This window comes from Cohnella sp. OV330 (assembly GCF_900112065.1).
Lineage (GTDB): Bacteria > Bacillota > Bacilli > Paenibacillales > Paenibacillaceae > Cohnella.
This window is the reverse complement of sequence record NZ_FOKE01000005.1, coordinates 288,358-403,700: the sequence shown is the minus strand read 5'-3', so window position 1 is coordinate 403,700 and position 115,343 is coordinate 288,358. Positions and strand designations below refer to the sequence as shown.

Annotated in this window: 97 protein-coding genes (2 of these 97 only partly in view); 68 read left to right on the top strand and 29 right to left on the bottom strand. The window is 60.5% G+C overall.

Features of this window, described 5'->3' with window-relative positions:
• The 8 genes from BM235_RS14525 to BM235_RS14490 form a co-directional block, all read left to right on the top strand.
• Positions 1-697, top strand: partial view of a FadR/GntR family transcriptional regulator gene (locus BM235_RS14525; protein WP_158543842.1) — the 3' portion only. It extends 20 nt beyond the left edge of the window; only the last 697 of its 717 coding nucleotides appear in the window; its start codon lies beyond the left edge, outside the window; the stop codon is at positions 695-697.
• Between the two features lie 68 nt (positions 698-765).
• Positions 766-3,573, top strand: coding sequence for a glycosyl hydrolase (locus BM235_RS14520; protein WP_158543843.1), 2,808 nt, complete (start codon positions 766-768; stop codon positions 3,571-3,573).
• Positions 3,561-4,325 (top strand): SDR family NAD(P)-dependent oxidoreductase, encoded by a 765-nt coding sequence (locus BM235_RS14515; RefSeq protein WP_158543844.1) that lies wholly within the window; start codon positions 3,561-3,563, stop codon positions 4,323-4,325. The genes BM235_RS14520 and BM235_RS14515 overlap by 13 nt, the downstream gene beginning before the upstream one ends.
• Before the next feature lie 26 nt (positions 4,326-4,351).
• A complete protein-coding gene (locus tag BM235_RS14510) occupies positions 4,352-5,362 on the top strand; it encodes a zinc-dependent alcohol dehydrogenase (protein ID WP_158543845.1) in 1,011 nt (336 codons plus the stop codon).
• A gap of 96 nt (positions 5,363-5,458) precedes the next feature.
• Complete coding sequence (locus BM235_RS14505) at positions 5,459-7,276, top strand: sensor histidine kinase (RefSeq protein WP_090114379.1); 1,818 nt, start codon at positions 5,459-5,461, stop codon at positions 7,274-7,276.
• Between the two features lie 49 nt (positions 7,277-7,325).
• Entirely contained in the window at positions 7,326-8,870 is a 1,545-nt protein-coding gene (locus BM235_RS14500) for a response regulator transcription factor (protein ID WP_255374393.1), read from the top strand.
• Positions 8,871-9,047: 177 nt separating this feature from the next.
• The gene (locus tag BM235_RS14495; protein ID WP_090114375.1) at positions 9,048-11,045 is read left to right on the top strand and encodes a hypothetical protein; all 1,998 of its coding nucleotides are present in this window, start codon (positions 9,048-9,050) and stop codon (positions 11,043-11,045) included.
• A 22-nt stretch (positions 11,046-11,067) separates the two neighbouring features.
• Positions 11,068-14,307 (top strand): alpha-L-rhamnosidase, encoded by a 3,240-nt coding sequence (locus tag BM235_RS14490; protein ID WP_158543847.1) that lies wholly within the window; start codon positions 11,068-11,070, stop codon positions 14,305-14,307.
• Positions 14,308-14,509: 202 nt separating this feature from the next.
• On the opposite strand, the gene BM235_RS32050 is transcribed toward BM235_RS14490, so the two are convergent.
• Positions 14,510-14,713, bottom strand: a complete 204-nt coding sequence (locus BM235_RS32050) for a hypothetical protein (RefSeq protein ID WP_158543848.1) — start codon at positions 14,711-14,713, stop codon at positions 14,510-14,512.
• Here BM235_RS32050 and BM235_RS14485 point away from each other — a divergent pair.
• The 12 genes from BM235_RS14485 (at position 14,712) to BM235_RS14430 (ending at position 27,406) form a co-directional block, all read left to right on the top strand.
• Positions 14,712-15,887: an ABC transporter substrate-binding protein gene (locus BM235_RS14485; protein ID WP_255374392.1), complete on the top strand. Its 1,176-nt coding sequence runs from the start codon at positions 14,712-14,714 to the stop codon at positions 15,885-15,887. The two genes, BM235_RS32050 and BM235_RS14485, sit on opposite strands and share 2 nt — an antisense overlap.
• A gap of 67 nt (positions 15,888-15,954) precedes the next feature.
• The gene (locus BM235_RS14480; protein ID WP_090114370.1) at positions 15,955-16,839 is read left to right on the top strand and encodes a carbohydrate ABC transporter permease; all 885 of its coding nucleotides are present in this window, start codon (positions 15,955-15,957) and stop codon (positions 16,837-16,839) included.
• Complete coding sequence (locus BM235_RS14475) at positions 16,839-17,672, top strand: carbohydrate ABC transporter permease (protein ID WP_090114357.1); 834 nt, start codon at positions 16,839-16,841, stop codon at positions 17,670-17,672. The genes BM235_RS14480 and BM235_RS14475 overlap by 1 nt, the downstream gene beginning before the upstream one ends.
• Before the next feature lie 42 nt (positions 17,673-17,714).
• Positions 17,715-18,419: a PIG-L deacetylase family protein gene (locus BM235_RS14470; RefSeq protein ID WP_090114344.1), complete on the top strand. Its 705-nt coding sequence runs from the start codon at positions 17,715-17,717 to the stop codon at positions 18,417-18,419.
• A 19-nt stretch (positions 18,420-18,438) separates the two neighbouring features.
• Positions 18,439-20,046 (top strand): hypothetical protein, encoded by a 1,608-nt coding sequence (locus tag BM235_RS14465; RefSeq protein ID WP_090114342.1) that lies wholly within the window; start codon positions 18,439-18,441, stop codon positions 20,044-20,046.
• A gap of 2 nt (positions 20,047-20,048) precedes the next feature.
• Positions 20,049-21,125, top strand: a complete 1,077-nt coding sequence (locus tag BM235_RS14460) for a zinc-dependent alcohol dehydrogenase (protein WP_090114340.1) — start codon at positions 20,049-20,051, stop codon at positions 21,123-21,125.
• Positions 21,126-21,143: 18 nt separating this feature from the next.
• Positions 21,144-22,304: a mandelate racemase/muconate lactonizing enzyme family protein gene (locus tag BM235_RS14455; protein ID WP_090114338.1), complete on the top strand. Its 1,161-nt coding sequence runs from the start codon at positions 21,144-21,146 to the stop codon at positions 22,302-22,304.
• On the top strand, positions 22,305-23,210 hold the full coding sequence (locus tag BM235_RS14450) for a DMT family transporter (RefSeq protein ID WP_090114335.1): 906 nt from the start codon (positions 22,305-22,307) through the stop codon (positions 23,208-23,210).
• A gap of 14 nt (positions 23,211-23,224) precedes the next feature.
• Positions 23,225-24,304 (top strand): SGNH/GDSL hydrolase family protein, encoded by a 1,080-nt coding sequence (locus tag BM235_RS14445; RefSeq protein WP_090114333.1) that lies wholly within the window; start codon positions 23,225-23,227, stop codon positions 24,302-24,304.
• Positions 24,305-24,330: 26 nt separating this feature from the next.
• Positions 24,331-25,209, top strand: coding sequence for an SMP-30/gluconolactonase/LRE family protein (locus BM235_RS14440; RefSeq protein ID WP_090114330.1), 879 nt, complete (start codon positions 24,331-24,333; stop codon positions 25,207-25,209).
• Between the two features lie 67 nt (positions 25,210-25,276).
• The gene (locus tag BM235_RS14435; RefSeq protein WP_090114328.1) at positions 25,277-26,422 is read left to right on the top strand and encodes a trans-sulfuration enzyme family protein; all 1,146 of its coding nucleotides are present in this window, start codon (positions 25,277-25,279) and stop codon (positions 26,420-26,422) included.
• A 21-nt stretch (positions 26,423-26,443) separates the two neighbouring features.
• A complete protein-coding gene (locus tag BM235_RS14430; protein WP_090114326.1) occupies positions 26,444-27,406 on the top strand; it encodes a C-terminal binding protein in 963 nt (320 codons plus the stop codon).
• 447 nt (positions 27,407-27,853) lie between these two features.
• Here BM235_RS14430 and BM235_RS14425 read toward each other — a convergent pair whose 3' ends face one another.
• The 3 genes from BM235_RS14425 to BM235_RS14415 all read right to left on the bottom strand — a co-directional run bounded on the left by BM235_RS14425 (position 27,854) and on the right by BM235_RS14415 (position 30,465).
• Positions 27,854-28,747 (bottom strand): fumarylacetoacetate hydrolase family protein, encoded by an 894-nt coding sequence (locus BM235_RS14425; protein ID WP_090114324.1) that lies wholly within the window; start codon positions 28,745-28,747, stop codon positions 27,854-27,856.
• Positions 28,748-28,778: 31 nt separating this feature from the next.
• Positions 28,779-29,552 (bottom strand): SDR family NAD(P)-dependent oxidoreductase, encoded by a 774-nt coding sequence (locus BM235_RS14420; RefSeq protein WP_090114322.1) that lies wholly within the window; start codon positions 29,550-29,552, stop codon positions 28,779-28,781.
• Between the two features lie 154 nt (positions 29,553-29,706).
• Positions 29,707-30,465: an IclR family transcriptional regulator gene (locus BM235_RS14415; RefSeq protein WP_090114320.1), complete on the bottom strand. Its 759-nt coding sequence runs from the start codon at positions 30,463-30,465 to the stop codon at positions 29,707-29,709.
• Between the two features lie 114 nt (positions 30,466-30,579).
• Here BM235_RS14415 and BM235_RS14410 point away from each other — a divergent pair, with 114 nt between their 5' ends.
• The 5 genes from BM235_RS14410 to BM235_RS14390 all read left to right on the top strand — a co-directional run bounded on the left by BM235_RS14410 (position 30,580) and on the right by BM235_RS14390 (position 36,892).
• A complete protein-coding gene (locus BM235_RS14410; protein WP_090114318.1) occupies positions 30,580-30,849 on the top strand; it encodes a YolD-like family protein in 270 nt (89 codons plus the stop codon).
• An 88-nt stretch (positions 30,850-30,937) separates the two neighbouring features.
• Positions 30,938-33,154 carry a helix-turn-helix domain-containing protein gene (locus BM235_RS14405; protein WP_090114316.1) on the top strand — a complete coding sequence of 739 codons (2,217 nt, stop codon included), beginning with the start codon at positions 30,938-30,940 and terminating at the stop codon, positions 33,152-33,154.
• A 314-nt stretch (positions 33,155-33,468) separates the two neighbouring features.
• Positions 33,469-35,028, top strand: coding sequence for an extracellular solute-binding protein (locus BM235_RS14400; protein ID WP_090114314.1), 1,560 nt, complete (start codon positions 33,469-33,471; stop codon positions 35,026-35,028).
• 72 nt (positions 35,029-35,100) lie between these two features.
• Complete coding sequence (locus BM235_RS14395; protein WP_255374380.1) at positions 35,101-36,009, top strand: ABC transporter permease; 909 nt, start codon at positions 35,101-35,103, stop codon at positions 36,007-36,009.
• A gap of 16 nt (positions 36,010-36,025) precedes the next feature.
• Positions 36,026-36,892 carry a carbohydrate ABC transporter permease gene (locus BM235_RS14390; RefSeq protein ID WP_090114312.1) on the top strand — a complete coding sequence of 289 codons (867 nt, stop codon included), beginning with the start codon at positions 36,026-36,028 and terminating at the stop codon, positions 36,890-36,892.
• A 24-nt stretch (positions 36,893-36,916) separates the two neighbouring features.
• Here BM235_RS14390 and BM235_RS14385 read toward each other — a convergent pair whose 3' ends face one another.
• From BM235_RS14385 to BM235_RS14375, 3 genes are all read right to left on the bottom strand, one after another.
• Positions 36,917-37,915, bottom strand: a complete 999-nt coding sequence (locus BM235_RS14385; RefSeq protein ID WP_158543850.1) for a zinc-dependent alcohol dehydrogenase — start codon at positions 37,913-37,915, stop codon at positions 36,917-36,919.
• A gap of 100 nt (positions 37,916-38,015) precedes the next feature.
• The gene (locus tag BM235_RS14380) at positions 38,016-38,855 is read right to left on the bottom strand and encodes a helix-turn-helix domain-containing protein (RefSeq protein ID WP_158543851.1); all 840 of its coding nucleotides are present in this window, start codon (positions 38,853-38,855) and stop codon (positions 38,016-38,018) included.
• On the bottom strand, positions 38,845-39,705 hold the full coding sequence (locus BM235_RS14375; RefSeq protein ID WP_090114306.1) for an AraC family transcriptional regulator: 861 nt from the start codon (positions 39,703-39,705) through the stop codon (positions 38,845-38,847). The genes BM235_RS14380 and BM235_RS14375 overlap by 11 nt, the downstream gene beginning before the upstream one ends.
• Before the next feature lie 159 nt (positions 39,706-39,864).
• Here BM235_RS14375 and BM235_RS14370 point away from each other — a divergent pair, with 159 nt between their 5' ends.
• The 4 genes from BM235_RS14370 (at position 39,865) to fdhD (ending at position 46,305) form a co-directional block, all read left to right on the top strand.
• Positions 39,865-41,634: a glycoside hydrolase domain-containing protein gene (locus BM235_RS14370; protein ID WP_090114304.1), complete on the top strand. Its 1,770-nt coding sequence runs from the start codon at positions 39,865-39,867 to the stop codon at positions 41,632-41,634.
• 732 nt (positions 41,635-42,366) lie between these two features.
• Positions 42,367-42,963, top strand: coding sequence for a DNA-3-methyladenine glycosylase (locus BM235_RS14365; RefSeq protein WP_090114303.1), 597 nt, complete (start codon positions 42,367-42,369; stop codon positions 42,961-42,963).
• A 176-nt stretch (positions 42,964-43,139) separates the two neighbouring features.
• On the top strand, positions 43,140-45,494 hold the full coding sequence (locus BM235_RS14360; RefSeq protein WP_090114300.1) for an FdhF/YdeP family oxidoreductase: 2,355 nt from the start codon (positions 43,140-43,142) through the stop codon (positions 45,492-45,494).
• Positions 45,495-45,513: 19 nt separating this feature from the next.
• Positions 45,514-46,305 carry a formate dehydrogenase accessory sulfurtransferase FdhD gene (gene fdhD / locus BM235_RS14355; RefSeq protein ID WP_090114299.1) on the top strand — a complete coding sequence of 264 codons (792 nt, stop codon included), beginning with the start codon at positions 45,514-45,516 and terminating at the stop codon, positions 46,303-46,305.
• A gap of 24 nt (positions 46,306-46,329) precedes the next feature.
• Here the strand turns inward: fdhD and BM235_RS32845 are convergent, their stop codons facing one another.
• The 3 genes from BM235_RS32845 to BM235_RS14340 all read right to left on the bottom strand — a co-directional run bounded on the left by BM235_RS32845 (position 46,330) and on the right by BM235_RS14340 (position 51,616).
• On the bottom strand, positions 46,330-47,904 hold the full coding sequence (locus BM235_RS32845; RefSeq protein ID WP_090114297.1) for a glycine betaine ABC transporter substrate-binding protein: 1,575 nt from the start codon (positions 47,902-47,904) through the stop codon (positions 46,330-46,332).
• Between the two features lie 12 nt (positions 47,905-47,916).
• A complete protein-coding gene (locus BM235_RS14345) occupies positions 47,917-49,029 on the bottom strand; it encodes an ABC transporter ATP-binding protein (protein WP_090114294.1) in 1,113 nt (370 codons plus the stop codon).
• 601 nt (positions 49,030-49,630) lie between these two features.
• Positions 49,631-51,616 (bottom strand): glycoside hydrolase family 127 protein, encoded by a 1,986-nt coding sequence (locus tag BM235_RS14340; protein WP_369803515.1) that lies wholly within the window; start codon positions 51,614-51,616, stop codon positions 49,631-49,633.
• Positions 51,617-51,779: 163 nt separating this feature from the next.
• Here BM235_RS14340 and BM235_RS14335 point away from each other — a divergent pair, with 163 nt between their 5' ends.
• Positions 51,780-52,592, top strand: coding sequence for a helix-turn-helix domain-containing protein (locus BM235_RS14335; RefSeq protein WP_090114290.1), 813 nt, complete (start codon positions 51,780-51,782; stop codon positions 52,590-52,592).
• A 56-nt stretch (positions 52,593-52,648) separates the two neighbouring features.
• On the opposite strand, the gene BM235_RS14330 is transcribed toward BM235_RS14335, so the two are convergent.
• The 3 genes from BM235_RS14330 to BM235_RS14320 all read right to left on the bottom strand — a co-directional run bounded on the left by BM235_RS14330 (position 52,649) and on the right by BM235_RS14320 (position 56,256).
• On the bottom strand, positions 52,649-52,978 hold the full coding sequence (locus tag BM235_RS14330; RefSeq protein WP_090114288.1) for a hypothetical protein: 330 nt from the start codon (positions 52,976-52,978) through the stop codon (positions 52,649-52,651).
• Complete coding sequence (locus tag BM235_RS14325; RefSeq protein WP_143106680.1) at positions 52,975-53,340, bottom strand: DUF6864 domain-containing function; 366 nt, start codon at positions 53,338-53,340, stop codon at positions 52,975-52,977. Before BM235_RS14325 ends, BM235_RS14330 begins: the two co-directional genes overlap by 4 nt.
• 156 nt (positions 53,341-53,496) lie before the next feature.
• Positions 53,497-56,256, bottom strand: a complete 2,760-nt coding sequence (locus BM235_RS14320) for an alpha-mannosidase (protein WP_090114284.1) — start codon at positions 56,254-56,256, stop codon at positions 53,497-53,499.
• 152 nt (positions 56,257-56,408) lie between these two features.
• On the opposite strand from BM235_RS14320, the gene BM235_RS14315 reads away from it, so the two are divergent.
• The 3 genes from BM235_RS14315 (at position 56,409) to BM235_RS14305 (ending at position 58,728) form a co-directional block, all read left to right on the top strand.
• Positions 56,409-57,542 carry a GntR family transcriptional regulator gene (locus BM235_RS14315; RefSeq protein WP_090114282.1) on the top strand — a complete coding sequence of 378 codons (1,134 nt, stop codon included), beginning with the start codon at positions 56,409-56,411 and terminating at the stop codon, positions 57,540-57,542.
• A gap of 128 nt (positions 57,543-57,670) precedes the next feature.
• The gene (locus BM235_RS14310) at positions 57,671-58,411 is read left to right on the top strand and encodes a DNA alkylation repair protein (protein WP_090114280.1); all 741 of its coding nucleotides are present in this window, start codon (positions 57,671-57,673) and stop codon (positions 58,409-58,411) included.
• Between the two features lie 110 nt (positions 58,412-58,521).
• A complete protein-coding gene (locus tag BM235_RS14305) occupies positions 58,522-58,728 on the top strand; it encodes a hypothetical protein (protein ID WP_090114278.1) in 207 nt (68 codons plus the stop codon).
• A 359-nt stretch (positions 58,729-59,087) separates the two neighbouring features.
• On the opposite strand, the gene BM235_RS14300 is transcribed toward BM235_RS14305, so the two are convergent.
• From BM235_RS14300 to BM235_RS14290, 3 genes are read right to left on the bottom strand one after another with little or no spacing between them, the layout of a single operon-like run.
• The gene (locus BM235_RS14300) at positions 59,088-60,194 is read right to left on the bottom strand and encodes a Gfo/Idh/MocA family protein (RefSeq protein ID WP_090114276.1); all 1,107 of its coding nucleotides are present in this window, start codon (positions 60,192-60,194) and stop codon (positions 59,088-59,090) included.
• Positions 60,195-60,226: 32 nt separating this feature from the next.
• On the bottom strand, positions 60,227-60,952 hold the full coding sequence (locus BM235_RS14295; protein WP_090114274.1) for a ThuA domain-containing protein: 726 nt from the start codon (positions 60,950-60,952) through the stop codon (positions 60,227-60,229).
• 30 nt (positions 60,953-60,982) lie between these two features.
• Positions 60,983-62,056, bottom strand: a complete 1,074-nt coding sequence (locus tag BM235_RS14290) for a LacI family DNA-binding transcriptional regulator (protein ID WP_090114271.1) — start codon at positions 62,054-62,056, stop codon at positions 60,983-60,985.
• A gap of 209 nt (positions 62,057-62,265) precedes the next feature.
• On the opposite strand from BM235_RS14290, the gene BM235_RS14285 reads away from it, so the two are divergent.
• Positions 62,266-62,874, top strand: a complete 609-nt coding sequence (locus BM235_RS14285) for a bifunctional transcriptional activator/DNA repair enzyme AdaA (RefSeq protein ID WP_090114269.1) — start codon at positions 62,266-62,268, stop codon at positions 62,872-62,874.
• A complete protein-coding gene (locus tag BM235_RS14280) occupies positions 62,871-63,398 on the top strand; it encodes a methylated-DNA--[protein]-cysteine S-methyltransferase (RefSeq protein ID WP_090114267.1) in 528 nt (175 codons plus the stop codon). The genes BM235_RS14285 and BM235_RS14280 overlap by 4 nt, the downstream gene beginning before the upstream one ends.
• A gap of 42 nt (positions 63,399-63,440) precedes the next feature.
• On the opposite strand, the gene BM235_RS14275 is transcribed toward BM235_RS14280, so the two are convergent.
• Positions 63,441-64,340 carry a DNA-3-methyladenine glycosylase family protein gene (locus tag BM235_RS14275; RefSeq protein ID WP_255374378.1) on the bottom strand — a complete coding sequence of 300 codons (900 nt, stop codon included), beginning with the start codon at positions 64,338-64,340 and terminating at the stop codon, positions 63,441-63,443.
• A gap of 474 nt (positions 64,341-64,814) precedes the next feature.
• Here BM235_RS14275 and BM235_RS14270 point away from each other — a divergent pair, with 474 nt between their 5' ends.
• Positions 64,815-65,636 (top strand): SPL family radical SAM protein, encoded by an 822-nt coding sequence (locus tag BM235_RS14270; protein WP_255374377.1) that lies wholly within the window; start codon positions 64,815-64,817, stop codon positions 65,634-65,636.
• An 86-nt stretch (positions 65,637-65,722) separates the two neighbouring features.
• Here BM235_RS14270 and BM235_RS14265 read toward each other — a convergent pair whose 3' ends face one another.
• Together BM235_RS14265 and BM235_RS14260 are read right to left on the bottom strand one after the other, a co-directional pair.
• Complete coding sequence (locus BM235_RS14265) at positions 65,723-68,284, bottom strand: diguanylate cyclase domain-containing protein (protein ID WP_090114261.1); 2,562 nt, start codon at positions 68,282-68,284, stop codon at positions 65,723-65,725.
• 23 nt (positions 68,285-68,307) lie between these two features.
• Positions 68,308-68,913 carry a biliverdin-producing heme oxygenase gene (locus tag BM235_RS14260; RefSeq protein ID WP_090114259.1) on the bottom strand — a complete coding sequence of 202 codons (606 nt, stop codon included), beginning with the start codon at positions 68,911-68,913 and terminating at the stop codon, positions 68,308-68,310.
• Positions 68,914-69,046: 133 nt separating this feature from the next.
• Between BM235_RS14260 and BM235_RS14255 the strand changes: the two genes are divergently transcribed.
• From BM235_RS14255 to BM235_RS14245, 3 genes are all read left to right on the top strand, one after another.
• Positions 69,047-70,612, top strand: coding sequence for an NAD(P)H-hydrate dehydratase (locus BM235_RS14255; RefSeq protein WP_090114257.1), 1,566 nt, complete (start codon positions 69,047-69,049; stop codon positions 70,610-70,612).
• An 81-nt stretch (positions 70,613-70,693) separates the two neighbouring features.
• Positions 70,694-71,197, top strand: a complete 504-nt coding sequence (locus BM235_RS14250) for a phage tail tape measure protein (RefSeq protein ID WP_090114255.1) — start codon at positions 70,694-70,696, stop codon at positions 71,195-71,197.
• Positions 71,198-71,200: 3 nt separating this feature from the next.
• Entirely contained in the window at positions 71,201-71,890 is a 690-nt protein-coding gene (locus BM235_RS14245; RefSeq protein ID WP_090114253.1) for an AIM24 family protein, read from the top strand.
• A gap of 26 nt (positions 71,891-71,916) precedes the next feature.
• On the opposite strand, the gene BM235_RS14240 is transcribed toward BM235_RS14245, so the two are convergent.
• The 3 genes from BM235_RS14240 to BM235_RS14230 all read right to left on the bottom strand — a co-directional run bounded on the left by BM235_RS14240 (position 71,917) and on the right by BM235_RS14230 (position 74,210).
• Positions 71,917-72,600 carry a M50 family metallopeptidase gene (locus tag BM235_RS14240; protein WP_090114251.1) on the bottom strand — a complete coding sequence of 228 codons (684 nt, stop codon included), beginning with the start codon at positions 72,598-72,600 and terminating at the stop codon, positions 71,917-71,919.
• Positions 72,601-72,714: 114 nt separating this feature from the next.
• The gene (locus BM235_RS14235) at positions 72,715-72,927 is read right to left on the bottom strand and encodes a hypothetical protein (protein WP_090114249.1); all 213 of its coding nucleotides are present in this window, start codon (positions 72,925-72,927) and stop codon (positions 72,715-72,717) included.
• Between the two features lie 371 nt (positions 72,928-73,298).
• Positions 73,299-74,210, bottom strand: coding sequence for a hypothetical protein (locus BM235_RS14230; protein ID WP_090114248.1), 912 nt, complete (start codon positions 74,208-74,210; stop codon positions 73,299-73,301).
• Positions 74,211-74,327: 117 nt separating this feature from the next.
• Here BM235_RS14230 and BM235_RS14225 point away from each other — a divergent pair, with 117 nt between their 5' ends.
• Both BM235_RS14225 and BM235_RS14220 read left to right on the top strand, forming a co-directional pair.
• Positions 74,328-75,233 carry an AraC family transcriptional regulator gene (locus BM235_RS14225; protein ID WP_090114245.1) on the top strand — a complete coding sequence of 302 codons (906 nt, stop codon included), beginning with the start codon at positions 74,328-74,330 and terminating at the stop codon, positions 75,231-75,233.
• 129 nt (positions 75,234-75,362) lie between these two features.
• Positions 75,363-76,868: an alpha-glucosidase/alpha-galactosidase gene (locus BM235_RS14220; protein WP_090114243.1), complete on the top strand. Its 1,506-nt coding sequence runs from the start codon at positions 75,363-75,365 to the stop codon at positions 76,866-76,868.
• A 57-nt stretch (positions 76,869-76,925) separates the two neighbouring features.
• Here the strand turns inward: BM235_RS14220 and BM235_RS14215 are convergent, their stop codons facing one another.
• Positions 76,926-77,744, bottom strand: a complete 819-nt coding sequence (locus BM235_RS14215) for a hypothetical protein (RefSeq protein WP_090114241.1) — start codon at positions 77,742-77,744, stop codon at positions 76,926-76,928.
• Between the two features lie 175 nt (positions 77,745-77,919).
• Between BM235_RS14215 and BM235_RS14210 the strand changes: the two genes are divergently transcribed.
• Positions 77,920-78,372, top strand: a complete 453-nt coding sequence (locus BM235_RS14210) for a MarR family winged helix-turn-helix transcriptional regulator (protein WP_090114238.1) — start codon at positions 77,920-77,922, stop codon at positions 78,370-78,372.
• Between the two features lie 21 nt (positions 78,373-78,393).
• The gene (locus BM235_RS14205) at positions 78,394-78,912 is read left to right on the top strand and encodes a spermidine/spermine N(1)-acetyltransferase (protein WP_090114236.1); all 519 of its coding nucleotides are present in this window, start codon (positions 78,394-78,396) and stop codon (positions 78,910-78,912) included.
• 21 nt (positions 78,913-78,933) lie between these two features.
• Here the strand turns inward: BM235_RS14205 and BM235_RS14200 are convergent, their stop codons facing one another.
• Together BM235_RS14200 and BM235_RS14195 are read right to left on the bottom strand one after the other, a co-directional pair.
• Positions 78,934-80,346, bottom strand: coding sequence for a sensor histidine kinase (locus BM235_RS14200; protein ID WP_090114233.1), 1,413 nt, complete (start codon positions 80,344-80,346; stop codon positions 78,934-78,936).
• A complete protein-coding gene (locus tag BM235_RS14195) occupies positions 80,327-81,016 on the bottom strand; it encodes a response regulator (RefSeq protein WP_090114231.1) in 690 nt (229 codons plus the stop codon). The genes BM235_RS14200 and BM235_RS14195 overlap by 20 nt, the downstream gene beginning before the upstream one ends.
• 220 nt (positions 81,017-81,236) lie before the next feature.
• Between BM235_RS14195 and BM235_RS14190 the strand changes: the two genes are divergently transcribed.
• Entirely contained in the window at positions 81,237-81,773 is a 537-nt protein-coding gene (locus BM235_RS14190; protein ID WP_090114228.1) for a hypothetical protein, read from the top strand.
• Positions 81,774-81,783: 10 nt separating this feature from the next.
• Here the strand turns inward: BM235_RS14190 and BM235_RS14185 are convergent, their stop codons facing one another.
• Positions 81,784-82,674: an AraC family transcriptional regulator gene (locus BM235_RS14185; protein WP_158543852.1), complete on the bottom strand. Its 891-nt coding sequence runs from the start codon at positions 82,672-82,674 to the stop codon at positions 81,784-81,786.
• A 132-nt stretch (positions 82,675-82,806) separates the two neighbouring features.
• Between BM235_RS14185 and BM235_RS14180 the strand changes: the two genes are divergently transcribed.
• The 22 genes from BM235_RS14180 (at position 82,807) to BM235_RS14075 (ending at position 111,741) form a co-directional block, all read left to right on the top strand.
• Positions 82,807-83,727 carry a sugar phosphate isomerase/epimerase family protein gene (locus BM235_RS14180; RefSeq protein ID WP_090114224.1) on the top strand — a complete coding sequence of 307 codons (921 nt, stop codon included), beginning with the start codon at positions 82,807-82,809 and terminating at the stop codon, positions 83,725-83,727.
• Positions 83,728-83,744: 17 nt separating this feature from the next.
• The gene (locus BM235_RS14175) at positions 83,745-84,776 is read left to right on the top strand and encodes a Gfo/Idh/MocA family protein (protein ID WP_090114222.1); all 1,032 of its coding nucleotides are present in this window, start codon (positions 83,745-83,747) and stop codon (positions 84,774-84,776) included.
• 86 nt (positions 84,777-84,862) lie between these two features.
• A complete protein-coding gene (locus BM235_RS14170; RefSeq protein ID WP_090114221.1) occupies positions 84,863-85,657 on the top strand; it encodes an alpha/beta hydrolase in 795 nt (264 codons plus the stop codon).
• 750 nt (positions 85,658-86,407) lie between these two features.
• Positions 86,408-87,442 (top strand): LacI family DNA-binding transcriptional regulator, encoded by a 1,035-nt coding sequence (locus tag BM235_RS14165; RefSeq protein ID WP_369803514.1) that lies wholly within the window; start codon positions 86,408-86,410, stop codon positions 87,440-87,442.
• 187 nt (positions 87,443-87,629) lie between these two features.
• Entirely contained in the window at positions 87,630-88,994 is a 1,365-nt protein-coding gene (locus BM235_RS14160; RefSeq protein WP_090114219.1) for an ABC transporter substrate-binding protein, read from the top strand.
• Positions 88,995-89,074: 80 nt separating this feature from the next.
• Positions 89,075-89,968, top strand: a complete 894-nt coding sequence (locus BM235_RS14155; RefSeq protein ID WP_090114218.1) for a carbohydrate ABC transporter permease — start codon at positions 89,075-89,077, stop codon at positions 89,966-89,968.
• A complete protein-coding gene (locus BM235_RS14150; protein ID WP_090114217.1) occupies positions 89,958-90,785 on the top strand; it encodes a carbohydrate ABC transporter permease in 828 nt (275 codons plus the stop codon). The genes BM235_RS14155 and BM235_RS14150 overlap by 11 nt, the downstream gene beginning before the upstream one ends.
• A 30-nt stretch (positions 90,786-90,815) precedes the next feature.
• The gene (locus tag BM235_RS14145; RefSeq protein ID WP_090114216.1) at positions 90,816-91,901 is read left to right on the top strand and encodes a Gfo/Idh/MocA family protein; all 1,086 of its coding nucleotides are present in this window, start codon (positions 90,816-90,818) and stop codon (positions 91,899-91,901) included.
• On the top strand, positions 91,898-92,635 hold the full coding sequence (locus tag BM235_RS14140) for a ThuA domain-containing protein (RefSeq protein ID WP_090114215.1): 738 nt from the start codon (positions 91,898-91,900) through the stop codon (positions 92,633-92,635). The genes BM235_RS14145 and BM235_RS14140 overlap by 4 nt, the downstream gene beginning before the upstream one ends.
• A gap of 145 nt (positions 92,636-92,780) precedes the next feature.
• Positions 92,781-93,764 (top strand): peptidyl-prolyl cis-trans isomerase, encoded by a 984-nt coding sequence (locus tag BM235_RS14135; protein ID WP_158543853.1) that lies wholly within the window; start codon positions 92,781-92,783, stop codon positions 93,762-93,764.
• Positions 93,765-93,891: 127 nt separating this feature from the next.
• The gene (locus BM235_RS14130; protein ID WP_090114213.1) at positions 93,892-97,158 is read left to right on the top strand and encodes a TIM-barrel domain-containing protein; all 3,267 of its coding nucleotides are present in this window, start codon (positions 93,892-93,894) and stop codon (positions 97,156-97,158) included.
• 39 nt (positions 97,159-97,197) lie between these two features.
• Entirely contained in the window at positions 97,198-101,052 is a 3,855-nt protein-coding gene (locus BM235_RS14125; RefSeq protein WP_090114212.1) for a TIM-barrel domain-containing protein, read from the top strand.
• Positions 101,053-101,241: 189 nt separating this feature from the next.
• Entirely contained in the window at positions 101,242-102,477 is a 1,236-nt protein-coding gene (locus BM235_RS14120) for a P-loop NTPase family protein (RefSeq protein WP_090114211.1), read from the top strand.
• Positions 102,459-103,694: a CpaF family protein gene (locus BM235_RS14115; RefSeq protein WP_090114210.1), complete on the top strand. Its 1,236-nt coding sequence runs from the start codon at positions 102,459-102,461 to the stop codon at positions 103,692-103,694. Before BM235_RS14120 ends, BM235_RS14115 begins: the two co-directional genes overlap by 19 nt.
• Complete coding sequence (locus BM235_RS14110; protein ID WP_090114209.1) at positions 103,691-104,437, top strand: type II secretion system F family protein; 747 nt, start codon at positions 103,691-103,693, stop codon at positions 104,435-104,437. The genes BM235_RS14115 and BM235_RS14110 overlap by 4 nt, the downstream gene beginning before the upstream one ends.
• A 26-nt stretch (positions 104,438-104,463) precedes the next feature.
• Positions 104,464-105,300 carry a type II secretion system F family protein gene (locus BM235_RS14105; protein ID WP_158543854.1) on the top strand — a complete coding sequence of 279 codons (837 nt, stop codon included), beginning with the start codon at positions 104,464-104,466 and terminating at the stop codon, positions 105,298-105,300.
• Positions 105,301-105,327: 27 nt separating this feature from the next.
• A complete protein-coding gene (locus BM235_RS14100) occupies positions 105,328-105,543 on the top strand; it encodes a Flp1 family type IVb pilin (protein ID WP_090114207.1) in 216 nt (71 codons plus the stop codon).
• Between the two features lie 125 nt (positions 105,544-105,668).
• Positions 105,669-106,283, top strand: coding sequence for a hypothetical protein (locus tag BM235_RS14095; protein ID WP_143106679.1), 615 nt, complete (start codon positions 105,669-105,671; stop codon positions 106,281-106,283).
• 97 nt (positions 106,284-106,380) lie between these two features.
• The gene (locus tag BM235_RS14090) at positions 106,381-108,606 is read left to right on the top strand and encodes a hypothetical protein (protein WP_090114205.1); all 2,226 of its coding nucleotides are present in this window, start codon (positions 106,381-106,383) and stop codon (positions 108,604-108,606) included.
• The gene (locus tag BM235_RS14085; RefSeq protein WP_090114203.1) at positions 108,569-109,534 is read left to right on the top strand and encodes a pilus assembly protein; all 966 of its coding nucleotides are present in this window, start codon (positions 108,569-108,571) and stop codon (positions 109,532-109,534) included. The genes BM235_RS14090 and BM235_RS14085 overlap by 38 nt, the downstream gene beginning before the upstream one ends.
• Positions 109,535-109,537: 3 nt before the next feature.
• Positions 109,538-110,026, top strand: coding sequence for an A24 family peptidase (locus tag BM235_RS14080; RefSeq protein WP_090114201.1), 489 nt, complete (start codon positions 109,538-109,540; stop codon positions 110,024-110,026).
• A gap of 50 nt (positions 110,027-110,076) precedes the next feature.
• On the top strand, positions 110,077-111,741 hold the full coding sequence (locus BM235_RS14075; RefSeq protein ID WP_158543855.1) for a DUF6382 domain-containing protein: 1,665 nt from the start codon (positions 110,077-110,079) through the stop codon (positions 111,739-111,741).
• Between the two features lie 4 nt (positions 111,742-111,745).
• Here the strand turns inward: BM235_RS14075 and BM235_RS14070 are convergent, their stop codons facing one another.
• Genes BM235_RS14070 through BM235_RS14060 form a run of 3 tightly spaced genes read right to left on the bottom strand, consistent with a single transcriptional unit; the run spans position 111,746 to position 113,688 of the window.
• Positions 111,746-112,660 (bottom strand): TIGR01777 family oxidoreductase, encoded by a 915-nt coding sequence (locus BM235_RS14070; RefSeq protein WP_090114196.1) that lies wholly within the window; start codon positions 112,658-112,660, stop codon positions 111,746-111,748.
• Positions 112,661-112,687: 27 nt separating this feature from the next.
• Positions 112,688-113,158, bottom strand: a complete 471-nt coding sequence (locus tag BM235_RS14065) for a hypothetical protein (protein ID WP_090114183.1) — start codon at positions 113,156-113,158, stop codon at positions 112,688-112,690.
• A gap of 59 nt (positions 113,159-113,217) precedes the next feature.
• Complete coding sequence (locus BM235_RS14060; RefSeq protein WP_090114180.1) at positions 113,218-113,688, bottom strand: DUF2621 domain-containing protein; 471 nt, start codon at positions 113,686-113,688, stop codon at positions 113,218-113,220.
• Between the two features lie 269 nt (positions 113,689-113,957).
• Here BM235_RS14060 and BM235_RS14055 point away from each other — a divergent pair, with 269 nt between their 5' ends.
• Together BM235_RS14055 and purU are read left to right on the top strand one after the other, a co-directional pair.
• Entirely contained in the window at positions 113,958-115,088 is a 1,131-nt protein-coding gene (locus BM235_RS14055; RefSeq protein WP_090114177.1) for a deoxyribonuclease IV, read from the top strand.
• A 63-nt stretch (positions 115,089-115,151) separates the two neighbouring features.
• Positions 115,152-115,343, top strand: partial view of a formyltetrahydrofolate deformylase gene (purU, locus tag BM235_RS14050; protein WP_090114165.1) — the start only. The gene runs 711 nt beyond the window's last position; 192 of the gene's 903 nt are visible here — the first part of the coding sequence; its start codon is at positions 115,152-115,154; its stop codon lies beyond the right edge, outside the window.

Below are 115,343 nucleotides of genomic sequence, written 5' to 3'. Positions count from 1 at the left end.
GCAAAAGCTGCACGAGTCGATTTCGGAGGAAGTCCTGAAGTACATCGCGGACCACGGCCTAAGTCAAGGGGATCGCCTGCCGCCCGAGCGGTTCTTTTGCGAGCAGCTTCAAATCAGCAGGGCCTCGTTCCGGGAAGCCATGAAGAAGCTCGAGGGCTACGGCATGATCGAGATCAAGCCCGGCAGCGGCATGTATCTTCGAGCCGAGAAAACGATTCTCGGGGAAATCGCCGATCTGAAGCTGCGCGTCTCGAACGAGAAAAGGTCGCTGCTGGAAATATTGGATCTGCGGGAAATGATGGAGCAGTACGCCATCGAACAGATCGTGAGCCAAGGTCAAAGCGCTTGCCTGGAACAATTGGAAGCCATTATCGCGGAGTACGACCGGAAACGGGAGCAGGGAGAGATTCCCCGGCATGAGGACTACCTGTTTCATAAAACCTTATATGAATGCGCTAACAATCGGCTTCTGCTGAAGCTGTTCCAATCGATCGAGGATCTGGAAAATCTGTGGTCCGCGCAAGTCATCGACGCCGTCGACGCGCCGATCTTCGGCAGAGAGACGGAGCCGCTGCATCGGCAGATTCTCGAGGCGATGAAGAACGGCGACGTCAAATCCGCGAAGCGCTTCATGCGCAAGCACTTCGAGATTCTTCGCTCGGACTTGGACCGGTTGGACGAAAAGCTGTTCCAATAACCGATTGGACTTATCATTAAACGACTGGCAGGTGGCCTATCATCTCACACATGGACGATTGCCTCGAATTGCTGCATAACCCGCCGGCTGAAGCGAAGGGCTTCACGCGTTGGTGGTGGTACGGCGCGGCCGTAACGAAGGAAGAGATCCGCCGCGAGCTTGGCTTTATGCAAGCGGCGGGGCTGGGCGGGGTCGAGATCCAGATCACGTATCCCCTCCAGGAGGATTCCGAAGCGCAGGGCATTAAAAACCGCGCTTATTACTCGCCCGAATTTATGGAAATTCTCGATTATACGCTAACGACTGCAGAACAACTGGGGCTTTTCGTCGATATCACGCTCTGCTCCGGTTGGCCGTTCGGCGGCCCGTTCGTCCCGTACGACATGGCGCCGGAAATCTTGATTCCTTACCAAATCGATGTCATGGGTCCTTCCGAATACGAGCAGGACTTCACGACGATCCTGCCCGGCGAGCCGATCAAAGCCGTCATGGGCAAGTTCGAGAACGGCGCGCTGCTCCCGGATACGCTTCAGGATATTACGGACCATCTGGGCACGACCTGGCTGCACGGCTGGCAGTGGGGCCACTGCATGAACAAGGTGAGCATCCCGGAAGGGCATTGGAAGATCTACGTCTTTATTACGAATATGTACAAACAGCAGGTGGGCATACCCGCACCGGGGATGGAAGGCTACGCAATCGACCATTGCCGCAAGGACGTATCCGACTTCTATTTCGCGCAATTGGGCGACCCCCTGTTGGAACGGCTGGGGAAAGGACGCATTCGGGCCTTCTTCTGCGATTCGATCGAGCTCGGCGGCAACAACTGGACGTCGATATTACCACAGGAATTCGCGGCGCGCAGAGGTTACGAGCTGACGCCGTTTATGCCGGCACTCTGGGGGAACATCGGCGAGATCACGGCGGATATCCGCTATGACTACTACAAGACGTTTTCGGAATTAACGATCGATAACTTCTTCCGCAACTTTACCGAATGGAGCCATGCCAGGGGCGTCAAAACCAGAATCCAGGCGCACGGCACTTGGGGCGATATTCTGCAGGCCTACGCGGCTGCCGACTATCCGGAGGGCGAAACGTTCGGCGCGAACGACAAGTACGAGGTGAACACGGTGCATCGCAGGCTGGCATCGTCCGCCGGACATGTATATGGTCGGTCCGTAATCACGAACGAAACGTTCACCTGGCTCCGTTCGCCGCGTTTCATGGAGACGCTGGAGATGATGAAAGCGGCGGTCGATGCGGTTTTTCTCGACGGCATCAATCAAATCGTCAATCACGGCTATTCCTATTCGCCGGAATCGGCAGGGAAGCCGGGCTGGGCCTTTTATGCTTCCTCCTTTATTTCTCATAACAATACGTGGTGGGAATATTACCCGATTCTATCCTCGTACATCCATACGGTGTCCGCGTACCTGCAAGCCGGGGAGAGCTATGCGGAGGTCGGGATCTATTTGCCGCAGGCCGACATTTGGTCCGCCATGCCGCTGGCCGAGCTGCATATGGCGATGAAGCTGGAGGCGCATATCGGTAAAAGCCTGGTCAATCGCGTGCAAAAATCGGGCTATTATTTCGATTTTCTCAACGACGAAGCCATTACGCAGCTGTCTCGCATGACTGCCTCGGGACTGCAGCTGGGCGCAAGCCGCTACAAGGTATTGATCCTGCCCTACGTCACCCGTCTGCCGATCGATACGGCCGACAAGCTCTTGGCGTACGTATCCGAAGGCGGCACGTTGATCGCCGTCACGGAGCGTCCCCGCACGGCGCCGGGCTATAAGGATAGAGAGGCGAACAACAGGCGTCTCGACACGCTCACGACAGACCTGTTCGATCGTAAGGACGGGATCTGGAAGACGGTCGGGAAGGGAAAGACGATCGTCATCGAGAACGAGGACCAGCTGGTAACGCGGCTTAGAGAATCCGAGACCCCCGACGTCGAGATCGAATCGTTAGGGGATGCGAGCGGCTCGAACCTGGCTGCGGAGACGATCGGTTATGTGCACCGGATTCATCGGGACGGCCATGTGTACTTTGTGGCGAACGTAAGCGGCGAAGCGCAGCAGGCGTGCGTTCGCTTCAAATACGGAGGCCGATCCGCGACCGTGCTGGATCCGATGACGCGCCGGACGCTGCGGCGCATCCAGCTTCCGCCGGAGAGCGAGACAGCGAGCCTTGCGCTCGCGTTCGAGCCGTTCCAGTCCCTGCTGGTCGTGTTCGGCGAAGCGCTCGCGGATGAGACCGGCGCCGCGGACAACGGGGAACTGCCGGAAGCGCGGCAGCACACCCGGCCCATGGACATCTCGGATCGCTGGACGCTGCGGATTCCCGAAGCCGACTTCGAGCAAGCGCTGGAGCAGCTGCAAACCTGGGAGCGGTTCGCGGACGTGCGATATTACTGCGGCAGCGCTTTTTACGAGAAAAAGGTAACGATCCCCGCGATCCGGCCGGATCAGCGCGTTTGGCTGCAGCTGGAGGACGTCCGCGAGGTGGCGGAGGTGTTCGTGAACGGCCGCAGCGCCGGCGTGCTCTGGAAAGCGCCAAGACGCCTGGACGTTACGGATTGGCTCGCTGAAGGCGAAAATGCGCTGAGCATCAAGGTCACGAACGTATGGATCAACCGTATGCTCGATCCGGCGCTGCAGGAGCCGAAGCCAAGCAGTCCGCTGTCGGAAAACTGGCCTTATTTTACCGAAAAGATCAAGCAAATCCGCGACAGACGCCTGTACGGCCATAAAGAAAGACAGCAGGTTCAATCGCCGCTGCCCGCCGGCCTTTCCGGGAAAGCGACGCTGCAAATCGTAACGCCGGAGCGAACCAACCTCGGGGAGGGGGAAGCGCCGTGCGAGGACTAAAGGGGAAGACGGCCGTCGTGACCGGCGGCGCGCAGGGGCTGGGAAAAGCGATCGCCCGGCGCCTGAGCGAGGAAGGCTGCAAAGTATGGATCTTCGATCTGAAGCGGGACGGCGAAGAAACGGCGACAAGCATCCAGCAAGCGACGGGAAACCCCGTCTACTTTGTCCAGGCGGATATCGCGGTCGAGCAGCAGATCGAGGCTGCCTTCCGTCGCGTGGCCGAAGTGTCGGACGGCGTCGACATTCTGGTCAACAATGCGGCCCGCTTCATATTGAAAGGCATCGATGCGACGTCGCAGGAATGGAGAGCCATTTTGGACGTCAACGTCATCGGGACCTCGCTCGTTACCCAGCATTGCTTGCCGCTCATGAAGAAGACGGGCGCGGGCTCCATCGTTAATTTATCTTCCGTCAGCGGCTTTGTCGGGCAAAGCAGCTTTGCGACGTACAATGCGACCAAATTCGCGATTCGCGGATTAACGAAATGCTGGGCGATCGACTTGAGCCCCTTCCATATTCGCGTCAACAGCGTCTGCCCGGGCTATATCCGAACCGAGGCGTTCGAAAACAGCTGCGTCCAGCTCGGGATCGATCCGGAAGAGGAAAATGCGCGCATTTCGCAGCTTCATATTCTGGGCCGGCAAGGAACGGCGGAAGAGGTGTCGGGCGTCGTCGCTTTTGTCGCGTCGGACGACGCTTCCTTCATCACCGGCGAAGACTTGATGGTCGACGGCGGGTATCTGGCTAAGTAGCCATGACAGACGGGAGAAGTGGAAGCATGCAGGCATTAATCTATCAGGGACCGGAAAAGCTGACGCTTGAAGAAGTCGACATGCCAAGCATCGGACCCGATGAAGTGCTCGTCAGGGTAGAAAGCGTCGGCATCTGCGGCAGCGAATTGGAGGGCTATCTGGGCCACAGCAGCGTTCGCGTGCCGCCGCTGGTCATGGGGCATGAGTTTTGCGGGCGAGTCGTCGCCCTGGGCGATCAGGTCCGCGGGCTAGCGCCGGAGGACAAAGTCGTCGTCAATCCGCTGATCGCTTGCGGTACTTGCGCGAGCTGCCGCCGGGGCGCGTACAACATCTGCCGCAACCGCAAGATTATCGGTATCCATCGGCCCGGCGCTTTTGCGGCGTACGTCGCGGTGCCTTACGAGAACGCGATTCGGGTACCGCAGGACACGGATGCTTCCCTGGCTTCGCTGGCCGAACCGTTAGCCGTAGCCATTCATGCGATCAAGCTGGGTTTTAAGCCGCTGGACGATCTGCTCGTTTACGGCGCCGGACCCATCGGACTGCTATGCGTGGCAGCCGCCCGGCAGATGGGAGCCGGCAACATCGTCGTACTCGACCTTCAGCCGGCCAGGCTGGCGCACGCTGAAAAGTTAGGCGCGATCGGTCTCTCACCGCGGGAGATCGAGGATCGGCGCGAAGCGCTCTTCCCGCAAGGGATCCCGGTCGCGATCGATTGCGTCGGCGTGCAGGCGACGAGAGAGCAAGCGATGAACCTGGTGGATCCCGGCGGCGCGGTCATTATGGTGGGGTTGGGCCAAGGAAAATCGGAGCTGCCCATGAATCATCTGGTGAGGCAAGAGATCTCGCTGATCGGCGCCTATACGTATTCCCGCGAAGATTTTCGGCAAGCCGTCGCGCTTTTGACGCGGGGCGACATCGCCATCGAAGGGTGGACGGAGACGCGTTCTTTGGACGAAGGTCCCGCTGCTTTTCAAGAGCTGGCGGAAGGCATTAGCCGATTTTCCAAAATCTTTTTGAAGCCCCGAACCCAATGAGCGCCGCAGGTACGCAACCCGGCTCCGACGTGATAGAATGGGCGCAATTCCATACGAACCGCCCGGTGAAGCGAGCTTGGGAGGAGATGCGGCGACATGCGGTTTTGGAACAGTCTGCACACGAAGTTTTTCCTGACGTATTCCCTCATCGTGGTCGCGATCATTCTATTGGTCTGCATGCCGATGTACGTCTACTTGAAGAACAATATCGAGAAGAACACGATCTCCAGATTCGACGAGACGGCCTCGAAAATCAAGGATCGGCTGGACGAGCGCGTCAACCAGTTCGATGTCCTCAGCCAGCTGCTTTATTGGTCGTCGATCTCGAACGACAGTCCGGCTGTCAATTACCTGAACGGGCTTGCGAGCTCCCAGGATTTCTACGAGCGTTACCAGCTGAGGGGCGCGCTCAAAAGCTTCGTCACGATGCTGTCGACCGTGTATCCGGACGCCGTCAATATCCGTTTGTTCACGATGGAGGGCGATCTCATATCCGATAGCGAAGACGATCCCACCTCCGTCGGCCCGTACGGGCAATACGAGGAGCTGAAGCGGATCGCGGCCACCAACGGAGAGACGCTCTTGAGCTACGAGTCGCGCGATCCCTGGAATACGGCGAATGCCTACCCCGTATTCGTTTTCAGCCGCATGCTGCTGCCGTGGGAGACGAGAGCCGGCATGCTCGAGGTCATGGTCAAGGCGGACGAACTTGTGGACCTGGAGACGCTGCGCCAGATCAAAGGCGCGCAGCTGAACCTTTTTTTCGGGGACGCGATCATTTATTCGACCGATAGCGGCCAAAAGGGACTCACGCAGGCCCAGCGGCAGGAATACGGCCGTTTGAAGCAGCTGTCCTCCGGCGAAAAATATCCGTTCATGGCGAAGTCGTTCGGAGATAAGCAGTATGTTTTTTACAAATTAAACGATCCATCCGATTTTTCCGTCATGCTGACCGTTCCCAAAAAGGTCGTTTTCGCTTCCCTGGTCAATTTCCGCAACGTCGCGATCGCGGCCATGCTCCTTCTCATTCTGATCTCGGTCGCGCTGTTCTACATTTTATCCCGAATACTAACGCGTCCGCTCAAGCAGCTGAAAAGAACGATCGACCGGATCAGCCTGGACGAGAGCGGCGAGCAACTCAATATGGACAATAAATACGAGATGGACGAGATTCATCTGATCAACCGTTCCTTCCGCAACATGAGCGAGCGGCTCAAAAATTCGCTGGAAGATACCGTCCGGTTCCGAACGCTGCAGCTGCAGGCGCATTTCGATATGCTGCAAGCGCAGATCAACCCGCACTTCCTTTTTAATATGCTCGGGTTCATCCAGTCCAGCGCGGAGGATCGCAATCTGAACCAGGTGAGCGCGTTAAGTCAAAATCTGCTCGGCTTTTTCCGCTACTCGATCTCCACGCAATCCCCGATCATCACGCTGGAGAAGGAACTCGCGTTTACGATTCAGTATCTGGAGCTGATGAAAATCCGCTTCGTGGATAAACTCCGGTACCGAATCGAGGTGGACCCGATGCTGACCAATCTCGTCGTGCCCAAGCTGATCCTGCAGCCGCTCGTCGAGAACAGCATTCAGCATGGCTTCAACGAATCTACGAACAGCTTGGAAGTCGTCGTCAGCGCATATATCGAGTCCGCCCATTGGATCATCCAGATCGAGGACAACGGCGTCGGCATCACGGAGCAACGACTGGCCGCGGTCATCGCGAAGGTCGAAGACTATCTCAAGCAAATGCTCTCCAGCGCGGAAGGAGAAGGGATGTCCCAAGGCGGCATGGGCGTCGCCAATTCGATGGGCCGGCTGAAGTTCATGTTCAAGGACAACTTCGCGTACGAGATCGAAAATCGGGAGGACGTCTCTGGCGTTCGCATCCGGTTGCGGGGGCCTTTAAGACGGTAAGCCTGCTGCAGCCAAGTACTCGACTTTAGGAGGGATGCCTGTGCGCATCATGCTGGTAGACGACGATCCGTTCTCCATCGAAAAGCTCAGAGCGCGCATCCTGCAGCTTAGCGAACAGCTCGGCACCGTCTTCGAGATCGTCTCCGAATGCTACAGCGGACAATCCGCGTTGGAGCAAATGCCGCTGACGAATCCGGACACGGTGTTCACCGATATCCAGATGTCCGCCGTGAACGGCATCGAGCTGGCCAAGGCGATTCAGGTCCGCTCTCCTTCCGTTCACGTCGTCGTCATCAGCGCCTACCCGATGTTCGAATACGCGCGCGAAGCGATGAAGGCGAACGTGGTTGAATATTTGCTCAAGCCGGTCGATACGGCGGCGCTGCGGGAAGTGCTGCTCAAGCTGCTGGACATGAACCGGAACCACAGCTACAACAGGTCGAAGGAGATCCTGCACGGGATCCTGAGCGGGGCCCTTGAAGGCGTGCTCGAGAACGGCGCCGTCCAGGCGATCTTTCCTTTCAAGGGCTATCGGATGCTGCTCATCCAGAACGTCGAAGCGCTGTACGACGTCAGACTGCTGATGCCGAAGAGCGATGTCGACTTTGAGCCGATGCGCCGCGAGCTAAGCGAGCATATGGAAAAGCGGGAGCAATGCTGGTTCCTGCCGTCGGACGACCGCAAGTCGATCCTGTTGATCTTCGGATTGTTCGACCTGAATCCGGGCAGGTTCCCGCCGCTGCTTCAGGCGACCCAGCAGTGCTGCGCGCGCGAAGGCGTCCTCCCTACCATCGTCTATAGCGGCCCGTTCGAACGGCTCGAAGAGATCCGCGCCTTGCACAAGCGGCTCTTCATGGCGCTGTCCGAACGGATCGGCATCGGCAAGCCTCGCGCGGTCGCCCTGGAGGCCGAGTTCGCGGAGCCTGCCGCGCAGTTCTCCGCGACGGACGAGAAGCGCTTCGTCCTGCTGCTGCAGAAACGGGACGTGCCCGGCTTGAAGCGCTCGATCTCGGACTTGTTCGACAACTGGGAACAGCAAGACTGCACGAGCATGATCGCGGAGATCAATCTCAAGCGGATCGTTCACTTGTTCGAGCAGCAATACCGCACCTCGTCGGTGTCGCAATACAAAACGCTGGAGACGCGAATCGAGGAGCTCGTCGATACGTGCCGCACGTTCGGCGAGCTGAAGGAAGCGTTCTTCACGATGCTGGACAGCGCGTTCCAGTTCGCGGGCGAGGGCTCCGGGGACGGAGACGCCAGGCAATTGTTCGACAAGATCGAAATGTATATCTCCTCCAATATCGGCCAACCGCTCTCGCTGCAGACGCTAACGGACCATTTCCACGTTTCCCGGACGGTCATCTGCAACCTTTTTCGCGATTACAGCCATAAATCCTACGTCGAATATTTAACCTCGCTTCGGATGAAGATCGCCCAGGACCTAATGCGCGATTATCCGAAAATGCTGAACAAGGAAATCGCCGAGATCGTCGGCTATACGGATCAGAACTATTTCAGCCACGTGTTCAAGACGGTAACCGAGATGAGTCCGACGAAGTATCGCGAAAGCTTGAACCGGCCCGGCGAATAGCCGAATCCAATCGTTTTAAGAACGGCTCTGAATGATCGATTGCTATCGTCCGGGGCCGTTTTCGCATGCTTTAAAACCGTTCATATTTGAATACGCGGCAGGACGATTTTCTATTCCTCGCGGATGGAAGCGGTTCTACAATGAATCCAAACCATTTTAAAAAAGGCGGTATCCCCGATGAAGCTCAGCTTCCGCATTCTCGTTCCCCGATACGAATCGGAGGAAAAATTCAGGGAATTGCTCGACTTTTTAATGAAGCATCGCAACGCCGTCGACGAAATCATGTTATTCACCGAGTATTGGCATCAAGGCTACAATCCGCTCGACTGGTTCGGCGAGCTGTGCCGCATCATGAAGGATCGGCTGACGCGGCTGCGCGAGAGCGGCTTCAATAACGTGGGCATCAACATGCTGGCGACGCTCGGCCATTTCGACGAAGCGTGGGACTGGCTGCCCGCGGTCCCGTTTCAGGGAACCGTCGGGCGGGACGGTTTGACCTCCAAAAGCACGTTTTGCCCGAATTCGGAACCGTTCCGCGAATATATCGCCCGCAAGTACACGCTCGTCGCGGAAGCGGGGCCGTCGTTCGTCTGGGTCGATGACGACATTCGCATGTTCGGTCTCGGTTCGAGCGATTATGCCTGCTTTTGTCCGATATGCATCGACATCTATAACCGGAAGCATGGAACGGCGTACGCGCGCGAGCAATTGGTCGACGTATTGAACGCCCCGGACGGGGGCGAGACGCGGGAACGGTGGATACGGCAAAACGCCGAATCGATCGAACGGCTGCTCGCGCATATCGAAGAAGCGGTGCATCGCGTGGACGACAAGATCGAGCTCGGACTCATGACGGTCAGTCTCGGCATCTCGACGTATACGGGCGTGGACTATCCGGGCTGGTTCTCGGCGCTGAAGGCGGGCAGAGCCAGGCCCGGCGGCGGTTTCTTCGACGACGCCAAGCCGTTCGGACTCGTGCGCAAGGCGCATGAGGTCAACCGGCAGATCGCGCATTATCCCGAATTCGTGCGGGACATCCAGTACGAGCTGGAAAATTTCCCGTTCCATCGCTTGTCCAAGTCGGTTCGCATCACGCTCGAGGAATGCACGGCCGCCATCGTATCGGGGTGCAACGGCGTCGCCTTCGACGCGCTGAGGGGAGAGCTGGGCTCGCTGGAAGAATACCACGAGCTGATGGACGCGATCGAGGCGATCCGGCCCCGCTGGGCCGAGATCGAACGGATCGCGGGCGCATACGGGACGGGGGGCATGTATCCGGCGCTGTCCCCCCTCCACGAAGCGAAAAGAACGGTGGGCAACGGCAATTGGTTCGACAGCTTGTCGGTCGATAACAGCCTGAACTTCTATACGCTCAGCGAGATAGGCTTTCCTCTGTCCATGAACGAGGCGGAGGCCCGCGGCACGATTCTGAGCGAAAACGCGGCGGAAGGCTATACGACCGAGGAACTGCGGGAAATGCTCCGCGGCGGCGTATTGATGGACGGCAAATCGCTGGAGATCCTGACAGCCAGGGGACTTGGCGAATATTGCGGCGCAGAGATCGTGCGGACGTACGATAACGGCGTCACCGAGGTTCTGACGGGCGACCCGCTGAACGGAGACGACGCCGGCGAACAGCGCGACGTCCGGTTCTCGATGAAAAAAGGCATTGCTTACGAGCTGAAGCCGACAAGCGACAAGACGAGGGTGCTCAGCAGGCTCGCGAGCTATACGAAAGACGAGCTGGGTCCCGTGTCGACCGTATTCGAGAATGAATGGGGCGGCAGGGTCGCCGTTCAAGGGTATGCGCCGTGGCAGATGATTCACTCCGGCTTCAAGCGGAAGCAGCTGCTCCGCATCGGCGAATGGCTGTGCGGCGGCCATCTTCCCGCCTTCATCGACAAAACGCTGCGGGTCGTTCCGTTCGTCAAATATTCGGCGGACGAGAGCGGCTGGCTGATCCTGCTGCTGAACGCTTCGTACGACGAGACCGGGCCGTTCGAGGTTAAGCTGGGTTATCCGTTGGCTGCCGGCAAGGACATCTACGAGCTGCTGCCCGACGGCACGAGCGTCAAGCACCGGCAAGGCGGCGCGCCGACCGGCGAAGGGCGTCAGCCGACGGTGTCCGTAGACAATGTCGGCGTTTGGCAGAGCCGGATTTTCTATACGCAATAATACGATTTGCGGGGTGAACCGAATGAGCGACAAGCTGGCGCTTTACGAATTGAAGACGGAAAATACCGTCAATCCGCTTGGTATCGGCAGCAAGCAGCCTTTGTTCGGCTGGAAGCTGGCATCGGATCGGCGCGCCGAGCGGCAAACCGCGTACCGGATCGTCGTCGACCGCGACGAAGAGCGGCTTGGCCGCGAAGCAGGCGAATGCTGGGACAGCGGCAAGGTCGAATCCGACGAGACGCTGCAGATTCGTTACGCGGGCGAGCCGTTGGATTCGGAAACCCGCTATTACTGGAAGGCGATGGCGTGGGATAAAGACGGCAAAGCTTCCGAATGGAGCGCTGTCGCATGGTTCGAGACGGGCTTGCTCCGACCCGAAGAGTGGGCAGCCGAATGGATCGGCGGCGATACGGGACGCAATCCGCTGACGGGAGCCAAGTGGGCGTGGCATTCCCTCGATCTGCCGGAGAGCGGCGCTTCCGCCGGCAAAGCTGCCGACGGCGCTGCCGATAGTGCTGCAAACGGTGCTGTTGATAGCGCTGCCGGCGATTCGCCGCGCCTCGTTCATTTCCGCAAGTCCTTCCAGGTGCCGGGGGGCAAGACGGTTCGCTACGCGTTGTTCCATGGCACGGGCGGATCGAAGTTCGCCGTCTTCGCGAACGGAAGCACGATCGCCAAGCTAAATACGCGCTGGAAGCAGGATTGGACTTCCCCGTTCGTCTATATCGATTTTACCGCCAAGCTTAGAGACGGAGAGAATTGCTTATCCTGGGTCGTGGAGCATACCGAGTCGGCCGAGGCGGGGATCATCGGAAAGTTCGAGCTCGGCTATGACGACGGCTCGGTCGAGACGATCTTGACGGACGAGACGTGGCGCGTATCCGCCGAGTCGGATGCGACGGACGTGACGGCGCCGGCGTGGAAGCTTGCCGATCACGACGATGCCGCCTGGGCCATGTCGCGGACGATCGCGTCTTACGGCGACGCGCCATGGGGCGACATTCGCCGCCGCGGCTCCGCGCCGTTGCTCCGCAAGGAATTCCGGGCGAAGCAGGCGGTGAGGTCCGCAAGGCTGCATGTCGCCTGCCTGGGCTATTTCGAAGCGCATCTGAACGGGCAGCGGCTCGGAGACGGGCTGCTGCAGCCGGATTATACGCAATTCCCCAAGCGTACGTACGCGATTACGTTCGACGGCACGGAGCTGCTAAGCGAAGGGTTGAATTGCATCGCGTTCGAGCTCGGACGCGGCCACTATGCGTACGGCAAAGACTGGATCGGCGATAACTTCAGCCGGCCGGATCCAGCCACGGGCACGATCGAGCCGAAGGTGCTGGCGCAGCTGCGGATCGAATACGCGGACGGCACGAGCGAGACGATCGCCACCGACGGCTCGTGGCGAACGACGGACGGTCCGACGGTCGACGACAACATCTGGTACGGCGATAAATACGATGCCCGGCTCGAACGCGACGGCTGGCAGCTCGCCGGCTACGCGGACGACGACTGGAGGGCGGTCCATACGATGGCGCCGTACGATGGCAGCGTCGAATCCGCCTTCGTCCCCCCGATTCGCGTCGTAGAGACGATCCCGTGCGCATATTTATCGAGTCCTGCGCCGAACGTCTACGTCTACGATGCCGGTCTCATCACCACAGGCTGGGCGAAGCTGACGGTGCAGGCGCCGAGAGGCACGAGCGTGAAGCTCGTCTACGGGGAGATTCTCCGCGAGAACGGTTCGCTCGATATATGGAAGGAAGGCTACGACCATCAGTTCTGGGAAAATCCGCAGGAGGACGTGTACATCGCCAAGGGCGACGGCATCGAGACCTGGGAGCCGAAGTTCAGCTACAAAGGCTTCCGCTTCATTCAGATCGAGAGCGCCGCGAAGCCGGCATCCGTCGAAGCCCGCGTTTTCCATAACGACCTGGAGACGATCGGCGCCTTCGACAGCTCTAACGATTTGTTCAACCGGATTCATGAGGCCATGAAAAATACGATGCTCAACAATTTCCACAGCATCCCGACGGATACGCCGTTCCATGAGAAACGGGGCTGGACGGGCGACGGGCAAGTGATCGCGGAGTGCGCTTCGATGAACTTCGATATGTCCGCGTTTTTCGCCAAGTGGACGCAGGACATCGCCGACTCGCAGCAGCCGGCAGGCGAAGTGGCCCATACGTGCCCGGGGCCGTTCCTGTACCTGACGCCGACGCCCGCCTGGATGAGCGCGTTCGTCATCGTGCCGTGGACGTTGTACGAATATTACGGCGACAAGGAGACGCTTCGCAAGCATTACGACGGCATGAAGCATTACATGCAGTACGAGCTGCACCGGCTGAAGGACGGCGTGAGCTCGGACGAGAGCTACGCGGATTGGGCCGTGCCCGGACCGTTCATCGGGCCGGAGGGCGGCACGCTGCTGGCGACGGCATACGTCTGCTACAGCTGCTCGCTGATGTCGCAAATCGCCGGCGTGCTGGGCAAGGCGGAGGACGCCGCTTATTATGCGGATGCGCAAGCGCGGCTGGCGAACGTCGTGAACGAAAAGTTCTATGCGCGCGAAGGCGCCGAATACCACACGGAGATCGAGGCCGGCTATCGGCAGACGTCCAACGTGCTCCCGGTGGCGTTCGGCATCGCGCCGGAAGGCGAGATCGGCCGCGTCGTCGATCGCCTGGCGCGCGACATCATGGAGAGCAAGGACGGGCATCTGGACACGGGCTGCTTCGGCACGAAGTATTTGGCGCCGGTGCTGACCGAGCATGGACGGGGCGATGTCGCGTATACGCTCGCGACGAAGGAGACGTTCCCGAGCTGGGGCTATTGCCTGGCGGAAGGCGGGACCTCCTTCTGGGAAGCTTGGGAGTCGAAGACGCGCTCCTACGACCACTATTTTCTCGGCACGATCGACGATTGGTTCTTCAAGCATCTGGCCGGCATCAAGACGACGTCCGACGGCTATAAGACCAGCGTCATCAAGCCGTATCTCTTGGGCGACATGACGTTCGCCGGCGGCGCGATCGAGACGGTCCGGGGGCGGATCGGATCGGCGTGGCAATCGACGGCCGAGGGCATCGTCCACGAGGTGACGGTGCCGGTCAACACGACGGCCTTCGTCTACGTACCCAAGGCGGGAAACGGGAAGCTGACCGAGGGCGGCCGCGCAGCGGATGCGGCGGAAGGCGTCCGGATCGTCGGAGAAGACGGGCGCTACTGGAAGCTGGAAGTCGGATCGGGCAGTTACCGTTTTGCGTGCGGTTGACCGCGCTCGGCGTTCAAACTTGCGTTCAATATTCAAGAAGGGCCCGTACGTTTTTCTATATATCAAGGGAATGTCGAGACAGTAGAATGAAGGAGCGATCGGAGATCCGGATGAACTGAGCCGGGAAGGAGCGCCTCGCCGGACGTTAAGCCGAAGACTGAAGGAGCACGGTACTAACGCGTTCACTACAAAAAAATGGGGGTTAAAAGTCGATGGCAAACAAACGAAAGTTATCGGTCTCGCTTGGTCTCATTCTAGCGTTATCCACCACTCTGGCGGCATGCGGAGGAAACAACAACAATAATGCGGCGGGAAGCGCTTCTCCGAGCGGTTCGGCTCCGGCCAGTTCGGCTGCGGCATCGGGATCGGCGGCGCCTGCCAAGGATCCCGTAGAGTTGACGTTCATGGGCCCGACCTCCTGGATGGCCGGTTCCGGCGTTCAGGATATGCTCAAAGCCTACGAGGCCGCTACGGGCAACAAGATCAAGCAAGAAGTCGTGCCGGACGATCAATACCTTAACGTCATGAAGACCAAGATGTCTACGAACGACGCGCCGGACCTGCTGTTCCACAATAAAGGCTTCAACTATATACCCGCCAACTTCCTGGAGCCGATCACCGGCCCGATCTTGGATCGCATCGACCCGACGGTCGCGGCGGTCACGACGATCGACGGCAAATTCTATCAAGCGCCGGTCGCTCCGCATAGCTTCTACGGCGTCATTTATAACACGGAAGTATTCGACAAGGCCGGCATCAAGGTGCCGCTGAAGACGTATCAAGAATTCATCGCGGCTGCCGATAAACTGCTCGCGATGGGCGTCACCCCGCTCGGCCTCGCAGGCAAGTCGACCTGGACGGCGAACCAGCCATATTTGGTCGGCGGCGCCTACGTATTCGCGAAAAATCCGGAGCTCGCGAAGCAAATTTCGACGAACAAGATCAAGCCGGCCGATTCGCCTGAATACCTCGAGATGATCAAACGGTATGTGAGCTTGAAAAAGTATATCGCGAAGGATTACCTGTCTTCCGATCAGCCGATCATCCAAAAAGGACTGCTCGACGGCACGATCGCCATGGAATTTTATCCGGACGTCACTTACGGCGATTTTGAAAAGGAAGACGCCGCAAAAGCGGAAAAGCTCGGCTACATGCCGTTCACGCTCGGCGACGATTATATCGCCGCTACGTTCCCGCCGACGGACGAGGCCGCGATGTCGATTCCCGTCAACGCGAAGCACAAGGCCGAAGCGAACGACTTCATCAACTTCGCGACGCAAAAGGATAACTTCATTTTGCTGAACACCAAAGACGGCACGCCGGGTTCGGGCATCTCCCCGTACAAGGACTTCACGGTCGGCCTGAATCACTTCCAGCAATCGATGGCGGACATGATCGCCGCGAACGACATTCCGGCCGCGCCGTTCCTGCTCGGTTACCTCGATCCGAACTTCCAGCTGGGCGACTTCAACAAGCACGTGAACGACATGATGGCGGGCAAGGCGCCTGCGCAAGCGCTTGACGATTGGTACAAGGATTACGCCAAGGTGAACAAAGCCGCCAAAACAGAAGGTTTCTAATTAGCCGTAAAAGGGATAATCCTATGAGCCATTCAGGGGATTATCCCTTTTAAGAAAGGTGGTTGCCATGGTTCCCAAAATGATCTTGCGAAATTATCCGATCCTTTTTATCGTTCCCGCGGTCATCCTCTACACCGTATTTTCGGTCGTACCGAGTTTTGTGGGTCTGGCGGCCGCATTTACGGATTGGTCGACGTTTTACCTCTTGAAGCCGACGTATGTCGGACTGCAAAACTTCAAGGATTTGTTCGAATCCACCGGGTTCCTCGCAGCGATCAGGCACACGCTGCTCTACACCGTTTTGCACACGGTATTCGTTATCGCGCTCGGTTACGGTCTCGCCATCATTCTGAACAATCAGGTGAAGTTCAAAAACGCGTACCGGGTCATCATCTTCTCGCCGGTCGTGATCAACCCGCTCGTCATCTCCCTGGTGTTCAGTGCTCTCTATAATCCGACCTACGGCCCTATCAACGCGTTCCTCAGAAAAATCGGCCTCGGATCGCTCGCTCAAAACTGGCTGACGGAACCGAAAATCGCGCTGTACTCCGTCATCATCATGGGCGTATGGGTCGGCTTGGGGTCGACCGTCGTGATCTTCCTCGCAGGCCTGCAATCCGTGTCCGCGGACTTCTACGAATCGGCGACGATCGACGGCGCGGGCGGGCTCAAAAAATTCCGTTATATCACGCTGCCTTTAACGATGCATGCGCTCACCATCAACACCTTGCTCGTGCTCATATCCGGCCTGAACGTGTTCGGCGAAGTATACGGCCTGACCAACGGCGGACCGAACGGGGCGACCGAGGTGTTCGGCACCTTCATTTTCGCCAACTTCTCGCAGGGCTTATACGGATACGCGGCGGCAGCGGGCCTTGTCTTCACGGTTGTGGTTAGTATCTCCAGCTTCACGCTGCTTGGCTTGTTCAGGAAAATGGAGGTCGAATACTAATGCAGCTGCTTAAGAGATGGAGGCTTACGCCGACCCGGGCGATCCTGGAGATTTTGATGATCGTCGTCGCCCTTTGTTATTTGATCCCGATCTGGATGGTGTTTTCCAACTCGCTTAAGGACTCCACGGGGGCGGGACTCATGGGATTAACGCTGCCGTCCAAACCGGTGTGGGACAATTACGCGGTCGTATTCAGAGAGTCCAACATTCTAAGAGGCTTGTATAACGGCCTGCTGCTGGGCTTGATCACGGTCATAACCAATGTCGTCGTCGCCTCGATGTGTTCCTTCTATCTGGCAAGAATCAAGCGGAAGATTTCGACCTTCTTTTACAACTACTTTATCGCGGGCTTGATCGTTCCGGGTTCGATCATCCCGATCTATCTGGAAATGCGTATTCTTCACTTGAACAACACCTATATCGGTTTGGTCATGCTCTTCGTGACCGCCACGCTCCCCTTCGGCATTTTTCTCTTCACCGGGTTCATCAAGACGATTCCGCGCGAGATCGACGAAGCCGCGATTATCGACGGCAGCAATCCCTATCAGCTGTATTTCCGGATCGTTTTTCCTCTCTTAAAGCCCGTCACCATTACGGTATCGATATTCGTCTTTATTGCCGTTTGGAACAACGTCGCCTATTACCTGTACTTCTCCAAATCGACGCAATACCCGCTGCCGCTCAGCATCTACTCCTTCTTCGGGAAGTACAGCCAGAGCTGGAACCTGGTGTTCGCGGACATTCTGGTAGGCATCGTTCCCTGCTTGATCCTGTTCATGTTCGCGCAGAAGTACATGGTGTCCGGCATTACCGCCGGCGCCGTCAAAGGTTAAAGAGCAACGACCATTCCAAATGCGAAGAGGAGAGGATTCGGCATGAACATTTTGGCGATCGGCGCGCATCCGGACGATATCGAGGTGTTTTGCGCGGGCACGCTGCTGAAATACAAGGAGCAGGGGCACAGCATTTTCATCGCGCTCACGACAAGCGGGAACATCGGCTCCAACGAGTACGACACCCGGGAAGAAATCGCGCAGGTGAGAGAGCAGGAGCAGCTGGAAGCGGCGACGCTCTTGGGCGCGGAGGTGAAGTTCCTGCGGTTCGACGATCAGGGCCTGCAGGACACGCCGGAGACGAGACGCGCCGTCATCAACGCGATCCGTTGGGCGAATCCGGACGTGATCCTGGCGAACTATCCCGGGGATCCGAGCACGGATCATGCCGTCACCGGGAAAATCGTGAGCGAGGTCATCCTGTCGATTCCCGGCAAGCTGATTCCTGCGGACGAACCTCCGATCGCCAAAAATCCGTCTCTCTTCTATTACGGGACGCCGGTCGGCATCGGCTTCGAGCCGGAAGTCTACGTAGACATTACCGACGTATTCGAATCGAAAAAGGAAGCCTTGGCCCTGCACAAGAGCCAATACGCCTGGATGGACGTGTATCAGACGCACGGCTTGCTCGACATTTTGGAGATCACCGACAAATTCAGGGGGCTTCAAGCGGGCTTCGCGTACGCCGAAGGCTTTAGAGCCTTCCGGATCCACGGCTATATGCCGAACTTCAAATTACTTCCGTAATGATGGAGGGCTGCAGGAGATGAAGCTGCAATACAGCATGGCTCATGAACCGCTGATCGATCGGGCGACGAGGGACGCGTTAGTCGAACAAATGAAAGAAGCCGGCATTCAGAAAATTTGGATCGCCGGATTTTTCTCTGGCAAAATGGTCGATCTCGAGGAGCTGAAGGAAGCGAAGGCATTCGCCGAATCGCGCGGCTTCGAGGTGGGCGCGGTCACGATCCCGATCGGTCATCCGGGCAACGCGCTTAATCCGGACGATCCCGACCTCGACCTGGAGATTCCGAAAACCTGGCATTACCGGGTGAACAATCTGGGAGAGACGGTGTATTTCTGCGGAGCGATCGATAGCTGCCTGATCGAGGACAACGCCAAGGCCGCCAGGCTGCTGCGCGAGTCGGGCTTCCGCGAAGTTTTCCTGGACGACGACCTGCGCGTCGGCAATTTCAACGCGTTCATCGAAGGCTGCTATTGCGATGCGTGCCTGTCGGAATTCAACGGGAAGTATCATCGCTCGGAAACGAGAGAGTCGTTGATGGCGCAGCTGACGAAGAAGGTCAACCCGGAATTGGCGAAGGATTGGGTGGCCTTCCAATGCGACAAGATCACGGCGGTCATGGAAGCGACGGACCGACAAGGCGTTCAAGCCGGCATCATGGTCATGCACTTCGGCGACGAGCGGCATGGGATCGACATTCCCGCGATCCGCGAGCGAATCCCGGATGCGCTTTTCCGGGTCGGCGAGCTGCAATTCAACGATCCGAGCTTTTCGAAGCCGTACGCCAAAGCGGAGGAAATGCTGGGGATCGCTTATCACCTGAACTTCTTGGATCAAAAGCTCGCCTACAGCGAATCGACCATTTTCCCGCCTCGCTCCCTCAAGGAACACAACTTGGTGTACAAAGCGAAAATGGCCATTGCATCCGGACTCGAGAACGTCCTCTTTATGAGCGGGACTTGGGTGCTGGAAGAAAGCTATTGGAAAGCGATCGCGGATGCGCTACCGGTGCTGCGGGAGCTGGACCTTGCGACTGCGGGCGCGGGAAGAAGCTATCCCGTGCACCTGGCCTATGGAACGCACGGCGCTTATGCGGAGCCGATCGTGCCGACCAGCCTGCCGGTGCTGGCCGGATTGCCGGTTAAGCCGGTCCGGGCGGATCAGCGCAGCGAAGAGGGGCAGCTGCTGTTATTTTTCGGCGATTATGAACTGACGGCGGAATGGCAGAAGAAGCTTTCTTCGTATGAACAGGTCATATTCGACCGGATGGCTGCGGAAAAAAACAAAGAGGCGCTGGAGCGCTTGATGCCGGAAGCGGCGCATCTGACGATCTGGGATCACAAAACGACGACGAGGCCCACCAATGAAGAGATCTCCATGCTTCAACAGCATGTAGGTAAAGGCGATCGGCAGTTCCCGCGAATCGTCGAGGGGAGCCATATCGGCTTGATCTGGCTCAAGGAGACCGGAAAAGCCATTTTGTATAACCTGCTCGAGACTGAAAATCAAGGTGCGGCAATGATCGCCGGCACGCAGTACCCTGTCTCTCTGAAGCCATTGTCCTTCGCGACGATCGACGGCGAGGGCGCTTGGACCGAATACGATACCCAGGTCGAACTCGGGGGTTGACGATGCGAAAAAAGGTATGGCAGTGGACGGGCATGAACGAGGTGACGTCAAGTACGGCCGAACGCGAGCAGCCGGGTTCGGGCGAAGCGGAGATCCGCATCGCGTCGATCGGCATATGCGGGACCGACCTGCATATCATGAGCGGCCATGCCGGCTTCGGCGCGCCGCCGCTCCCGCTCGGCCATGAGTTGGCCGGGGTCGTGGAGCGGATCGGCCCGGGTGTCGACGGTTGGCAGCCTGGAGACCGCGTATGCATCGATCCGCTGATCGGCTGCGGCGTTTGCCGCGAATGCCTGGCCGGCAACAAGCACCGCTGCGCGCAGGCCGGCGAGATCGGGCTGCACTACCCCGGGGGCTGGCAGGAATATTTGGTCGTGCCGGCGGCGAATCTGTACCGGCTGCCGGATGCCGTCGGCTTCGAGGAGGCGACGCAAGCCGAGACGCTGCACTGCTGCCTGGGCGGCATCGATAAACTCGATATTCGCCTGGGATCCCATGCCGTCGTGATCGGAGACGGTCCGACAGGCTTATATTACGTGCAGCTGTTAAAAGCGGCCGGCGCGAGCAAGGTTACGCTGTTCGGCATGCGGGACGGCCGGCTCGAACTGGGGCGGCGGCTCGGCGCGGACGTCACGGTCAATTTGCGGTCGTCCGGTACGGTAGCGGCAGAGGCTGCGGATTCGGTTGCTGATACAGATACAGATACGGATACGGGTACGGAAACGGATTCGATTGCGCCGGAGACGCAGGATATCGCGATCGATGCGGCGGGCAACGAAGCGTCGCTCAAGCTCGGCATCGAGCTGCTGAAGCGGGGCGGCCAGCTGCTGCTTTTCGGGCTGCCCGGCCATCCGATCCTGGCGGACATTCAAGCGGTCGTGCTGAAGGAATTGACGCTGGCGGGCTCGACCAATGCGCCTCAGGTATGGCCGCGGGTGCTCGAGCTGATGGCTTCCGGCAGCGTACAGGTGAAGCCGCTCATTACGCAGCATTATCCGTTCGCGGAATTGGACCGGGCGATCGCGTTCGCCCGAAGCGAACCGGATGAGGCGGTTAAGATCATCGTCAGCCATTCATAAGATGGAGGAGAAACGGCCATGAAAATTAAGGCGATCCATACCAAAATGATCAAAATTCCGTTCCACAAAGGCGAGAAATGGTCGGGCGGCACCCGGTACAGCGCGCCTTCGCTCATCGTTCAGATCGAGACGGACGAGGGCCTGATCGGCATCGGCGAATCGGTCGGACCGACCATCCCGGTCATCCAGACCGTCGTGGACAAGGAGTTCGCCCCGTTCCTCATCGGCCGCGATCCGATGGAGCTGGAGTCGATACTTCATCGCCTGGAGGAGTACTGCGTCAACTGGAAGCAGATCGGCTATTACGGCATGGCCGGCGTGGAGATGGCGCTGCTGGACTTGCGGGGTAAAATCCTGAACACGCCGGTATACAACCTGCTGGGCGGCAAGGTGAGGCAGGAGGTCGCCTTCTCCGGCTATATTTTTATCGACAAGCCGGAGAACAACGCCGAAGAAGCGCGCAAGTTCGCAGCTGCAGGTTATTCCGAATTGAAGCTTAAGGTCGGACGCGACATCGACCTGGATACGCAGCGCGTGAAAGCCGTGCGCGAAGCGGTCGGACCGAAGATGAAAATCCGCATCGACGCGAACCAGAACTGGAGCGTGCCGACCGCGATCAAGGCGATCCGCAAGATGGAGAAGTACGATCTGCAGATGGTCGAGCAGCCGACGCGGTATGACGACGTGGACGGCATGGCGGCCGTCGCCCGCGCCGTCGACGTGCCGATCATCGCCGACGAAGGCTGCGCCACCTACGAAGATGCCCTGCGGCTGATCGACAAGCGCGCTTGCGCATGCTTTCTGGTGTACCCGTCCGAAGCCGGCGGCATCCTCAAGGCCAAGCAGATCGTCGATCTGGCCAACCACGCGGGCATTTGGTGCGTGACGGGCAGTTGGGCCGAGACCGGCATCGGCACCCTCGGCAACGTACACATGGTCGCCTCTTCGCGAAACTTCCCGTTCGCGAACGACACGCACCTGAAGTTCATGAAGGGCGATCTGCTGCGCGAAGAGCTCGTTTTCAACAACGGCAGCATCGCCGTGCCCGACCGTCCGGGCTTCGGCATCGACCTGGACATCACGAAGCTCGATCGTTTCGGCGAGAACTTCGAACGGGAAATGGTGTTTTACGATCCGCAGGATCCGCAGTTCCAGCCGCGCATCGGGCAGCTTCTGTAAGTGATCCGACCGGTCGTTTTTAAATTGCTGGTCGTCTCTATCTTGTGGGGCTGCAACTATGTCGTGAGCGCCTACCTGCTGCGGGAGTTTTCGCCGATCCTGCTCGCTTTGTCGAGGCTCGTGGTCACCTCGCTGTTTTTATTAAGCGTCGGATGGATGAGTCGGGCGGTGAGGAAGCCGACCAGGCGCGAATGGATGTGGCTCGCGTCGGTCGGATTGACCAGCTCCCTGATGTATCAGATCTTTTACTTTGTCGGACTGACGCACACCAGCGCGGGAAATGCAGCCTTGATCATCGCCTTGTCGCCGATCGCGACGACGTCTCTGGCATGGGTTTTTCTCAAGGAAAAGGTTACGGGCTTCAAAATAGCCGGAGCGCTGACGGCGCTCGTCGGCGTCGCGGTCATCGTGCTTAACGGCGGCAAGGTAACTGGCGTTTCGCGCGGAGACTTCTTCATTTTGCTCGCGATGCTGACGCTGGCCGTGAGCGTACTGTTGATCCGGAAGGCGACGGAAACGATGAAGTCGATCGACGTCACGATCTATTCGACGCTTGTCGGCACGGCGCTGTTGTTCCCGGCCGCGGGGGTCGAATGGGCGCAAGGCCAGCTGCATGCCAGCGGAAACCCCTTAACCTGGACGCTTCTGATCGTCGTCGCGTTAATCGCGCAGGGTTTGGCCGGCTTGTGGTGGAACCAGGGCATTTCCGTGACCGGCGCTTCGACGAGCGCGATGTTCATGAACATCCCGCCGTTCGTGGCGATTCTGGTCGCCTATGTCGCGCTCGGCGATCCGATTATGCTGACGCAGATCGCGGGCGGCGCGCTGATCGTCATCGGCGTTGCCTTATCCAACAAAAAGCTGGCAGACAAGGCGATTCCAACCGGCACCGTTGCCGGAGGATAAGGAGGCTGCGGGATATGAACGGATCGACTAGCGATGCGGAGGCGCTGCGATGGCATTCGCCAGGTCGCGCCCCCTTTCAAATCGCCGGATTCGCATGGTGGCAGACGGAGCGCAAGTATCGTCGCCTGCCTACCGTCGAGCCCGGCGCCATACGCGAGATTCTGGACGAATTGGCGGACCATACGTCGGGCGGACAGATTCGGTTTGCGACCGATGCCACCAAGCTGGTCATCAAGGCGAAGCTGTTCGCGCCGAACGTAGCGGAGCATGTCGCCGCCACCGCGGTCAACGGCTTTGACTGTTATCTAGGCGAGCCGGGCTCGCAGCTCTACTACGGGACGACCCGGTTCGCTCATGACTCTGCCGAATACGAATACGTATTTTATGAAAATTTGCAGCCGGAAATGCGGTACGTGACGCTCGATTTCCCGTTGTTCCAAGGCGTGCGCGACGTGCAGATCGGGATGAACGCGGATGCCCGGGTTTTCGAATTTCCGGCTTATTCGACGGGGAGCAAGGTCGTTCTTTACGGAACGTCGATCACGCAGGGCGGCTGCGCTTCCAGGCCAGGCATGTCTTTTACGAATATATTAAGCCGCCGCTTCGACGTCGAATTTATTAATTTGGGCTTTTCGGGCAACGGCAAGGGCGATCCGGAGATCGCGCGGATGATCGGCGATATTGAAGATCCGGCCTGTATCGTCGTGGATTACGATGCCAACAACGTGCATGCGGACGACTTGATCCGTACGATGCCCGAGTTCCTCCGGATCCTTCGCAGCCATCATGCAGAGGTGCCGATTCTCGTTTTATCGCGGATTCCTTACGGCTATGAGCACACGAATACGGCCTCCTGCGAGGACCGGATCGTTAGAAGGGATTTTCAAAAGAATCTGGTGGCGTCCTTGCAGCATGAGGGCGATCGCTTCATTGATTTTCATGATGGGGCCGACCTGCTCGGCGATAGCTGGAACGAATGCACCGTCGACGGCGTTCATCCGACCGACCTGGGCCATATGCGGATCGCGGACGGCTTGACGCCGCTGCTTCGAGAGATTCTGCAAAGCCATGCCTGCAAAGCCATACAACCTTAATTAAGGGAGAAACGGGAGGCGGAACGATGACGGATCGGGCGGAGCTTCTGTACGATGCGCGAAATACGCTAGGAGAAGGGCCTTGGTGGGATTCGAATAACGGTTGGCTTCATTGGACCGACATTACGGATAAGAAGATCCATCGGCTGGAACCGAACGCGGGGGAGCACCGGAGCGTCAGCATGATGCAGGAGGTCGGCGCATTCGTTCCCGCGCGGACGGGCGGCTTTATTTGCGCGATGCGGGAAGGCTTCTACCGGTACGACCCGATCTCGCAAGCGGCCGTGCCGATCGTCGAGTTAGAGACGCATCTGCCCGGCAATCGGTTCAACGACGGCAAGTGCGACGCCGCGGGGCGGTTCTGGGCGGGGACGATGGACGAGAAGGAGGAGGGCCCGTCAGGCGCCCTCTATTGCTTGGAAGCGGACCTCGGCTGCCGCCAGGTGCTGACGGACGTCACCATCTCCAACGGCCTCGCCTGGAGCGCGGATAACCGGACGATGTACTACATCGATTCGACGACCCGTGAAGTCGTCGCGTTCGACTACGATCTCGGGACGGGCAGCTTGTCGGCGCCAAGGACGGCTGTCCGCATCGGCGACGACGAGGGGCTCCCGGACGGCATGACCATCGATCGGGAAGGCATGCTCTGGATCGCGATCTGGGGCGGAGGCAAGGTCGTTCGCTGCAATCCCGCGACCGGCGAGCGCCTCCAGACCGTCTTCGTCGCCGCATCGCACGTCACCTCCTGCGCGTTCGGCGGCGAGCGGCTGGACGAATTGTACATCACGACGGCCAGGCAAGGCCTTAGCGAGCGGCAACTGATCGACGAGCCGAACGCCGGCGGCGTATTTCGTTATAAGACCGCTACGCAAGGATATGCAACGGAGCCATTCGGCGGGTAGAGAGGTTCGGACCGTATCGGCCCGGAGATCTGACGGCTTACCATTACATCAATCGGAGTGAAGTCCCATGCGCATGCAGACGATGCTTGCCCATTTCGGCGAAGAAACCTTTCATGGGGCGGTCGTGCCTCCTTTATTCTTGAATTCTTTGTTTACGGCGAATTCGTATGACGAGATGAAGTCGGAAGCGCCGTACCGTTATTCGCGCATGGGCAATCCGACGACGGACATGCTGGAAAAAAAGCTGGCGGCGCTCGATAACGGGGAAGCCGCGAAAGTGTTCGCGTCCGGCATGGCGGCGGTCTCTACCACGTTGCTTCATTTTTTGAAGCAGGGCGACCATGTGATCTGCAGCCTCCCGATCTACGGCGGCACCTACGCCATGTTGTCCGGGTGGATGGCGCGTTATGGCGTGACCTGCGATTTCGTGGACTTCCGCGATCCAGACAACATTCGCGGCGCCGTGAAGCCGAACACCCGCATGCTGTATACGGAAGGTTACTCCACGATGTTCATGGACGTCTTCGATCTTCGCGGCGCGATCGCCATCGCCAAAGCGCATGGCTTGGTGTCCGTCATCGACAATACCTGCGCGACGCCGGCGACGCTCAAACCCTTGGATTGGGGGTTCGACGTCGTCGTCCATTCGTTGTCCAAGTATTTGTCGGGTCACAGCGACTTGACAGGCGGCGTCGTCGTCTCCAGCCAGGATACGATTCGGAAGCTGACCGCCATCGAGATCGGCGTTATCGGGGGCGCGCTTCCCCCTTTTGACGCCTGGCTCGTCACTCGGGGGCTTCGCACGTTCGGACTGCGGATGAAGCAGCACGGCGAATCGGCCATGCGCGTCGCCGCGTTGCTGGACGGTCATCCTCAGGTGGAGCGAGTGAACTACCCCCTGCTGCCGGGCCATCCCCAGCATGAGCTGGCCGTCTCCCAGATGAGCGGACCGACGGGGCTGCTCAGCTTCGAGCTGCGCGGGGGAGAACCGGCGGTACGCAAGTTCGTAGATAGCCTGCAATGGTTCAAGATCGGCGTCAGCTGGGGCGGCTTCGAGAGCCTCGTCTATGCGACGGCGATCGGCTGGCAGCAGGACGCGGTCGTCGGGACCGAATACGAGAGCAGGGTGGATAAGCTCGTGCGGTTATCCATCGGCCTGGAGGACGCGGAGGATTTGCTGGAGGACGTGGAGCAGGCATTGTCACAGATCTAAGGAAAGGACTGCGACTACACGATGAATCGGATTGCTTTGGTTAATTTTGCGACCGTCGATTATACGGTCGAGGAACATATTTTGCGTCAGGCCGGCTATGAAGTGGACGTTTACGACGGCGTAGCGACGGCGGATTTGCCGGATGCGGTCAAGGACGCCGAGGTGCTGGTCGTCCAGCTGCAGCAAGTGACGGAAGCGCTGCTCGAGCGGATGCCCAGCCTGAAGCTGATCGCCCGGGAAGGCATCGGCCTGGACAGCATCCCGGTGCAGGCCGCGAGTAAGCGCGGGATTACGGTCATGAACGTGCCGGACTATTGCCTGGAGGAAGTGGCCGTGCACGCCGTCAGCCTGCTGCTCGCGGCGCACCGCAAGCTGTTTCCCGCTTCGACGCTCGTACGCGGGGGGCAATGGACGCGCATGCCCGAGCTTAAGCCGATTTACGCCTTATCCGAATTGACGCTCGGATTGATCGGGATGGGGCGGATCGGGGCGCAGGTCATCGCCCGCATGCAAGGCTTCGGCTGCCGGATTATCGTGAGCGATCCATACTTAAGCAAGGCCAACGTCCCCGATGGCGTCGAGCTTGTGTCGCTGGACGAATTGCTGGGGCAATCCGATCTGATCTCGCTGCATTGCCCGTATGTGGAAGAAACGAAGCACATCATCAACCGGCACAGCATCGCAAAAATGAACAAGAAGCCCGCGCTGATCAATGTCTCGCGCGGACCGCTCGTTCATGAAGGCGACTTGCTGGATGCGCTGAACCGAGGGGATATTTCCTTCGCGGGCCTGGACGTCCTGACGGAAGAACCGCCGGCCGACGATCATCCGCTGCTGCATCATCCGAAGGCGATCGTCACCAACCATATCGCCTGGTACTCCGAGCAATCCGAAGCGCGGCTGCGGAACCTGACTTCGACTCGGATCGTCGATTTCCTGGAGGAAAGGGCGATCCCGAACGTCGTGAACAAAAAGGACTTGTGAGAGAAGGTTGTATTAAAGTGTGGGAGAGGACTGACGCTGCGGGTACGAGAATAGCACAATTTTGCGCTATTATTGAGTATCACGTGATCGGCGTGTGAGTGGATGGGAACGGTGGGTACGAGAATAGCGCAATTTTGCGCTATTCGTGGGTATCATGTTTGCGGTGGTAGAGCGGCGGGGGCTGTAGGTATGAGAATAGCGCAATTTTGCGCTATTTTTGAGTATCACGTGATCGGCGTGTAAGTGGACGGGAACGGTCGTACGAGAATAGCGCAATTTAGCGCTATTCCTGAGTATCGCGTGAGAGGCGGGGGAGCGGGCGCGGGCCGTACTGCGAGAACGCCGCTGTTGGTGCCGCGGGTCTCACGACGAAAAACAACAAGCAAAACGGGATGAAGCAGGAAATACTTCTGCTTCATCCCGTCTTCTTTTACGCAGCCCCGCTGCTTATTCGTCCACCAACCGGTTCGTGAGCGAGCCCAGCTTTTCGATCTCGATCGTGACGATATCGCCATGCTTCAAGTACACGCGCTCTTCTTTGGGGAGGCCGAGGACGACGCCTTCCGGGGTTCCCGTCAGAATCACGTCCCCGGGATACAAGGTCATATGCTGCGAAACGTAGCTGACGATCTCGTCGCAAGGGAAGATCATGTCGGAGGTGTTGGAGTTTTGCCGCACTTCTCCGTTCACGATGGAGCGCATGGCAAGCGCGTTCGGATCGCCGACTTCATCGGCCGTGACCAGGTACGGGCCGAGCGGGCTGAATTTGTCGAGCGATTTGCCGAGCAGCCATTGCTGCGTGCGCATCTGCAAGTCTCTCGCCGACAGATCGTTGACGCAGCAGTAGCCGAACACGTAGTCCAGCGCTTCGTCTTGGCCGACGTATTTGGCGTTCCGGCCGATGACGATGGCGAGCTCCGCTTCGTAATCGACCTCGCTCGTCACCCGGTTGGCGAGCGGGATATCGTCGCCATGCGCGGCCAGCGTGTTGCCGAACTTATTGAACAAGATCGGATATTCGGGGATCGGCGCGTTCGATTCCTCGGCATGCTTGCGATAGTTCAAGCCGATGCAGATGATCTTGCCCGGATTCGTCACGCACGGGCCGAAGCGGACGTCGTTCTCTTGCCGCAGGTAAGCTTGCGGCCCTGCCGGAAGACGTTCGATATAACGTTCGACCGCGGCGACCGCTTCTTTTCCGCCGCGGATCAAGTCCATGACGTCGGCCGGCACGCCTTGCGCCGGCACGGCTTCGAGCGCTTGGCGCAAGTGTACGATTTCTTCTCCTCTGAGAATGCCTAACGCGAGCTCGCGGTCTTCCCTGATCGTTACGAATCTCATCTCTCAGTCTCCTTATCGCAGTCTAATGTTATTATGCGTTTTTGCCGAACGTGACGCCACCGTCGATATAAAGGGGCGATCCCATCATGAAGCAGGCTTCGTCCGAGGCGAGGAACAAGGCGGCGTTCGCCACGTCCTCGGGCCTGCCGAGCTCGCCGCTAAGCTGGCGGCTCTTGATGGCTTCGATCGCTTTCTCGGGATCGTCGTACGAGGTCTTCAAATAGTTTTCGACGAACGGCGTGAAGATGGTGCCCGGCAGCAAGGCGTTCACCCGGATGCCGTAAGGCGCATAGTCCACCTGCATCGACTTGGTCAAGGCAAGGACGGCGCCCTTGGAAGCGGCGTAGGAGGCGCGGCGCGCAAGCCCGATCTCGGCGATGCAAGACGACATGTTGATGATGCAGCCGGATTTGCGCGCCATCATGCTCGGCAGCAGGTATTTGCTCGGCAAAAACACGCCGGCGATATTGACGCGCATCACTTTGTCCCATTGCTCGAGCTCCAGCTCGTGCAGCGCCCCGACGCCGCTGATGCCGGCATTGTTGAAAAGCACGTCGACTCGCCCGAACGCCTGAAGCGCATCTTGCGCCATGGCCTCCATCTCGGCAGGGGACGTGACGTCGCCAGGGATGAACGTGGCGCTGCCGCCGCTTTTCCGGATCTCGTCAACCGTCTCTTGACCTTTTGCCCGATCCAGGTCGTTAATGATGACGGACGCGCCTTCCTGCGCGAAGCGCAAGGCGGAGGCTTTACCGATGCCGGAACCCGAACCCGTGATCAAGCATACTTTTCCGTTCAGCCGCATATTCGGTATCACACCTTTTTGTTTATAATAATAAACTTGATTTAGTATATAAAACTAATATAGCATTCGGCCTTGTCGGCGGTCAATGAAAAAGAACCCGCTTTCACGCGCTCGAGGCGCCGAAAACGAGTTCTTAACCGAACCTGATCTTAATTCATTGCAAGGAAGACAGCTGCTCGGCCAATCGCAGCACTTCCGTCCGGGCGTCCGGCTTTTTGGCTTCCCATCGGGGCAGCGGCATCGTGAAGCTGACGGCCGCGACCGGAACGCCGCCCGGGTCTTTGACGGCGGCCGCGATGCACGCGATCCCGTTCACGACCTCTTCCTCGTCCACGGCATATCCGAGCTGCCGGACATGTTCCAGCTGCCTGATCAAGTTATCCACGTTCGATGCGGTTTTTTCGGTAAACCGTTCGAACGAGGCGTTCGCGAACAACGCGCGAACCTGTTCGTCCGGCATATGCGCCAAGAGCGCTTTCCCCATCGCAGTCGCATAGGCGGGAATCCGCATGCCCGGCTCGGAGACGAGCCGCACGGGCGCCGGCGCTTCTTTTTTCGCCAGGTACAAAATATGGGTGCCTTCCAATCGGGCAAGCTGCGCCGTCTCGCCGATCCGTTCGGCCGCATTCGCCGCCAAGCGCTGAAACTGCGCGACGAGATCGATGCCGGAAAAATAAGCGCGGCCCAGCGTGGCGAATACGGGGCCTAAGGCGTAGGTTTCGCCTTTTTCCCGATTCACCCACTGCAGCGCCTCCATCGTCTGCAGAAGCGAAAACATCGTGCTTTTGTTGATTCCCGTCTCGGACACCAGGTCCATCATCCGCAATCGGGAAGGGCGGGCCGCGATGCAATGGAGAACTTCATGGGCTCTTTCCAAGGCCGGCACCCAATATTTGCGATCCGCACGTTCCATAATCTCACCAGGTTTCTCTGATAAACTGGGTTTATTATATCACAAGCACCTTTTTCCCATAACGACGTCGTTATTTGGTAGAATAGGAGAGTTGACTTAAGGAGGTAGACCGAATTGCCAGAGGTAAAAAAACCGGGAAAGAAATATAAAGCCAAACGTCCGACGCGCGACGAGTTCGAGCTCGAGGAATTGGGAGAGCGCCTGGTGGAGGCCAAGCAGGAGGACAGCACCGTCGTTCTGACGATATGGGACGAGCCGGAGCCCGTGCGCGGCCGGATCGTGAAGTTGGATGCACGCACGAGATTGGTCCACGTCCAGACGCTCGAGAAGCTGGCCAAGCTGCCGTTCCTGGACATTATGCGAGTCGATAACCCCAGAGATTGAACGCGCTTCCGGTATACAGGAATCATCGGCTTTGATAAGATAGGGAGGACAAACGGGCGAATGCGATCACTCTAAAGGCGGGAACGGCTTGAAAAAGATTCGACCGATCCTTTTCATCAGAAATCGAACGAACTCCCTATTCCTGAGGCTGATCGCGGGCTTTCTATGCATCGTCCTGCTGCTCGCCTCCCTGACCTTCTACTCCGTCTCCGAATCCAAGAAGAGCGTCAAGCACGAGGTCGTGAAGTACAACACCTCCATGCTCGCCAATACCCGCGACAGCTACGAGAACCACCTGGATCTCATCAAGAAGCAGATGCTGCTGTTTTTTTCGGACGAGAAGATTTTGCTGCTCCAGAACAATCCCAAGAATACGCTCTATCCGGAAATCGTGCGCGAAATCCAACAGTGGACGACCGTGCCGTACTATTACATCAACAATATCGTGTTTTATTCCAAACCGAACGATCTCGTGCTGGAAAAGGGGACGAGCACGAACGCCAAAGCGATGTTCGATGTCTTCTATACCAGCTTGGATTATCCGCTTGAATATTGGACGAAGCAGTTCGAGGAAAAGTATACGTACCGGATATGGCCCGCTTCTCCCTTCTATTCGGAGGTCATTGAAGGCAACCGCCTGCCGCTCGGAGAGATGATCCCGATCGTGATCAAGGGGCAGTACAATCCGGGTTTCGTCATGATCGTCTTTCTCAATGCCGCCAAAATGTACGAAGCCTATCATCAAAGCGTGAACGAAGAGCTGATGATTTACGACGCGCAGGGCGATCCCATGTTCGGCAGAACGGAAGGCGAGCCGTTTCTTTCCTTCGAAGAGCTGCAGAAAACCAAGGATGCCGAACCGTTCGTCAGGGACGGCAAATATTATTTTACGTTCAAAGGCAAGGGAACCGGCTTCACCTATGTCAGCCGCGTGCCCGTCGATCGGATCGCCGCCCAGACCCGGATCAATATTACGCTGCTGGCCAGCATTCTGGCCGCCATCACGCTCAGCATTCTGTTCTCGTTTCTGTTCGCGGCCCGAATCAACAATCCGCTCAAGCGGGTCATCGAGTCGATCCGGGGCTTGAACGGCGAGACGGCGCCGCTGCGGTCTAGCATCAAGGAATTCGATATTATCAGCGGCCAGATCCACGGCAACCGGATGCTGACCAGGCAGCTGTCGTTCATGAATCATCTCAAAGCGATCCGCGGCCAAGATACGGACGCATCGTCGCTCGATTTTGCCGACAAGCCGTTCGTCTTCGTCCTCTTCCAGATCCAGCCGGGCAAAAACGAGGCGAATACGCCGGCGATCATCCAGAACTGGGTGTACTATTTGAGGATCTTCATCGACAGCCAGCTGAAGCCGGATTTTCCGGGCTCGCTTACGTTCCAGATCGAACGGGACCAGATCCTAAGCCTGGTGTTCACGGAAAATCTGGACAAGGTGCGCTCGCAGCTCGGCGAAATGAAAAAAGTGTTCGATCAGGACCGGGAGCACGGCATCATGACGATGGCCGTCACGTCCGCGTATTCCGCTTCGAATCAGCTGACTTCCGCCTACGAAGAGGCGCAGGAGCTGGCGGGAGAGCGGCTGCTGACCGACGAGACGCAGATCATCTCGGAGCGGTCCGGCGTGCCGGTCGCGATCGGCTTCTCGCCGGATCAGGAGAAGGAGCTGGAAGCGAACCTGAAGGCAGGCAATGGGGCTCAAGTGGCCGCCTTGATCGAGCAGCAGTTCGCCAAGTGGCACCGCAAGCCGCCGACGGCCGCTTCGCTCGCGCGCTTCGCGGAGACGGCAGCCGCCAAGATTCGAGGCTTCGTAACGCCGTTCCCGCTGGACCCGGACAAGGTCGATGCCGTTATGGTCCGGGAGGGGGAGCGGATCGCGCGATGCAGTACGCTCTACGAGCTGGAGCTGCTGCTGCTCGAGTGGGTGACGGGGACGGCGCAGGCCGTCCGGGAGAAGAAGGACGAGAAGCATCCGATCACGGTCCAGATCGCCGAATATATCAACGAGCATTTGGCCGAAGAGATCTACCTGGACGTGCTGGCGGACAAATTCAAGATGAGCAGCGGATACTTGTCTTCCTATTTCAAAAACAAGACCGGCATGAATATCGTCGATTATATTAACGAGACCCGGATCAAAAAAGCGGCTCTCCTGCTGGACGACGAAGGGCTGAAGATTCGCGAAGCCGCCGAACAGGTCGGGTATAAGAACATTACGTCGTTCAACCGGATGTTCAAAAAGTATATGGGGCTGACCCCCAGCGAATACAGGAAGAGAAATGAATCGGTTTAAGAAAACGGGTGCGCCTGATCGGCGTCACCCGTTTTTTTGTCTGGATCGGAAGCCGGTTAACGGCTTTGGTTTTTTTGCGATAAACGGGCTATAGGCTGTTTTTCGAAAGCTGATATTATTCTTAGAAAAGCGTAAAGGAATTGCAATCGAGGCGTTTCAGAAGATGTACGCGCAGGCTGGCCGGACTGTACGATTGCGGTATCAGGTCGGTCGCTGCAAGGTGAAAGCGAGTTCTCCGACTTGTTGCAAGGATCCGATGCAAGGATTCGTAGGGAAGCCATAAAAAATCGAAAAGGGACGGTGTATTCAAGGTTATGCGGAAAAACAACCACAGAAAAAAAATCTTCAGCCTCACCCTGCTATCGGCAATCTTGATGACGACTTCGCTCGCGGCTTGTTCAAGCAACAACAACGAAAAGAACGCGCAGTCGCCTTCGTCGTCCGCCAGTCCGAGCGGTACGGCAAGCGCGTCCGCAACGGTGGCGCCGCCTGAGCCGGCAACCCTCCGGCTGCTGACCGACCAATCGCAAGCATGGCCCGTCAAGCCGGATTGGGCCGTCTGGCGATGGATCAAGGATGCGACCAACATCGAGATCAAGCAGGAGCTGCAGACGGGTCCCGAGTCGCTGCCCCTCGCCATCTCCTCCGGGGACATGCCGGACCTGATGTCCGTGTTCCCTGGCGACGCGCAGAAGTACGGGCCGCAAGGCGCCTTTCTGGACCTTTCCAAGTACCTGGACAAAATGCCTAACGTCAAAAAGTATTTGGAGGAAAGGCCGACGGTCGCCCAACGGATGACCTCCCCGGGCGGCGAGATGTATCACATTATCAACGATGGCGGCGGCGCGGGGAACAACGTCGTTTACTTCTATCGCGACGATATTTTCGCCAAGCATTCGCTTCAAGTGCCGACCACTTGGGATGAGTTGTACGAAACGGCGAAAAAGCTGAAGGCGCTGTATCCCGACAGCTATCCGTTCGTCTTCCGTCACGGCATCGGCACGATGAGGTCCTTCGCGCCGGCGTTCGGCATCTACCCTTGGTTCTATGAGGAGCCGGGCACCGGAAAAATGAAATTCGGCGTAGCCGACCCTAACTTCAAGAAACTGGTCGAGTACTTGAACAAGTTCTATAAGGAAGGTTTGTTCCCGCCCGACTGGCTGTCCATGGACTACAAGGCTTGGACGCAGTTCATGACGACGAACAAATCGTTCATCTCCATCCAGTTCATCGGTCAAATCGAGATCATGAATTCGCAGCTGAAGGACGGGGCCCATCTGAAGTTCATGGCGCCGCCGCTCGGCGCAGGCGACAAGCCCTATCTCGCCAAAGCGAACTTCGAAGAATACGGCTTCGCCGTCTCTTCCACGACGAAAAACCTGGACGCCGCGCTTCGGTATCTCGACTTCATCTATTCCGATGAAGGCTCCGACCTGCTCAGCTGGGGCAAAGAAGGCGAGTCCTACGAGATGGTAGACGGCAAGCGCAAGCTGCTGCCGCAATACAAAGAGCCGAACGACCTCCGCAAGGAGCTCGGCATGTTCACGACGGGCGCGGTCGGACTGGCGAACATGGAATCCTCCTTGTCGCTGAGCAACGAGAACGAGCGGTACGCGTACGCCGAAGCGGAAAAGTATCAATTCCCGACGATGAACATCACGCCTCCGCTGACCAACGAGGAAAAGAGCGCCGTCGCGCTGATCGAAGAGCAGGTGCTGAAGCATTACGAAGCTTCGGTCGCCAAGTTCATCAATGGCGAGACGCCGATGTCGCAATGGGATGCCTTCCTGGCCGAGCTGGACAAAATGGGCGCTCAAAAGCTGCTTGAGACTTATCAGGTCGCGCTGGACCGGCTTAAAGCGAACTCGAAATAACCATTCAATCCTATAGGGTCGGCCGCCCGCTTGCGGCGGCCGGCTCTATCTCTTAAGGAAGGAGACCCGACATTGAAATTATCCATCCTGGGGCAGATCAAACGCGATCGGATCTTTCTTCTGCTGCTGGCGCCCACCATGATTTTCTACATCATGTTCCGCTATGTGCCCATGTTCGGGATCACCATCTCGTTCATGGATTACAACCTGTTCAAGGGCATCGCGGGGAGCCCATGGGTCGGGCTCAAATATTACAGGATGTTCTTCGAAAATCCCGACGCCAGAATCATTATCAAGAATACGGTGCTCCTCGGTTTTTATAAGCTGCTGTTCGGTTTCCCGGCGCCGATCGTTCTCGCCTTGATGCTGAACGAAGTACGAAGCATGTTATTCAAAAGATTCGTGCAAACGGTGAGCTACATGCCGTATTTTCTGTCCATCGTGGTCGTCGCCAGCATGATCGACATGTTTTTGTCGCCCAGTACCGGTTGGCTGAATCACGCCCTCCAGAGCATGGGATTCCCGGCCGTTAACTTCCTGCAGGAGCCAGGTTGGTTCCGGACGATCTTCGTCAGCTCGGAGATTTGGCAGCAAGTCGGATGGGGCTCGATTATTTATTTGGCGGCCGTCACTACGATCGATCCGCAGCTGTACGAAGCGGCGAGAATGGACGGCGCGGGCAGGCTGAAGCAGATTTGGCACGTCACGCTTCCCGGCCTCGCGACGACGGTCGCCATCATGTTCCTTATGCAGGTCGGCCAGATTCTCGAGATCAGCTTCGAAAAAGTATTCCTGCTGTCCAATGCGGCGACGTACGATACGTCGGATATCATCTCGACCTACGTGTACCGGATCGGCCTTTTGCAAGGGAATTTCAGTTACGGCGCGGCGATCGACCTGTTCATGGGCGTGATCGGATTCGCGCTCGTCTACGTGAGCAACAGGATCAGCCGCAGATTCAGCGAGACCAGCTTATGGTAAAGGGGCGGAAGACGGATTGAAACAACGAACGAGCTTATTTGATATCGTGAATGTCCTGATTCTGGCTCTCTTTGCCTGCACGATGCTGTTTCCTTTTATCCACATGGCGGCCGTATCGTTAAGCTCCGCGGAATTCGTGGTCGGCAATCGGATCAGCATCTGGCCCAAGGGCATCAACTTCGATGCCTTTGCGGCCGTCCTAAGCGACAAGCGAATACTGACCGGGTACAAAAACACGCTCATTTACGTCGTGCTCGGAACGACTTTGTCTCTGATCGTCACGACGATGGGCGCCTACTCCCTATCGAGAAGAAACCTCGTCTTCGGCAAAACGTTCATGCTGATGATCGTGTTCACGATCCTCTTCTCGGGCGGCATGATTCCGACTTATCTCACGGTGCGCAATTATCACCTGCTCGACACGATCTGGGCCATGGTAATACCGAACCTCGTTACAGCCTTCAATCTGATCATTATGCGCACGTTCTTCCAGGGAATCCCGCGGGAATTGGAGGAGTCCGGCAAGATCGACGGATTGTCCGACGCGGGAATCTTGACGCGGATCGTCCTCCCGTTATCCAAGCCCGTGCTGCTCACGGTCATGCTGTTTTACGCGGTTCAAATCTGGGGCAATTTCTTCAGCGCCCTGCTATATCTCCGAAATGCGGACTTGTATCCGCTGCAAGTGATCATTCGGAATATCGTCATGATGGGCGTGATATCGGATATCACGGTCAGCTCCGCCCTCGGAGACAAGAAGGTCGTGCTGGAATCTTTGAAGTACGCGGTCATTCTCGTCGGTACGCTGCCGATCTTACTGTTCTACCCGTTTATCCAGAAGCACTTCATCAAAGGCGCCATGATGGGCTCGGTCAAAGGTTAAGTCGGCCAAGAAGGCCGCCCCCGCTTAATTCAAAAGCGTCCAATCGAACAGCACGCCCATGGCCGAGCTGCGGTTATTCGCGAGCAGGCCGTACGCTTCCGGCGCATCCATCGGCGAATACCGGTGGGTAATGAGCGGCGCGATATCCATGCGGCCCTGGATGAGGTAACGCAGGAAAAGCTCGGACATCGCGGGATGGTCCCAGTCCCTGTAATTTTTGAGGGCATGGATGCCCAGAATCGAGATGGAATCCGATACGACGTTCGGTCCGAGCGTTTGCTGCGAGGGCACCGAGGTATCGCCGAGCAGCACGACGCGGCCGAACGGCTTGACGAGCAAGGTAGCCTGAGCAAGGACGGACGGATGACCGGTGACGTCGAATGCGACGTCGAGCATTTTGCCTCCCGTCGCCGCGCGGATCGCTTCTCTTGCTGCTTCCGCATTCATGGGCAGCGGGCGAATGCCCGGCTTTTTCGGCAGCAGGTTAAGCCGGCTCTCGGCCGGATCGATGGCGTAGATTTCCCGGGCGCCTAACAAATACGCATATTGGCTGGCCAATTGGCCCAGAAGCCCGAGCCCGACGATGCCGACCGTTTCCCCGAGCTGCAGCTCCGCCCGCCGCACGCCAAGCTGCGTCGTCTTGGCCAGGCTCAGCCAGAGTCCCTGCTCGGCGCTGATTTCCTTCGGAAGAAGGTAGGCGTCCCGGGCTTCGATTTTAAAGTATTGCGCATGCGAATGCCCCGCATTGACGCGGTCTCCCGCGCGAATGCCCGTCACGTCCGGACCGACCTCCAGCACCTCGGCGGTCGTTAGATAGCCGGGCCGGAAGGGGTACTTCACCCAATCCGACCAGTTGGTCCCCGCATCGAAGACGCCTCTTAAGCACTGCAGCTCCGTGCCGGTGCTGATGAGCGACGCCACCGACCGGCACAAGATTTCCGTTCGCCCGAGCGCCGGGTCGAGCGGTTCTTTGCGTATCTCGACTTGCTGCGCCTGGGGGAAAACAACGTTCCACGATTCCATTTTACAGCCTCCTCTACCGGGCTTAAGCCGCCCTGATAGATCAATTGTAGCGGGAACCGCCATGCTTATCCTAGCGCCATAATTCAGGGATACTTAACACTTATACAGGTCTGTTTTCGAACAACCGCTTGTACTGACTCGGCGAGATGCCCGCGTATTTCTTGAACAACCGGGTGAAGCTCTGCACGTCCTGGAAGCCGAGGTCGGCGCCGATGTCGGCGACGGTGCGCTCGCCCGTTTCCAGCATGGATTTGGCTTTGGCGATCTTCATCTCCCGGTGGAGCAGAATCGGAGATTTGCCGAACGTCTTCTTGAATTGATTGCTCACGTAAGTCGGATTCATATGCAGTTCTTTGGCCAGCTCGGCGAGCGATAAATTAGCTTCGGGCCGGGTCGCGATCTTAAGCAGCAGGGACAGGAAGCCCGCGGGCGGCAGCTCCGGATTATCGGCGCCAGCTTGGCCGACGGCACTGTCCAGCAGCACGTACAGCAGCTCGAGCGACTTCGCTTTTTGCAGGATCACCTTCGGGAGATGCCCGTCCTCCGGGTTCTGGCATAGCATCAGCTCGTCGAACGCGTCCTCGAACCGGCGATGGTCGCGCAGCGGATAAATAAACGGGATCCGCAAGAAAGGCAGCACGTCGATCGCGTTCTGGATCCGGTACGTAAAATGCCACCAGAGAAACTCCGTCTCCTCGTCCGTGTCTTTGTATTGGTCATGTTCAAGGAGCGGTGGAATAAAAATGACGGTGCCCGGCGGAATGTCGTATACGCGGTCCTCGACTCTGAGCTTGGCCGATCCGCTGCGGACGTAGGTCATCATATAGTAATCGTGAATGACGCGGTTGCGGTAGTTGATCGCGCGCAGACGGTGATTGTCGAACTTCAGTACCGTCAGCTCGGCGGCCGCCAGCAGGGAACGAAGCGGATTATCCTTCATCATGGAACCTCGCCCGGTATTGGGATGGGGTCTCGCGGTAATATTTTTTGAAAATCCGGCTGAAGTAGAGCTGGTCCTCGAAGCCTGCCAGGCCGGAGATTTGCTTGATATTCATGTTGGTCCGCTTCATGAGCTCGCAGGCCCGCTGCAGCCGAAACCGGAGAATGTATTGCTGCGGCGTCGTGGACGTGATGCGTTTGAACAACGCCGTAAATCGGTCGGTGCTTAGGTGGGAAAGCTCGGCCAATCGGCCGACGTAAATCTCTTCGGCGTAATGATCGTGAATGTACTTGATCGATTCATAGATTTCGTTGCGCATGGGTGCCGATTCGAAGCCGCCGTCCCTGGCATTCTGCCTGGCGATCATCGAAAACAGATAGGATAGGAGGGAAGAGGAGGCCAGCTCGTAGCCGGGTTTCTTGTCTCGTACTTCCTCCATCATCGCCTCGAACAGCTCGACCGTGCGGTCGTCCGCGCCCGCTTGAATCGATTGGTCTTCCAGCAGTCCCGCCCGATGCAGAAGCTCCTCCGCGCCGTAGCCCGTGAAGTGGACCCAATACGCGAAAAATTCCTGTTCCCGATCGTGGCCGTAATATTGCTCTTCGAAGGGACGGAGCAGGAAGAAGCTGCCGGGCGCGAGGATCCGCCGCTGTCCGCGAAGACGAACGGTCATCGGGCCGGCATGGTTGTAGGAAAGGTAAAAATCCTTACGCCCGAGTCTCCGGTGCGTCATCCGGAAGAACGATTCGAACTTGTAATAGCCGACCGAATTGATCAGCAGATAATGTCCCGGATCGTTGAAGCCCTTATCGTCGTCGTCGGGCAGCCGGTAGAAGCTTTCGAACTCCACGTCTTCGCCCCGCCTTCGGAACGCCCTCGCGGGCCATTTGGCTTAACTGTATCATAAACGCGGGAAAAATCCATATTTTCACGGATAAATGGCATATGACTCCCAGGGGGGCGAACGTATACTCGGAGGGTAAGCACATTGAAGCGGGAGGCCGTCCGAATGACGATTGCGCTTGGACTGGAATACGAGAGCTATAAATATGTACTTGGCGTTCTGCATAAATTTACGGTGCCTTTCGACGAGCCGAAGGACATTCGGCTGACGGTCGGGAAAAACGACAGGGCGGCCGCGCAGCTGCTCCTCTATTCCGAGGATGAGATGCTCGTCGGCGTGAACGGAGAAGCCGCTTTTTACGAGCGCGGGCCGATCGACGTTTTCCGCGTAAGCGTGGATGTGCCCGGCTTGACCCATGGACGCGTCCAGGCAAAGCTGATCGGATTGGTTGAGGACGACGATCGGCAGCTCAAGTCGGACATGATCCTGGAACAAGGCGTCATCCATGTGGAGAAGAAAAGGGTACAGCCTGTATGGGTCGAGGTGGAGATCGATGCGGATGCGAAGCCCGGCGTATATCGCCCTCGTATCTCCGTCTACCGTCACCGGATGTTCGAGGACGAGACGCTCGCAGGGACGCTCGAATTCGAGATCAAGGTGCTGGACGTGGAGCTGCCCCGGGCGTCCGATTATACGTTTTATTTGGATCTCTGGCAGCACAACGCCAACATCGCGCGCAAATACGACGTCAAGCTGTGGAGCGACCGGCACTTCGACATTATGGAGGGTTACGTCGCCTCGCTGGCGGAGCTCGGCCAAAAAGCCGCCACCGTGGTCGTATCCGAGGTCCCGTGGTCGGGACAAGGCTCCGCGTTCGACCGGGTCGATCCGGCGAATATGTTCGAGTACAGCATCGTGAACGTCGCGCGGCGCGCGGACGGGGAGTGGGCATACGATTTCGGGTCGTTGAACCGGTACGTGGAACTGTGCGAGAAGCATGGCATCGACAGCGAGATCGAAGTGTTCGGGCTGCTGAATATATGGGTCATCGAGGAAGCGGGCTACGGCCGGGTCATTCCGGACCTTGACGACGCCGTCCGCGTCCGGTATTTCGACGAGCGCAGCGGTACGTACAAATACATCAAAGACAAGGGCGAGCTCGCGCGGTACGTGTCCGCTTTAGAGAAAAATTTCATCGATAAAGGCTGGATCGGCAAGGTGCGAATTCTGGCGGACGAGCCGGCGGATCTCGAGCGGTTCCGCGGCCGCTTGAGCGCGCTCCGGGAGATGGCGCCCTCCTTCCGGTACAAAGTCGCGATCAACCATGCGGAGTTTATCAAGGAAGAAGGGTTGCTCGACCATGTGCCGAGCCTGGATTGCGTAGCCGACGAGTACGACGAGCTGATGGCTTTGAAGCAGGGGAAAGACGGAAAAACGCTATTCTACGTCGCCTGCGAACAGATGCACGTCAATACGTTCATCGCCTCCCATCTGCTGGAGAGCAGGCTGCTCCCATGGCTGGCATGGCAATTCCGCCTGGACGGCTTCCTGCGTTGGAATTATACGGTGTGGCCGAACGATCCGCTGAACAAGATCTCGTACCACTATCCGTTTTTCCCGGCAGGCGACACCAACTTCGTCTATCCGGGTCGGGACGGGACGCCAATGCTGTCCTTGCGGTACAAGCTGCTGCAAAAAGGCATTCGCGATTTCGAGCTGCTCGCGCGTTATGTCCGCGAGGGCGGCGACCGGCAGCAGCTCGAGCAGCGTATGCGCCAAGTGTTCCTGTGGAGCGATAAAAAGGAGCTGCACAGGCACTCGCGCAAGCGGAAGGAAGAGCTGTTCTCGCTGAACGACGGGCATTTCGAGGAGATCATCGCCGGCGTGCTGGAGGCGCTTGCTGGCGCGGGCGTCGGCGTGGCCGGGGAAGCTTAATATGACGTTCGGCAAAGCCCCCGTCAGCTGTAGCTGAGCGGGGGCTTTGCATGGCTACAGTTGCTGCTAGGATGCAACGTCCGCGCCGATTGCGCGCCTAGGCAGCGACTAGACGCGCCCGCCAGCGATTGCACGCATCAGCCGACGACTTCTGCTGCCTGACATTAGAGGTGGTGGACACAGGATCCGCTATTTGCATTCAAATCGCCGATTCGGTTCGCGGGCGGACCCAGGATCCGCTATTGCCTTGAATATCGGCCGTTTGGACTCTTATTCGGCTAAATAACGTCCCTCCAGTCCGCAAACATCGCAAATGACCGCTATTTCACGAAATAGCGTCTCCTGTGTCCGCTTGCGTTCTCACACGAATCGCGATTCCACCTACAACTAACTTTGAGTAGATATAACCACGTGCGAGCGGACCCAGGATCCGCTATTTGCGCTCAAATCGCCGATTCCAGTTCGCTGGCGTACCCAGGATCCGCTATTGCCTTGAATATCGGCCGTTTGGACTCTTATTCGGCTAAATAACGTCTCTCCAGTCCGCAAACATCGCAAATGACCGCTATTTCACGAAATAGCGTCTCCTGTGTCCGCTCGCGTTCCCACACAAATCCATATCTCTTCACTCAACCTCGTGGTTTCAAAGCGGCATCTTGGGATGTACGTTATATTGTATAGTGGACTGAGAAGACTAGGTATGCGATTGTAAGCAATTAAGAGGTGATCCCATTGACGACCAAGCCCGTAGCCCTCTCGTTTTTTCAAAAGCCGACGCTCGAACTGGCCCGGTCGCTGCTCGGAATGCTGCTCGTCAAAGAAACGGAGCTCGGCATCGCGTCGGGATGGATCGTGGAGACGGAAGCGTACGTCGGACCGAGAGACCGGGCCGCGCACAGCTACGGGGGACGAAGGACGCCGCGAACGGAAGTGATGTTCGGTCCGCCAGGTTACGCGTATACGTTCGTCATGCATACCCACTGCCTGTTCAACGTGGTCGGCGGCGAGCCGGGCTGTCCCGAAGCCGTATTGATCAGAGCCGTCGAACCCGTGGAGGGAGAAGCGCTCATGCTCGAACGCCGAGGTCCGTTGAAGAAAATCCACCATCTGACCAGCGGACCGGGCAAGTTGACGAAGGCGCTGGGCATCGGCATCCAGGATTACGGACTGCCGCTGGACAAGCCGCCGCTATTTATCGCGGAGGGAAGGCCCGTGTCGTCCATATCCGCCGGACCGAGGATCGGCATCGATAACAGCGGCGAAGCGAGAGATTACCCGTGGCGGTATTGGGAGACGGGCAATCCGTTTGTATCGAGGATGGGCAAGTGAAGCCGTGAGTCGAGAGGGGAACGCTTTGCGCATGTCGTCTTTCTGTAAACGCTTGCCGCGCAATCGGTCGACCTGATAAACTAAACGTATTCCAAGCCGCAAATCTTGGAGCAGCGGGCTGCTTCGGATAGGCGGCTTTTTCATTTCCAACGCGGCTGAGGCGGAGGTTGACGACGATGGGCAAGACCAAGCATTCGGGGCGGACGAAGCTGCCGGGACGTCCGGATCCCAAGCTGTGGGTGAGCAAGATGCCGTTCGGCCTGGGCAGGCAGAAGCCGCATCATATCCGCGACACGATGAAGGTCGTCTGGGACAATCGCGACAATCTGCCTTACGCATACAGAATCTTGACGCAGGGCGTCTGCGACGGATGCGCGCTCGGCGTGTCCGGCCTCTACGATCAGACGCTGATGGGCCCGCATCTGTGCACGACCCGGCTGAACGTGCTGCGGCTGAACACGATGGGGCCGATCAAGCCGGACGTTTTGCATGCCGATATCGACGAGCTCGGGCAGATGAATAGCGCGCAGCTGCGAAAATTAGGGCGAATCCCTTACCCGCTCGTACGCGAGAAAGGCGAACGCGCCTTCCGGCGCGCATCGTGGGACGAAGCGCTGGACCGGATCGCCGGCCGTATCCGCGGCGTGGATCCGAAGCAGCTGGCCTTTTACCTGACCGGGCGCGGCATTACGAACGAGTCGTACTACGCGGCGGCCAAAGCCGCTCGCCTGATCGGCACGAACAACATCGACAATGCGTCGCGCATCTGCCATTCGCCCTCGAAGACCGCGATGAAGCGGTCGCTCGGCATCGGCGCTTCCAGCTGCAGCTACAAGGATTGGATCGGCACGGACGTGCTCGTGTTCTGGGGAAGCGTAGCTTCGAACAACCAGCCGGTGTCCACCAAGTATATGTACGCCGCCAAGCGCAAAGGCACGAAGATCATCGTGATCAACCCGTACCGGGAGCCGGCGATGGAAGGCTACTGGGTGCCTTCGATTCCCGAGTCCGCGCTGTTCGGCACGAAGCTGGCCGACGACTTTTACCAGGTGAACATCGGCGGCGACATCGCGTTCATGAACGGCGTGATGAAGCACTGGTTCGACATGGAGGACGAACGGCCCGGCTCGGCGATCGATCGCGCATTCGTGAAGGCGCACGCGAACGGTTATGAAGCGCTGCAGGCGCATGTGCGCGGGCAACAATGGGAGGCGCTCGAACGGTCGTCGGGCTTGTCGCGCGAGCGGATGGCCGACTTCGCGAAGCTGCTGGCCGGCTCGCGCAGCGGCGTATTCGTCTGGAGCATGGGGCTCACCCAGCACCGCTTCGGCACGGACAACATCTCGCAGGTCGCCAATCTGGCGCTGCTCCGCGGCTTCGTCGGCAGGGAGCATTGCGGCGTCATGCCGATCCGCGGACATAGCGGGGTCCAAGGCTCCGGCGAAATGGGGGCGGATCCGTTCAGCCTGCCCGGCGGGGACTTCCAACCGGAGCACGCCCGCCGGATCGAGGCGCTATGGGGATTCGAGCTTCCGCGCTGGCAGGGCGATATCGTAGGCGTGTCGCTCGAGAACGCGATGCTGCCCGCCGATCATGAACGCAAGCTCAAGGTGTTCTACACGTCCGGCGGCAACTTCATCGAGACGATGCCGGACCCCGACTTCGTCAGGCGCTGCCTCGAAAACGTCGACGTGCGCGTCCATCAGGATATCGTGCTTAATACCTCTACGCTCGTCGACGCGACGGAGGAGGTGTGGGTGCTGCCCGCCATGACCCGGTACGAACAGCCGGGCGGCGGTACGTCCACCTCGACGGAACGGATAGTGTATTTCTCGCCGGAGATCGAAGGTCCGCGCATCGGGGAAGCCCGGTCCGAGTGGGAGATCTACTTCGATCTGGCTGCACGCGTTAGGCCGGAGCGCCGCGATGCCGTCGACTTCGCCGATGCGGCTGCCGTCCGCGAGGAGATCGCGAAGGCCGCGCCCAACTACGACGGCATTCAGCATTTGCGGGGTCGCGGCGACGTCTTCCAATGGGGTGGCGCCTGGCTGTGCGAGGGGGGCGAGTTCCCGACGCCGGACGGCAAGGGCAGGCTTCTGCCGATCGAGCTTCCGGAGCTTCGCAAGCCCGAAGGCCGGTTTTACGCGACGACGCGCCGCGGCAAGCAGTTCAATTCGATGGTGTACGGCGACCTCGACCCGTTTAACGGCGCCGGACGGTACGACGTGCTGATGAACGCGGCCGACGCGGCGGGGCTCGGCATTCGGGAGGGAGACGCCGTCGTCGTCTATAACCGGCACGGCGTATTTCACGGCAGGTTCAAAGCGGCAGCGATGGCCGCGGGCAATCTCGAGCTGTACTGGCCGGAAGGCAATATGCTGTTTCCCAAAGGCGTCTACGAGCCCCAAGCGGGCATTCCCGAATACAACGCGGCGGTCGTCGTGGAAAAGGCGGAGACGTATCATGCGCTGAAGGATACGCGGTACGTGGAGAAGCGAATCGAGGAACTGGACATCGGCATGCCGGAATAATCGCAAGGGGAGGTAGGGGATGGAACGAACTTCGATCGTAAAATGGACCGCGACGAAAGTGAACGGGGGAATCGTCTCGGAGCGGGAAGAGGACGTGGCGGCCGAATATCCCCTCACGTTGATCGTCGACGGCGAGGAATTCGCGACCTTGGTCTGCTCGCCCGGCGACCTGACCGATCTGGCCGTCGGCTTTCTCGGCTCTGAGGGGGTCATTCGCGTTCGCGAAGATATCAAGGCGATGACGCTGGACGTTCAAGGCGGCTTTGCCCGCGTCGAGCTCGTTCGTCCGCAATCCACAGCCAAGGACTTCTACTCGAAGCGCATGATCGGCTCCTGCTGCGGCAAAAGCCGGCAGTTTTATTTCCAGAACGACGCCCGTACGGCCAAAACGCTGACCGGCGGACTGCGGATCCCGGCCGAGCGCTGCTTCGAGTGGATGTCCGGTCTGCAGGCGGCTTCGGCCGAGTTCGCGGCGACGGGCGGCGTGCACAACGCCGCCTTGATCGACGAATCGGGAGCGGCGGAGACGCGGGCGGACATCGGCCGGCACAACGCGCTCGACAAGCTGTTCGGCCACTGCATCCGGCATCGTATATCCGCTAGAGAGCGGGCCATCGTATTCAGCGGCCGCCTCTCCTCCGAGGTCGTCCTGAAGGCCGCCAAGATCGGCTGCCCGCTGCTGCTGTCCAAGTCCGCGCCGACGGATCTTGCTCTCCGGTTGGCCGACGACCTCGGCATCACCTGCGTGGGCTTCATCCGCGCGGATTCGCTGAACGTGTACACGCATCATGACCGGATTATAATGACGTGAGCCGGCAGCTCTCGGCGCGATCCGTCAGATCAGCCCTTGCTCCTTCAGCCATTGCTCCGCCACGGCACGCGGCTCCTTGCGCTCCAGGTCGACCTTCCCGTTCAGCGCGGACATCGTCGCGTCGTCGATTTTGCCGGCGAGCAGGTTCAGCGTCTCTTCCAATTCGGGATGCGCCTTCAGCGTGTCGTCGCGAATGACGACGGCGGCATAGTACGGCGGGAAAAATTGCTTGTCGTCCTTGAGCGTCTTCAGTTTGAACGCCTGGATGCGCCCGTCCGTCGAGAAGGCGTCGTTGACGTCGGTCGTGCCTTCCTTGACCGCGCCGTACGTCAAGCCCGGGTCGAGCCCGGTCACCTTTTTGAATTGCATGCCGTAGGCGGCCTGCAACCCCTTTAAGCCATCCTCCCGCTCCAAAAATTCATGCGTTGCGCCAAGCGTCAGCTCGGACGATCGCGCGGCCAGCTGGGACATCGTGTCGATGCCGAGACGCGCGGCGGCGTCGGCCCGCATGGACAACGTATACGTATTGTTGAATCCGAACGGCGGCAGCCAGGTGATGCCGAACCGCGTTTCGTAGGTTTCCTTTACCTTGTCGTACGTGGCCTGCGGATCTCCTCCGATCGGCGCCTCGCCCAATACCGAGGACCAGCCCGTTCCCGTATACTCCGGATACAGGTCGATGCTGCCGCTCGTGAGGGCGCTGTGGGTCACCTGGGAGCCGCCGAGAAACGGCTTGCGCACGACCTTCAGATCGGTCTTGGCCTCGATCAAGGAAGACAGCATATGGACGAGAATGTCCTGCTCGGTGAAATTTTTGCCGCCCACGGTAATTGTCTTGCCGCCTCCGCCCCCGCCGAATCCGAGCCCGCCGCGTCCCAGCAAGCTTGTCGCGATCGCCGCGACGAGCAGGATGCCGAGCGCGATCTCGACGACCCGCACGAAGCGATTCGTCCGTTTGCGGCCGACCGGCCTTAAGCCGGGCGGCGTGACCGCCCGCTCCATCCGTTCCAGCAAAAAGTCGAGCAGAAGCGCGAGCAGGGCGGCGGGAATCGTGCCCGCCAGGATCAGCTCGGTATTGACCGTCGAGATGCCGCGGAAAATGAGATCGCCGAGACCGCCGGCCCCGACCAGCGAGGCCAGCGTGGCGACGCCGATGACCATGACCGTCGCGGTGCGGATCCCCGCCATAATGACGTTCAGCGCCAGCGGCAGCTCGATGCGCCACATCACCTGCATGCTCGTCATGCCCATGCCGATGCCGGCTTCTTTGATCGGCTTTTCCACGTTCATGATGCCCGTATACGTATTGCGCAGGATCGGCAGCAGGGCGTACACCGTCAGCGCGATGATGGCCGGCACCCGGCCGATGCCGACGAGCGGGATCATGAAGCCGAGCAGCGCGAGGCTCGGGATCGTCTGGAACAGCGATGTCAGCCCGATGACGGGAGAGGCGAGCCGCCTGAAGCGCGTCAAGGCGAGTCCCGCAGGAACCGAGATCAGGATGGCGATGAACAGCGCGATAAACGAGATTTGCAGATGCTCGAGCGTGCCGCGTACGATGTCGTCGCGTCGGTTGATGAATACGTCCCAAAGATTCATGGCGGCCTCCGTTCAGATCTGCTTCAGCAGGGCGTCGATCAGGCTGGAATTGGTCACGAGGCCCGCGATCTGGCCGTTCGGGTGGACCACGGGCAGGTAGCTCATGCCGTGCTGCTTCATGACGTCCACCGCATCCCCGACGCTGGAGCCGACGACGACGTTGGGGATGTCGGTCCGCATGATTTCCTGCAGCGTCAGCTCCTCGTTCCGGTAATTTTCCTCGAGCGCTTCTCTCGATACGACGCCCTGCAGCACGCGATTTTTATCCAGGACGAGCAAGCCGTTGACGCGATGCTGCTTCATGAGCTTCGCTCCGTGCGCAAGCCCGCGGGACTGGTACACCGTCACGGGGTTCCACAGCATGACATCCTCCACCGACAAGTGCTCGGAGGCTTCGTTCAGCCGGCCTTCGCCGATGAAGCTGCGGACGAAGTCGTCTTTAGGCCGCCGCAGGATGCGCTCCGGCGTATCGGCCTGGACGATCTCGCCGCCCTTCATCAGGACGATCCGGTCCGCGATCTTGAGCGCCTCGTCCATGTCGTGGGAGACGAAGACGATCGTTTTCTTCACGGTCTCCTGCAGCCGGATCAGCTCGTCCTGCAGCTGCTCGCGGCTGATCGGATCGAGCGCGCTGAACGGCTCGTCCATCAGGATGATGGAAGGTTCCGCCGCCATCGCCCGGATAACGCCGATCCGCTGCTGCTGGCCGCCGCTCAGCTCGGACGGATACCGGTCGCGGTACTGATCGGGGTCGAGGCCGACCATTTCCATCAGCTCGTCGATTCGGCGTTCGTACGCCTTTTTGTCCATCCGCTTGAGCCGCGGCACGATCGCGACGTTATCCTTGATCGTCATATGCGGGAACAGTCCGATATGCTGGATGACATAGCCGATCTCCCGCCTAAGCCGGACGGGATTGATCTTGGAGATGTCTTTGCCGTCGATGAAGATCCGTCCGCTCGTCGGCTCCACGAGCCGGTTGATCATCTTCATCGTCGTGGATTTGCCGCATCCGCTCGGTCCGATCAACGTAATGAGCTCGCCTTCCCCGATCTCGAGGTTGATGCCCTTCAAGGCGCTTGTGCCGTCCGGATACTTCTTCGTGATGCCTTCAAATTGGATCAAGCGCGTTCGCTCCCCGCAGTTTGCCCGTCCAAGCGAGCGATAGTGCGGATAGTATGTCCATTTCTTGCAGAAATAACTGGGACATGCACAGCATGCATCGACAAGTGCGTACGTGAGCGAGGTCATGCGTCGAAATAGCGCAATTTTGGGCTATGGCGAAGATGAGTATGTGCAAGTGAGGAGCGACGCAACGAAAATAGCGCAATTTAGCGCTAGGGCGGAGACAAGTGTCTGCAAGCGAGGGGCCATGCATCGAAAATAGCGCAATTTAGCGCTATGGCGGTGCGATGAAGGAGGCGAGGGTGTGTTAGAGCGACGCGGCTTGGGGAAGTGAGTGTATGGTCGAAGGAGCATGGAGTCGAGCGCTATCCTGCAAAAGCGCATCATCCTAGGCGGTGATCGAGGGTTTAGACGATCTATCGTGCAAAAGTACACGATAGATCGTCCCTTTCAACGAGAACCCCGATGTTTCGGGTCAAAATCCTGCACTTTTGCACGATAGACGAGAGGACGAACGAGCGAGGCTACCCATCCTGCACTTTTGCGCGATAGACGAACGGACTTATAATCGATCGGACTAGCGCGTATGAATGGCTTTCTCTTATGGCTCTTCGCGAACCCAAACCTGCATTTCGCCCGGCTCGCGGTTGCCCCACAGCGTATAGGGAACGGCCACGATCCGGCTCGGCGTCCGCACCGGCGGATCGCTGCGGTACAGTGCGCCGCCGGCGTTCGCCGGCTCTTCGAGCCGCAGCCCCTCGGTTTCAATTAGAATGGCGCCGGCCAGGCGTCCTTCGCCGGCCACCTCGCGGAGCTCGGATTCCGCGCGAATCGCCAAGGCGGCCAGCGGTGCGCCATTGTCGGCTTCCTCCAGGCAATAGACGAGCGGGCCGCGCTGCAGCGCGACGCGGCCCGCGTTCGCGCGCACTTCGGCGGCGGCGTAGATTCGCCGAGGCCGCATGTCCAGCTTCATGCCGAATTCGTCGCCAGCCTGCCAATCCCGTCGCAAGTAAGCATAACCGTCCCGAATCTCCGGCGTTGCCGGCTCCCCGTTCAAGGTGAACGAGGTAGCCCCGGACCAAGCGGGCACCCGCACGGCGAGCGTGAAGTCTCCCGTGCCTTCAGCTTCGGTGACGGTCAGGCCAACCTGGCCCGCCCACGGCAGCCCGCTCGCCATTCGCACGGCAATCTGCCGCCCGGCGAGCGTCAGCTTCGCTTCGGCGCCGATATGGAGATGCGAATAAAGCGTGTCTTCGGAGGCGGCGAAGGCGTAATGGCCGAGCGACGAGAGCAAGCGCGCGACGTTAGGCGGGCAGCAGGCGCAGCCGTACCATTTTTGCCGGACGGCTTTCACGTGGTGCTTGCCGGGATTGCCCTCGCTCGCAGCGGGCCACACTTCCATCGGATTGACGTAGAAAAAGTGCTTGCCGTCCGTCGCCATGCCCGCCGTGACCGTATTGTACAGCGCGCGCTCGAGCACGTCGCCGTACTCGCCCTTGACCTCGCTTTGCAGCATGCGCTGCGCGAACATCACCAGGCCGATCGACGCGCAGGTCTCCGAATAGTTCGTGTCGTTGGGCAGGTCGTAATCGAACGTGAAAGCCTCGCCGTGGTGCGTGGAGCCGATGCTTCCGTTGACGTACATCTGTTTGCGGACCGTATTGTCCCACAACCGCCTGCAGGCGGCGAGCAGGCTCCCGTCGCCGCTTCTGACCGCCAGATCCGCCATCGCGGCATACATATACATCGCGCGCACGGCATGGCCGGTCGCGACCTCCTGCTCGCGGACGGGCTTGTCCGCCTGATGGTAAGACAGCGACGGCGGCGTTTTCTGCACGACGCCGGGCGTCCACGCCGAAGTGCGGCCGCGCGCTTCCCATTCTTGGTGGAAGAAGCTGGGCTGCCGGCCGCGCTCGTCGATGAAGAAGCCGGCCAAGTCCAGGTACCGCCTTTCGCCGGTCGCTTCGTACAGCTTGACCAGCGCCAACTCGATCTCCTGGTGGCCGTCGTAGCCCCGAATCTGGCCGGGTCGGTCTCCGAACGTCGCGTCAATATGATCGGCCAGTCGGCAGGCGACGTCGAGCAGCGCTTTTTTGCCCGTCGCGTCGGCGTAGGCGACCGCGGCTTCGATGAGGTGGCCGGCCGAATACAGCTCATGGCAGTCCGTCAGGTTCGTCCATCGCTTGCCCGGTTCGGCTACGGTGAAGTACGTGTTCAGGTAGCCGTCCTCTTGTTGGGCGGCCGCGACGAGCGAGATCGCCTCGTCCGCGACCCGCTCCAGATCGGCGTCGGGCGCCGCGGCCAGCGCGTAGCCGACGGCTTCCAGCCATTTATACAAATCCGTATCCTGAAAGAAGAAGCCGCCGAACGCGCCTTCCTCCATGCCCGCGGCGATGCGAAAATTCCGGATCGCATGGCTCGGCTCCGCATCGGCGACGCGGTCGTTCAGCGCTTCCCATTGATAGGGAATGACCGTATCGCGCACGAGTTTGACATAGGGGGACCAATAATCGTCCTTTATACTGACATTTTTAAGCTCGAGAGGGCGGGGGAAAACAGTCTGATCTTGAAGAGCCAATTTGTTCACGCTCCATCCTGTGAATTGTGATCCAATCTTGCCGCGCATCGTATCGCGATTCGCTGCTACCCTATTTTAAGGCAGTTCAGGCTCCCTTGTCGGTAGTCGATCAAGTATAATAGGTGTCAAAAACTGACCTCAAATCGAGAGGCGGGGGAGAGGGGCGAGCGGCATGCTGCCTTTATACTTGCACGAGCCGTACCGACTGCAAATGGGCGGACATTTCCTGTCGGACGAGACTTGGTCGCATATGGACCGCACGATCGCGGACTATGAATTGATCGTCGGCGTTTCTGGCGTCGTCTTCATGGAGACGGGCGGAAGCATGTACGAGGTGCGGGCAGGAGACGTTCTGTTCCTCATGCCCGGGGAGCGCCATCGCGGCTATCGGCTTTCTACGCCGGGCGTTTCTTTTTATTGGTTCCACTTTTTCGTTCCCGAAGCCGGGGAAGAGGCGCCTGCGGGTCAGATGCCGCGCTACGCGAGCTGCCCGAACCCGAGCCGCGTGCATATTTTGGCGCGTCAGCTGCTTCATGCGGCCAACGGCGGTTACCGCATTCGGGGGGCGGGAGATTACTTTTTGACGTGCCTGTTGATCGAACTCGCCGACCAGCTGCAGGATTCGGACGGCAGGCCGGCGCTGGACGCCCAGCTCTACGAGCTGCTCGCGTGGACGCGCCTTCATGCGCTGGACCCGGACATTACGGTCGGCCGGATCGCCGACCACGTCGGATACAACAAAGACTACCTGTCCCGCATGTTCAAGCGGCGATTCGGAGCGGGTCTGCTCGAATACATTCACGGCCTGAAGCTGGATGCCGCGAAGGAGCTGCTGGCGAGCGGGAAGCTCGGGGTCAAGGAAATCGCGGGCCGCGTCGGCTTCGGCGACGACAAGCAGTTCGCCAAGTGGTTCAAGCGGCTCGCCGGCGTGACGCCGACCGCCTATCGTCAGGCGTTCGGGGGCACCCGCCTCAACAATCGTTAAGACCGCGGCTGCCGCCGTTGCATTAAAAAAGCCGCATGCTTCGCGGCGGTTTTTCTTTAGGGATTCGGTTTCTTTTCAGCGGCCTCGCCCGTTCTGGATCCGATCAGGTAGCCGATGATCGTCGACTCGACCGGGAGCACCACGAGCGTCCACAGGTCCTTCAAGCCGAAGTCCGAAGACCGGTTCCGCTCGGGGACGAGCGTGTAGACGAGCGCGATGAGCAGCACGCCGAGCGCGATCGTGCCGACGATGTAAAGCCGGACGTTTTCCCCCGAACCGAAAAATCGCCCCAAAAATCCAAGCTCGGCTTTGCGTTTCTCGCTCTCGGCGTTCGCCGCGATGATCTTGCTGGCGACCTTCGGATCTTGAATCTCGATCTTGTTCATGGACCCTGGACCCCCTCGCCGGCGAAAAACGTAAACGACAGCACCCATGCCGTCGCTTCGTAATTGATCGTCACTTCGTAGCTCAGGGACAGCCTGCGATTGTTCAATACGCCAAGATGGATCATGTCGTCGTTGCCCGTCGGCTTGCCTCTCGGGAAGTTGATGCAGGCGATTCGGACTTTATTGTGCTGCACGAGCCGGATGTCCGTCTCGAAGTCGTCCCGTTCGGGCTCGTTTTCGACGCAAAACAAAAACGTCAGCGGATCGTTTTCCTCGGACAACGTGATCTCGATCGGATTCATCTTGTAGGCGAATACCCTGCCGTGATAGACGACCTCGAAGCCGCCGGAATGAATTCGCATGCGCATGTCCCCCGTCTCTAGATAGACTCGCAGATATTTTATTGTACGAGCAGGGGGACGGTCATATGTTCATTTCGATCGCCTTGAACGGACAAAATAACGGCCGCCCGGATCGTCAGATCAGTCGGGCGGCCGCTTCGAACGGCCGGGATGCGCTTATGAACGTTTGCGGCCAAGCGTGACGATCTCGCAAGGACGTACGTCCACGCGGAGGACGCCGTCCTCGTCGGGCGCGAGCTTGCCGAGCTCCTCTTCCAGCACGTTGCTCAAGAACCATTCCGAATCCGCGTCCGCTTGCAGCGCAAGCGTTGCAGGCGCGCCGCTCATGTTGAACCAGCGGTAGAAGCAATCCTCTCCCTGGATGCCGCGTTTGACGGCGCTTAGCGCCAGACGCTCGCCCGTCCAGGAGAGCAGGCTATAAGCGGCAGGTAACGAACCGGCATGAGGGTCCGTCTGAACGGCGAGCCAGGGCACTTGGAAGGCGTACGCTTCCTGCGCGGCCGCAAAGCGTTCATCGGCGCCGCCGTAAGGGATGATCGCGAGCTCCGCTTCTTGCGCGCCGAGGCACTGCGCCTCAGGCGTGGGAAACACGCCCCAGTCGCCAAGCTCTCCGACCGCCCGGAGGAGCGTCACGGCGATCGTGCCGCGGCCGTCTCGTAGCACCTCGTACTCGTTCAATCCGACGTTGGCTACGGCCAATCCGCGATTGCCGTAGTCCAGGGCGGCGAACGTCTGTTGGTGCTGCGCGTTGTCCGGATTGCGCCATTCGGCGGCGGGCTCGTTCGAACGTTTGGCGATCTCGTAGACCGAGTCGGCATAGTGGACGCCGGACGTCGCCGCATCGGTGGGGAACCGCATGCGAAGGCGGTGATCCTTGGCGTGATTATCGTAGCGAACCTTCAATTTCACGGCTTTGACGCCGCGTTCCACGGTGACGAGCGTCGTGATGACGAGCGGCACGGTTCGCATGGACCTCCCGGCCTTGCGGTCCGGCAGGTACGTCGCCGTCGCGCGCTCGCGCTGCAGCCGCTCATCGGCCTCGGCGGGAATCTCCCAGCGATGGACGATCTCGACCGTCGTGCGCCAAGCGGTACGCGAGACGAGCCGCGTCTCGGCCTTCAGCGCTTCCGTCGTGAGCGTCTTGCGGCCGCCATCCTGGACGTAGACATATTCGTTGCCGATATCGCCCGAATTTTCGAAGACGCCGAGGTCGCGATAGGTCTCTCCGGTTTCTTTGTCCGTCAGCGACAAGCTCCCGTTAGGCCCGACGACGACGGCGATATATTCATTTTTCAGCGAGAGATCGGATGGGGCCGCGGCAACGGCTTCCGTCATCTCGACCGCCGCCGCGACCGGCGCCGCGACGGCTGGATCCGCGTCTTCCTCGCGACGCCATGCATACGTCCGGTAGCCGTTGGAAGGAACGCTGTCCGCGCCGAAGGTGACGCGGATCCGTCTGGCCATGTACGGCTGCCTGAACTTGTCGTCCGGCAGCTCGTAGCCGAACCGGACGCCGAGGTCTTCGATCTCGGCATCCACGGGCCGCCCCTCGTGGTCGACGACGGCGCCGGCGTCGACCCGGATGAGCTCCATGGCCGCGTAGGCTTTGTCCGGTCCGATGTCCGTGGACGCGCGGCGCGCGACGTCGAGCTCGACGGACACGGTGCCGGACCGCGCGGCGCCGGCGAAGTTGAACAAGACGAACGGGACGTGCTTATCGCCCCCGTACCGGGACGTATCGATGCGCGAGGCGATGTAGGCGACGCTCCGCTCCACGATCGGCTCCGCCATATGCCGGCTTTTGGCGAAGCGGGTCATCATCTCCGTGTGAACCTCGTCCACGCTGCAGCCGCAGATGCTGTCGTGCGGATGGTTTTGCATGAGCGTCTTCCAGGCATGGACGAGCAGCGGCGTCGGATGAGGCATGCCCAGCGATGCGGCGAAGGCGGCTGAAGGCTCCGCGAGTTTTTCAAGCAGAATCTGCCCTTTAGCGTTGGCCTGCTTAATATATACGCGGCTGGAGGCGGTGTTCGCCAGCGTGAACCAGCCGTCCGTGCGTTGGCTGCGCAGCTCGCCTTCGACGACGGTCAACTCGCGGTCGGAGGCGCGCTCTACGGCCGCTACGTACGTGGCCAGGTCGCTATGCACGAATTCATAGCCGGGATACAGGTTCCGGGCCGTGCGGAGCGCCGCGGGCAGGTCGCTCTGCACGGGCTGATGATCGCACCCGTTCATGAACAGCAGCTGCGGCGTGGAAGCGAAGCGTTCCGCGTCCGCTAGCTTGGAATCCCAGTATGCGCGGGCTGCTTCGGGATCGACCGGGATCTCCATGCCGTTGTTGTACCAATTGGCGAACAGGATGCCGAGCACCTCCGACCCGTCGGGCGAGCGCCAGATCATCTCGGAAAAAGGCGATTCGTAGGCCGCTGATTCAGAGACGGAATTATTGAAGCCAGTTGGCTTGACGCCGCGTCCGAAGATCGCGTTGGCGATGCCGGCCTGACGCATGAGCTGGGGCGCCTGCCCCATATTGCCGAAGGAGTCTGGGAAATAACCGATCTTCGCCACTGGGCCGTAGCGGGAGGCCTCGCGGTGTCCCACGAGCAGATTGCGTACGTTGGCCTCGCCGCTCGTTAGAAATTCGTCCTGCAGCACGTACCACGGACCGATCGCGATCCGTCCTTCGCGGATGAATCGCGTCAGGCGCTCGCGATTCTCGGGCCTCACCTCGAGGTAGTCGTCCAGAATGATCGTCTGGCCGTCCAGGTGGAAGCTCCGGTATTCGGGATCGCGCTCGAGCGTATCGAGCAGTACGTCCATCAGCTCGATCAGCCTGACGTGATGGCGTTCGTAGGGCATATACCATTCGCGGTCCCAATGCGTGTGAGAGACAATATGCGCGACAGGTTTCTTCATCGCTGCGCACCTCCTATTTAATACGAATATACAAGATGGTGAAAGGTTGTTATAATCGAATCATAGCTTTGCTTTATAAGGTTGTAAACCCGGAAACGCGTCCGTGAACGAATAAAGTTGTATAAAAGTAATAGTGGTGAGGGGGAGGACGCTTGGACCATACGGAGAGCCGTAGCAACAAGCGGACGCCGTTGTACGCCCAGATCGAGTCCTACGTGCGCGACCAGATTCGTTCGGGGAAATGGAAGCCGGGCAAAAGGCTGCCTTCGGAGAACCAGCTCTGCAAGCAGTTCGACGTCAGCAGAATTACGATTCGCGGCGCGATGGACAAGCTGGTGGAGGAAGGCGTCGTTTTTCGCATTCAAGGCAGGGGCAGCTTCGTCGCGGAGGAAGCCGGAAAAGGCGAGCCTGCGAAGTACGCTTTTGGCAAAGAGACTTCAGGAGAACAGGAGCTTCAGGCGGTGGCGGTGATCCTGCCGCGGCTTCAGGGCATGCTGACGACCAGCCTGCTCGCCGGCGTGGAGCGGGCGCTCGAGCCTTCGCGGTTCAGAATGCTGCTGCTCACGACGGACGACTCCCAGGAAAGGGAGGAAGTCAAGCTGCAGGAGGCGCTGCGGACCGGCGCGCGCGGCGTGATCGTCTATCCGGCCGAGGGTCGGACTTACAGCGAAGAGATGCTGCGGCTTACGCTGGACCGATTCCCGATCGTCGTCATCGACCGATACGTGCGCGGCGTGCCGACCCACTGCGTCTGCTCGGACCATATCGCGGGCGCATACGAGGCGACGGAGCATCTCCTGCGTCTCGGCCATCGGCGGATCGGCTTCGTGACGACGCCCTACGAGGGCACGACCAGCCTGGAGGAAAGGCTTGAAGGCTTCCGCCAAGCGCTGAACGACTACGGCGTCGTACTGGACCGCAGCCTCGTGCTGGAGCGGGCGGAGCCGGACGCGATCGCGGATTTTCTCGCAGCCGCCTCGAATGTGACTGCCTTGTTCGCCGTCAACGAGCAAATCGGACAGATTGCGATCCGCGCCGCGGAAGCGGCCGGCATGCGCGTTCCCGAAGATTTGTCCGTCGTCTTCTTCGACGATTACGACCATGCCGACGCCGCCAGGATCCCCCCGACATGCGTGGCGCAGCAAGGCGATACGATCGGTTTTGAAGCCGCGGGCCGTCTGCTGTCGCTATTCGCGAATCCGAATCAGGAGCGGAGCATGGTTCGAATTCCGACGCGGCTTATCGTGCGGGCGTCTACGGCCGCTCCGATGAGCGACCAGCGATAGGATCGAGGTTCGGCAAGGGATTCATTATAAATTCTTGCGGTTTTATTTAAGCCGTCGTCTTTTCGCGCGGTCGATACGCTATGATTAGTTTCTAAAACTCGCGGGAAGTGCAAAGAGGGGAGCCTGACATGAACGGCATCACCGTAAGAGAACAGCTGGAGGCGTTGGCGGAGCCGGGCTATCAAAAGTTCGCTTCGTCGCTCATTCCGAACATCGACAATCTGATGGGCGTCCGCCTGCCGGCGCTGCGGCGAATCGCGATCGCGGCGGCGCGGGGCGACTGGCGGGCATGGCTAGAGGACGTCGGCAGCGAGGCTTTTGAAGAGATCATGCTGCAGGCGATGGTCATGGGGTACGCCGAGATGAACCTTGAGGAGCGGCTTCGGTACGTGGCGGACTTTGTCCCGAAGATCGACAATTGGTCGGTATGCGACCGCTTCTGCCTCGGCATGAAGTTCGCGCGCGACAACCAAGCCCCCGTATGGGCGTTTATTCAGCCGTACCTCAAGTCGGCGCGGGAGTACGACATCCGTTTCGGCGTCGTCATGATGCTCGAGCATTTTATCGACGACGTTTACGTGGACGACATGCTGAAGCTGTTGGACGAAGTCTCGCATGAAGGCTATTACGTGAAAATGGCGGTCGCCTGGGCGGTTTCGATGTGCTACGTGAAGTTCCCCGAACGGACGGAGACCTACCTGGCCGAATGCGCGCTCGACGACTTCACGTTCAACAAATCCCTGCAGAAAATCGTCGAGTCCTACCGGGTGGACGCGGACGCCAAGCAGCGGATCCGCGGGATGAGGCGCAGCGTTAGGGGAAGACGGGAAGCGGCGGATGTGAAGGGGACGAGCGAGCCGCGAGCGTAGAGAGGAAGGCGTGAAACGAGAGCCGCGGCGTGAACGTGATAAGGCACAACGCCTGCACTAGGAGAGGCGATTGGCCATCTGCTGGCTCGATAAGGAGGCAACGCCTGCTATTGGAGAGGCGATTGGCGGTTCGCCAGCTCTATCTGGAGCAACGCCTGCTATTGAAGAGGCGATTGGCGAGTCGCGAGCTCGATCTGGAGCAACGCCTGCTATTGAAGAGGCGATTGGCGATTTGCGAGTTCGATGAGGCGCAACGCCTGCTATTGGAGATGCGATTGGTGATTCGCCGGCTCTATAAGGTGCAACGCCTGCACTAGGAGAGGCGATCAGCGTCCCGCGAGCCGAAAGGGGTGCATCGCCTGCACTAGGAGAGGCGATGAGCGTCGTGCGAGCCGAAAGGGGTGTATCGCCTGCACTAGGAGAGGCGATGAGCGTCGTGCGAGCCGAAAGGGGTGCATCGCCTGCACTAGGAGAGGCGATGAGCGTCGTGGGGGCCGGAAGGGGTGCATCGCCTGCACTAGGAGAGGCGATCAGCGTCGCGCGAGCCGAAAGGGGCGCATCGCCTGCACTACGAGAGGCGATGGCCGTCCCGCGAGCCGGATGGCACCGCGTATCCAACATCAAACAAATACAGCCCCGCCTCCGTCAACCGGAAGCGGGGCTATTTAATATCAAATTAGGCGTCGAGCTCGCCCTCGCGTAGACCCAGCGGCAGCGGCGCCGGCCGCTCGCACGTGCTGTGCATGCGGTAGCGCACGCCTTGCTCGGCCGCGTCGTGGAAGCCGTGCATGGCCTCGAGCACGTGATAGGCCAGCTCGCCGTTCGCGCGATGCGGACGGCCGGTCAGAATCGCCTGCGCCATGTCCGCGGCGCCGAGACCGCGGGCGTTGTTCGCATAGCCGTGCGTCAACGGCAGCTCGGACCAGTCGCCGGATCCGGCGCGGCGAATCCGGATCGGACCGCCGAACGAGTTCGGATCGGGCACCTGCAGCGTGCCGCCGCTGCCGTAGATCTCGATGAAGGGCAGCTGCGCGCCGCCCGGGGCATCGAAGCTCGTCAGAATGGTGCCGATCGGGCCAGCCGCGAATTCCATGATGCCGGCGACGTGGGTCGGCACCTCGACTTCGATCTTCTGGCCGCTCTTCGGCTTGCTCGTGATCGTCCGCTCGGGATACGAGATGCGAGCTGCGCCTGACACGGCGGAGATCGGGCCAAGCAGCGCCACAAGCGCGGTCAGGTAGTACGGACCCATGTCGAACATCGGCCCGCCGCCCGTCTTGTAGTAAAACGCGGGATCCGGATGCCAGCTCTCATGCCCGCCGCCGACCATGAATGCGGTCGCGCCGATCGGCGTGCCGATCCAGCCGTCCTCGATCAGCTTGACGCACGTCTGGATGCCGCCCCCCAGGAACGTATCGGGCGCGCTGCCGACGAGCAGCCCCTTTTGGCGGGCGAGCTCGACGACTTCGCGGGCTTCCTCGCGTTTGACCGCGAAGGGCTTTTCCACGTAGACATGCTTGCCGGCCTGGAGCGCCTGCAGGCACACGGCCGCGTGCGCTTGAGGAATCGTCAGGTTGATGACCATTTGAATATCCGGGTCCGCGAGCAATTCCTCGACGGACAGGCCGCGAATGCCATGCTCTTCGGCCTTCGCTTTGGCTCTGGCGACGTCAAGATCCGCGCAGGCGACGATCTCCATCGAGCCGAAGCGCCCGCCGTTCTGCAGGTAGATGCCGCTAATGTTGCCAGTACCGATAATGCCGACCTTTACTTTGTTCCCCACCGTACCGTTCCCCTCCCGATCTTTTTTCCAAATTAAAGCTGGTTGTCCTGCATGCCCGTATACGCGCCGCTCGCGGCATAGTCGTCCGCGCCGGCGGCCTTGCCCTCCGCGCACCACAGGAAGCCTCGGCGCATCAGCTCGGACACTTCCGGCAGCGCGACGATGTTCGCCTGATGGCCCAGCGAATTGTAGTACACGCGCCCCCGACCCCAGCGCTTCGTCCATACGACCGGCATGTCGACGGCTTTGTTGGGCGAATGCGGTCCCGGGGCGATCGGGAACCGGGTCGTCGCCAACACCTCGATCGCGGGATCGATATGCAGGTAATATTGCTCGGTGCTCACGGTAAAGTCGGACATGCCCGCGACGAGGGGGCTCGAGCTGTGCTTCACGTTAACGACATACTCGGTGCCGTCGTTCCCTGGATGCGCCACCCATTGGCCGCCGGTCATGAACTGCCAGTCGGTGTTCTCGCGGAACGCGTCGCACATGCCGCCATGGCAGCCCGCGAGCCCGGTACCGGCTTGTACGGCTGCGGAAACGTTGTTCACCCATTCCTGCTCGATCTTGCCCATCGTCCAAGCCGGGACGATCAGGTCGAGGCCCATGAGCTTGTCCTTGTCGGCGAACGCCTCGAGCGTGTCCGATACCTCGACCTCGAAGCCTTCGGCCGCGAGCGTCGCGCGGAACAGCTCCGCGACCTCCTTGGGCTGATGGCCGTCCCAGCCGCCCCATACGATCAGCGCTTTTTTAGTCATTTCATATCCCGTCCTTTCGATTGCGATCCTTCAGCAGGAGCGCCTGATGATGAGTTGCGTGGGCAGCAGTACGTCGTCTGCGGCCGGCTTCGAACCGTTTGCTTGATAAACCGCTGCGCCTTCCGCGACTTCTATGCCGCTTAGGACCCGGCTCTCGCCGGACAGCCGCGCCAGTACCGAATCGGCGGCTAGCCGTCCCATTTCGTAAAACGGCACCTCTACCGTCGTCAGCGGCGGATCGGTCAGGCTGGAGGCGTCGGAATTGTCGTAGCCGATGACGGGCAGCCGCTCCGGCACCGCGACGCCGCGTTCGCGCAGCCCCTGGATCGCGCCGATCGCCATCCGGTCGTTCGCGCACAGCAGGCCGTCCAACGCCGCGAGCCGATCGAAGATCGCGCCGGCGGCTTCTTGACCGCTCTTGCGGCTGTAGTTGCCTTCGAACTGAATCGCCGGATCGGGAGACTGGCCGGACTCGGCGAGCGCTTGCCGGTATCCCTCGTAGCGGTCCGCGCTGTTGGAGTAATGCGGCGAGCCGTTCAAAAAGCCGATGCGGCGATGGCCGGCGTCCAGCATATACCGTGTCGCCGCATAAGCGCCCGCCCGGTGATCGGCGCCCACGCAAGGCAGTCCCGCCCGCGCATAGCGCTGGTCGACGACGCAGCAGGGCAATCCTTCGTCGGCGAGGGCAAAGACGGAAGCCGCCTCCTCGGGCAGATCGCTTGCCCCGAGGATCAGGCAGGCGTCGACCCTGCGCGTCCGGTACAGCGACACGTAGTCGTACCGCGCTTGCGGATTGCGATAGAGAAGCAGGAGACCGTAACCGGCCTGATGCAGGACGTCCCCGATGCCGCTCAGAATCTCGGAAAAGTAATAGGTGGAAAACAGCCTGACCTTCGGCACGTGCGGCAGGACGACGCCGATGTTGCCGCTTCTTCCTTTGGCGAAGCCGGAGGCGAGGGCGTTCAATTGGTAGCCGAGCTCGGCAGCGGCAGCGGCCACCTTGCGCCGCGTCTCTTCTTTGATCGGTCCGACGCCGTTCATCACGCGGGACACCGTCGCCTCGGACACGCCGGCCAATTCGGCGACTTCCCTGCGCGTAGCCATGCGTTGCGACTCCTTTCCCGACGCGTTCGCGCGTTATTTCTTTCCTCAAATCCAACAATGTACACGCGTACATTATGCCACCGGCGGGCATCCGAGTCAATCGGATCTTTTTCGGAATCTCAGTTATCGATTTCGATATCTTGCGATTGTACTCCGGAAGCCTTACGAGTGCTCGGGATTGCGGGTATACTTGGGGGGAGGTGATGCAGATGGGCGTCGACAATAGGAATAGAACGTATGCGGGAGATGCGCCGGACGAGGAACAATGGACGGCGATCGTCGGCAATGACGCGGCTTACAACGACCGGTTTCGGTACGCGGTCATGACGACCGGCATCTTTTGCCGTCCCTCGTGCAGATCCAGGGCGCCGAAGCGGGAAAACGTACGGATCTTCGCGGATTCGGAGCCGGCGCTTGGTGCCGGGTACCGTCCGTGCAAGCGGTGCAGGCCGACCGACCGGAAGCTGCCGGACGCGGAGTGGGTCGGTCAAATGACCGCATTCATCGATCGCTGTTATTACGAGCCGATCACCTTGGACCGCCTCGCGGAGCTGTACCGGGGCAGCCCTTATCATTTACATCGTATTTTCAAACGGATCGCGGGCGTCACCCCGGTCGAGTACGTACAGCGCACCCGTATCGCGCGGGCGACCGAGCTGCTCGAGACGACGAGCATGCCGATGGCCGAGATCGCCGATGCCGTGGGTTTCGGCAGCGTTCCTTATTTTATTACCGTATTCAAGCAGAGAACCGGCACGACGCCCAGCGAGTTCAGAAGGCTGGGACGCAGGCCGGCTTACGAGGAGGTATCGGAATGACGGATTCGCAAAAGGGTCAAGTCGTCCGTTGGACGCGAATCGAGTACGGAGAGTGGCGGCTGCATGCGGCGGCGACGGATCGAGGACTTTGCTATATCGGTTCGCCGGACATGCCGTTCGAGCAGCTCGAGGCTTGGACGCAAGCCCGGATGCGGGGAGCGGAGCTCGTCCGGGACGACGCGGGACTGGCGCCGTACGTGCGCGAGCTGACCGAATACTGGGACGGCGACCGGCGTACGTTCGAAGCGCCCGTCGATGCAAGAGGGACCGCGTTCCAGCAGGCCGTATGGCAAGCGCTGCTCGCCATCCCCTACGGCGAGACGCGTTCGTACAGCGAGATCGCAGCCCTCGTCGACAAGCCTTCCGCGATGCGAGCGGTCGGCGCGGCGATCGGGGCCAATCCGGTGCTCGTATGCGTACCCTGTCACCGCGTCGTAGGCAAGAGCGGGGCCATGACCGGCTATCGCGGCGGGCTCGGCATGAAGACGAAGCTGCTCGAGTTAGAGCGGGGCGGTCGGGCTTAACGTTGCGGCGGGTGGCTGTCGGCTATCGGCCCCATCTTGCATTCAGTAGAGCAATCGCCACAGGTAAAACGTCGCGTACGACTCCCAGCCGCGCCAGCCGGCGGACAGCCGCATGATCTCCTCGCGGGACGGCTTGGCGTCGCTGCCCGTCGCATGACGAATCGCATGATGCAGGCCGACGTCGTCGATCGGAAAAGCGTCCTTCATCCGCAGACAGCGCATCAGCACGTAATTCGCGGTCCAAGGACCGATGCCGCGAATGCGGACGAGCGCTTTTTCCGCCTCTCCGTACCCCAGCTCCTTCAGCATCCCTTTGGATACCGCTCCGGCGGCGATCAGCTCCGCGACATGAATCAGATACTCGCATTTTTTGACCGTCAGCTTCAGCGGCAGCAGGTCCTTGACTTCCAAGCCGGCGATGACGCGAGGCTCGGGAAACGTCCAATAAGCGTCGCCGTCGTAGGCGATTTGGCCGCCGTACGCTTCAACGAGACGCGCCTTCAGCGTGTAAGCGAAGGCCAGGTTGATCTGCTGTCCGAGGATGCCCCACGCCATCGCCTCGAACAGATCGGGAATGCCGACCAGGCGCAAGCCTCGATGCGCGGAAGCGGCGGCAGCCAGGAGCGGATCGTCGGCAGCCAGAAGGTAGAAAGGCTCGAGATCCGTGTCCAGATCGAGCCATTCGCGGATATAGGAGATCGCTGCCTCACGGGCGTCCTCGCTCGGAACGCCCCGATCGCTCGCGAAGGCGACGGTCAGCCCGCGGTCGCGATCGGCACCGATCTCGACGATCGGCGTGCCTTCCAGCGGGAGCGCCTTGTAAAGGCGGCCGTCCCGGATGCGGTGAAGGCACTCTTTGGGCGAGCGCGCCAGATAACCCAGATTGGACGAAAAGCGATAATCCTCCGGAACGGAGAGCGTTAACGTCGGTTCGAATGGCATGTTCATCCTCCTCCGTTGCCATTGTAACGCAAAGCCGGGGATTTCGGGATTTCGTTAACTTGCCTTTATACTAGAGTGAAAGTGCCGACCATAGACTGGCCGTGAGCGGCGAGATAGCGCCGAAAAGAGCGCATCGTCGGCCGGGTGCAGGCCCGCGAGCGGCGGATAGCGCCCAAATGCGCGTATCGCCGGCCATAGACTGGCCGTGAGCGGCGAGATAGGGCCGAAAAGAGCGCATCGTCGGCCGGGTGCAGGCCCGCGAGCGGCGGATAGCGCCCAAATGCGCGTATCGCCGGCCATAGACTGGCCGTGAGCGGCGAGATAGCTCCGAAAAGAGTGCATCGTCGGCCGGGTGCAGGCCCACGAGCGGCGGATAGCGCCCAAATGCGCGCATCCTTGGGCCGCCGCACCAATTGCCTCCGTCCAGCCAGGGCAAACGCTTTTTACATCCTTTCCAGCGAGGTGACGCCTGTCGTGAGTCCGCCCAACTTGCAGTACAAAAAGCCCAAGTCGCTGCTTAACCGAGCGTTGGGCTTTCTTGAAGATTATACGCATACGTTGAATCCGTATGGCGGCTGCGCTTTTGGCTGCTCTTATTGCTACGTGAGGGGCATGCCGGTGGCCGCGTTTCGCGAAGAAGCCTGGGGAGCGTGGGTGGATGTCAAGCAGGGAGCGGGCGAGCTGCTGCGACGGGAACTCGTCCGTGCTGCAGCCAAAGGGCCGGTGCGAATCTTTATGTCTTCCAGCACGGATCCGTACCAGCCCGCGGAGCATCGGGAACGAGTCACGCGTTCGCTGCTCGAAGCAATGGCGGATGCGCCGCCGGACTTCCTGTTCGTGCAGACGCGAAGCCCGCTGGTCACGCGCGATATCGACCTGCTGCTGCAAATGGGCCCTCGCGTCCGGGTGAGCATGACGATCGAGACCGACCTGGAGGAGGTTCGCCGCGTCTTCTCCCCGGCCGCGCCGCCGATCGCCGCGCGGCTCAAGGCGCTCGCCCGGCTCAAGGAAGCCGGCGTGCCCGTCCAGGCGGCCGTCGCGCCCGTGCTGCCCAGCAGCGAGCGCTTGCCGGCTCTGCTGCGGCCGGTGACGGACCGCGTCGTCGTCGACGACTTCGAGATGGGAGACGGCAGCGGCGGACGCCGAACGAGAAGACTCGGGCTCGAGCCGCTGTACGCGCAGCTCGGCATGACCGAGTGGCATTCGCCGCATGCGTGGCGAACCGTGTACGAACGGCTTCGAGCGTGCTATCGCGAAGACGAGCTGAAGATCAGCAGATCCGGCTTCGCGCCTTAATCGTTAGCAGATCCGGCTTCGCGCCTTGATTCCCCGCGGATCGGTCCATGCGCCTTGATCGTTAGCCGGGATTGTCGCGTTCTTGTTCACAATGCGAAGACGCGGTTTTTCCCTTCGGCTTTGGCGATCGCGAGCGCCTTCTCGGCGCGGGCGACCAGGTCCGAAGGGTTCCCTTCGCGAACGTCGGTCTCCACGGCGACGCCTACGCTTGCCGTCAGATATTCGCCGACGCCCGGCTGCGGATGCGGGATTTGCAACGAGATGACCGTCTGCCGGAGCTGGTCGGCCAGTCTGTCGACGCGAGCGAGGCCTTCGGACGTAGGCTCTTCCGCCATCGTCAGCACGAACGAAGCGCCGCCGTACCGGGAAATGACAGCTTGTCGCAGATTCCCGACCGCGCTCAGCGATTCGGCGACCCAACGCAAGCAATTGTCGGCGCCTTGATAGCCGAACATGGCGTTGTACGACCGGAAATTATCGAGATCCAGCATGACGATGGCCATCGCCTTGTCGTTATCCGCGCATTGCAGCCAATCTTTGGTCAGATTTTCATCGAAGCAGCGCCTGTTCGGCAGCTCGGTCAGGCTGTCCGTATGAATATAGCGTGACAGCTCCCGCGTCACTTCCGTGAACAGATTTTCCTCGCCGGCATCCGCTACCGCTTCCCGGGCGATCGCCATGATCGACGGTTTGCCGCCGTAGACGACATGGGCAAGCGTCATTTCCAGCTCGACAGGCGCGTCCTTCGCATCGGAATCGGACATCATCCGGAGCCGGCAAGACCGGAGCTGCGTCGCGGCCGCCACGATGCGGCTCAGCATATCGGCAAGCTCGGTCTCGGACGACGGATCGATCCAGTCGGCGAGCTCGCGGCCGATCAGATCGGCAGCTTGCGAGACGCGCAGCAGGCGAGCGGCCTCGAGGTTCGCGAATACGATCCGGCCTTCGGTCAGCGTGACGAAAGCGACGGCCGAATACTCCATCAGCTGCAAGTAGCGCGACTCGTTCTCCTTCAGCATGCGCGCGTACAAAATCGACTTTTCCTCGGCCAGCCTCAGGTCCTCTTCGGTCTGCTTCAGCGCGATCGACTTCAGGTCGGACAGCGTATGAAGCTCCTTCGGCTCCCAGGGAAGCGAGGTGTTCGTGACGACCTCCTGCCACGCTGCGAACGATTTGCGCGGAGAGATCCGGTAGCCCTCGCCGCTCCGTACGACGGCCTTGGCCGGATCGCCCGCCCAGGTTACCGTCTGCACGACCTCGGGCCTGAACCACAGAATATGGTCGCGATAATCCGAGGAAAGCGAGAGGAACACGACGCCTGCCGCCTTGTCCGGATACGCGGCGGCCTGCGGGTAAACCGAGGCAAGCCGGTTCGTATGATATGCATAATCCTCAGCCTGTTGACTTAGCCAAACCGCCAGCTTGACGATCTCGGCGGCGCCCGGCGTGCTGCCGAACAGCAGGAGGCGTCCCTTGAACTGCACGGCGGCGCCCGAGGCGTTCATCACGGACAGGAGCGCGTCTTCATCCGCTCGCAGCTTTTCCTTCAGCTGTTCGGGCGTGCCCGGCGCGCCGAATACGCGAGCCAGGCGCTGTGCCAGCGATTTGAGGCGAAGCTCGCCCTGATAGTCGTCCAACCGCTGGCGTTGGTGAAGCTCGCTGGAGAAAAACGAGCCGAGGAAATTGCAAAGATTGCGCTGCCGGTGCGGCACGTATTTGGGCGTATCGTGGTGGCAGGCAATCATGCCCCAAAGCTCGCCCCCGTGGATAAGCGAGATCGTCATGGTGGCGCCCACGCCCATGTTTCTCATATACTCGATATGCATGGGGGAGACGCTGCGCAGGACGGAGAGGCTCAGGTTCAACGGCTTGCCGGAGGGTTGAAAAGCCGGGACGACCGGCACGGGCTCGTAGTCCATATCGACGATCGTACGTACCCAATTGCGCAAGTAGAGCGCTCTGGCTTGCTTCGGAATGTCGGAAGCGGGGTAGTGATGCCCGAGGAAGGGTTCCATCGCGCTGTTTTTCGCTTCGGCAATGACTTTGCCGTTCCAGTCCGCGTCGAACTCGTATACCATCACGCGATCGTAGCCGAGGATGTCCTTGACGAGCTCCGCGGCTACCTGGCTGGCTCCAGCCCGGCTATGCGTGCGCTTGATGCGCGTGAAAAACGCCTGCACCCATTCGAAGTCGTCCACGGCTGGCGCATCGCCGTCCGCGGGGCGCTCGAGCTCGACGATCAAGAGGTCGTCGCTCACATGGAAGATCGCGAAGAACTCCGCCGGTCCGCCCGGCAGATCGATCTTCATCTCCAGAAAATGCTGCATGTCTCCGGCGGCCGGACGGGCAAGCGACTCCTCGATAAACGCGAGCGCCCGTTCGCCGATAACGGCGGACAGCGGCTGTCCGAGCAGCGACTCCGCAGTCGCGCCAAGCAGCAGGTCGGTATTGCGGCTGCACTGCACGACCGTACGCGCCTCGTCGTTCGCGGCTGCGAGCAGCGCGCCGTGAGGCTGAATCATGCCTGGAATGTGAATCGGTTCTTTTTCGCAGTTGGTCAGGTCGATCGGCTCCTCCGTAAAGTCGCCTTCGGTCAGCAGCGAGCGGTTCAGTTCGCTTTGGAAGTCGTGGTCGTAATCATCGGTCATTATACACCAGCCTTTTTCGAATATTATCGGGATACCGTCCCGTTCGGCGCTTCGATCCATTCGCGCAAGCGGTCGAACGTCTCGCCGGCAGCCGCGAGCATCTCGCGTTCATCCCCTCCGGTGCGCGCCTGCTCGGACAGCAGCTCGCGGAATTCGGCCCAGCGCTCGCGGACGTCCGTTCCGTAGCTGTTGAAGTAGCGGGCGTTCGTATCCGGCGAGACCGGCAGGTCCTTCATTAACAGCTTCGTCTGCATCTGGCCGCCCAGCGTAGATCCTTCGAGCACGTACATGCTTCCGAGAATGCGGGGGAACGACGACAGGTCGGGCAGCGATGGGCAGAGCGGCAGGTCGGCGACCGCGCTTGCGTCCCATCCGAGAGCATGCAAGTCCGCTTCGATCAAGCGATGCTTCGTACGGGCTCCGATATCGAACCGAAGCTCGTCCCACTCCGGTCTTGCTTCGAATGCGCGTTCGAGAGGGAGGATGTAGCCGTAAAATAAAGCCAGGTACTCGGCGTATTGTTCCAGCGTCATCGTGCGGTCCAGCATCGCGGCGGCATATTTGTTCTGTTCCGCGCGGCGGTGCTGCGGCGCGGTTCGTTCTTTTAGCTGTGTCAATATTTCGGACATCGGTAACGATCTCCTCCCATCCTCCTTTAATAGTAACAAATTAATACTGCAATAAGCGACAAACGGAGGAAATTTACAGCGTTTGGCAAGTTAAAAATGTTTAATAATTCTATATAAGGAGGAGGCGATGCGGATGGAGCTCGTGACTTCCGGAGAAATGCGGGCGATCGACGCGCGCGCGATCGAGGAGATCGGCATTCCGCAGGAAGCGCTGATGGAGAACGCGGGACGAGCGGTAGCGGAAGAGGCAAGGCGTTATGCCGAAGCGGCCGGCAGAGGCGCCGGCTTCGGCTGGCTGATCCTCGCGGGTAAAGGCAACAACGGCGGGGACGGGCTTGTCTGCGCGCGACACCTTAGGGACATGGGCTTCCGCGTAGAGGTGCTGTACGCCGAGCCTCCGGAGCGGATGCAGGGCGCCGCTGCGCTGCAGCGCGACATCGCGAGCCGGCTAGGCATTCCGGCGCGCGTATATACGCAGCCCCATACTGGCGCAGATGCGGCAAACGCCGGTTGGTTCGCCGGATTCGACGGCTTGATCGACGCCCTGCTCGGCACCGGGAGCACGGGAGAACCGCGCGCGCCCTATGCAGCGTTGATCGACGCGGCCGTCCGCAGCGGGCTGCCGGTCGTCGCGGTCGATATCCCGAGCGGATTGGACGCGGATACGGGGGCGGTCGCGAAGGCGTGCATGCGCGCGGAGGCGACGGTGGCGCTGGCCTATGCGAAGCGGGGCCTCCATCAGCATCCCGGCGCCGGGTATGCCGGCGAGGTCGTCGTCAGGCCGATCGGCATTCCCGCCGACGCGGCCGAGCGGGCCGGCGTCCATACGTATCTATTGAACGCCGAATCGCTGCAGGCGAAGTTGGGGCTATCGTTCCCGCTGCCGCGGAATGAGGACTCGCACAAGGGCACGTACGGCCACGTGCTGGTCGCGGCGGGCTCCGCGCTCATGAGCGGCGCGGGCCTGCTGTGCGCCCGCGCCGCCTTGCGCGCCGGCAGCGGGCTGGTCAGCTGGGCGCAGCCGGCGGCATTGGCGCCGGGACTGCGGGGCTTCGCGCCCGAGATCATGCTGCGGGCCGTGCCGGACGAGGGCGCCGGAGAATGGCGGCAGGTGAAGCCCGAGCGGCTGGCCGAAGCGGCCGAAGGCGCGGCTGCGCTCGTCGTCGGCCCCGGCATGGGACGTTGGGACGGCGACGGCGCATGGCTGCGCAGCCTGCTGGAACGCGTGGCTGCGCCTGTCCTTGTCGACGCCGACGCGCTCAACATGATCGCGGACGCCGGCGCGCAGCCAGGCGCATGGCCGCGGCGCGAGGCGCCGACGGTCATCACGCCCCATCCGGGCGAGATGGCGCGGCTCGCGGGCTTGACCGTGCCTGAAGCGCAGCGTGACCGGATCGGTCTCGCGCGCGACTATGCCGAGAAGCACGGCGTGACCGTCGTGCTGAAGGGCGCCCGCACGGTCGTCGCATCGCCGGACGGGCGGGCGTTCGTCAATACGACCGGCAATCCCGGCATGGCGACCGGGGGCGCGGGGGATGCGCTGGCCGGCATCGTCGGCAGCCTGCTCGGACAAGGCCTGAACGCGCTTGAGGCCGCGGCTTACGGCGTCTATTGGCATGGCTTGGCGGGGGACCGCGCGTCCGCGTCGCGTCCGCAGGCCGCTTCTCTGATCGCCGGCGATATTATCGAGGCGCTATAGGCTCGGATTCGGGCGATTGCTGCCGAATCGTGCTAGAATAGAACATCATAGGGCTGCGCGGCAGCGGAGGGGAGCGGATCCATGACCATCATTCGAAAGATCGCATCGGCAGCCGGACGGAGACGGGCCTTGCTTCTGACCGCGGCTTGCGCCGTTATCCTGTTCGCGCACGCTTCGTCCGAGGCCGCCGCGGCCACCATGTACGACCGATTCAAGGATATCTATCAGACGCCCGAAAAGGTGGACGAGCTGAGAGATCAATACATTGAAAGCCAGGAGAAGCTGCAGGCGCAGACGGAGGAGCTTAACAGGCGCGCCGAAGAAATGCAGAGCCGGACGGAACAGTATCTGGCGGAAACCCAGGCGCTGAACGAACGCAACAAAGCGCTGGCGGAGCAGAACGAGACGCTGAACAAGCAGCTGGCCGCCATGACCGAAAAGCAAAAGGCGCGCGCCGCATGGACCCGCAAAACCGTCTATAGCGTCGCTGCAGTGCTGGGCGCCGGTTTGCTCTATTTGCTGACGATCCGCCTATGGCGCTATTCGGTCTGGCGGCGGCAGCGCAGCGGCAGCTGGAGGACCTGACCGATGGAGATCACGACGCCGGCGCCACTCGGACAGGTGCGCATCGTATTGGACGAGAGCGAGGCGCTGCATGTCCTGCATCCCAAGGCCATCGTCGCCTTTCAGGGCAGGCCCGCGCAGCGGGAGGACCGCATCATGGACCTGGCCAACGCGTACCGCAAACGCAAGTGGGTCCGTTCGCGCTTGGCCGGACCGGCCGAGCTCATCCTCGGCTTACCCCCGGGCTGCAGCCTGACCGTGATCGACATCCCGGAGGACAGCGACCTGATGTTCAACTTTCGCCATGTGCTGTTTTACACGGAGGGGCTTCGGATGCAGAGCCGCATCCAGAAGATCAAGACGGCTTGGATCACGAGAGAGTGGGTGCGCATGCGCTTCTCGGGTCCCGGCCGCGTGGGCGTGTTCGCTTCGGGGGATCTCGCCTCGGTCGAGCTGAATCCGGAGGTGCCGTTATATGCGGAATCCGGCGCGCTCGTCGCTTATCCGGAGCGGGCGGACGTTCGGCTGTCCGTCTACGGCAACACGCTCGCGAGCCAGCATATGAACGTGCAGTGGCAGCTGACGGGGCGCGGACCGGCCTTGATCCAGGTCGGTTCGCCGGATCCGGGGCTGGCCGGGCAGCTGCACGGTGACGGCTGGTTCAAGCGGTTGCTGCGCGAGGTGCTGCCGTTCGGCAGCGTCTATATCAAGTGAGAACGGACAAGGCATGGGGCGTGCGGTTAGCGCCCGTATGCCTTGTCTTCTTTTCTCCCGCGCAGGAACAGCTGCAGCGAACGCGTCGCGCAGGCGAGAGAGACGAGGACGAACAACAGCGCCCAAAAAACGGCGGGCACGCCCGTCGCGTTCGCCAGATTCGTCGCGTCGCCGGCGCTGGATGGACTGCCGAGCGCGGTAAGCGCCAGCGAGATCGGACCGAGCGCGGATTCTTCGAGCGTCAGGAAGGCGAGCAGCAAATAATAAAAGCTGCGAATCTTGGGTCCAAGGAATAGCATCGTCCCGGTCAATGCGATGAAGACGGCGAGCCATGCCATGCCGAATCCGCCGTGTACGAAAAGAATGAGCATGAGGGCCGCGACCGCGACGATAAGCGCTAACCCGAGCCGCTGCGCCTGCCGGCGGTGCAGCGCGAACAGAAGCAGGGAGAACAGCGAAGCGCCGATGTAGCCGGACATGGACACCGGGAGCGACGACCATGACGAAGCGAGCCTCGTATAGGTGACGCCGCTGTGATCCGAGTGGAGCTCGATGCCGAGTACCTGGCCGGAGAGCAGCAGCGCGGTCAGCGCATGGCTGAATTCGTGCATCATCGTATCCAGGTTGCGGAAAAAAGAAGAAAACGGAATCAGCCGGGTCAGGAAGACCGATACCGCCAAATATAAGAGGGTCATGAACCATTTTCCCATCGAGGTCCTCCGTGGTAGCCTTATTTACTCGTATTATACGAAAAGAAGAGCGGGTACGGCCAACAAAAAAACGCACCCGGTCCGGGTGCGCGAGGTTGCTAAGGATGAAAGGCGTCAGCGCGTCAGGCTCTTGCGGCTATAAGTCGGGCGTTCGGCGCGCTGCGCGGGAGCCGCGGCTTGTACGATCGTAAACACGCCGACGAGAGAGACGATGCAGCCCGCCACCAGCATCGTGACGCCGACTCCCGGACTAACGCCGGTGGCCAGCAGGACGGATGCGGCGACGACATCGACTAAACACAGCATGAACAAAAAAGTGGAAGACATGTCGTACCTCCGATGTCGTTGATATAAAGCTTATACCCGGCAAACGCCTGCGGCGAATCGCCGATCCGCAAAAAAAGCAAAATCAAAAAGCCGCTTCCTGCTTCGAAGCGGCCATTCAAGCGAAACCGTATGAATCGGGGATCATACTTGCCTTAGCGTCTTTAGATGAACCCAGCGTCCGGAGCGGGTTTTCACATACAACGTCCGGCCGATGCACTTGCCGTGAACGAACATATGGATCGCCTCCAGTTTCCCGTAGTGGAATGTAAGTCTTTTTACCCGGGCCTATCGAAGATCAAACCAGGGAATGGAAAAGCCCGCCGGCGCAAATCGCGCGGACGGGCTTCGGGCGAATGGGATTCGGAGGGCGGTCAGGAACCGCCCAGATAATGCCGCATAAAGGCTTTGGCTTGGTCCGGGTGCTTGGCGTTGCCGCGGATGCCGGCGATAAATTCGGTGGTTCCCTGGAGTCCGAGCGCCTTCATGAGGGACGAGCCGCTTAGATCCACGCCGTAGACGCGTTCGGCCGTATCCGCATCCGTCTTGGACTTGACCTGGACGCTCGCGGGAAAATCGTCCCCGTCAAGCGGCAAAAGTCCCTCTTGGGGCGCCAGCTTTTCGAAGTTGATCTTGTCCATGATATACAGGTCCGATTTGTCCGTCATGAGGACGAGCATGCTCTTCTGCAAGAGCGCCATGTCCTGTTCGCTGCGGGTCTCGGCAGGCACGTACGTGAGCGACGCGACGACGCGCTTCCAGTCGGGGAACTGCTTCAGAATGTCCGCCTCGACGTTCGTCATGTCGGGATTGATGCCGTCTCCGTACAAATAATTGCCGAAAAACATGACCGAGACATCGACCGGCGGGAGCTTGGCGAGCTCAGCCTGCTCGTGCCGGTGATCGACGTAGCTCTTGATGCCGTAGCCGATGGCGATGAGAAGCACGATCGCGCCTAAAATATGAAACTTGTAATAGTGGAAAAAGTGGGCGCGCTTTACGGCGCGGGCCGCCTTCTTCGGATCGCTGCCGTAAGTCTCGCGGGCGTAAGCGTCCTTGGCCTGCGCTTCCTCGTAGTCCTTGATGAACCGGTAGGCGGCGTTAACCTTGTCCTCGTCGACGCGCTCGCCGGCCGGGGCTTCGCCGTGCTCGCGCATCTTCTGGGTGCGCGCCCTGCGCGTGAGCACGTAGTACCGGTTGTCGAGCGCTTCCCGGTCCGCGTCCTCGGGCAGTCCGAGCTCGGCATAGGCTTGCTTCAGCTTGATCAGGTCATTCTTTTCTTCCATGAATAGAAAGTCACCTTCTGTCGATGAATGCGTTATTTCCAGTATACGCGATTCCGGGCGCGGCTTCCACTTCGCGCCCCCGATGCGATAAGATGGGCAAGACGGGAGGGCGCAAGGATGGGAGCGCATAAGGGATTGTTCCATGAGGCGTGGAAAAGCGGCGATTGCCGCCCGCGCGTCCATGCCTATTACTTCAAAGAGTGGACGGTCTATCGCATGGACCACCACACCCACGATTCGACCGAGATCATGTACGTGATGACGGGCGAATGCCTGGTCGCGATCGACGGCGGGCAAGGCAGAGAGTCGGTTCATCCGCTTCGCAAGGGCGACTTCATCGTACTCAACGCGAACATTCGGCACCGTCTTCAGGTCGATCGCGCCTGCCGGATGCTGAACGTGGAGTTCGATCTGTCGGTTGTCGACGGCGTGGTGCCGCCGCTGCGACGACTCGCCGAGGAAGACGCGGCGCTGGACGCGCTGCTTCGTTCGCCCGGCCCCAGCGTGACGCTCACCGATCCCGACGAGGTGCTCCATGCGCTGAAGAGCCTCGTGCTGGAGCTCGATCTGCAGGGCGGGGACGGCGGCGCGCTGGCCCAGCTGCTCATGGCCCAAGTACTCTTCCGAATCGCCAGGCTGCTCGCGGAGAGCCGCCTGGCGGGACTCCCGCAGGCGGACCAATACGTGAAGCAGGCGATCGCCTACATGCAGGAAAACTACGACCGCGACATTATGCTACGGGATATCGCCGGCGCGGCGAACCTGCATCCGAGCTACTTGCAGCGCCTGTTCAAGCGTCAGGTCGGTCAGCCAGTCACGGCCTATCTCACGGCTCACCGGATGGAGCGGGCCAAGATGCTGCTGTCGCATACCGACATTCCGATCGCGGACATTTGCGAATACGTGGGGGTAGCCGGCCGCTCTTATTTTCACGCGTTGTTCAAAAAGCACGCCGGCATGACGCCGGTCGAATATCGCTCCGCGCAAGAACGCCACCGGTGGAACATCAACGAAAAGCTGTAATTTTAGACAATCGGAACCGGGAATCGGCTGCAATTCTGATAACGCTTCCTCCCTTCAAGTCGTTACAATGACTGTAGGAAAGCTTGCGATCAAGCAAAGGCGAATATCAAGAAGGAGGCTGATCGGTCCATGTCGTTCAAGATTACGTTTATCGGCGCGGGAAGCATCGGATTCACACGGGGCTTGCTCCGCGACTTGCTGAGCGTGCCGGAGTTCGCGAACATCGAGGTTGCGTTTACGGATATCAACCCGCACAACCTGGAGATGGTCACGCAGCTATGTCAGCGGGATATCGAGGAAAACGGGCTCGCCATCAAGATCTCCGCGACGACCGATCGCAGGGAAGCGTTGAAGGACGCGAAGTACGTCATCTGCACCATTCGCGTCGGCGGGCTTGAGGCGTTCGCGACCGACGTAGACATCCCGCTGAAATACGGCGTCGACCAGTGCGTCGGCGACACGCTCTGCGCGGGCGGCATCATGTACGGCCAGCGCGGCATTGCCGCGATGCTGGACATCTGCAAGGATATCCGCGAGGTCGCGGCTCCGGACGTGACGCTGCTGAACTACGCCAACCCGATGGCCATGCTGACCTGGGCTTGCAACAAGTACGGCGGCGTGCGGACGATCGGCCTGTGCCACGGCGTGCAGGGCGGCCACTGGCAGATCGCGCAAGCGTTCGGCCTCGAGACGGAGGAGGTCGATATCGTCTGCGCGGGCATCAACCATCAGACCTGGTACATCCAGATCAAGCACAATGGAGAAGACCTGACCGGCAAGCTGCTTGCGGCCTTCGAAGCGCATGAAGACTTCAGCCGCACGGAAAAAGTGCGCATCGACATGCTGCGCCGCTTCGGCTACTACAGCACGGAGTCGAACGGTCACCTTAGCGAATACGTGCCCTGGTACCGCAAGCGTCCGGACGAGATCAACGACTGGATCGACCTCGGCAGCTGGATCAACGGGGAGACGGGCGGTTACCTGCGCGTCTGCACTGAAGGCCGCAACTGGTTCGAGACCGACTTCCCGAACTGGATGAAGGACCCGGCGCTGAAGTACGAGGCGGGCGAGCGCAGCCACGAGCACGGCTCGTACATCATCGAGGGCCTGGAGACCGGGCGCGTCTATCGCGGCCACTTCAACGTGATCAACGACGGCGTCATCGCCAATCTGCCCGCAGACGCGGTCATCGAGGCGCCCGGCTACGTCGACCGCAACGGCGTCTCGATGCCGCGCATCGGCGACCTGCCGCTCGGGCCGGCCGCCGTCTGCAACGTCAGCATCTCCGTGCAGCGCCTTGCCGTCGAGGCCGCGGTGCACGGCGACGACAAGCTGCTGCGCCAGGCGTTCATGATGGATCCTCTCGTCGGCGCCGTCTGCAATCCGAAGGAGATCTGGCAGATGGTCGACGAGATGCTGGTCGCCCAGGAGCAGTGGCTGCCCCAGTACGGCACATCCATTGCGGAAGCCAAGGCGCGCATGGCGTCGGGCGACCTGCTGCCGACGCGCGAGGGCTACCGGGGCGCGGCGCGCCTGCACGTGAAGTCCGTCGAAGAAATGCAGCAGGACCGCGAAGCCGCCAACAAGAACGCGGGCGAAGCGGACAAAGGCAAGGAACGCGCTTCTTCGCACTAAACGAACAGGCCGGCTCCCTCGGGAGAGCCGGCTTGTTGCTTTTCGAGCCATACACGTTCAAGGGAGCGTGATCGCTCCAATGCTGCCGTTGGTCTTGAAATCCTTCGAAAAAACGATTTCGGCCTTGGCCGCGACCTTGCCGCCGGGACTTGTCACGATAACGGTCGGCGCGGACGAATAGCCGGCGCCGGCGTTCGTTATTTTGACGCCTTTCAGCACGCCGTTTTCGACGATCGCGGTCGCCGCTGCCGGCGTTCTTTTCCATACCTCGCCTTTGCTGCCATTGTAGCGGTAATAATTGGACACCTCGTCCAGCCTGTCGTTGGTAATCCCGTAGGGCGCCAGCACCTTCATCAGGGCGGCTTTGTTCGCCTGCGCTTCCTCCGCCGTCGGCCCGCCGCTGTCCGCGCCGGCCGGCTTCACGCCGCTGAAGGCTTCGCGGAAAATCTCGGCGGGCACCCCGAGCGCGGCCGCGATAAGCGCGACCGGCCGGCCATGATCCAAAGGATCGGTCCCGTAGCCGCCGGAGATCGTGACCGAGTAGTCTTGGGCATCGACGACGGCTGCGGCGGGCAAGGTCGAGGCTTGGGGGCTCTCGCCCGATGCGACGCTGCCGGAAGCCGGATTTTTCGGCTTTTGTCCCGCGCCCGGAGCCGCTTTCTTGCCGGTTGCCGGCTTCGCTTGTCCGCCGCCTGTTGTGTGCTGGGCGGACGTCTGCTGAGCAGCCGTCTGCCCGGCGGCTGGCGGCTCGGCGCCGCCGCCCGCGTCCGCGCAGGCCATCGCGATTTGAGCGGCGCAGAGGGTAAGGACTGCCGCGGCGATCAAGGCTGCTGCCATTTTTTTCGTCTTCGGCTTTGCTTTCGTCTTCGTTTTCATAGGTCGTGCTCCTCTCGGATATGGGGGTGTAGGGCTTGAGATCAATATAATCCCGGAATAAGTCAGGCAAATGTTGGAGCGAAGCCGTTTGTCGTTATTTTGTTGCAAATACAACAAAAGTGAGATACATTTTTGCTATCGCTTTTGAAACTGCAGAATCGGCGGGGTTGTGGGCATGAAGGAAGTTTTGCGCGAAATCGGAATGATCGCCAGGGCATTGGATTCGATCAGCAATATTGAATTCAAGGCATTCGAGCTTACCAAGGGACAGTACTTGTACCTGGTGCGAATATGCGAAAATCCGGGCATGATTCAAGAAAAGCTGGCCGAAATGATCAAGGTCGACCGAACGACGGCCGCCCGCGCGATCATGAAGCTTGAGATGAACGGCTTTATTGAAAAGAAGGACGACCCGGATAATCTGAAAATCAAAAAACTGTTTCCAACGGAGAAAGGCCGAAACGTCTACCCGTTCATCAAACGGGAAAACGATCATTCTAATCAGGTCGCCTTGTCCGGATTTTCAGAAGCCGAAAAAGACGCCGTTTATAGCTTGCTGCAGCGAGTCAGGAAAAACGTCGAAAAGGACTGGGAGTCCGTTAAGAAGGGAAACAAGCGAATTTATTGATCGAAAGGGCGATAAACGAGAATGACGATCCGACTCAAAAAGTGCGCGCACGAGGATCTGACGCTGCTTCAAGAGATAAGCAAAGAAACGTTTTACGAGACTTTTTACGATCAGAACTCGCCGGAAAGCATTGAAGCCTACCTGGAAGAAGCGTTCAAGCCGGATCGACTCGAAAGAGAGCTGTCGAATCCCATGTCCGATTTTTATGTTGTCGAGGTTGACGGCGAAGCCGCCGGGTATTTAAAGGTAAACGCCGATGACGCGCAGACAGAGCCAATGGGAAAGGACTCGCTAGAGATCGAGCGGATTTATATCCGAAAAAGGTTCCATAAGCGCGGGCTGGGCCAATATCTGATGAACAAAGCGATCGAAGTCGCGTCGGATCGGCATAAAAAGAAGGTTTGGTTAGGCGTATGGGAGAAAAACGAAGGCGCGATCGCCTTTTATCGAAAAATGGCGTTCGTTCAAACGGGAACGCACGTCTTCCGGTTGGGCGATGAAGAGCAAACCGATCTCATCATGACCCGGACGCTTCCGTAAAACGGGGCGCAGCACTCCGGTTCATGGCCGCTTGGGCAGCAGGAGCCGGAACGCGGTGCCTTGCGGGGAGCTCCGCAGCAGCGCGAGGCTGCCGCCCATGGCGACCGCCAGCATTCGGCTGTAGGTCAGTCCGAGCCCCAGTCCGCCGACGGACAGCTTTTTGCCCGCGCCTCTGTAATACCGCTCGAAAATGCGCTCTTGTTCCTCTTCGGGAATGCCGGGACCGTCGTCCTCCACGACGACCTCGTACATCCGCCCGGCATGCGCGGCCAGCGAGAGCTTGATGCTGCCGCTGCCGCCCATCGCTTGGCAGGCGTTGTTGAGCAGATTGACGACGATCTGTTGGACGCGTCCCGCGTCGCCGTCGATCATGGCGGGCTCGCGCGGCAGCTCCGCGGCGAGACTAAGCCCCGCGTTCCAATCCGGCAGGCTCCATTGGTAGACGACCTCGCCGAGCAGCTTGCCCAGATCGATCGGCTCGGACCGGACGGCGACGCTGCCGGAGGCAAAGGCGTTGAATTCAAGCAGGTCCGCGATCATGACCTCCAGCTTGCGGGTTTGCGACAGCGAGATATCGAGGAATTCCGCCGCTTCCTCGCCGGTCACGACCTCGTCCCTCACGGCGCTGACGAGCCCGCGGATCGAAGCGACCGGCGTCTTGAGCTCGTGGGTGACGCCTGCGAGCAGCTCCGTGCGCAGCGCCTCGAGCCGCCCCAGGCGGGCGGCCATCGCGCCGAAGGAGACGAGGAGCTCGTGAAGCTCCTTTTCCTTGATGTCCGCAGGGACGTCGATGCGGTAATCGCCGGCTTCCATCTGCCGCAGGGCGTCGCGCAGACGGTAGATCGGCTTTCGCAGGTGGCGGGACAGCATGAAGATAATCGTCCAGCCGAGTAAACCTGCGGAGAGTAGCAAAGCGCTCATCAGCGCGTAGTTTTGCCCGACGCGGGCGAGCTCGGCGTAACTGTATGATAGGATCAGCGCCCCGGCGGCTTTTCCGCGTCCGACGGGCGCGCCGAGCACGTACGCGTCGCCTTGCCTCGAAGCTTGCAGCCGGTCGGGAGGCGTCGGCGCGACGGGCGCGGGCGCCGCGCCGACCCCCGATTTGTCGGGCCCGGCCTTATAGAAGACTAGCTTCCCGTCCGCGTCGTATACCGCAAGCGCGAACTGTCCGGGCAGGCGGTATTCGCGCTGCGTGCCGTCGATCCATTCGTACAAGCCGTCCGGGATGCGGACGGCGCCGTCGTCTCCCGACACGCGGTCGGCCGCCGCGACGGCGAACCGCTTCAGCGCTTCCTTGCGCTCGTGGACCGTATCCGAGCGGATCCACAACGCGGCGGCCGCGCCGATCGCGAGCAGGCCGACGAGCAGCGTGAGCGCGTAGCGGTACGTCCATCGGCTCAGCAGCGTTTGCCGGCTAGCGGTTTGTATTGGCATGCAGCTGATACCCCGTTCCCCTGAGCGTACGAATCTCGCCTTCTTCCGCGGGCCAATGAAGGAGCAAGCTGCGGAGCCGCTTGACCGACAGGTCGACGGCCCGGTCGCTGCCTTCGTAGTCGATGCCCCATACCTTCTCGATCAACTGCTCCCGTTCGAAGATCCGGTTCGGGTGCTCCGCCAGGAACAGCAGCAGGGACAGGTCGCGGGGCGTGACGGACAGGAGGGCGCCGTTCAAATAGACGCCGCGCGACTGCCTGTCGATCCGCAGGCTGCCGAAGACGATCTGGTCCCGGCCGACGAGCGATTGGGCGGGCCGCCGCAGCACGGCTTGAATCCGGGCGACGACCTCTTCCGGTTCGAACGGCTTGGCGATATAGTCGTCCGCGCCTCCGTTCAGTCCCCGAATGCGGTCGCCGACTTCTCCGCGCGCGGTGAGCATGATGACCGGGCAGGACCCTTTTGCGCGAATTCCCCGCAACACCTCCCAGCCGTCCGTGCCCGGCAGCATGACGTCCAGCAGGACGAGCCCGGGCTTCGCCTCGTCGAACGACGCCAGCGCCTGCGAGCCGTCGTTGCAAACCAGACTCTCGTAGCCGGCCTTGCGTACGTACGCGGCGAGCACGCGCGCGATGGCGTCTTCGTCTTCTACGATCATGATCGGTCCCATGCGGCTTCCTCCGATATACCGGCGGTTTGTATCGCTTCCGGTACGCAATGTCCAAATTATAGCACCCGGGAGCGCCGGGCGGCTGCGCGAGATGCGCGGCATCCCATATTTTAAGGCCGCAAGATGTCGGGAAGAAGTCAAAGGGAGTCTCCGCTGCGGTCCTTCGCCGGCCGTCATGGTATGATGAATAGCGCGAGTGACAGGTAAAGGGGGGATTGCCATGAACGAAGGGCGGGATGCGAAGGAGCTCTTCATGTCGTTCGGAGGCAGTACGATCCGGATGTACCGGGCGGGCGAATACGAGGCGTACAAAGCCTTCGGCGCGTCCCCCGAAGAGGAAGCGCGGTGGCTCGAGGAGCTGATCGAAGGCTTGGCGGGCGAACTGTCCATTAGAGGGTGGGACGCTGCGGGTCGGCTGGAGGAGATCGCTAGGGAGCGCAAGGACGCGCGGGCCCTCGAGCGGACGGTCAAATTCGCGGCCAGGCATCTGATGAGCGCGGACAGTATCGTCAAGCTGATGTACGCGGAAAAAACGGTCGCGATGCTGAGCGCGCTGCGGGACGTCCTGCCTGAAGCGGCGCTGCACGAATCGGTGCGAACGACCAAGGTACTGCTGGACGACATCGTCGCGAAGCCGCTGATCCTGGACGGCGGACACGACTTGGCGTCGCACGGGCTGAAGGACAAGCGGGCTTTGAACCGGCGCGCGGAGCAGGCGGTCGAAGCGCTGAAGCGCGTGTTGGACGGCGGACGCTAGGCGCGGTCGCCTAACCGCCGCCTCTTTTTTTGGCCCCCGAGGGCGTCATGCCTTTGATTTGCTTGAACAGTTTCGTAAAATAGTTCGGATTGTCGATGCCGACCCGTTCGGCGATCTCCGTCACCGTGAGCTCTCCTTCCCGCAGCAGACGGTCGGCCACGTTCATCCGGTGCTGGTTGACGAATTCAACGAAGGTGCGACCGGTCGCGTTTTTGAACACTTTGCAAAAATGATAGGGATTGAGGCTGACGAGCTTCGCGGCATCCTCGATCGTCAGCTTGTCCGCATAATGCGCCTCGATATGCAAAATGAGCGACTTGAAGCGGTCCATCCGCCGGCCGGTCCGGTCCGCCTGCTCGCCGTCCCGTTCGGGCATGCACAGGCGCGCCGCCAACGCGAAAATCTGGTACAGCTTCGCTTTGACCACCAGTTCGTAGGCGCGTTTTTTGCCCGCGAACTCCTCCCCGATCTCCAGGATACCGCGACGTATCGGTTCATATTGGGCTTCGTCCGCCGCGAACTTGACCGGAAGCCGCTGGCTGCCTTCCGCGAATGCGGCCAAATAGCGGTCGTGCAGCGGATCGACCGGGAGCCCTTGGAGCAGCGAGCGATTGAAGACGAGCGACCAATATTCGACCGGCTCCTCCGTCAGCGCGTACCCGACGTGAAGGCCGCCCGACGGCACCAGCAATAGATCGCCCGGCGCAGTCTCGTTCGGCTGGCTGTCGATATGGAAGATCGCGCGTCCCGACACCGTATAGATCCATTCGAAATGGTCGTGCCAATGCAAATAGAGCGCGCTGCGGCCGACGGCGCCCGGCGGGCAGTGGTTGCGGAACAGATTGACGGGATAGGCGCCGTCGCTCAGGTAAGTATCCTCTCTTAATTCCGGCGGATGCATGAAGCGCCGGCCTCCCTCCGAGATGCCCAAGATTGGGCTATATAAACGCAAGATTGTATAGAGAACGAGCGCAAGCATAAGGCTATAATCGACCTAGTTCATTCAATATAGCTTAGGATCGGAGTGGATTCAATGAGCGGACAACAGGGCGGCGCAGCGATAGGCAAGCATACGGGCATCCGCATCGGTACCTTGGTCGGCGGCGGCGACGCGGCGCGGGTCATCCCGCAGATCGCGCCTTACGGCTTTGAATCGTTTAACTTGACGTATTGGCAGACGACCGGCGGCGCCGATCTGGCGGAGACGGCCAAGCGGGTGCGCGAAGCGATCGGAGACCGGGACATCGTCGTCTCTGCTGTAAGCGTATTCGGCAATCCGCTGACCGGCCACGGAGACAACGCGGACACGCTGGCGAGCTGGGAGCGGCTCATCGACCATGCGCATTTATTCGGCGCGAACATCGTATCCGGCTTCACGGGCAGACTCGTGGACGAGCCGATCGACGCGTCGATCCCGAAGTTCGCCGAGGTGTTCGGCGAGCTGGCGCGCCGCGCCGCGGACCGGGGCGTGCGCCTCGCGTTCGAGAACTGCGACATGGGCGGCGACTGGCGGTCGGGCGACTGGAACATCGCGCACAATCCGACGGCCTGGGAGATGATGTTCGACAGCGTGCCGATGGACAATATCGGGCTCGAATGGGAGCCCACGCATCAGATGGTCAGTCTGATCGATCCGATTCCGCAGCTGCGGAAGTGGGCGGACCGCGTTTTCCACGTCCACGGCAAAGACGCGACGATCGCCTGGGACGTCGTACGCGAGCACGGCATTCACGGACCGAAGCCGTTCGTGTGGCACCGTACGCCGGGCTTCGGCGACACGAACTGGTCGGACGTCATCACGATCCTTCGGCAGTCCGGCTACCAAGGGACGATCGATATCGAAGGCTGGCACGATCCGGTGTACAAGGACGAGCTGGAGATGACGGGGCAAGTGCATGCGTTGAACTATTTGAAACGGAGCCGCGGCGGCGACTTCGTGCCGAATCCGGTATAAGGGAGCGTGGAACGAAAATGAGCGCATATCGAATCGTGGTCGCCGGCTGCGGCGGCATGGCACGGACTTGGGTGGAATACGCGCTGGCGCGCGAGGACGCGGAGATCGTCGGGCTCGTGGACATCAAGGCGGAATTCGCGCAGGCGATGGCGGATAAGTACGAATTGACCTGCGGCATCTATACGGATCTGGCGCAGGCATTGGCGGAGACGGGCGCGAACCTCGTATTCGACGTGACGATCCCCGCGAGCCACTTCGCGGTGTGCAGCACGGCGCTGAATGCCGGCGCGAACGTGTTCGGCGAAAAACCGATGGCCGAGACGATGGAAGCCGCGCGCGAGCTGATCGGCATCGCGGACCGGACGGGCGGGTCCTACGCGGTCATGCAGAACCGTCGCTACGACGCGAATATCCGCGCGCTGCGCGGACTCGTGCAAGGCGGCGCGATCGGCAAGACGGGCTACGTCGGCGCGGACTTCTTTATCGGCGCGCACTTCGGCGGCTTCCGCGACGCGATGGACAGCCCGCTTATTTTGGACATGGCGATCCATACGTTCGACCAGGCCCGGTTCATCACCGGCGCGGATCCGGTGTCGGTCTATTGCCACGAATTCAACCCGCCGGGCTCCTGGTATGCGGGCAACGCCTCGGCGATCTGCGTGTTCGAGATGTCGGACGGCTCGGTGTTCTGCTACAGGGGTTCATGGTGCGCGGAGGGCGCCCAGACCTCGTGGGAATCCCAATGGCGCGTGAGCGGGGAGCGAGGGACGGCGATTTGGGACGGCGCCGGCGCTCCTTATGCGGAGGTCGTGGCGGGCGGCGATCAGGAGGGCAAGTTCATCCGGGGCTACGAGCGGGTCGAAGCGGCGTTCGAATGGCAGGGACGGTCCGGGCATCACGGCTGTCTCGACGAGATGTTCGCCTCCCTCGCGGAGGGACGGCGGGCGGAGACCGATTGCCGGGACAACGTGAAAAGCATGGCCATGGTGCTCGGCGCGATCGACAGCGCGCGGACGGGCGTGAAGGTCGATCTGAGAGGTTACTATTAAGCAGGGTCCCCCTCCTTGCGGCGCGGACGGCGATCTTCTACTATGTAAAGGGTAGAGGTTGATATACGCAGGAGGCGAGAGTTTCGATGGCACTCATTCAATGCGGTTTTTTCGCGCAAACGCTCGGTTTGTCCGTAAGCATGAACGTCGTTATTCCGGAACGGAGCTACGGGATCGGCGTCGAAGCGGGCGGCGCGCCGACAGGGGACAAGTATCCGGTGTTGTACTTGCTGCACGGCCTGTCCGACGACCACTCGATCTGGCTGCGTCGCACGTCCGTGGAGCGCTATGCGGCCGAGTACGGCATCGCCGTCGTCATGCCGGAGGTGCACAGAAGCTTTTATACGAATATGAAAAGCGGGCTCGATTACTGGACGTTCGTCAGCGAAGAGCTGCCGCATGTCGCGCAGTCGCTGTTCCCGATCTCTGGCAAGCGGGAAGACAGCTTCGCCGCGGGCCTGTCGATGGGCGGCTACGGGGCGATGAAGCTCGGGCTGCGCGCGCCGGAAAAGTTCGCGGCCGTGGCGAGCCTGTCGGGCGCCATGGACATCCTTGCCTTCGATCATGAGGGGAGCCCGCTTGCCAATAAGGAATACAAGTGGATCTTCGGAAGCAAGGAGGAGGCCGCCGGCTCCGACGACGACCTGTTCGCGCTCGCGGAGCGCGCGGCCGCCGCCGGCGTCTCGCTGCCTAAACTGTACCAGTGTTGCGGCACGGAGGACTTTCTGTACGCGCAAAACGTTCGGTTCCGCGACCATGTTCGTTCGCTCGGCATCGCGCTCGACTACGAGGAGGGTCCCGGCGATCATAATTGGGGGTACTGGGATACGCATATCCAGCGCGTGCTGGCATGGCTGCCGTTGCAGGGACGAAACGTCTGAAGAGGTTAACGTTAACGGGATGAAGTGGGATAACGACCCGCTTCATCCCGTTTTGCTGTTTTCGGGGAAGACAGGCGTATGGTCGCAGGTCCGAAGCGAAGCGGCGTTGTACAGCGTTAGCTGTCATAACTATGGCGCGATTCGATGTGAAGAGGCGCTGTACAGCGTTACCTGTCGTGACTGTGGCGCGCCCGAGGCGAAGAGGTGCTGTACAGCGCCACCTGTCGAGAACGTGTAGCGGTTCGAGGCGAAGAGGCGTTGTACAGCGTTAACTGTCGTGACTGTGGCGCGATTCGATATGAAGAGGCGTTGTACAGCGTTAGCTGCGTAACTATGGCGCGATTCGATGTGAAGAGGCGCTGTACAGCGCCACCTGTCGTGACTGTGGAGCGCTTCGAGGCGAAGAGGAGTTGTACAGCGATAGCTGTCGTAACTATGGCGCGATTCGATGTAAAGAGGCGTTGTATAGCGTTACCTGTCGTGACTGTGGCGCGATTCGATGTGAAAAGGCGCTGTACAGCGTTACCTGTCGTGACTATGGAGCAAACCATAGCGGGTATTAGCCGTTTTGTCGGTGATCTTGTCCTAAACTTAAGCGAATATGACGATTAGGTTAAAACATTTAACCTAAATATTCATAAAATAACGCTTGAAATCGCCACCAATCCTTTTTATAATCGCATTGTAAGGTTAAACGCTTAAACTAACACAAATAAACGGATTGGCAACAGCCCGCAGAAGGTGACCCCATTGAAACGCATTACGATTCGTGACGTGTCGGAGCGCGCAGGCGTATCCACGGCGGCCGTGTCCTACGTATTGAACGGCCGGGAAGGCAAGGTGTCGCAGGAGACCGCGACAAAGGTTCGCCGCGCGGTCGCGGAGTTGAATTACATTCCCGATTTTTCGGCGCGAAGCCTGGCGGGCACCCGATCGAAGCTGATCGGCGTCGTTATCCCCCAGACGGAGGACCAGAAGCAGTTATTGCTGCAAAATCCGTTCTACTCGGAGCTCGTGTGCGGTATCGAAGCAAGGCTTCGCCAGTCCGGCTACCACATGATTCTCTCGGGCGTCGACAAGGGCGAAGGCTATCTGGATACATCCATGCAGCGCAATCTGGACGGCGCGATCATCATGGGCATCTATCAAGAGAGCTTTTACGACGACCTGAAGCGGGTCAAGGTGCCGATCGTGCTGATCGACAGTTACGTGAACGACAGCTACTTCCAGACCGTATCGATCGACGACGAAGCCGGCGGCTACATGGCGACCAAGCTGCTGATCGACAACGGGCATTCGAACATCGCGTTGGTGACCGGGCTGATCCGCAAAGACGGCGTCGTCGAAAAACGATTCCTGGGCTACAAGCGCGCGCTCAAAGAAGCCGGCCTGTTCTACAACTCGGACTACGTGTTCGAGCACTCGGTCAGCTACGAGTACGGGCAGGAGGCGGCGGCCGCGATCGCGGCCGGACATCCCGAGATTACGGCGGTGTTCGCTTCGAGCGACCTGGTTGCGCTCGGGGTGCTGAGAGGGCTGTCCGACGCGGGCAAACGGGTGCCGGAGGACGTCTCGGTCGTCGGCTTCGACGATATTCCCGTCGCCCGGATGTGCAATCCGCCGCTCACCACGGTCCGTCAGAACATCGTCGCCCGGGGCGCGATGGCGGCGGATCGGCTGCTCAAGGCGATCGAGGAAGGCGAGGATTCGCTGGCGGACGATCCGAGCGTCGCGCGGCTGGAAATGGCGATTCGCCAGACGGTGCAGCGGCTGACGCCGAACTGACCGTTGACCGGCGGGAAACGAGGGCATTGTTTGCCCGCGTATTTTCAAACAAAATGAATGCGGTTACATGCCGGTAAACGAAGCCTGGAGGTGATCGCGTCGGCGCTCACGCCGACTATTCGATCTGCCAATCGATGGATCATAGTCTGAAGTCCAATGCGTTCCTATTGAAAAGGAGAGGGTATCATTGCGGACCAAAAGCGGGGCTCTGCTGCTGCTCGGCACGACGATCGTGCTCAGCGCCTGCGGCGCAAACAAAGAGAATAACACGGCAAGTCCTTCCGCGGCTTCGCCGCAATCGTCTTCAACGGCCTCGGCAACGGCTTCGGCCACGGCCGCGGCGTCAGATACACCGGCGTCTTCGGCCAAGGATCCGGTCACGCTCAAGCTGATGACCTACACCGCTTCCGGCCAGGAGCAGACGCTCAAGGCGATGATCGACGCTTTCCAGGCGGCAAACGCCGATGTCAAGGTCGACTATGAGGTCGTTCCGTACGCGGACTACACGACGAAGCTGAACACGCTGCTCGCCAGCGGCAGCGCGCCGGACCTGTTCGAGGTTGGCTACGAGAACTTCCTGACATACGCGGCCAAGGATCAGTTGCTCGACCTCACGCCTTCGATCGCGGCGGACAGCTCGTTCAAGCCGGACGTCTACAAGAAGCTTGCCTATGACGCGTTTAACTACAACGGCAAGCAGATGGGCGTGACGGAGAGCTTCTCCGACGTCGTGCTCTTCTACAACAAGGATCTGTTCGACGCCAAAGGGCTAGCCTATCCGGACGCTTCGTGGACCTGGAAGGAAGAGCTGGAAGCGGCGCAGAAGCTGACCGACGCCAAGAAAGGCATCTGGGGCACGTACGCGCCGATCCAATTTTACGAATTTTACAAGACGATCGCCCAGAACGGCGGCGGCGTATGGAGCGCGGACGGCAAACCGACGCTGAACAGCCCGGCAAATGTAGAAGCGTTGCAATGGATGATCGACAAAGCGTCCAAGTACAAGGTGTCGCCGCCGCTCAACGACGATACGTTCAACCAGCCGGACGCGGACCTGAACGCCTTCGTGAACGGCAAGCTGGCGATGGCCCGGTTCGGCATCTGGAACTTCGCCAAGTTCAGCGAAGCGAAGTTCAATTGGGACATCGCGCTGGAGCCGGGCAATACGCAGAAGGCGCATCACTTCTTCGCGGACGGCCTCGTGGCCGCGAAGACGACGAAGAACGCCGATGCCGCCTGGCGCTTCCTGAAGTTTTTCACGAGCGCGCCGGAGGCGGTGTCCAAACGGATCGAGGCGGGCTGGAGCATCCCGGCGGTTACGGACCCGGCGGTGCTGGACGCGTACTACAAGCAAAAGCCGCCGGAGTCGAAGCAGGTCGTGACCGATGCGCTGGATTCGCTCGTGCTGCCGCCCGTCGGACCGAAGCCGGAAAAGTGGGGCGAATTCACGGCCGCCGTCGGCGAAGAGCTCGACAAGGCGAAGCTCGGCCGTTCCTCCGCGCAGGAAGCGCTCGACGCGGCGCAGAAAAAGGTCGAAGCGCTCGTGAAGTAGATTTTTCACAACAATCAGGAGACGAGAAGGCCGCCCCGCGGCGGCTTTCCCTCCCCGCCTGACGGAAAGGAAAGGGTGGCATGGTCGGACAGCGCAAGTGGAGCCGCCGGACGGCTGCTATCGTTTTTTTAACGCCCGCCTTGCTGTGCTTGCTGGCGTTCCAATTGCTGCCGATGGTATCGTCGATTCTCATCAGCTTTACCGACTGGGACCTGCTGACGCATTGGACGAAGATGAACTTCATCGGCTGGGATAACTACGCGCAGGTGTTCCGAGAGGAAAAGTCTTATACCGCGATCCGCAATGTTTTCGTATTCCTGCTCGGCTATCTGCCGTCGATCGTCGTGCTCGGCACGCTGCTCGCGGTGCTGCTGAACCGGCCGATCCGCGGCGTGAAGCTGTACCGGGCGGCCGTGTTCGTGCCCGTCATCACGTCCTGGGTCGCCGTATCGATCGTCTGGCGCTGGCTGCTGAACGGGCAGAGCGGATTGATCAATTATTTGCTGTCGCAGGTGGGCATTCAAGGACCGATCTGGCTGCAGGACGACTTCTGGGCGATGATCGCGATCATCCTGGTGACGCTCTGGAAGGACATTGGCTTCGTGTCTATCATTTTGCTGGCGGGCCTGCAGGACATCTCCGAGGATTACTACGAAGCGGCGGAGCTCGACGGCGCGTCTCCTTGGAGCAAGCTGTGGCGAATCACGGTTCCGCTGCTTTCTCCGACGCTGTATTTTGTCGTGACGATCTCGCTTATCAATTCGTTCCAGCTGTTCGACCAGGTGCTGATCATGACCAACGGCGGCCCGGCGGGCGCGACGAGCACGATCGTCGAGCAGGTGTACCGCAACGCTTTCCAATTCAACAAGATGGGCTTCGCCGCCGCGCAATCTTGGGTGCTCCTGCTCATCATCCTCGTCTCGACCTTGGTGCTGCAGCAGGTCCAACGGAGGTGGGTCGTCTATGACAGGTAGGAAAAAGAACGCGGCGGACCTGGCGGCGCATCTGTTCCTGGCGCTGCTCGCGGTCGCGCTGACGTTTCCGTTCCTGTGGATGCTGCTGGGCGCCTTCAAGGACAATCTCGAAGTGGTGGCGATGCCGCCGCGCCTATTGCCCTCGAGCTGGAACTTCGACAATTTCTCCAAGATCGAAGGGTACTTCCCGCTATATCGATTTTTCGCCAACAGTGCCCTTGTGGCCGTCGCGACGACGCTGCTGCAGCTGGCGATCTGCACGATGGCGGCTTACGTGTTCGCCAAGATCGCGTTCAAGGGCCGGCAGAGCGTGTTCGTCCTGTTTCTGACGACGATGATGATCCCGGCGCAGGTGACGCTCGTGCCCCTGTTCATTTTGTTCTCGCGCACCGACCTGATCGACACGTACGCGGGGCTCATTTTGCCGGGCATCTTCAGCGCCTATGGGACGTTCCTGCTAAGGCAGAGCATCATGACGATCCCGAACGAGCTGATGGAGGCTGCCTTTATCGACGGCGCGTCCTATTATCGGGTGTTTTTCAGCGTGATCGTCCCGCTCGTCAAGCCGACGCTGTCGGCGCTGTCCATCTTCGCGTTCATGAGCTCCTGGAACAACTTCCTGTGGCCGCTCATCGCCGTCAACAGCAAAGAGCTGATGACGCTGCCGCTGGGCCTCAGCAAGCTGCAGGGGCAATGGTCGACGGAGTGGAACCTGCTGATGGCCGGCAACGTCGTCAGCTTCGTGCCGATCTTTATCGTGTTCCTGTTCGCGCAGCGCTACTTTATCAAAGGCATTACGATGACGGGCATCAAGTGATCGGCCCCCGGACAAAGGAGAGATTCGGCAATGAAAACCGTTAGATTGGGACTGATCGGACTCGGCGGCATGGCGGGCGTCCATGTCGGGCAACTCTCGGGCGTCGCAGGCGTCCGGCTGGCCGCCGTCTGCGACCAGGACGCCGCCAAAGTCGCCGAATGGGCGGAGCGTCACGGTATCGACGCAGCGTCGCGCCATACGGACGCGGAATCGCTCATCCGCGACCCGGAAGTGGACGCGGTGATGTCCATCACGCCGAACGACGCGCACTACGAGATTATTCGTCTGTGCCTGACGTACGGGAAGCCGCTCATGACGGAAAAGCCGTTCACGCGGACATACGAAGAAGCTGCTAGCCTGAAGCGGCTCGCGGCGTCGAATTCGACGCCTTGCATGGTCGGCTTTTCGTACCGTTACGTGCCCGCGTTCCGCATGGCCCGCGATTGGATCCGCGAAGGCAGGATCGGTCCGGTGCGGCATCTGTTCGTTCAATATTTGCAGCAATGGGGCGGCACGCCGTTCGAGACGAAAATGAACTGGCGGCTGGACCGTGCGATCACTGGTACCGGCACGCTGGGCGATCTCGGCTCGCATATGATCGACGCGGCCCGCTTCCTGGTCGGCGAACCGGCCGAGGTCGCGTCGCTGATGAGCAACCTGATCGGACAGCGGGAAGATCCCGCGACCGGGGCGATGGTTGACGTCGACATCGACGATTTCGCAGCGTTCACCGCATGGCTTGAGCCAGGCATCCCCGCTGTCTTCCAGACGTCGCGCAACGCCTTCGGTTCGCAGAATCAGTTCGAGATCGCCGTGTACGGCGACACCGGTACGCTTCACATGAACTGGGATCAGGGCGATTATCTCACCTGGATCCATCGCAATGCGGAGGGCAGCGAGGTTCGGGAACGGATCGCCGTGCCGGCCCGCTACAAGCTGGCGCAAATGCAGGACTTCGTCGATCTGGTGCGGGGCGACGTCCGCGAGGAGCGGCCCATGCTGCAAGACGGCTATCTGAACCAGAAAATTCTAGAAGCGGTCGTGCGATCAAGTCGCGAGCGGCGATCCGTGCGAATCGAAGAGCTGGATGACCGAAGCGAGGAGGTAGGGACATGAAACAATCGACGCCGCGCGTAACGATCTGGAACGAATTCCGCCACGAGCGTTCGAATCCGGACGTGCAGCGCATCTATCCGGCGGGCATTCACGAGGCGCTGCGCGAAGGGCTCGCGCCTTTCGGTTTCGAGCTCGGCACGGCGACGTTGGACGAGCCGGAGCATGGATTGCCGGAGGACGCGCTGGCGCGTACGGACGTGCTCGTCTGGTGGGGACACCGGGCGCACGACGAGGTTGACGAAGCGGTCGTAGACCGGGTGCAGCGGCGCGTGTTGGAAGGCATGGGGCTGATCGTGCTGCATTCGGGACACTATTCTAAAATATTCAAGCGGCTCATGGGCACCTCCTGCGCGCTGCTGTGGCGCGAAGCCGACGAGAAGGAACGTCTGTGGGTCGTCAAGCCGTCGCATCCGATCGCGGCGGGGCTGCCTCCTTATATCGAACTGGAAAAAGAAGAAATGTACGGCGAGTTCTTCGACGTGCCCGACCCGGACGAACTCGTGCTGGTGAGCTGGTTCGAGGGCGGCGAGGTGTTCCGAAGCGGGTGCGCATATAGCCGCGGGCACGGCAAAATCTTTTATTTCCGCCCGGGACATGAGACGTATCCGACTTATTACAACGAGCATGTTCTTCGCGTGATCGCGAACGCCGTCCGCTGGACCGCGGACGAGCGGGGCGCGGCGCCAAGGTTCGGGAACGTGCAGCCGCTGGAGGCGATCGCCTCAAAAGCTTAGGCGAATAAGCTACGAATTCATACAAGATCTTGCCTCGAGAATGCATCCGGTTTCCTTCAGAAGCGGAGGTTCGCATGCTCGAGGCTTCTTTGCGATCTTTAAATCTGAATATTCAAAAAATTAATGCGGAATGGGGAGATCGATGATGAGAAAATGGCTGCCGGTGGGAGGATTAGCGGTACTGATCGCAGTCGCTTCGTTTGCGATTTACGCCGTAGCGAATGAAGCGAAGCCCGAGGCTCGGGCCGCCGCCAAGGCGGAGGGGAGCGAAACGGCAAGCATCGTGGCGACGGTGGGCCAAACGAACATTACGAAGGACGAGCTGTATGAGGCGATGCTGCGGCAAGTCGGCGCGCAGACGCTGCAGGAGATGGTCATCCGGCGGCTCGCGGACGAGCAGGCTGCGGCCAAAGGATTGACCGTCGGCGAGGGGGAGCTTGCGGCCGGCATGGACAAGATGCGCGGCTCGTTCGCGTCGGAAGCGGATTTTCAAAGCTATCTGAACTCTGCCGGATTGGATGAAGCGGGCTTTGCGGCGCAGATCAAGATGCAGCTGCTGCTCGGCAAACTGTTTGCTTCCGAGCTTGAGGTGACGGATGAGCAAGTCGCGCAGTTTTACGGGCTGAACGAGGCATCGTTCCACCACCCGGCGCAGGTCCGCTTGTCGCACATCCTGGTAAAAACCGAAGCGCAGGCGAAGGAATTGCACGCCGAGCTCGCCAAGGGCGCCGACTTCGCCAAGCTGGCCGCCGAGTTTTCGGCGGACGTCGCGACGCGGGAAGCGGGCGGCGATCTGGGCTATCTGGCCGCGGGACAGACTGCGCCCGAACTCGAGCAAGCGGCCGCGCAGTTGAAAACAGGCGCCTACGGCAAGCCGGTCAAGACCGCGTACGGGTACCATTTGCTGAAAGTGACGGATCGCAAGCCGGCATCGACGGAAACGGCCGCCCAAGCTAAGGAGCGTATCGTGGAGCTGATCCGTCAGCAGCGGCTGAACGAGCTCGTGCCGCAGTGGCTGGCAGGCTTTACTGCGAGCGGAGAAGTGACGGTGCGCATTCCGAATCCGAATCCCGGCGCGGGTACCGCAGATAGTGACGGCACGGACGCGAACGCAACGGATACGCCCTGAGAATTCCATCCAGCGCGTCTGGAGAGGGGGGATGCGTCATGTAACGGTCAGCGCGGCAAGTCGAGGGGCGGGTAAGCAGACTGCTGGCGCAATACGAAATTCATTTTGAGAAAGGGGTATTGACGTGATGAAAACAAGATGGCATTCCCGTCTGGCATCGGCGCTGTTGCTTGGATTGGTCATTCTGCTGGCGGTTCCCGCGAGCGCCTTCGCCATCTCCGGCGTCTATCATGCGCCTTACGGCACGGACGATCTGTACGACGTCCAGCTGACCGAGCGCTATCCGCGAGACCCGGTCGCAGGCGACGCGGTCTACCTGAAGCTGACTACCTGGCCGATCGAGAGCGGTCAGGCGACCTGGATCACCTGGACGAAAAACGGCGCGGCGCAGTCGGTCGTCAACGGCGCCTGGCAGTACAACAGCGGCAACAACAGCTACTGGCAGATCAACATGGGCACCTTTGCCAAAGGCGACGTCGTCACGTACACGATCCATGCGAACAAGGACGGCGCGAACGAGAAAACGATCGGTCCGTTCACGTTCACGGTGACGGGCTGGGAATCCGTCGCCAGCGTGAGCGGCTACACGGACGGAGGCAACAAGGTGACGCTGAGCGCGACGCCGAACACGGGGACGATGTCGCCGAAGATCGGCATCTCCTTCCAGGCGGCGGACGTGTTCCGCGTGCAGCTGTCTCCGAAAGGGACGGGCACGCTCGCGACGGGACTCAGCAATTATACGTTTGCCGACAACACGACGTACTATCTGATCAGCACGAGCGCGCTCAAAATACGGATCGATAAAAATCCGTACAAACTCAGCGTGTACAAGCCGGACGGTACGACGCTGATCGCGCGCGAATACGACAATTCGGTCAACAAGAACATGGCGTGGCTGACCGACGGCACGAGCGTCATCGACAAAGTGCAAGACAATCTGTATTCGCCGGCGGGCGAGCAGTTCTACGGCTTCGGCGAGCACTACAACAACTTCCAGAAGCGCGGCTACGACGTGGATACCTACGTCTACAACCAGTACAAAAACCAGAACGACCGGACGTACATGGCGATCCCCTTTTTCATCAACACGAACGGCTACGGCATCTATGTCAACTCGACGTATTATTCGAAGTTCAAAATGGCGACCGAACGCACGGATATGTACAACTTCACGGTCAATACCGGCGGAGGCGCAAACTCGCTGCTGGATTACTACTTTATTTACGGCACCGACTTGAAGGACGTCGTCTCCAACTATACGGACATCACCTACAAGCCGGCGATGCTGCCTAAGTGGGCGTTCGGTTTGTGGATGTCCGCGAACGAGTGGGACCGGCAGTCGGAGGTGACCGCCGCGCTCGGCAGCGCGAGCACGAACAACATTCCCGCTTCGGCGGTCGTGCTGGAGCAGTGGAGCGACGAGAATACATTTTATATTTTCAACGATGCGACCTATACGCCGAAGACCGGCAACGCTGCGTTCTCGTACGGCGACTTCACCTTCGGCACGAAGTGGCCGAACCCGGCCCAGATGGCGACCGACATTCACAACGCAGGCATGAAGCTGGTGCTCTGGCAGGTGCCGATCCAGAAGTATACGAGCTACGCGTACACGCAAAAGGATAACGACGAGTCCTATATGGTGTCTCAGGGCTATGCGGTCGGCGACGGCAGCGGCGGCCAATACCGGCTGCCCGCGGGCTCTTGGTTCGAGAATAGCCTGCTGCTCGACTTTACGAACACGACGGCGAAAAATTGGTGGATGTCCAAGCGCGCCTACCTGTTCGACGGCATCGGCATCGACGGCTTCAAGACGGACGGCGGCGAAATGGTGTGGGGCCGATCGCTGACGTTCAGCAACGGCAAGAAGGGCGACGAAATGCGCAATCAGTACCCCAACGAGTACGTCGGGGCGTATAACGCGTATGCGCTGTCCAAAAACGCGAATTCCGTGTCGTTCAGCCGTTCGGGTACGAGCGGAGCGCAAAAGAACCAGATCTTCTGGGCGGGCGACCAGGAGTCGACGTTCGGCGCTTACCAGCAGGCGGTGCTCGCGGGACTCACGTCCAACATCTCCGGCGTGCCGTTCACGAGCTGGGATCTGGCCGGTTTTACGGGGGATTCGTACCCCACCGCGGAATTGTACAAGCGGTCGATCGCCATGGCCGCATTCTCGCCGGTGATGCAGTTCCACTCGGAAAAGGCGTCGCCTTCGCCGAGCGAGGAGCGTTCGCCCTGGAACGCGGCGTCCCGTACGGGCGACTCGACCGTGCTGACGACTTCGCAGAAGTTCATCAATGCGCGATATAACCTCATTCCCTATTTGTACAGCGAAGGAAAAAAATCGAGCGACACGGGCGTGCCGCTGATGCGCGCCATGGTGCTCGACTATCCCGGCGACACGAATACGTACGGCCTGACCGCGCAGTACATGCTCGGGGACAATCTGCTCGTCGCGCCGGTCGTGAACCAGGGCGAGACGAACAAAAGCGTCTATCTGCCGGCCGGCGAATGGGTCGACTTCTGGTGGGGCGCGATGCGACCGGGCTCCCAGACGATCGGCTACTATGCGTCCGTGGACGATCTGCCGGTATTCGCCAAGGCGGGCGCGATCCTGCCGATGAACCTGAATAGCACGTACACGGTCGGCGGCACGATCGGCAACGATCTGGCCAACTACACGAACCTGACGTTCCGCGTCTTCCCGCAGGGGACGACATCGTACAGCTGGTACGACGGATCGACGACGAGGACGATCACGTCGACCGAAAATTACGGTTCGGACCAAGTGACCGTATCCGTACCCGCGCTGACGACGACGAGCACGCTGCAGGTGCTGACGAAGAAGCCTTCCTCGGTGACGAAAGACGGTTCGGCGCTGACGCAGCAAACGACGCTGGGCGGCCTGACCTCGGCTTCGCAGGGCTGGTACTACGATACGGTCTCGAAGCTGGTCTACGTCAAAATCTCGTCCGGCGCTTCCGCCCGCTCGGTCGTGCTGAGCGGCGTCGACAAGAACGAATACGAAGCCGAATTTGCTGCGCTGAACGTCGTATCCACGAACACCGACCATACGGGCTATCTCGGCACGGGTTTCGTTGACGGCTTCGCGACTTCCGGCGATTACGTCGAGTTCAAGGTGTACGCGCCGACGGCGGGCACCTATTCGATCGACGTCCGGTACAGCGCAGGCGGCGGCGCGGCATCTAGAGCGATCTACAAGAACGGCGCGAAGGTGACCGATCTGTCCCTGCCGGCGACGGCGAACTGGGATACGTGGAATACCGCCACGACGACGGCGTCCCTGAACGCGGGTCTGAACACGATTCGCGTCCAGTACGACGCGGGCAATGCATCCGGCATTAATCTGGACAACGTAGCGATTCGCTGGTAAACGGCACTTATTTTAAAAAAAGACGGGAGGATGCCGACGATGCGCCATTTGTATGCATCTGTGGCTCGAAAAAGCACGAGTCTGCTCACCGCCTTCCTGCTGGGCGCCGCCTTGTTCGCGCCTTTGGGCGCGAGTCCGGCGTACGCCTATGTCGGCGCGCTGGGCAACGTGACCGCCAGCAGCGTCTCGGGCGACACGCTCACGCTGACGATCGAAAACGGCGCGGAGCCGAGCGACGATATTCTCGAAATTAAAGTGCTCAGCTCCGGCATCGCGAAGGTGGACTACCGGCCGAATTCGGTCGCCGCCAGCGCCGACACGCCGATGATCGACGCCGCCAAGACGTGGAGCGCGGCAGGCGCCACGATCAATACGACCGGCGACCCGATCACCGTGACGACGACCGATATGAAGATCGAGATCGCCAAGAGCCCGGCGCGTCTCACCGTCAAAAAGTCGAACGGCACGACCTTGTTCTGGGAGCCGTCGGCCGGCGGCGTCTTCTACGACGGCGTACGGTTCCTGCACAATACGACGGACAATATGTACGGCATTCGCGGCTACAATGCCTTCGAGGACGGGGGCGACCTGCTGCGCAACGACAACAGCCACGGCGCTCATGCGGGCGAGCAGGGCGACGCGGGCGGGCCCTTCATCTGGTCGACGGCGGGCTACGGCGTGCTGGTCGACAGCGACGGCGGCTATCCGTACACCGAGTCGGCGACGGGTAAAATGGAATTTTACTATGGCGGAACGCCGACGGAAGGGAGACGGTATGCGAAGAACGACGTGGAGTACTATATCATGCTCGGTTCGCCCAAGCAGATTATGAGTTCGTATTCTGACATTACGGGCAAATCGCCGATGATGCCCAAGTGGTCGCTCGGCTTCTCCAACTTCGAGTGGGACACGAACCAGACGGAGCTGCTCGCGAACGTGGATACGTACCGGGCGAAAAACATTCCGCTCGACAGCGTCGGACTCGATTACGACTGGAAAAATTACGGTCAGGACAACTACGGGGAGTTCACGTGGAATACGACCAACTTCCCGAGCGCGTCCACGACGGCGCTCAAGACGACGATGGACGGCAAGGGCGTTAAAATGATCGGCATCACCAAGCCGCGCATCGTCACGACCGACCTGTCCAGCCACACGACCCAGCAGTCGATCGACGCGAACGCGGGCGGCTATTGGTATCCGGGGCACGGCGCGTACACCGATTATTTTATTCCGGTCACCGTGCGCAGCATCGATCCATACAATGCCGCGGAGCGCGCCTGGTACTGGGATCACTCCAAAGGCGCGTTCGACAAAGGGATCGTCGGCTGGTGGAACGACGAGACGGACAAGGTGTCCTCCGGCGGAACCACGCTCTGGTTCGGCAATTTCACCACGACCCACTTTTCGCAAGCGATCTATGAAGGACAGCGCGCTTATTCCTCGACGAACCGCGTCTGGCAGACGGCGCGGACCTACTACCCCGGCGCGCAGCGCTATGCCACGACGCTGTGGTCCGGCGACATCGGCATTCAGTGGTACAAGGGCGAGAAAATTAGTTGGGCCGCGGGCATGAAGGAGCAGCGGGCGACCATGCTGTCCTCCGTCAATATGGGCCAGCCCAAGTGGGGCATGGATACCGGCGGCTTCAACCAGCAGGACGGCACGACGAGCAATCCGTCGCCGGAGCTGTACGCGCGCTGGATCCAGTTCAGCGCCTTCACGCCCGTCTTCCGCGTCCACGGCAACAATCACCAGCAGCGCCAACCGTGGGTATACGGCAGCACCGCGGAGGAAGCGTCCAAGTCGGCGATTCAGCTGCGTTACGGGCTGATGCCTTACATGTACGCCTATGAGCGCAGCGCGTACGAGACCGGCGTCGGTCTGGTCCGTCCGCTCCTGTACGATTATCCGACGGATACGAACGCCAAAAACAATCTGGACGCCTGGATGTTCGGAGACTGGCTGCTGGCGTCGCCGGTCGTCGACAAGCAGCAGGCGTCCAAGTCCATCTATTTGTCGACCGGCAACTGGATCGACTACTTCCGCGGTACCGCCTACGCCGGCGGGCAGACGATCAGCTACCCGGTCAATGCGAGCACGTGGAGCGACATTCCCGTGTTCGTGAAGAAGGGCGCGATCATCCCGACGCAAAAGGTGCTGGACTACACCGGGCAAGCGTCGCCGTCCACGATCAACGTCGACGTGTTCCCGGACACGGCGCAGTCGAGCTTCACTTACTACGACGATGACGGCACGACCTACAACTATGAAGGCACCGGCTTCTTCAAGCAGACGATGACGGCGCAGGACAACGGCGCGAGCGGCATCTCGTTCAGCATCGGCGCCAAGAGCGGCACGTACGCGGCACCGGTCGCTTATTATCTGGCTGCCATCCACGGCAAAGCGGGTACGGGCGTCACGATCGGCGGCTCGAGCGCGACCTCCTATGCCAGCCTGAACGCCCTGCGCGCGGCTTCGGGCGAGGGCTGGACGAAGACGAAGGACGTCTACGGCGACGTCACGTATGTCAAGCTCGCGGCGGGCGGCGCATCGGCCAAAAACGTCGTCGTCAACGGATCCGCGGCGGTGACGGACACGGCGACGCAGTACGAGGCCGAGGACGCTTCTTTGTCCGGCAATACGACTTCGAACAAAGCGACCGTCAACAATAACCATAGCGGGTTCGCGGGGACAGGCTTCGTCGACGGGCTCGGCAATGCCGGCGCCGCCGTCACCTTCTACCCGAACGTGGCGACGGGCGGCGACTATGCGATCGATCTTCGCTACGCCAACTCGACGGGCTCGGCGAAGTCGCTCAGCATCTACGTCAACGGCAAGCGGGTCAAGCAAACGACGCTTGCGAACCAGGCGAATTGGGACACCTGGGCGACGCAGACGGAGACGATCCCGCTCGAAGCCGGCCGCAACAGCTTGTCGTACAAGTACGACAGCGATGCGGGCGATACGGGCAACGCGAACCTTGATTACGTCAAAGTTCCTTATGCGGCCGCCGTTGCCAAGTACGAAGCGGAAAGCGCGAAGCTATCCGGCGGCGCAGGCGTCAACAAGGACCATTGGTTCTACTCCGGCACTGCGTTCGTGGACAATCTGAGCGCCGTCGGCGGTCAGGCCGAATTCCGGGTGAACGCGCCCGCGGCCGGCACCTATACGCTGGCGCTGCGATATGCGAACGGCACCGGCTCGTCCAAGACGCTGACCTCGTACGTGAACGGCGCCGGCGCCGGTTCGGTCAGCTTCGCGAGTCCAAGCGCGAACTGGAACGTGTGGCAGGACGTCACCAAGACGGTCACGCTGAGCGCGGGCGCCAATCTGGTCGCCTTCAAGTACGATGCGGGCAACAGCGGCAACGTGAACATCGACCGGCTGCTGGTCGCTTCGGCGGCGCCGGGTACGCCCGAGTCCGAGCTGAACCTGCTCGATAACGGGGATTTTGACCGGGATACTGCCTTCAACAGCAACTGGTCGGAATGGCATCCGACCGGACAGACGCTTGCGTTCGGCATGGACAGCGGCTCGGGCACCAATCCGCCCGAGTCTCCGTGGGCGCAGGACAAGCGCGCGTTTTTCTGGCTCGCCGGCGCCTATCAGCAGAGCGTCCATCAAGTCGTGAGCGTGCCGGTCAACAACGCCAATTACAAGTTCGAAGCGCGGGTCCGGCTCAAAAATGCGACGCCGACGACGGCGCGCGCGGAGATCGCGAACTACGGCGGCACCGCGCAATATTACAACATCCCGAACGACGGCGTGTGGAAGTATATCAGCATCAGCAATATCTTCGTTACGAACGGGCAGGTGGATGTCGGCTTCTACGTCGACTCGCCCGGCGGTACGACGCTGCATATCGACGACGTGCGGCTGACGAAAATGTGACCGGCGAGGTGGACGGGCGTGCGTGCAAGCGTGCATGCGTGGAAAAGGATTGACGCCGGGCGCCGGGCCGTGATAATTTAGACGTATATTCAAACGTACGGCATGCGGAAGCACCGCTGATTTCGATGATGACATCGGAATTGGCGGTGCTTTTTTGTCGTTGCCGGCGATAGGGAGGAGCTGGGGAAGATGGGGATTCGGCTGGTCGTAGCCGCGCCCCAGCCGGGGTATGCGAGCCGGCTGGCGCTTTATTTGAAGGAACGGGATCCGCAAGCGGAGATCGCGGCTTTCACCCAGGCGGACGCGCTGGAGCTTTATTTGCAAGCCGGGCGCGGGGCGGATCTGCTGGTCGTGCAGCAGTCGCTGCTGCACGCGGTCCGAGAGATGCCGCCGGGTGGCGCGAAGGTCGTCGTGCTGACCGAAGGCGCGACTTCGGGGGAGCACGAAGGCCTGCCAGCCATCGCGCAGTATCAGTCGCTGCCCCGCCTCGCCGCGGAGATTCGCAGGCTGATCGGGACAGCTTCGGCGAAGCCGACGGAGGGGACTGAGCTATGGACCGTCTATTCGGCCGGGGGAGGCGCGGGCAAGACGACGCTTGCGCTCAACATCGCCAGGCAGGCTGCGGAGCGCGGGTACAGCGTCATGTATTTGAATTTGGAGGCGCTGTGCGGCATCGGCTCGCTGCTCGGCGGAGGCGTGCCGGAGGGGAGAGAGCCGGGCGGACGAGAGCCGGACGGGCTGTCCCGGCTGCTGTACGAGCTGTCGGCGCATCCGTCTTCGGCGGAGGCGCGGATTCGCGCGCTTGGCTCGCGGCGGTCGGCGGTCGGCGCGGGTTATCTCGAACCGGCCGATCATCCGGCCGAGCTGATCGCCATGTCGCCGGAGCGATTGGAGACGCTGATCGAAGCGTTGCGCCTTCACGGCGGCTTCGATCTCATCGTCGCCGACCCGGACGGCGGCTTCGCCGGTTGGCAACAGCGTTTGCTTGAGCTCAGCGGCAGGATTTGCTGGATCGCGGCAGACGACGCCCAGCTTCTTCGCAAGACCGAGTCGATGCTCCGGGAGTGGGGCGACCGGCTGCCGGGCCTTTTCGGCAAGTCGACATACGTTTGGAACAAAGCGCTGGGCGATGCGACGTCTGACATTTTGCGCCTGCCGGGGGGAGCGCAGTGGCAGTCGCTGCCTTATATTCCGCAGTGGAAGCGCGTCTCCGACATCGGCGCGCTTCTGGGATCCGGCGCGTTCGCCGGCGGCGTCGACCGTCTGCTCGACGCGCTGGGCTATGCCGGGCCGGCCGGACGTTCCGAGCCGCCGGACCTATCGGGCTATGCGCCGCGACCCGAGGGGCGCCGTTCGGGCGACGGCGAGCTTCGCGAACCCGTCGCGGCGGGAGGCGGCGGTTACGCATGGTCGGCGCTGGGCTGAGGCCGGACGAGATCGCGGCCGTGCGCGAGCGCGTCCGGTCCAGGCTGGCGTGGGATGCGCCCGTGAGCGATGCCGAGCTGCGGGCGCTAATCGAAGGCGAGCTGTTCGCGGAGCCGCGGATGAACCGGTTGACTTCGGCGGAGCGCGAAGCCGCCGTCAGCCGGCTGTTCCACTCCTTCAGAGGCTTGGATGCGCTCCAGCCGCTGCTTGCGGACCCGGACGTCACCGAGATCATGATCGTCGGCCACGATCGCATTTTTTTCGAGAAAAACGGGCGGCTGCAGCGCGCGCCGCTCGGATTCGAGAGCCGAGAGCGGCTGGAAGATCTGATCCAATCGATCGTCGGGCAGGTCAATCGGATCGTCAACGAAGCGTCGCCGATCGTCGACGCGCGTCTGCCGGACGGCTCGCGGGTGCACGTCGTCCTGCCGCCGGTCGCGCTTCAAGGTCCGACCGTCACGATCCGGCGGTTTCCGGCCCGTCCGCTCGGCATGGACGAGCTGGTGAAGCTTGGCGCGATCCGCGCGGATGCAGCGGCGCTGCTGCGGCGGCTCGTTCAGGCCAAGTACAACATTTTCATCAGCGGCGGGACAGGCTCGGGCAAGACGACGTTTCTGAACGCGCTCGCCCGTTGGATCCCGCAGGACGAGCGCATCATTACGATCGAGGATGCGGCCGAGCTTCAGATCCCGGGCATCGCGAACCTCGTGTCGCTGGAGACCCGCAACGCGAATACCGAAGGCAAAGGCCGGATCGGCATGCGCGAGCTCATCCGCGCCTCGCTGCGGATGCGGCCGGACCGGATCATCGTCGGGGAGGTGCGCGGCGAAGAGGCGCTGGACATGTTGCAGGCGATGAATACCGGGCATGAAGGCAGCTTGTCCACGGGCCATGCGAACACGGCCCGCGACATGATGTCGAGACTGGAGACGATGGTGCTTGGAGGCTCGGAGCTGCCGGTTGCCGTCGTACGTCGGCAGCTCGCCTCCGCGCTGGATATCGTCGTTCATCTAAGCCGATTAAGGGACGGCAGCCGGCGCGTCGTCGAGATCAGCGAGATCGCGGGTCTCCGGGACGGGGAAGTGGAGCTGAATCCGCTCTACTTGCTCGAGGAGGAGAGCGGGACGGGCAGGGACGTTCTTCGGCAGGCGGGCGAATTAATGAATGTGCGCAAGCTTCGCGGTTGGTTGGAAGCGAGCGGGGAGGTGACGGCATGAGCTTAACGGATTACCGCGTATATGCGCTCAGCCGATCCGAGCGCATATACGCGATGGCGGGAACCGCTTTCGTCAGTTTCGCGGCCGTTTGGCTGCTGTATCGCCAGCCATTGGTCGCGCTGCTCGCGACGCCATGCGGCTGGTACGGACCGAGGCTGGTTGCCGGGCATTTGCGGCGGCGCAGGCAGGAGCGGCTGCGGCTGCATTTCAAGGACATGCTGCAGACGCTGTCGTCGCTGCTGTCCGCCGGCCGCTCCGTCGAGACCGCGTTCGGGGCGCTCGAAGCGGACATGACGATGCTGATCGGCGATCCGCACGCGCCGCTGCTCCGGGAGATTCGCGCGGTGACGAATCGGCTGCGCAACGGCGATCCGCTCGAGCTGTCGCTGGGCGATCTTGCCGTTCGCAGCGGCGTCGAGGAGATCGGGAACTTCGCCGAGGCGTTCCGCATCTGCAAGCGCTCCGGCGGGGATCTCGTCGAGGTTATGCGGCGCACTTCGGGCTTGATCGCGGAGAAGCTCGAGGTCGAGCTGGAGGTCAGCGTCTTGATCGCCCAGAAAAAATTCGAGTCCAGGCTCATGATGGGCATGCCGTTCGGCTTCGTCGGGCTGCTCGGTTTTTTTGCCGGAGATTATATGCAGCCGTTGTACCGGGGAGGCGGGCTGCTCGTGCTTACCTTGTGCTTGGCCGCATTGGCAGGCGTATGCGCATGGATGGTGCGCATCATGGATATCCGGCTATGATGCAGTTCGCGCTTGGGGGGCTTGCTTTGCTGCTACTCTTGGGCTATGCGGCGCTGCTTGGTCGCGTGTACCGCAGTCGCGCTCGGAGCAAGCCGATTCACTTGTTGCTCGATCCGATGCATGCGTTGATCGGCAGCAAGCGCTTATGGGCGCGGATCGCGCCGAGGCTGCATCGCGAGCAAGCCGCACTGTCCGCTTTGTCGGGCGGACGTGACGTATCAGCGTTGCTGTCGCGGCATGCCGCCGTATGTGCCGCCTACGCGTATACGGCGCTGCTGGCCGGCGCTATGCTCGGCTGGTTCGCGGATCGGGCCGCATTGCTTGGCCTTGGCGCGGCGATGGCGGTCCTGCTGCCGCTCATGAAACGAAAAGAACTATACGGCAAGCTGGAACAACGCAGGCATGCGATCGTCATGGAACTGCCGGAGATGCTGAATCGGCTGCTGCTGATGGTGGGCGCGGGGGAAAATGTGCTCCGGGCGCTCGAGCATTGCCTCGAACGGCCTGCAGGCGCCCGCGACAGGTCGGGGCATCCGCTCTATGCGGAGCTCGAGGCCGCGGTGACGGCGGTGAAGCGAGGGGAATCCTTCGTTTTTGCCTGGGAGGAATTCGGCCGCCGATGCGCCGTGCCCGAGGCGAGGATGTTCGCCACGACGCTGCTGATGAACGCAAGACGGGGCGGCGACACGTTCGTCACCGCGCTGCGGGAGCTGTCCCGCATCCTGTGGGAGAAGCGCAAGGCCGCGGCCAAGACGCTCGGCGAACGCGCCTCCTCCAGACTCGCTTTTCCGCTCGCCGTCATTTTTCTCATCATCCTGATCTTGGTCGGGACGCCTTCGATATTGCTGATGGGGACTGAATAATTCAATTTTTAATTGGGGGTTTCTTGCATGAACATTCGCCGTCTTTCTTTCAAGCTAGGTACGTACGCGCGCGGTAAGCTGAACGCTTTCTGGAGAAACGAGGAGGGGCTCGGCACGCTAGAGATCGTGCTGATCGCGGCTGTGATCATCGCCATCGCCGTACTGTTCAGAGACTGGATTTTGGATTTCCTGGATCGGCTGTTCGGCAAGGTCGAGGACAAGTCGGATTCGTTTTTCAGTTAATAGGAATGGTCGGCTTCATCCGTCTTCATGCCGCTATTCTCTCGGTCCGCCATCGTTGGCGCGGCTACATCCTCTCCTTATGGCGTCAGACTTCCGGGTCGTATTCGCTTGAGGCAAGCATGCTGATGCCTACGCTTTTGATCGTTACGTTTTTGCTCGTGTTTTACGCGCTGTTTACCGCCCAGAACGCGATCGTCCATTATAATTCCGCCGTTACCGCAGAAAGGGCGGCCTTCAATTGGAGTCACGCGGAGAGCGAGTTCGCGACAGGCGCTTACGAGGACGGCCGGTATGACGGATTGTACTGGCGTCTGACCGACGACGCGCTGCTGCAAGGCCTGTTTGGCTGGACGGCGGGCGAGTCGGCGGATTCGCTGACTTTCCCCGGAGCGGCAGATCCTCGGGATCGGTTGACGCTTCGCAAGCTGTATCCGGCCGCCGAAGCGCTCTCAGAAAATTGGGAGGGCAGCATTCGTTACGAGCGGGGCGGCATTCAGCGGGAAATCGCGGTCTCGGCGGCTGATCCGGGCGAGCTATCCCCGCTAGCTCTGCTGCGCGGTTCATCGGTTGCGTCGTCCGAATCGTCGGCTCCGGTGACGGAGCCCGCGGAGTGGATGCGCACGTTCGACCTTGTCCGTTACTACACGGCCAAGGTGAAGCGGGAGGGTGGCGGCGCCGAGTCGTATCTCGGCAAAGCAGGCTCTCTATTGGGGAGGAAGGCGGATGCGCAGTCGCAATAATGCCAGGGGATACGCAAGGATTAAGAATCGTTTACTCCGGTTTGGACGAGCGTCTTCGGGCGCCGTATCCATATACATGTCGGCGGTGATGGCTGCCATGATCTTTCTGACGGGAACGTTGATCGATTTCGGTCGCATCGCGGCTTTTCGCCAGCAGGCGGAGCTGTCGATGAAGGCTGGCGCAAGAGGCGTATTGTCTTCATACGATCCGGCGTTGTACGAGCGCTACGGCTTGTTCGCGATCGGAGGCAGCGCGCCTGAAGCGCTGCTGTCCGAAGTGCTAGAAGGGCATAGGGATCCGGAAGATACGGACGCGCTGCGCCTGCTCGATACCGCTTGGCGCGACGAGGAGGTCGTCGAGAGCCGGCCGCTCGGCTCCCACGCCGTGTTCAAGCGGCAAGTTCTGGAGGAGATGAAGTACAAGGCGCCGATCGACTTGACGCTGGACTTGGCTTCTCGGTTCAAAGGTCTGCCGGCTTTGATGAAGGAAGCGAAAAAAACGTCCGATCTGCTCGAAGACATGCGTCAGGCTTACGAGAAACGAGAGGCTGCCTTGGATCGCGCGCTGAAGCGCCAGATCGAGGCGGGCGAGAGTATGACGGACGCTTTCGAAGCGATCGTCCCGCGGCCGCCGATATCGATGGCGGGAGGCAGGTCCGCCGGCGACGTTAAAGATGTTGCGGACGCGGCTTTAATGTACGGCGATTATACGGCGAAACGCGCCGAAGACACAGCCAGAGCAGAAACGCAGCGGCAGCGGGAAGCCGAGAGACTGCGCCGGGAGGCGGAAGAAAAATTAAACGGGAGTCCGTCCTCGTCGGGAGCATCACCTTCGCCTTCGCCGACGCCCGCTCCATCGGACGGGCCTTTGTACGCTGCGGAGATCTCGGCCTACGAAAGAGGGGTCGCCAAGCTGGCTGGCCGGCTGCGGAACCAATCGGTACAAGCGATTGCCTCGCTGGAGAAATCGCTCGAAGCTGCCGTGAAGGATGCCGAGGAAGCCGAGACGGCGAATGCGGAAATGTCACGGATCGCGGCCGAAGCCGATAGCGCTGCCGATACGCCCGCCGAATGGCCGGCGGAGACAGGCGAGGGGGGCTTCGCCGGCGGCGAGGCGGGCTCTTTGCAAGAACTTCGGCGCACTGCTTCGGACCTGATATTGCCCGGCGATTACTGGAGCCGCTACAAGGAAGAGCTGGAAGGCATCCGCAGTGAAGGCGCCGGCTTGCGCGATGCGGCGGAGTCGATGGCGGTCTCCCTGAACGCGGCGCCAGGCTCGTCCGGCATGGACGGGGCGCTGCGCGACGGGGCGGACCGCCTTCAATCGCTGCTGGCCGGCTTCGCGGACAAGCATGGCGCATCGGGAAGCGTCACAGCCGGACGCCGCGAAGCGCTTAAGTCTCAGCGATCGGGCGACGAGGAGCGCCGGGCGCTGGAGGCTAAGTCGCGCACCGCCTGGTCCGGCGCTTCCGCCTTTCTCGCCACGCTTGCCGGCATACGATCGTCTCCTGAGGAGAAGCAGGCGTTCGAACGGCTGGATTGGCTGTTTCATCGAAACTTAACTTGGAACGAAGGCCAGGAAGAAGCATTCCCGACTCGCCTTCCTTCGGATGCGTCAGAGGGACGCAAGGCGGCCTTCGCATCTGCGGACGGTTGGCTGGATGCGCTTGGAGACGGCGTGACGGGGATGCGTGACGCCGTCTATTTCGCCGAATATTCCTACGCTCGTTTCTCGACGGCAGATCCGTCCGAAGTGCGCTCGCTGCTGGACTGGGGCGGAGAAGGCCTGTTGATGCCGGGCAAGCAGGAAAACGAATACGTCTTGTACGGACTGCGCAATCCGGCGGCGAATATCGCGGCTGCATACGGCGAACTTTTTGCGCTGCGCCTCGCGATCCGCACGATGGAAGGGCTGATCGAATGCCGCTCTTACGGGCATCCGCTGGTCGTGCTTGCGGCAGCCGCGCTTTACGGCATTACCGAAGCGCTGAAGGATATTCAGGGCTTGCTGGACCGGGGCGTCATAACGCTGTCCAAATACGCGAAAATCGATACTTACTATAAGGACTACGTCCGGCTGTTTTTGCTGCTGCACGGTAGCTCCGAAGGGCAGACGGCCCGCAGGATCGCTTTGATCGAGGACGCGCTCGACGTAGATCTCCAGGAAGCCTATACCTACGCAGGCTCGCGAGGCGTTGCCTCGGTGCGCTTATGGTTTTTGCCGGGTGCCGCGAAGCTCGCAGGGAAGAGCGTATCCTGGCAGGGGACGGTGAAGGGAAATCGCTATGAGACGGCTTTTTCGGCGGATAGCGCTTATCAGTAAAAAGCAGGCGGGCAGCGAGGGAAGCTTGACGCTCGAAGCCGCGCTGACCATGCCGACGGTCATGATCTGCGTTCTCTTCTTAATCTACTTGATTCATGCCTCGATCGTCGCCATGGCGCTGCAAGGCGCGCTTTCCCAGACGGCCAGGCAGACCGCGGCGATATGGTACCCCTTGTCCGAAAGTATGGCAGAGGCGGGCGATGCGACTGGCGAAGGCGCGGACGCAGGTGCCTATACGCACTGGAAGGAACGGCTGGCGGGGCCTCAGGAAACGGTCGGAAAGCTTGCCTCTTATTTGCCCGAACCCCTCTCCGATTGGGCTGAACGCTTTGCGGCAGGGGACTGGTATCCGGACGCCCTTCTGGCGAAGGAGACGCTGGAGCCCCGGGTCGCAGACAGGCTAAGCAAGTCCATGCTGCCCGCTTCGCGAATGAAGCTGGTCCGCGTTGATTTGCCGGACGCGCGGGACCCTGCCAAAGCTTATCTGACGCTCGAAGCGGAATACAAGCTGCCATTTTCGTTCCCCTGGTCCGGGCGGCCGCTCATTGTTCGGGCTTCCGTCAAGGAGCGGGTTTGGACGGGCGGCGAGCGGCTTGCCGCCGCAGCTCCGGAGCCAGGCAGCGAAGCGGGCTCGCTTGCGTTCGTTTCGCTCGAGCCGTCGCCCGTTCAGCGCGGGCGCAGAGTGACCTTGGTTTTGCGGGCGGAACCCGGTGCTGCAGTCGATCTCAAGGTTGTTTACAAGAGCGGCCAAAGTCAGGCAAGGCATTTGGGCGCGGCGACGGCCGACGCGTCCGGGCGCGTCTCTTGGACATGGCTCGTATCGGGCAACACGACGCCCGGCGATTGGGCATGGGAGGCCTCTTATAGCGGAGGGAGCCTTCAACAGACTTTCGAGGTGCAAGCCAAATCCGCCGGAAAGGGAGGATAAACCGTGGATACGATCGTATGGTCGGCGACGGCAGCGCTGCTGCTTTTCGCCTGCTGGAGCGATATCAGGCGAATGGAAATATCCAATTTGCTGTGCGTCGCGTTCGCGGCGGGCGGCTTTATCTTTCAAATTGCCGCTTACGGCCCCGGGCGCGTCTGGTGGACGATCGGCGGGATCGCCGCCGGTGCGATTCCGTTAGGGCTGCTTCATATCGCCAGAGGCCTGGGCGCCGGGGACGTTAAGTGGTTCGCCGCGTACGGCGCATGGGCCGGCGCTTCTTCGGCGCTGCAGCTGGTCGTCTTTTCGCTGTTGTTCGCGGGCGGGATCGCCGTGCTCTTGCTGACGCTAAAAGTTCCGATCGTACGTCCCTGGGCGCTAAAGATCGATTGGCCTTGGGGGCGGCACCCGGCGCAAGCTGGAAAAGGCGCGAAGTTTCCTTTTATGCTGGCCGTCGCGCCTGCTTACGCCCTGCTTGCGTTCTCAGGGGGATAGCGCAGCGAAATGTAACGTACGGTCGAATGAGGACGATAAGGAGGGAAATCATGAACGAGCTGAAAACGAGGTTCGAGCAGCAACGGGGGCTCTGGATGATACTTGAACGGACATCGGCGCCATGGCGGCGGGAGGATCTGGACGCTGTCCAGACGGGCATGCTGCAGGCTTGCGAGATACCCGGCCTTCTGCCGCTTGCGGTTGAAGAAACGGATGGGCAAATCGGGCTGCGTTATCGGCTGGCAGGCAGCAAGATGCTGAGCCAGACGCTGCGTGCCGAACGCTGGACGATGACCGACGCCATGGCCGCCTTGTGCAAGCTGGCCGAAACGGCCGAGCAGTGCCACGATCACATGCTTGATTTTTCGCGCCTGCTGCTGCGAGACGAATATATTTTCGTGGGGAGCGGGTGGCATGACTTGCGGTTCGCCTATTTGCCGCTTGCAGTCGACGCATCGTCGGCAGAAAACGAAGGGGGACTTGAACGCCTTATCGTCAGATGGGTCATGCGCGCGGATAATCCGGACGGCGCAGCCTTGCAGCGGCTGCTGGGGATTGCGGCTTCGGAAGGTTTCGTGCCCTCGTCTTTGCGTGACTACGCTCGACGCTATCTGTGCGAGCGCGCGGAAGAACGCGCAGGACGCATAAGCCAAGCCGCGGATCAAAAACAGGGGATGTTCGTTCGAATAGAGCAGACCGCGACGCCTGCTGCCATTCAATCGGACCGAAAGGAGGGCGCGGGAGCGAATGACGCCTTGCCAGAACCCGATCTGCCCGGCAGCTTGTCCCCGTCCAAGACGCCCGTGCGGATGGAGAGGGAAGCCGGCGATTCCTCTTGGCATCGCTTGAATGCCCTTCAACCCGAACGTAATCCAGGCATAGCCATGGTCGGAGGGGAAGAAGATACGGCGGACGGACCCGGCCTGATGCCGGGCGGCATGAGCGCCGCCAGGTGGCGGACATGGCTCGTGGCGCTGTCTGCGGTCGCGGCGGGCGCAGCTTGGAAAACCTTTTACGCTGGCGCCCCGGGTACGCGAGGGCTGGCGTTGTCTCTAGGTGCAACGGCGGCTTGCGCGGGCTTGTGTTTGTTGCTGTGGAACGGATGGACACGGAAAGAGCGAGCTGAACCTTATCGCGAGATAGCGGTCGGATCTGTATCGAGGGAACCGGAGCCCGATCGGTACGCTGCCCTTCCGGCATGGCCGGAGCCCGGGGTAGGGGAGGGACCTCGCGCGCCGGACGTCGTGCCGTTGGCGAGATTCGAATCCTATTCCAAAGAATCGGAAAACGTCCGGGTAGCGTCTGAACTTACCTTTAACGATCGTCCCCAGACGGAATGGCTGTCCGCCAAGCGGGAAGCGACGGAGCTGTTGGCTTCGCCGCAGTCGGCGTCCCCCGCAGTCTGTTTCCTGGAGTGGGAGTCCGCGGAGCGTCCTTGCAAAATTCCGTTAAAAACGGAATCGCTTGTCATCGGCCGCTCGCGGGACGCGGCTCAACACGTAGATGAATCGGGGGGCATGTCCAGAGCGCATCTTGAAATGCTGCGTCAGCAGGGACGTTGGCTGGCCAAGGACCTCGGTTCCCGTAACGGAAGCTGGCTCAACGGCAGTCCGATGGCGCCGTACGAAGCTTATCCGCTGGAAGCGGGCGATTGCCTGCAGATGGCCGGATCGATCTACAGGTTCCATGCGCCAAGCGAAGCGCTGCGGAACTAGCGCATTAACGGCGATCCTTCAGGTCTCCAAGGGCGCCTTCCAGCTTGGGATGCCGAAAAACGTAACCGTGGGCCAGCGCTTTGCGCGGAATCGCGAACTGCCCGGCGAGCAGCAGCGCGGACATCTCGCCGAGCGCGGCGCGGATCGCCCAAGCGGGCGCGTGAAGCCAATACGGGCGGCCAAGCACCTTCGCCAATGTCCGGCCGAAGGCATCGTTGTCGACCGAATCGGGCGCGACCGCGTTGACGGGGCCGGAGATCGCTTCGTTATCCAGGCCGAGCAAAATGAGCCCCACGATATCGTCGATGTGGATCCAGGGCATGCCCTGTCGCCCCGAACCGAGACGGCCACCGGCGAACAGCTTGGTCGGCAAGCTAAGCAGCGGGTACGAACCGCCGCCGTTGCCCAGCGCAAGACCGATCCGCAGCTTAACGATGCGGTCGATCGGAATGCGGTCGACGGCCGCCTCCCACTGTACGATCGTCTCGCTCAAAAAATCCTCGGGACGCGGGGGCGCGCTCTCGTCGAAGGGCATCGGATAACGGCCGCCGGTCGACTCCGAATGTCCGTAAAGCGAGATGGCGGAGGCGTTCACGAGCACGGCCGGCAGGCTTGGCATGCGCGCGACGGCATCCGCGATGCGCCCGGCCGCTTGAATACGGGAGGAGTGGATGAGCGCCTTGGATTTGGACGTCCATCGGCGCCCGATCGTCGCTCCGCTCAAATTGACGATGGCGTCTACTGGGCCGGTCAGGCCGGGATCGGCCAGCCACGAATCCCAAGTCGCATAAAGCAAGCCTGCGGCTGGCGCCGCAGGCTTGCTCCGGGTTATGATCCATACTTCGTCTCCGCGGGCGGAGAGGGCTTCGGCCAAGGCGGAACCGATAAATCCGGTACCGCCGCACAGCACTGCGCGCATGGGCTCACCTCATGGGAATGACATGAATTATTGCTTGTCGATCGAGGTGATGACGTATTGCTCGATCGTCTCGCTGTCGCCTTTGATCTCATTGATCTTGTACTTGAATTTGATCTTCACGCCGTCGTCCCAGCTCGACAGCTTGTCCGAGATCTCGTCGTCGATCTGATAAGCGCGGACGCCCTCGGCGCTCTCGATCTCGATCGAGTGATTGTCGATTTGTCCGTTGTACGTACCTGCCGATTCTTTCTCGTCGACCGCGCCGGAAGGAGCCGCGGAAGGCGACGCGTCAGGCGACGCGGTTGCGCTGGCGTCCGGCTGCGCGGACGGAGAGGCGTCAGGCGACGATGCGGGGGACGCAGAAGCGGATACGCTAGGCGAAGGGGAAGCGTCGCTTCCGTCCTTGTCGTTGCTGCAGGCCGTGCCCATGAGCAGCATGGCCAGAACGGCGACGGCCCAGGCCGAGTTTTTACCGTACCGATTCAGTTGATTGAACATACCAAGACCACCTCCGAACGATCGTGCGGCCGCCCGGTTCGGACGAGCCGCTCCTTATGTTAGACGACGGGAGGTGCCAAAGGTTTCGTTTTTTCCGCATCGAGCAGGTGGGCATAGGGCGAATAATCGATGCCGTTGCTGTCCAAAAAGCTGATCAGGAAGGCGTGATCGCGCTTAGGCGTCGCCATAATATAGCCTTTAATGCAGTGCTCCTCCGTCACTTTTCCCTCGCCGCTCTCGACGGCGAGCTGGCCGATCTGCGCGGCGATCGAGTGCTTGGCGATGTCGCGGAAGGCGTTCGGTACAGGAGAGACGAGCTTGTCCAGCAAGGCCTTCGATTCGTCGTTCCACAGCGGCCGGCTGAGCTCGACCCAGTGGTTTTGCCAATCGAGCTTGGATTTGCCGTCGGCCTTCGGCAGCACCTTCAGGAACTTGCGAAACATGAAGAAGCCGCCGATGCTCATGAAAACGACCAGCACGACGCCCCAAAACGCGATAAAGTACATAAACCAATCGGGACTGGATTTCATTTTTGCGTTCACCTCGCTTCCGAAATTATATCGTATTTCTACCAGTCTGTCCCGCGAAAGAGAAAAGCCGTCATCCTATTCTCGCAGCTGCGGGCATGTCCTTCCGGAACGCGATTTCCCGTTTAAAGGCCGCTTGCGGCCGGGCTCGTTACCGCCTTTGGAGGAGACCGTCTTCTAGATTTATTTCGACGTTCGCGCTACAATAGATTTTGATTTAACGGGACGGGCCCGGGAAGCATAGGGCGCCGCATACGGAGGGGAGTAAAGCCATGCTGAAGATCGGTTCCCACGTGTCTTTTTCGGACAAGGGATTGCTGACGGCGACGGACGAAGCCAAGTCCTACGGCTCCAGCTCGTTCATGATTTACACGGGAGCGCCGCAAAATACGAGGCGCAAGCCTATCGAGAGCCTGTACATTCCCGAGGGAAGAGATGCGATGACGGCCGCGGGAATCGGCGAGATCGTCGTCCACGCGCCTTACATCGTGAACCTCGGTTCTTATAAGGAAGACACGTTCGAGCTGGCCGTCAACTTCCTGCAAGAAGAAGTTCGGCGGACAGACGCGATCGGCGTTAACAACATCGTTCTTCATCCTGGCGCTTATACGGAAAAGGATGCGGAATACGGCATCGCCCGCATCGCTGAAGGGCTTAATGAAGTGCTGGACGCGACCAAGCACACGAACGTGAACATCGCCCTGGAGACGATGGCCGGCAAAGGCACGGAGATCGGGCGCAGCTTCGAAGAGCTCGCCGCCATCATCGAACGCGTACATGACAACGGCCGGATCACGATCTGCCTCGACACGTGCCACGTGCACGACGCGGGCTACGATATCGTGGACGATCTGGACGGCGTCCTGAAGTCGTTCGACAGCATCGTCGGCCTTGACCGCATCGCCGTCGTTCACTTGAACGACAGCAAAAATCCGCGCGGCGCCGGCAAGGACCGCCATACGCCGGTCGGTTCCGGCTGGATCGGCTACGAGGCGATTAATAATGTCGTCAGCCATCCTTCGTTGGCCGGCAAGCCGTTTATCCTCGAGACGCCCTGGATCGGCAAAAACGCCGGCAAGGAGCGTCCGATGTACGAAGCCGAGATCGCGCTGCTGCGCGGCGACGTCGACCTTCGCTTCGGCGGCGAGTTCCTTGAGGACGTCGAGCGCCTGCATCATTTCTTCGGCAAGCAGGACATCGATCACCGCGCCTTCGTGCTGAACACCTGGGAGCTGCTGAAGTCCGACGCCAAAGCGCGCAAGGCGGATCCGCGCGAACCGCTGGAGCGACTGTACGACCTGGCGATGGAACATCGCGTGCTGTCGGCCGATTATAGCGAAGAAGCCGTGAATCAGCGCCTGACGGCCTATCTCGCCGGCAGGGAATGGCTCGCCAAAGTATAAGTCGTCGCGGACGAGACACAGTAAGGAAACGAAGCAATCGATAGAGAGGCAGAGGAACCCGTCATGACCCAGAACGTCTACCAACACCAGGACAGCAAGGGCCGCGAGGAGAACGCGAACCGCGCCCGCATGCTGATCTCCTGCCCCGACCGGCCGGGGATCGTCGCAGCCGTCTCGCAATTTCTTTACGAGAAAGGCGCGAACATCCTTCAGTCGGACCAATACACCACCGACCCCGCGAGCGGCATGTTTTTC

What these genes read in the sequence shown, in the direction of transcription:
- BM235_RS14510 (WP_158543845.1), top strand. Translation starts at nt 4,352, where the DNA reads ATGCAGGCATTAATCTATCAGGGACCGGAAAAGCTGACGCTTGAAGAA.
- BM235_RS14505 (WP_090114379.1), top strand. Translation starts at nt 5,459, where the DNA reads ATGCGGTTTTGGAACAGTCTGCACACGAAGTTTTTCCTGACGTATTCC.
- BM235_RS14500 (WP_255374393.1), top strand. Translation starts at nt 7,326, where the DNA reads ATGCTGGTAGACGACGATCCGTTCTCCATCGAAAAGCTCAGAGCGCGC.
- BM235_RS14495 (WP_090114375.1), top strand. Translation starts at nt 9,048, where the DNA reads ATGAAGCTCAGCTTCCGCATTCTCGTTCCCCGATACGAATCGGAGGAA.
- BM235_RS14490 (WP_158543847.1), top strand. Translation starts at nt 11,068, where the DNA reads ATGAGCGACAAGCTGGCGCTTTACGAATTGAAGACGGAAAATACCGTC.
- BM235_RS14485 (WP_255374392.1), top strand. Translation starts at nt 14,712, where the DNA reads ATGGGCCCGACCTCCTGGATGGCCGGTTCCGGCGTTCAGGATATGCTC.
- BM235_RS32050 (WP_158543848.1), bottom strand. Translation starts at nt 14,713, where the DNA reads ATGAACGTCAACTCTACGGGATCCTTGGCAGGCGCCGCCGATCCCGAT.
- BM235_RS14480 (WP_090114370.1), top strand. Translation starts at nt 15,955, where the DNA reads ATGGTTCCCAAAATGATCTTGCGAAATTATCCGATCCTTTTTATCGTT.
- BM235_RS14475 (WP_090114357.1), top strand. Translation starts at nt 16,839, where the DNA reads ATGCAGCTGCTTAAGAGATGGAGGCTTACGCCGACCCGGGCGATCCTG.
- BM235_RS14470 (WP_090114344.1), top strand. Translation starts at nt 17,715, where the DNA reads ATGAACATTTTGGCGATCGGCGCGCATCCGGACGATATCGAGGTGTTT.
- BM235_RS14465 (WP_090114342.1), top strand. Translation starts at nt 18,439, where the DNA reads ATGAAGCTGCAATACAGCATGGCTCATGAACCGCTGATCGATCGGGCG.
- BM235_RS14460 (WP_090114340.1), top strand. Translation starts at nt 20,049, where the DNA reads ATGCGAAAAAAGGTATGGCAGTGGACGGGCATGAACGAGGTGACGTCA.
- BM235_RS14455 (WP_090114338.1), top strand. Translation starts at nt 21,144, where the DNA reads ATGAAAATTAAGGCGATCCATACCAAAATGATCAAAATTCCGTTCCAC.
- BM235_RS14445 (WP_090114333.1), top strand. Translation starts at nt 23,225, where the DNA reads ATGAACGGATCGACTAGCGATGCGGAGGCGCTGCGATGGCATTCGCCA.
- BM235_RS14440 (WP_090114330.1), top strand. Translation starts at nt 24,331, where the DNA reads ATGACGGATCGGGCGGAGCTTCTGTACGATGCGCGAAATACGCTAGGA.
- BM235_RS14435 (WP_090114328.1), top strand. Translation starts at nt 25,277, where the DNA reads ATGCGCATGCAGACGATGCTTGCCCATTTCGGCGAAGAAACCTTTCAT.
- BM235_RS14430 (WP_090114326.1), top strand. Translation starts at nt 26,444, where the DNA reads ATGAATCGGATTGCTTTGGTTAATTTTGCGACCGTCGATTATACGGTC.
- BM235_RS14425 (WP_090114324.1), bottom strand. Translation starts at nt 28,747, where the DNA reads ATGAGATTCGTAACGATCAGGGAAGACCGCGAGCTCGCGTTAGGCATT.
- BM235_RS14420 (WP_090114322.1), bottom strand. Translation starts at nt 29,552, where the DNA reads ATGCGGCTGAACGGAAAAGTATGCTTGATCACGGGTTCGGGTTCCGGC.
- BM235_RS14415 (WP_090114320.1), bottom strand. Translation starts at nt 30,465, where the DNA reads ATGGAACGTGCGGATCGCAAATATTGGGTGCCGGCCTTGGAAAGAGCC.
- BM235_RS14400 (WP_090114314.1), top strand. Translation starts at nt 33,469, where the DNA reads ATGCGGAAAAACAACCACAGAAAAAAAATCTTCAGCCTCACCCTGCTA.
- BM235_RS14385 (WP_158543850.1), bottom strand. Translation starts at nt 37,915, where the DNA reads ATGGAATCGTGGAACGTTGTTTTCCCCCAGGCGCAGCAAGTCGAGATA.
- BM235_RS14380 (WP_158543851.1), bottom strand. Translation starts at nt 38,855, where the DNA reads ATGAAGGATAATCCGCTTCGTTCCCTGCTGGCGGCCGCCGAGCTGACG.
- BM235_RS14370 (WP_090114304.1), top strand. Translation starts at nt 39,865, where the DNA reads ATGACGATTGCGCTTGGACTGGAATACGAGAGCTATAAATATGTACTT.
- BM235_RS14360 (WP_090114300.1), top strand. Translation starts at nt 43,140, where the DNA reads ATGGGCAAGACCAAGCATTCGGGGCGGACGAAGCTGCCGGGACGTCCG.
- fdhD (WP_090114299.1), top strand. Translation starts at nt 45,514, where the DNA reads ATGGAACGAACTTCGATCGTAAAATGGACCGCGACGAAAGTGAACGGG.
- BM235_RS32845 (WP_090114297.1), bottom strand. Translation starts at nt 47,904, where the DNA reads ATGAATCTTTGGGACGTATTCATCAACCGACGCGACGACATCGTACGC.
- BM235_RS14335 (WP_090114290.1), top strand. Translation starts at nt 51,780, where the DNA reads ATGCTGCCTTTATACTTGCACGAGCCGTACCGACTGCAAATGGGCGGA.
- BM235_RS14330 (WP_090114288.1), bottom strand. Translation starts at nt 52,978, where the DNA reads ATGAACAAGATCGAGATTCAAGATCCGAAGGTCGCCAGCAAGATCATC.
- BM235_RS14325 (WP_143106680.1), bottom strand. Translation starts at nt 53,340, where the DNA reads ATGCGAATTCATTCCGGCGGCTTCGAGGTCGTCTATCACGGCAGGGTA.
- BM235_RS14320 (WP_090114284.1), bottom strand. Translation starts at nt 56,256, where the DNA reads ATGAAGAAACCTGTCGCGCATATTGTCTCTCACACGCATTGGGACCGC.
- BM235_RS14310 (WP_090114280.1), top strand. Translation starts at nt 57,671, where the DNA reads ATGAACGGCATCACCGTAAGAGAACAGCTGGAGGCGTTGGCGGAGCCG.
- BM235_RS14295 (WP_090114274.1), bottom strand. Translation starts at nt 60,952, where the DNA reads ATGACTAAAAAAGCGCTGATCGTATGGGGCGGCTGGGACGGCCATCAG.
- BM235_RS14290 (WP_090114271.1), bottom strand. Translation starts at nt 62,056, where the DNA reads ATGGCTACGCGCAGGGAAGTCGCCGAATTGGCCGGCGTGTCCGAGGCG.
- BM235_RS14285 (WP_090114269.1), top strand. Translation starts at nt 62,266, where the DNA reads ATGGGCGTCGACAATAGGAATAGAACGTATGCGGGAGATGCGCCGGAC.
- BM235_RS14280 (WP_090114267.1), top strand. Translation starts at nt 62,871, where the DNA reads ATGACGGATTCGCAAAAGGGTCAAGTCGTCCGTTGGACGCGAATCGAG.
- BM235_RS14275 (WP_255374378.1), bottom strand. Translation starts at nt 64,340, where the DNA reads ATGCCATTCGAACCGACGTTAACGCTCTCCGTTCCGGAGGATTATCGC.
- BM235_RS14265 (WP_090114261.1), bottom strand. Translation starts at nt 68,284, where the DNA reads ATGACCGATGATTACGACCACGACTTCCAAAGCGAACTGAACCGCTCG.
- BM235_RS14260 (WP_090114259.1), bottom strand. Translation starts at nt 68,913, where the DNA reads ATGTCCGAAATATTGACACAGCTAAAAGAACGAACCGCGCCGCAGCAC.
- BM235_RS14255 (WP_090114257.1), top strand. Translation starts at nt 69,047, where the DNA reads ATGGAGCTCGTGACTTCCGGAGAAATGCGGGCGATCGACGCGCGCGCG.
- BM235_RS14250 (WP_090114255.1), top strand. Translation starts at nt 70,694, where the DNA reads ATGACCATCATTCGAAAGATCGCATCGGCAGCCGGACGGAGACGGGCC.
- BM235_RS14245 (WP_090114253.1), top strand. Translation starts at nt 71,201, where the DNA reads ATGGAGATCACGACGCCGGCGCCACTCGGACAGGTGCGCATCGTATTG.
- BM235_RS14240 (WP_090114251.1), bottom strand. Translation starts at nt 72,600, where the DNA reads ATGGGAAAATGGTTCATGACCCTCTTATATTTGGCGGTATCGGTCTTC.
- BM235_RS14235 (WP_090114249.1), bottom strand. Translation starts at nt 72,927, where the DNA reads ATGTCTTCCACTTTTTTGTTCATGCTGTGTTTAGTCGATGTCGTCGCC.
- BM235_RS14230 (WP_090114248.1), bottom strand. Translation starts at nt 74,210, where the DNA reads ATGGAAGAAAAGAATGACCTGATCAAGCTGAAGCAAGCCTATGCCGAG.
- BM235_RS14225 (WP_090114245.1), top strand. Translation starts at nt 74,328, where the DNA reads ATGGGAGCGCATAAGGGATTGTTCCATGAGGCGTGGAAAAGCGGCGAT.
- BM235_RS14220 (WP_090114243.1), top strand. Translation starts at nt 75,363, where the DNA reads ATGTCGTTCAAGATTACGTTTATCGGCGCGGGAAGCATCGGATTCACA.
- BM235_RS14215 (WP_090114241.1), bottom strand. Translation starts at nt 77,744, where the DNA reads ATGAAAACGAAGACGAAAGCAAAGCCGAAGACGAAAAAAATGGCAGCA.
- BM235_RS14210 (WP_090114238.1), top strand. Translation starts at nt 77,920, where the DNA reads ATGAAGGAAGTTTTGCGCGAAATCGGAATGATCGCCAGGGCATTGGAT.
- BM235_RS14205 (WP_090114236.1), top strand. Translation starts at nt 78,394, where the DNA reads ATGACGATCCGACTCAAAAAGTGCGCGCACGAGGATCTGACGCTGCTT.
- BM235_RS14200 (WP_090114233.1), bottom strand. Translation starts at nt 80,346, where the DNA reads ATGCCAATACAAACCGCTAGCCGGCAAACGCTGCTGAGCCGATGGACG.
- BM235_RS14195 (WP_090114231.1), bottom strand. Translation starts at nt 81,016, where the DNA reads ATGGGACCGATCATGATCGTAGAAGACGAAGACGCCATCGCGCGCGTG.
- BM235_RS14190 (WP_090114228.1), top strand. Translation starts at nt 81,237, where the DNA reads ATGAACGAAGGGCGGGATGCGAAGGAGCTCTTCATGTCGTTCGGAGGC.
- BM235_RS14185 (WP_158543852.1), bottom strand. Translation starts at nt 82,674, where the DNA reads ATGCATCCGCCGGAATTAAGAGAGGATACTTACCTGAGCGACGGCGCC.
- BM235_RS14180 (WP_090114224.1), top strand. Translation starts at nt 82,807, where the DNA reads ATGAGCGGACAACAGGGCGGCGCAGCGATAGGCAAGCATACGGGCATC.
- BM235_RS14175 (WP_090114222.1), top strand. Translation starts at nt 83,745, where the DNA reads ATGAGCGCATATCGAATCGTGGTCGCCGGCTGCGGCGGCATGGCACGG.
- BM235_RS14170 (WP_090114221.1), top strand. Translation starts at nt 84,863, where the DNA reads ATGGCACTCATTCAATGCGGTTTTTTCGCGCAAACGCTCGGTTTGTCC.
- BM235_RS14155 (WP_090114218.1), top strand. Translation starts at nt 89,075, where the DNA reads ATGGTCGGACAGCGCAAGTGGAGCCGCCGGACGGCTGCTATCGTTTTT.
- BM235_RS14150 (WP_090114217.1), top strand. Translation starts at nt 89,958, where the DNA reads ATGACAGGTAGGAAAAAGAACGCGGCGGACCTGGCGGCGCATCTGTTC.
- BM235_RS14145 (WP_090114216.1), top strand. Translation starts at nt 90,816, where the DNA reads ATGAAAACCGTTAGATTGGGACTGATCGGACTCGGCGGCATGGCGGGC.
- BM235_RS14140 (WP_090114215.1), top strand. Translation starts at nt 91,898, where the DNA reads ATGAAACAATCGACGCCGCGCGTAACGATCTGGAACGAATTCCGCCAC.
- BM235_RS14135 (WP_158543853.1), top strand. Translation starts at nt 92,781, where the DNA reads ATGAGAAAATGGCTGCCGGTGGGAGGATTAGCGGTACTGATCGCAGTC.
- BM235_RS14130 (WP_090114213.1), top strand. Translation starts at nt 93,892, where the DNA reads ATGAAAACAAGATGGCATTCCCGTCTGGCATCGGCGCTGTTGCTTGGA.
- BM235_RS14125 (WP_090114212.1), top strand. Translation starts at nt 97,198, where the DNA reads ATGCGCCATTTGTATGCATCTGTGGCTCGAAAAAGCACGAGTCTGCTC.
- BM235_RS14120 (WP_090114211.1), top strand. Translation starts at nt 101,242, where the DNA reads ATGGGGATTCGGCTGGTCGTAGCCGCGCCCCAGCCGGGGTATGCGAGC.
- BM235_RS14115 (WP_090114210.1), top strand. Translation starts at nt 102,459, where the DNA reads ATGGTCGGCGCTGGGCTGAGGCCGGACGAGATCGCGGCCGTGCGCGAG.
- BM235_RS14110 (WP_090114209.1), top strand. Translation starts at nt 103,691, where the DNA reads ATGAGCTTAACGGATTACCGCGTATATGCGCTCAGCCGATCCGAGCGC.
- BM235_RS14100 (WP_090114207.1), top strand. Translation starts at nt 105,328, where the DNA reads ATGAACATTCGCCGTCTTTCTTTCAAGCTAGGTACGTACGCGCGCGGT.
- BM235_RS14095 (WP_143106679.1), top strand. Translation starts at nt 105,669, where the DNA reads ATGCCTACGCTTTTGATCGTTACGTTTTTGCTCGTGTTTTACGCGCTG.
- BM235_RS14090 (WP_090114205.1), top strand. Translation starts at nt 106,381, where the DNA reads ATGATCTTTCTGACGGGAACGTTGATCGATTTCGGTCGCATCGCGGCT.
- BM235_RS14085 (WP_090114203.1), top strand. Translation starts at nt 108,569, where the DNA reads ATGAGACGGCTTTTTCGGCGGATAGCGCTTATCAGTAAAAAGCAGGCG.
- BM235_RS14075 (WP_158543855.1), top strand. Translation starts at nt 110,077, where the DNA reads ATGAACGAGCTGAAAACGAGGTTCGAGCAGCAACGGGGGCTCTGGATG.
- BM235_RS14070 (WP_090114196.1), bottom strand. Translation starts at nt 112,660, where the DNA reads ATGCGCGCAGTGCTGTGCGGCGGTACCGGATTTATCGGTTCCGCCTTG.
- BM235_RS14065 (WP_090114183.1), bottom strand. Translation starts at nt 113,158, where the DNA reads ATGTTCAATCAACTGAATCGGTACGGTAAAAACTCGGCCTGGGCCGTC.
- BM235_RS14060 (WP_090114180.1), bottom strand. Translation starts at nt 113,688, where the DNA reads ATGAAATCCAGTCCCGATTGGTTTATGTACTTTATCGCGTTTTGGGGC.
- BM235_RS14055 (WP_090114177.1), top strand. Translation starts at nt 113,958, where the DNA reads ATGCTGAAGATCGGTTCCCACGTGTCTTTTTCGGACAAGGGATTGCTG.